We start from the raw sequence: 113,156 nt of genomic DNA on the forward strand, positions 1-113,156 counted from the left end.
CGCACCGCGTTGGAGGTGTGCACGACGGGCAGGTGCATGCCGGTCGCGTCGGCGAAGGAGGTGATCAGGCCCTGCGGGTCGGCGAGCGCCTCGTGGTGCACGGCCATCACGGAGCCGGAGGCGCCGAGGGAGACGACGGCGTCGCCGTGCCCGAGGCCGAGCCCGAGCGCGGCGGCCATGGTCTCGCCCGTACCGGCGGAGATCAGCAGCCCCTCGGGGGTGGTCCCGGCGGCGTCGGCGGGGCCGAGCACCTCCGGAAGCACGGCCTGGTGACCGAGCGCCAGCTCGACGAGGTCGGGGCGGTACGCGCCGGAGCCGGCCGACCAGTAGCCGGTGGCCGAGGCGGCGCCGCGGTCGGTGGTGCGGCGCACGGGCCGGCCGAGCAGCTGCCAGACCAGCCAGTCGTGCGGCTGCAGGAGCAGCGCGACGCGCTGGGCGTTCTCCGGCTCGGAGCGTGCCAGCCAGCGCAGCTTGGCGACCGGCTGCCCGGACTGCGGCACGGACCCGACGGCCTCGGCCCAGGCCTGCCGCCCGCCGAACGCCTCGATCAGATCGGCGGCGGCCACCTGCGCCCGCTTGTCGTTGCCGACCATCGCGGGCCGTACGAGAGCGCCCTGTGGGTCCAGGGGCACGAGCGCGTGCTGCTGGGCGGAGACCCCGATGGCCTGCACCCCTTCGAGCAGCCCGCCGCCGGCGGCCTCGCCGAGCGAGAGCAGCCACGCCTGCGGGTCGACGTCGGAGGCCTTCGGCTCACCGGGATGCGGGGCGTACCCCTGCCGCAGTACGGCACCCGTGTCCGCGTCGCAGACGACGATGCGTGTGAACTCAGCAGAGCTGTCCAAGCCGGCGACTATCCCCATGACAGAAGATTCTGCCGCACGCGGGGGAGTAGGTGGAGCGCGTGCGGGGTAGGAGACGCGTTTTCGAGCGCCCGGGCACGGTGGGACAGCGCGGCTCAGATGCGGCTCAGGTGTTGCTCACACCCCAGTCGTCCTCGGTGACCTGGCCGTTGTGACCGCGCAGCGCGTGGATCCGGTCGGTGACCGACGCGGGCAGCTTGTCGCCGACCTTGTCGCTCACGGCGTGGAACGCCTTGCCGGCGACCTCGCGCCCGGTGTGGGCCGCGGACTCGGCGGCGTTGCGCACCGCCGGGTTCTGGCGGATCTCCTTCGCGGACTTCTTCAGCTGTTCGTAGCGCTCACGTCCGGCCCGCGTGCCGATGACGTAACCAAGGGCCAGACCCACGACGAACGTCAGCTTGTACCGCACGGCGGCACCACCCTTCCCTTGAGCTTCCCTGATGCTTCACTGGTGCCCACGAGCGCCCAGGGCATACCGATTGGCGGAGCACCCCCCTGCTTGCGCTAATGTATGTGTCGCAGCGAGCGAGCGCCGCCCGGAACACCCGAGGTGGGTACGTTCGGTGCAACCGCAGCAATCCCCTGTAGCTCAATTGGCAGAGCAGCCGGCTGTTAACCGGCAGGTTACTGGTTCGAGTCCAGTCGGGGGAGCGCGATCCCCTGTAGCTCAATTGGCAGAGCATTCGGCTGTTAACCGGAGGGTTGCTGGTTCGAGTCCAGCCGGGGGAGCAGAGGAAAGAGGACCCTTCGGGGTCCTTTTTCTTATGTCCGGGAACCATGCGCCACGCTGCGGAGTCCTCTTGGTCGAGCAGCGCGCGGCAGTGCCGACCATCCGGAGCAGGAGATCGTATGAGCGGCTATGCTGCGGCAGACGGCGCGCACACATGTACGCGCCACACCGTTAGGGGCGGTAGCTCAGCCGGTTAGAGCAGCGGACTCATAATCCGTCGGCCGTGGGTTCGAGTCCCACCCGCCCCACCGGGGTCGCACAGCAGGAACGTTTCCACCTGGGTGGAGATGCCTGGCGACAACAATGCCCCCGGCGTGACGTACGACACGTACGACACGCCGGGGGCATTTTCGTGCCGTCGCCCGGACGGCGGATTCCCGCTGCTACTCGATGACGAGCTCGACCTGGATGTTGCCGCGCGTGGCCTTGGAGTACGGGCAGAACGCGTGGGTCTTCTCGAGGAGCTCACGGCCCGGCTCGCCCTGGAGGTGGTCGGGGAACTCGGCGCGCATGACGACCGCGAGGCCGAAGCCGCCGTCCGTCTCGTCCTTGCCGATGGAGACCTCGGCGGTGATCGAGGCGTCCGCGATGTCGATCTTCTCCTGGCGTGCCACCAGGCCCATGGCGCTCGCGAAGCAGGCCGCGTAGCCGGCGGCGAAGAGCTGCTCGGGGTTGGTGCCCTGGCCGTTGCCGCCGAGGGCCTGGGGGTGGGCGAGCGGGAGGTCGATGTGGCCGTCGGAGCTGACGGCGCGGCCCTCGCGGCCGTTGGCGGTGGCGACGGCGGTGTAGATCGCGTTCATGGGTCCTCGTTTCCGTTCACGGTCGGGGTGCAGTCACGAAGGTAGCGTGCAATTCAGTTGTGCACAACTCAATGGCTTGCGATGGAGTGTCCCGTACCCTGGAGCCATGGAGACGCTCGACACGACCCGGGACGAGGACTTCCTCCGCCTCGACCACCAGATCTGCTTCTCGCTGCACGCCGCCACCCGCGCCTTCAACGGCGTCTACCGCGGCGCGCTCAAGGAGCTGGGGCTCACCTATCCCCAGTACCTGGTGATGCTGGTGCTCTGGGAACACGGTGAGCTGCCGGTGAAGGGGATCGGGGAGCGGCTGAGGCTGGACTCGGGCACGCTGTCGCCGCTGCTCAAGCGGCTGGAGGCGGCCGGATACGTCGAGCGGCGACGCAGCGCGGAGGACGAGCGGTCGGTGACCGCGCGACCCACCGAGGCGGGGGCGGCGCTGCGGGAGAAGGCCCTCGGGGTGCCGAAGCGGATCGCCGCCGCGACCGGGATGGAGCTGGACGAGATCCGTGGCCTGCGGGCCCGGCTCGACGAACTGGCCGCCCGGCTCGACAGCGTCGACCCGGACGACCTGATGGCCTGCGAGTAGGAGCACGCGAAAGGGCCTGTCCTGCGGATCCGGTCGGGCGGCGCACGCCCGGCCGGATCCGCAGGACAGGCCCTGCCCGTCCGATGTGAGGGCCAGGGCCTTGTCCGACCCTGATCCGCCGGACAGGCCCTAGTCGCCCGAGGTGATCCTCGGTACCTTCCGCAGCAGCACCGCCACCAGCACCGCCGTCAGCAGCGCGAAGCCCGCGCTCAGCGCCGACGCCGACTGCAGAGCCGTCGTGAACGACTCCCGGGCCGTCGCGAGGAGACCCTCGTCGGCCACGGCGCTCGCCGCGCCCAGGGACTCGCGCGCCGCGGCCGGGGCGTCGCCCGGGATACCGCTCCGGTAGACCGCGACCGCCACGCTGCCGGTCACCGCGATCCCCAGGGCCAGGCCCAGGTCGTACGCCGTCTGACCGGTCGCCGCCGCCGCGCCCGCCTTCTCCGGCGGAGCCGCGCCGACCGCCAGGGACGTGCCGAGGACACTGATCGGGGCGGCCCCGAACATGATCACCGCGAGGCCCAGGGAGGCCACGCCCGCCCCGGAGGCCAGGGCGATCGCCGCGTACCCGGTCAGCGAGACCAGCAGGCCGCCGATCAGGACGTACGCCGGGCGGACGCGGCGGGCGAGCGGCGGGGTCAGCTGCGAACCGGCGATCAGCCCCACCGCGCCCGGCAGCAGCCACAGGCCGGCCTCCAGCGGCGACCGGCCGGCCACCGCCTGGAGGTACTGGGGGACCAGGTACTCCACTCCGTTCAGCGCGGTCATGCCGAGCAGCAGGGTGAGCAGCGCCCCCGTGAAGGCGCGGTCGCGGAAGAGCCGCAGATCGAGGAGCGGGGTCGTCAGCCGGTTCTGGCGGCGGACGAAGAGCAGGGTGAGGGCGACGCCTCCGGCGAAGGCCACGGCCGCCTCCGCCGTCGGGCCGTGCGAGGCCACCGACTTCACGCCGTACACCAGCGGCAGGACCGCCAGCAGGAAGAGCGCCACACTCGGCACATCGATCCGGCCGGCTCCCGGATCGCGGTACTCCGGCAGCAGCACCGGCGCCGTGACCAGGGCGATCAGCATCACCGGCAGACCGATCAGGAACACCGAACCCCACCACCAGGACGCCAACAGCACCCCGCCCACGATCGGGCCGATCGCAAGACCGACCGACAGCGCGGTCACCCACATCGCGATGGCGGTCGCCCGCTGCCGCGCGTCGGTGAACATATGGCTGATCAGGGCGAGCGTGGAGGGCAGGACGGCGGCCCCCGCCACGCCCAGCAGGGCGCGGGCCGCGATCAGCGTCTCCGGGTTCGGGGCGTACGCGGCGAGCAGCGAGGCCAGCAGGAAGCCCGCCGAGCCCACCATCAGCAGCCGCCGCCGGCCGAGGCGGTCGCCGAGCGTGCCCATGATGACCAGGGTGCCCGCGGTGAGGAAGCCGTAGATGTCGGTGATCCACAGCAACTGGGCGCTGCTCGGCCGCAGATCGGCCGCCAGGTACGGGGTGGCGAGCCACAGCACGCCGAGGTCGGCCGTCATCAGGGTCACGGGGAGGAGCAGCACGGCGAGGCCGAGCCACTGGCGGGCGCCGGCCTTCGCCGGCGGCGCCTCGGAGGACGTCGACACCTGGGTCGTGGTCATCGCGGCAGCGCTCCTTCCAGGGCCGCACCGGCGTCCGCGAGGAGCTGCCGCACCCGCTCCGGGCGCAGGTCCTTCGGCACGCCGGACAGCTCGGTGCCGTACACGACCCGGACGGCCGAGTCCGTGATCCCGCAGTACTCCGAGACACCGAGCCGCAATTGGGTCTCCAGGAGGGTGGACAGGCCCAGACGCTCGATCTCCTCCGACGGGCTGCCCATCAGGGCCAGCCACAGCATCCGCTTCGAGGCCAGGCGGGGCTTGCTGCGCCCGTACGCGAAGCCGTAGTTCCACACCCGGTCGATCCAGCCCTTGAGGACCGCGGGCGGCGCCATCCACCACACCGGGAAGACGATCACGATGTCGTCGGCCGCCAGGATGCGGTCCATATGGGCGTGCACCTCGGGGGAGTACACCTTCTCCCGGTTCTCCCAGTCCGGTTCGTCGGCCGGCCGGAGGACGGGGTCGAAGCCCTCGGCGTACAGATCGAGCACGTCGACGGTCCCACCCCCGTCCTTCAGCCGGGCGTGGAGGAGATCGGCGACCTGTGAGGTGAGGGAGTCGGTACGGGGGTGGGCGTGGACGAGGAGGGTGTGGCGGGGCATGAGGGCGTCCTTCGTGAGGTCTTCGGGGGCTTCTTCGGAAAGGGGGCCGGTCGGGAGTCAGAGTCCGAGGCCGGAGCCGCCGCTCGCGTCGATGTTCTGGCCGGTCACCCAACGGGCGTCGTCCGAGGCGAGGAAGCCGACCACGTCGGCCACGTCCCCCGGCTGACCGACCCGGCCGAAGACGGAGAAGCCGGCGGCGTGCGCCTTGGCGGCCGGGTCGGCCATCCACGGGTGGATGTCGGTCTCGATCGTGCCGGGGGAGACCGCGTTGACGGTGATGCCGCGGGCGCCGAGGGTCTGGGCGAGGGTCAGGGTCAGCACCTCGACCGCGCCCTTGGAGGCGGCGTACGAGGTCATACCGGGGAAGGCGACCTTCGTGACGCCGGAGGAGATGTTGATGATCCGGCCGCCGTCGCGCAGCCGGCCGAGGCCGTGCTTGACGATGAAGAACGGCGCCTTGGCGTTGACCGCGAAGACCCGGTCGTAGTCGGCCTCCTCGACCTCGTCGATCGTGCCGGGGCCGGCGATTCCGGCGTTGTTGACCAGGATGTCGACGCCGTCGGCGTGCTCGTCGTAGGTCTTCCAGAGCGCCTCGGCGTCCCCGGGCACGCCCAGTTCGGTGCGGATGGCGAAGGCGGAACCGCCGGCCTCCTCGATCGCGGCGACCGTCTCCTTCGCGGCGGCCTCGTTGTTCGCGTAGTGGACGGCGACGCGGGCGCCGTCGGCGGCCAGGCGCAGGGCGATCGCGCGGCCGATGCCGCGGCTGCCGCCGGTGACGAGTGCGGTCCTGCCGGTGAGGGTGGTGGAGCGGGCCATCGGAGTCTCCTCGGTGGTGGTGTGTCGTGCTGACGAGGAAGACTCTGCGTGCCGGAGGTTCGGGTTCGGTTCGGGTCTTGTTCGGGCCCGGTTCGGGCGGGGAGTTACGGTGAGCCCATGCGATTCGGGGTGCTGGGGGAGACGGCCGTCTGGACCGAGGACGGACGGCTCGTCCGGGTACCGGAGCTCAAGGTGCGCGCCCTGCTCGCCTCCCTGCTCGTCGACACGGCCCGGCCGGTCGCCACCCACCGTCTCGTCGACGACCTGTGGGGCGAGGAACCGCCAGGCAATCCGCTGCGCGCGCTTCAGGCGAAGGTCTCCCAGCTGCGGCGCGTCCTGGAGGAGGCCGAACCGGGCGGCCGTGATCTGCTGGCCTCCCGCGCTCCCGGCTATCAACTGGCGCTGCCCGAAGGCGCCTTGGACGCGGACCGGTTCGCCGAACTCGCCGCCCGCGCCCGTGCCGTACCCGACCCTGGGCGACGGGCCGTGCTGTTCGCCGAGGCCCTTGAGGTCTGGCGCGGGCCCGCGTTCGCGGACTTCGCGGACGAGCCGTTCACCCGGGCCGCCGTGAACCGCCTTGAGGAGGAGCGCCTCGTCGTCCACGAGGAGGCGGCCGAAGCGCGCCTCGCGGCCGGAGAACACGCGCTCCTGGTGGGGGAGTTGGCCGAGCTCGTCGAGCGGTACCCCCTGCGCGAGCGGCTGCGTGCCGTGCAACTGCGCGCGCTCTACCGCTCCGGCCGGCAGAGCGAGGCGCTGGCGGGGTACGAGGAGCTGCGCTTCCGCCTCGCGGAGGACCTGGGCCTAGACCCGAGCCCGGAACTGGTCGAGTTCCAGCGGGCGGTGCTCCGCCAGGATCCCGCGCTGGACGCGGTACGGGCCGAGGCGGCCGCCGAGGGCGCGGGCGGAGGCCGTCGGCCCGTCGAGGTCGCGGCCTCGACGCGCGAGGGCGCCGTACGGGATCCGGCCTCGCTCTCACCTGCGGGCTCGGCGACGGCCCAGGACGCCACGTACGGCGATACCCGCCGGGGTGAGGCGCACGGCAATCTGCCCGTGGCCATCAGCGAGCTCGTCGGGCGCGGGGCCGCCGTGGAGGAGATCCGGGAGCTGCTCGCCGGACGGCGGCTCGTCACGCTCACCGGGCCCGGTGGTGTCGGCAAGACGCGGTTGGCCGTGGAGGCCGCCGGGCAGGCGCGGGAGCTGTTCCCCGACGGGGTGTGGCTGGTCGAACTCGCCGGTGCGCGCGGCGAGCTGGCGGAGGTCGTCGCCGCGGCCATGGAGCTGCGCGACGACGGAGTGTGGGGCATACGACCCGAGGCGGGACGGACACCGAGCGGTGCGGAGCGCCTCGCCGCCGTCCTGAGGGGCAAGCGGATGCTGCTCGTCCTCGACAACTGCGAGCATGTGATCGACGAGGCGGCCGCGCTGACGGAGCTGCTGCTGCGCGCCGTTCCCGACCTGGTGGTGCTGACGACCAGCCAGGAGCCCCTGGCCCTGGCCGGGGAGACGCTGTGGGCGGTGCCGCCGCTCGATCTCGCCGGGGCGGTCGAGCTGTTCGTCGCGCGGGCGGCCGCCTCGGCGCCCGGCTTCGCACCGGACGAAGCCCAGACCGCCGCCGTGGAGGGCATCTGCCGTCGCCTCGACGGTGTGCCCCTCGCGCTGGAGCTGGCCGCCACTCGCGTGCGGGCGCTCGGCGTGCACCGGCTGCTCGAACGGCTCGACGACCGGTTCCGGCTGCTCAGCGCCGGACAGCGGGGCGCGCCGGCCCGGCAGCAGACGCTTCGGGCGGTCATCGACTGGAGCTGGGAGCTGCTGCCCGACCCCGAGCGCGCCGTCCTGCGGCGCCTCGCCGTGCATGCGGAAGGTTGCACTCCGGAGGCCGCGGAGGAGGTCTGCGCGGGCGGGGAGGTGGCACCCGAGGACGTACTCGACCTGCTCGTACGGCTGGTGGACCGCTCGCTCGTCGTCACCGTGGACGGCAAGGACGGGCCCCGCTACCGGCTGCTCGAATCCGTCGCGGCGTACTGCCTGGAGCGGATGCGGGAGGCGGACGAGACCAGGGCCGTACGAGAACGGCACCTCGCGTACTACACGCGCCTCGCCCGGACGGCCGAACCGGAACTGCGCGGGCACGGGCAGCGGGAGTGGCTGGCGCGCCTGGACGCCGAGAGCGCGAACCTGCGGGCCGCCCTGGAACGGGCGGTGCAGCAGGGCGCGGCGCGGGAAGCGCTGGGGCTCGTGGACGCGCTCGGCTGGTACTGGATCCGGGGCGGGCGGCTCGGCGAGGCGATCCGCTCGGTGACCGCGGCCCTCGGGACGGACGGCGGTGACGCCCGGCTGCGCGCCAGGGTCGAGGTCTGGCGGACCGGTCTGACGGTCATGAGCGGCGACGGGACCGACCGGCGGCAGCGGATCGAGAAGGCGCTCGCGGTGTACGACGCGGCGACGCCCGGTGGGGTGCCCACCCCTTGGCCGCGGTGGTTCCTGGCCCACGCGCTGTGCGGCACCGGAGGGCAGAGCGAGGGCGAGGAGCTCACCGGGGAGGCACTCGAAGGGTTCCGGGAACAGGGCGACCGGTGGGGTGAGGCCGCAGCGCTCGCGGACCGGTCCGTCCAGCGGCTCCTCAGAGGGGACCTGGCCGGCGCGGAGGCCGACGCCGCCTCGGGCGCCGAGCTGTTCGCGCGGCTCGGCGACGCGTGCGCGGCGCTCTGGTCCGTCTACCCGCTGGCCACGGTCGCGGAGATCCGCGGCGAGTACGAGCGGGCCGCCCGGCTCAGGCGCGCCGCCCTGGACGCGGCCCAGAGCTTCGGGCTGACCACCGACGTGCCCGATCTGCTGTCGGGCCTCGGCCGGACCGCGCTGCTCATGGGGGATCTGGCACAGGCCCGTGCGTACCACCGGGCGGGCCGGGAGAAGGCCGTCGAGGTCGGCTTCCGGGCGGGCGAGATCAACGCGGTCCTCGGCCTCGGTCTCGGCGCCCGCCGCGAGGGCCTCCTGGAGGAGGCCGAGGCGCACCTCCGGGAGGTCCTCGACTGGCACCGGCTGGTCGGGCTCGACGGAGCCAACGCGCTGATCCTCGCCGAGCTGGGATTCGTGGCCGAGCTGCGCGGCGACGCGGATGCGGCGCTGGCGCTGCAGGAGGAGGGGTACGCGACGGCGCTGACGACGGGGGATCCTCGGGCGGTGGCGCTGGCGCTGGAGGGTTTGGCCGGCGCGCATGCGCTTGCCGGGCGGGGCGAAGGTGCGGCCGTGCTGCTGGGCGCGGCGTCGGCCCTGCGGGCCTCGACGGGGGCGCCGTTGCCGGAGGCGGAGCGGGGGGATGTGGAGCGGGTTGCCGCCGCGGCCCGTGCCCTGTTGGGCGATGCCCCCTTCGAGGCGGCCCTGGCGCGAGGGGCCGGCCTGGCGGCAGAGGCGGCCGTGAGCGAGGCGCGCGGGGCACGGGTCCCGTAACGGCGCCGTTCTCGTGGGTTGTGCTCACCCGCCCCTCCCCCTGGGGCTTCGCCCCGGGGGGACCCCCACGCGGGACGATTGCCCACAACGGGGGTGGGCCGGTGCGGGGAGAAAATTGTAAGGACTCAATCCGTGTACCGCCCCTATACTCGATCCATGTCCTCCCTCACGCTCCGGCGGGCCACCGCCGACGACTCGCGGCGTCTGACTCAGCTCGTCCGGAAATCCGCCGCCTACCGTGGTGACTACGCCTCCATGGTCGACGGCTATGTCGTCGGAGGGACGTACATCGAGCACCACCCCGTCTTCGTCGCCGTCGACGAGCGGCAGCGTGTGCTCGGGTTCTACGCGCTGCTGCTCGACGAGGCCGAGCTCGACCTCGCCTTCGTCGCCGACGACGCCCAGGGGCGCGGCGTCGGGCGGCTGCTGATGGAGCACATGATCGGGCAGGCCCGCGCCGCCGGGCTCACGTCCATACGGGTGGTCGCGCATCCGCCCGCCGAGGACTTCTACCTCCGTACCGGAGCCCGCCGCATCGGCACCGTCCCGCCCGCCGGACGGATCCACTGGGCCAGGCCCGAGCTCCGGTTCGACGTCGCGTGAGCGCCACCGAACAGACGGAACGCCGCCGGGTCTTCGCGGACCTGACCCCGCTCCGGACCTCCGCGCACTACCGCCGACTGTGGTTCGGCAACACCGTCTCCTGGGTCGGCCAGGGCATGACCGCGCTCGCGGTCTCGCTCCAGGTGTACGAGATCACCCGCTCGCCGTTCTCCGTCGGCCTCGTGGGCCTCTTCTCCCTCGTCCCACTGATCGTCTTCGGTCTGTACGGCGGCGCGATCGCGGACACCGTCGACCGCCGCAAGCTCGGGCTCGCCAGCGCCACCGGCTCCGCCGTCCTGTCCGCCGCCCTCGCCGCGGCCGCGTTCGCCGGCTTCCACCGGGTCTGGTTCCTGTACGCGATCGTGGCCCTGCAGTCCGTCTGCGCCGCGCTCAACTCGCCCGCCCGGAGCTCGATGATCCCGCGCCTGCTGCCGCCCGAGCAGCTGCGCGCCGCCCATGCGCTCAACTCGATGACCACGACCTTCGGGACGCTCGTCGGCCCGAGCCTCGGCGGCCTCATCGTCGGCGTGGCCGGTTACCAGACCGCGTACCTCGTCGACGCCGTCGCCTTCTCCGCCGCGCTGTACGCGATGTGGCGGTTGCCCTCCATGCTCCCCGAGCGGGCCGGCGCCAAGAGGGCCTCCGTCCTCGACGGGCTGCGCTTCCTCGCCACCCGGCCCAACCTGCGCATGACGTTCTTCTCGGACTTCTGCGCGATGATCCTCGCCCACCCCCGCGCGCTGTTCCCCGTCGTCGCCGTCCTCTGGTACGACGGCGACGCCCGTACCACCGGACTGCTCGCCGCCGCCCCCGCCGCCGGAGCGCTCCTCGGCGGGGTGCTCAGCGGATGGCAGGGACGCATCCGGCACCACGGACAGGCGATCCTGCTCGCCGTCGCCTGCTGGGGCACCGCGATCGCCGTCTTCGGGCTCACCCGCAACCTCTGGCTCGGGCTGCTCCTGCTCGCTCTCGCCGGCTACTCCGACACCGTCTCCATGATCTTCCGCAACACGATGATGCAGGTCGCGGCCCCGGACGAGATGCGCGGCCGGCTCCAGGGCGTCTTCATCGTGGTCGTCGCGGGCGGACCGCGGCTCGGCGACTTCCTCGCCGGTTCGGTCGCCGATCTCACCTCCCCAGCCGTCGCCATCACCGGTGGCGGAATCGCCTGTGTGCTCGCGATCGGTGTCCTTGCCCTGTACGGGCGCGGCTTCCGCCGGTACGACGCCCTCAACCCCGCTGCCTGAACTGGCGGTTGCCCGCCACGGCACATAGCCGCCAGGCAGTTCTGTACTCAACTACCGCTGTGGAGAACAGACTCCTCGCGACACCCGGAACCACACCTTCCCCCGGGTGTCGAGGAGTGCGTCGATGAACAGACCTTCCGCAGGAGGAAGGGCCGGGCTGCTCGCCGCCGGCATCTCCCTGGTGCTGCTCACGGCAGGGCAGACCGCCGCTGCCGGAGGCACCACCGCCCCCGCCGTGCCCGACACCTTCAAGGGCACCGCGGCCCAGAGCAACACCGTCACCCTCATCACCGGTGACCGGGTCACCGTCACCGAACTGGGCGGCGGCAAGAAGACGGTCACCGTCGACCGGGCCGAGGGCGCGACCGGAGCCGTACGCAGCGAGATCTCCGACGGCCGGGTCACCGTCATCCCCGACGAGGCCCGTCCCTACCTGGACTCCGGAGCCCTCGACCGGCGGCTCTTCGACGTCAGCGGCCTCATCGAGCAGGGCGTCACCGACGAACTGCCGCTGATCGTCACGCACGGCAAGGGCACGCGCGCCGCCACGCCGCGCGGCACCGAGACCGTCCGCGCCCTGCCCAGCATCGGCGGCGCGGCGGTGGAGGCGACGGACCCGGCCGCGTTCTGGCGGACGTTCACCTCGCCCACCACCCGCTCCACGGGAGGCAAGGTCTGGCTGGACGGCCGGGTCGAGGCCACCATGGCCCAGTCCAACGCCCAGATCGGCACCCCGAAGGCGTGGGAGGCCGGGCTCACCGGCAAGGGCGTCAAGGTCGCCGTCCTGGACACCGGCGCCGACCTGGCCCACCCCGACCTCAAGGACCGGGTCGGCGAGTCCAAGTCCTTCATCGAGGGCCAGGAGGTCGCCGACCGGAACGGTCACGGAACCCACGTCGCCTCCACCGTCGGCGGCAGCGGCGCCGGTTCGCAGGGCCAGGAGAAGGGCGTCGCGCCCGGCGCGACCCTCGCCGTCGGCAAGGTCCTCAGCGACGAGGGCTTCGGCAGCGAGTCCGAGATCATCGCCGGCATGGAGTGGGCCGCCAAGGACATCGACGCGAAGATCGTCTCGATGAGCCTCGGCTCGCGCGAGGGCAGCGACGGCACCGACCCGATGGCCCAGGCCGTGAACAACCTCACCGCCGAGACCGGCGCGCTGTTCGTCATAGCCGCCGGCAACAGCGGTGCCCCCGGCTCCATCGGTTCGCCCGGCGCCGCCGACTCCGCGCTGACCATCGGCGCCGTCGACTCCGCCGACGAGGCCGCCTACTTCACCAGTCAGGGGCCGCGCTTCGGCGACCAGGCCCTCAAGCCCGACCTCTCCGCGCCCGGCGTCTCCATCCTCGCCGCCCGCTCCCAGCTCGTCACCGGCACCGGTCTCTACACCGCCATGAGTGGTACGTCGATGGCGACCCCGCACGTCGCCGGTGTCGCCGCCCTGCTGGCCGAGAAGCACCCCGACTGGACCGGCGCGCAGCTCAAGAACGCCCTGATGTCCTCGTCGAAGACGCTCTCCGCCGGCTCCTACGAACTCGGCGCCGGCCGGGTCGACGTGGCAGCGGCGATCAGCGCGAACGTCACCGCCACCGGCTCCGCCGACCTCGGCTACTTCTCCTGGCCGTACGAGGCGAACAAGCCGGTCACGAAGACCGTCACCTACACCAACCACTCCGACACCGCGGTGGAGTTGAACCTCGCCGTCGAGGGGATGCCCGCGGGCGTCGCGACCCTCGCCGACACCACCCTCACCGTCCCGGCCCACGGGACCGCGCAGACCACGGTCACCGGCGACGGCACGAAGGCCCCGGTCGGCAACGCCTCAGGCCGGATCGTCGCCTCCGCCTCCGGCGCCCCGGTCGCGCACACCGCGCTCGGCCTGGTGAAGGAGGAGGAGCGCTACGACCTCACCATCCACGTCAAGGACCGTGACGGCGCCCCGACCCCGGCCCACCTGGGCGTCCAGCGCCTCGCCGAGGGCTACGACCCGTTCCCGGCGACCGTCGGCGAGTCCGGCACCCTCGAACTGCGCCTGAAGCCCGGCACGTACACCGTCGACACCTTCCTCGACGTCCGTGGCTCCAAGGGCAAGGACTCCCTCGGCCTCGGCTTCCTCACGAACCCCGAGATCGTCCTCGACCGCGACCGCGAGATCACCCTCGACGGTCGGCAGCTGAAGGAGATCCGCGCCGAGGTCGAGAAGCGGACCGAGACCCGCCAGCTCCTGATGGAGTTCGACCGGGAGGCGAACGGTGCCCACTACGGCGGCGCCGTCCAGCTGCCGGTGAAGTACGACTCGATCTTCGCCGCGCCCACGACCGAGCCCGCCACCGGAACCTTCGAGTACCGCACGGTCTGGCGGCTCGGCGCACCGCGCCTGGAGGCGAGCACGGGCGACGCCCGGCTCTCCGACGTCGTCCAGCAGCCCGGCACGGCCACCCGCGAGGGCCGGTCACGGCTCGCGCTCGTCGACGCCGGCACCGGAACCGCCGCCGAGTACGCGGGCAAGGACGTGAAGGGCAAGGCCGTCCTGGTCCGCGCCGGGGCGCTGACGCCCGTCGAGATCGCGCAGACCGCCCAGGACGCGGGCGCCGCCCTCCTGTTCGTCACCGACGACGCTCCCGGCCGGCTGAACACCTGGTTCGGCACCGCCGACTACCAGGACCGGCCGCTGACCGTGGCCACCGTCAACGCCGCCGACGGCGCCCGGCTGGCCTCGGCCGCCGCGCGCGGCCAGCGCGTCGACCTGACCGGCACGCCCTACCCGCCGTACGTCTACGACCTCTCCGAGGGGCACCCGGGCGCGATCCCGTCCGACCTGGTCTTCCGGCCCGACGAGGACGAACTCGCCACCGTACGCTCCACGTTCCACATGCCCACCGGGCGCAAGGAGCTCGGCGGCGAGTTCCGCTACTCGATCACCGACACCTTCCCGATCGGCTTCGGCTTCAAGGAGTACATCGCCTTCCCGGTCGAGCGCACCGAGTACGTCTCCACCGGCCGCGGCCAGGGCTGGCACGAGTCGGTCGACCTCGGCGACTCCCTCGAACAGCGCGGCGGGGTCGTCTCCTACCGGGCGGACAGCACGACGCACCGCGAGTGGTTCAAGCCGGTCTGGCACCCGTGGCTCGGCACCGGGCTCGGCTGGGGCCAGCAGCGGTCCGGCAACCAGGCGCGCTTCAACACCCCCGGCTGGGGCGACTCCGGCCCCGACCACACCGGCTTCGGCAATGTGTGGGGCGACGACTCGATGAGCCAGTTCACCGAGGTGTGGGTGAACGGGACCCGCGTCGACCGCAAGATGAGCTCCGGTGCCTACGCCTGGAACGCCCCGGCGGCGGAGGCCGAGTTCAAGGTCGTCACCGACACCACGCTGGACCCGGCGCGCTGGCGGCTGTCGACCAAGGGCCACGCCGAGTGGACCTTCCGCTCCAAGGAGACCCCCTCCGACCGCTCCACCTTCCTCCCGCTGATCAACCTCGGCTTCGACGTGGACACCGACCTCAAGGGCGATGTCCGTGGCGGAAGCCGGCTGCCCGTCGGGATCTCGGCGGAGTACGTGAAGGGCGCCGCCGACACCGGCACGATCGGCGGCGGCTCCCTGGAGGTCTCGTACGACGACGGCGCGACCTGGCAGAAGGTCGCTCTCAAGAAGTCGTGGCGCGGAGCGGCCTGGACGGGTGAGCTGCAGGTGCCGGACGGCGCGCAGTACATCTCGTTCCGGGCGGGTGCGTCCGACGACCGCGGTGGCGCGGTCAAGCAGGAGATCATCCGGGCGGTGGGGGTGAAGTAGCCCCCGGTCCACCGGACATGACGGAGGCCCGGTGCGGCGTGGAGCCGTGCCGGGCCTCTCTGCGCGCGGGGCGGCTACGTCCCGCGCGTCACGATTCCCCGCACGATCCCCAGCTCCACCAGGTCCTGAGGCCGCAGCCGGAGCTGGTCGGCGGTGAGCGGGGCCTGCTCGGGCGTCCGCTTGAGGATCGCCGAGGCGAGCTCCGGGGCGATGACGGAGAAGTAACCGTCGGGCGTGGCCCAGGTGTTGTCCCGCGCGGCCAGCGCCAGGGCCCCGCCCGAACCGCCCTCGCCGACCAGGAGCGAGGTCACCGGGACCCGGGCCCCCGCGACCGCGACGAACGCGTCCGCGATCGCCGGGCCCGCCCCCGCCCGTTCGGCCTCGGCGTCGTTGGCGGCGCCGGGCGTGTCGATCAGCGTCAGCACGGGGATCCCGAGCCGGTCCGCGAGCCGCACGAGCCGGGCGACGGTCCGGAAGCCCGCCGGGCGGGTCGCCGAACCGTCCTGCGCCGCGTACGCGACCGTCCGCCCGTCATGGAACCCGAAGCCGCACTCCACCCCGGCGTCCACCCCGCCCGCCCGGTCTCCGCGGACGGTCGCCCGCGCGCTGAAGTAGGCGTCCAGGTAGGCCCCGGCGCGCGGGCGGTCGGCGGACCGTGCCCGTACGACGGCCTCCCAGCCGGTGCCGGGCGGGGTGGCTTCCGTGAGGGCGCGGGGCGGGGGAGCGGGAGCCGGAGTCTCCGCGGACGGGCCGCCCGGTGTGCCACCCGTCAGCAGCCGCAGCCACAGCGAGAGCGTCTCCCGCAGGTCCGCAGGGTCGACGACCGCGTCCACATGCCCGTTCTCCCACTGGTCTTCGGCCGTGTACGCGGACGGGTCGGCGTCCTGCGGCCTGACCCGCGAGCCGGCGAACGCCACCTGGGCGGAGGGGAGGGCGAGCACGACGTCCGCGCCCGCGCCGACCGTGGCCCAGCCGCCGCCGGTGGACGGGTCGCGCAGGACCGTGACATGGGGGACGCCGGCCCCGCGCAGCCGCACGGTCGCCACCGCCACGCGCTGGAGCTGGGCGAGGGCGATCATGCCCTCCTGCATCCGGCTGCCGCCCGTCGCCACGAGCGACACCAGCGGGATCCGGGACGCCTGGGCGGCGCGGTACGCCGCGACGAGCCGGTCCCCGGCCGACTCTCCGAGCGAGCCGCCGAGGAAGCCGAACTCGAAGGCGACCAGGACCACCCGGCGACCGCCGATCGTCGCCCTGCCGTGCAGGACGGACTCCTCCTCGCCGGTCTTCTCGGCGGCACGCGCGCGTGCGGCTCCGTACCCGGCCCAGCCGATCGGGCCGTCCGGGAGCACCGGCGTGTAGGGGGCCGGGGTCCGCAGCGGGGTGAAGTCGTCGGTGACCAGCGCGATGACCTCGCGGGCCGTGAGGCGCTCAGCCATCAAGGGCCTCCGGAAGGGCCTTCTTCAGGAGCTTGCCCATGTCGTTGCGGGGCAGCGCGCGCAGGAAGTGGACCGTGCGCGGACGCTTGTGCGGGGCGAGCAGACCGGTGACATGGTCGGCCAACTCCTCGGCGGTCGGCGGCTTCTCCGCGTCCGCCGGCACCACCCAGGCCACGATCCGCTCCCCGAGGTCGGGGTCCGGCTCACCGGTCACCGCGGCCTCCCGTATCGCCGGATGGTCCAGGAGCGCGTTCTCTATCTCACCGGCGCCGATCTTGTAACCGCCGCTCTTGATCAGGTCCGTGGCCTTGCGGCCCACGATCCGTACGTACCCGTCGGGTTCGCGGACCGCCATGTCCCCGGTGCGGAACCAGTCCCCGTCGAACGCGGCCGCCGTCGCGTCCGGCCGGTTCAGATACGCGGTGAACAGATTCGGGCCCCTGACCTGGATCTCGCCGACGGTCTCGCCGTCGTACGCTTCGATCTCCGTGCCGTCCTCCTCCACCAGGCGCAGCTCCACACCGTGCAGAGGGAGACCGACGGACCCGGGCCGGGGCCCGGAGCCCACGGGGACGGACGTGTTCATCAGGGTCTCGGTCATGCCGTACCGCTCGATCACGGTCCGGCCGGTGGCCGCCGTGATCCGCTCGTGGTCGTGCACGGGCAGCGCGGCCGAGCCGGAGACGAGCAGCCGAGCCTCGGCCAACGCCCGTACCAGCGCCGGGTCGTCGTCCAGGGCGTCCGCGAGCCGGTGGTACATCGTCGGTACGCCGAACAGCATCGTGCCGCCGCCCGCCCCGAGTTCCCGGGCCACGCCCGCCACCGAGAACGCGCCGAGGTGCCGGACCGATCCACCGCGCCGCAGCGGGCCGAGGACGCCCAGGACGAGTCCGTGGACGTGGAAGAGCGGCAGCGCGTGGACGAGGACGTCGTCGGCGGTCCACGCCCAGGCGCCCTCCAGGGCGTCGAGGGACGCGGCGACCGCCCGGCGGGAGAGGACGACCCCCTTCGGCGGCCCGGTGGTGCCGGAGGTGTAGACGATCAGGGCGGGCGACTCGGCGCCCACCGGCTCGGAGCCCAGCGACTGGGAGCCCACCGGCTCGGAGCCCAGCGACTGGGAGTCCACGGGCTCTGTGCCCACGGGCTCTGTGCCCACGGGCTCTGCGCCCACCGGCTCGGCGTCCGCCGGCTCCGCGACTGCCGGGCCGCGTCCCCACACGTCCACGTCGATGCGCCGCAGGCCCGCCAGCCCCGCCGGCAGTTCGTCCTCCGGGCCCGCGAGGACCGCGCCCGGCGCGCTGTCACCGATGATGTGCGCCAGCTCCCGCTCCCCGGTGCGCGGGTTGAGCGGGATCGCCGGTACGCCGGCCAGCAGCGCGGCCACCACGGCGACCGCGGTCCGCTCGGTGGGGGTGGCCCAGACGGCCACCCGGCCCACGTCCTTGATCCGCGCGGCCTGCGCGCTCGCGGCGGCGGCCAGTTCGCCGTACGTCAGGGCGTCCGCGCCGAAGCGCAGTGCGGGCCGGTCCGAGCCGGCCACCAGGGCCGGGAAGAGCGCGCTCAACGGTCGTCCTCCTCGCGTAGCGGGATGCCGAGAGGCATTCTTCCCGCCCGTCAGGTGCGGCGCGCTGCGACCTTGCTCACCTCCGGGGCCGCGCCGCCCTCGTCCGTGGGCCGGATCGTCCGCATCCGCCCGTAGGCGTACGCGCAGCCCGCGAGCGCCAGGTCGGACAGGAGCATGAAGCCGATCGAATACGAGTCCTTGGCGCTGTAGATCGCGCCCATCACCAGCGGCGGCACGAAGCCGCCGAGCCCGCCCATCGCGCCGACGATGCCGGTGACACTGCCGACCTGCGGCTGCGGGGTGACCTGGGAGACCAGGGCGAAGACCGAGCCGCTCGCCGTGCCGAGTCCGGCGGCCATGCAGAGCAGGGCGATCGTGCCACCCGGGTTCAGGGGCGGGTCGAAGGCCTGGACGATGGCGAGGACAGCGGCGAATCCGAGCGCGCCGGCGGTGACCAGTGCCGGGTGGATCCGGTCCGAGAGCCAGCCGCCGATCGGGCGGAAGGCGACCGTGACGAGAGCGAAACCGGCGGCCTTGGTGCCGGCGTCGGTCGGGTCGAGCTCGTACCAGGTCTTCAGATACGTCGGCAGGTACACCCCGAACGCGACGATGCCGCCGAAGCCGATCGCGTACAGCGCCGACAGCTCCCAGGTCACCCGCAGCCGGCCCGCCCTGCCCAGCCGGGTCGCGAGGGAGGCCGTGGGGACCGGCCGGTCGGGGCGGTCGGTGATCAGGAACACGGCGAGGACGGCGTACGCGGCGAGGGCGATGGCGACGACGGCGAACGGCAGGTTCTCGCCGTGCTTGGCGATGCGCGGTGTGAAGTAGCCGGAGAGCGCCACACCGCCCATGCCCATGCCGAAGACACCGAGCGCCAGGCCCCGTTTGGCCGGTGGGAACCAGGAGTTGACCAGGGGGATGCCGATGGCGAAGGTCGTGCCGCCGAGGCCGAGGAGGAAACCGACGGCGAGCATCGCGCCGTACGAGTTCTTCGCCGGGATCAGCAGCAGGACGGGCACGATCGTGAGGGCCGACACCAGCGGGAACATCACCTTGGCGCCGTAGCGGTCGGTGAGCGCGCCGGCCGGGATCCGGCCCAGCGAGCCCACCAGGACCGGGACGGCGACGAGCAGCGACTGTTCGAAGGAGCTGAGGTTCAGCCGGTCTCCGTAGTCACCTGCCAGCGGCGCGATCAGATTCCACGCCCAGAAGGTGAGCGTGAACCCGATCGTGGCCATGACCAGGTTCCGGTAGGCGGCGCCGGAAGGCTTCTCGAGGGTGTCCACTTGATCAGTCAAGGTCGCGACGCCAAGCGGGGCGCGCCGGATTGGGCCGTACAGGGGCTACGGCCAGTTCACCGTCGTGGGCGGCTCGCCGTCGTCCGACACCACCAGATGCGGGCCCTCCGGGGTGGCCGCCACCTCGACCGTGATCGCGGAGACGCCCGCCCGGCGGTGGGCCGCCGCCAGCGCACCGCGCAGCACGGCGATGAGCCGCTCGGCGTCTGCGTCGGCGATCAGGGTGTCGACCGCGCCCGAGAAGTGCACCGAGGGCTGGAAGCCCAGCAGGACCGCCGCGCCGCCCGTCTCGCGCAGCACGCGCCCCCGGAAGGTCGTCGGCGCGTCGGCGGGCGGCTGCTGAAGCGCGAAGATGGTCGTCCGTACCTCCTGGATGGTGGAGTCCAGCTCGTCCACCGCCCGCCCGAGCAGTGCGTTCTCGTCGGTCGACTCCGCGGCCCGCCGCCGGGTCGACTCCAGCATCATCTCGGTGGCGAACAGCCGCTGGACGACCAGGTCGTGCAGGTCGCGGGCGATCCGGTCGCGGTCCTCGTACACCGCCAGCTGCTCCCGGTCGTGCTGCGCGTCCGCCAGGACCAGGGCCAGCGCGGCCTGGGAGGCGAACTGCGAGGCGAGGAGGCGGTCCACCGCCGTGTACGGCCGGCCGCCGCGCCGCCGGGGGAGAGCGAGGGTGCCGATCAGCCGGCCGCCGCTCTGCAGCGGCAGCATCATCGAGGGCCCGAACCGCGAGCGTACGTGGGTGGTCATCCGGGGATCGGTGGCGGAGTCCTCGACGAACACGGGCTCACCGCCGAGCAGTTGCTCGAGGACCGGGGATCCCGGCGCGATCGTCGTACCGACCAGATCACCCGGATCGTCGACCGTCGAGGCGGCCACGATCTCCATCCCGCCCTCCTGGGTGGGCTGCAGGACGACCCCGGCCGAGGCGTCCGCGAGCAGCCGCGCCCGCTCGGCGACCGTCATCAGCGCGTCCGCCGCCGGTTCCCCGGTGAGCAGGGCCGTCGTCACCGCCGCCGCGCCCTCGATCCAGCGCTCGCGCTGCCGGGCGGTCTCGTACAACCGGGCGTTGCCGATGGCGATCCCGGCCTGCGAGGCGAGGACCCGCAGAAGGGCGAGGTCGTCGTCGGTGAACGGCCCCCCGCGCTTCTCGGTGAGATAGAGGTTGCCGAACACCTCGGTGTGGACGCGGATCGGGACCCCGAGGAAGGAACGCATCGTGGGATGGCCCTCCGGGACCCCGCTCGAGCGCGGATCGGCCGTCAGGTCGTCGAGCCGCAGCGGCTGCGGGTCCTGGACCAGGACGCCGATGAGCCCGGTGTGTCCGTCGGGGAGCCTGGGGATGCGCTGCCGTTCGGCCTCCGTCATCCCGGCCGTGAACAGCTCGGTGAGCCGGTGGCGCTCGGGGTCGACGACCCCGAGCGCTCCGTAGCGCGCGCCGGTCAGTTCGGCCGCGGAGTCCACGATGTGCTGGAGCGTGGTCCGCAGTTCGAGATCGGTTCCGACACTCAGGACCGCTTCCAGCAGCATCGGCAGACGGGGTGTCGGTTCGTCGGCCGGGTCCATGAGCGACATGGGATCATTGTCGTACAAATGGGAGGGATGCGGAGATCACTCCGCCTCGGACAGCGGGTCGAGGACCATCGGCTGGATCTTGCCCTCCAGCATCTGGCCGAGCCCGAGGATCGCGCACACGTCCGGCCGCTCGGCGATGTGCACCGGCATCCCGGTCGCCTCGCGGAGCATCTGGTCGAGGCCGGGGAGCAGGGCGCTGCCGCCGACCATCATGATGCCGCGCTCGGCGAGGTCGGCCACGAGGTCGGGCGGGCAGTCCCGCAGGATCTTGCCGATGCCGTCGAGCACGGCGGTCAGCGGGGTGTGGATCGCCTCGCGTACGGCGGCGGTGTCGACGGTCACCGAACGGGCGAGGCCCGTGGCCACGTCGCGGCCGTGGATCTCGGTGGAGGTCGGACCCTGGAGGGTCAGACCGTTGCCACTGAGGGCGAGTTGCAGCGGGCGGACGGACTGGCTGGGCAGCATCAGCTCGTGCTGGTGGCGCAGGTGCTGGATGACCGCGTGGTCGATCGCGTCGCCGCCCACCGGGATCCGCTCGGCGGTGACGATGGAACCCAGTGAGAGCACGGCGACCTGGGTGGTCGCCGCACCGCAGACCATGATCATGGTCGCGGTGGGCTGCTCGACGGGGAGTCCGCAGCCCACGGCCGCCGCGATCAGGGTGTCGACCAGCTCGACCCGCCGGGCGCCGAGCCCGACGAGGGTCTCCACGGCGGCCCGCTGGGCGAGCGGGTCACTGTCGTGCGGGGTGCAGGCGGCGGCGCGCAGCCGCGGCTTGCGGCGCAGCTGGCGGCGGAGCTTCTCGCCGAGGAGGTGGCGGAGCATCCGCTGCGCCATCTCGATGTCGACGACGGTGCCGCCGGAGACGGGGCGGACGACGCGGATGTAGTCGGGTGTGCGGCCGGTCATCTTCTCGGCCAGGGCGCCGACGGCGATCAGCGCGCCGGTGCGGGTGTTCACGGCGGCGACGCTCGGCTCGTCGACGACGAGTCCGGCGCCCTTGACGAAGACCCGGGTGCGGGCGGCCCCCAGGTCGACGGCGACATGGCAACGGCGCAGCTGCTCAAGGCTGACGGTCACGGCAGATCCTCCGGAGTGCGGTGCTGGCACGGAGCGAGGTGGTACGCCGTTTTGCTTCGGCGTTCTGTTCGCATCGTGCGACCGGCTCCGGCGCGGCGCGCGCTGGGCTGCGCCGCCCGGGGGTGCGGGAATCGCCTGACGTCGGGTCAGATCAGGCGTTGCAGCAGGCCCCAGGTGAACTCGGCGGCGCGCGGGGTTCCGTCCGGGAGGGTGAAGTCCAGGCGCAGCCGGGTGGGTGCGCTGCCGTCCCGGGCCCGGGCCGGCGGGAAGGCGTTGCCGACCTCGGCGATGGTGCAGCTCCAGGGCCGCAGATCGGCCTCGGTGCGCAGGTCGGGCACGGGGGAGCCGGGCGCGCGGACGAGACCGCTGCCCCAGACCGCCGCCCCGCCGCGGCCGCCGGGCGCTCCCACGATCACCTGCCAGCGCAGCGCGGGCCAGAGCGGCAGCTCCCACTCCAGGAGCTCGGCGCCGAGGTCGGGGACCGCGCGGCGGGCCACGGGCTCACCCAGGGCGGAGCGGTAGCGGGACAGTTCCCCGGGGCCCCGGCGGGCATGCGACCAGGCCTGCCAGCGGCGGTTCGCCTCGCGCGACTCGGACCGCGTCGCCCCCAGCCGCCGTAGCGCGTCCTCGACCAGGTCCGGTTGGTGGTCGGCCATGCGGCGCAGCAGGACGAGCTGGAACTCACGTGTCCCGAAAGGCTCGGACGGTGTCATGAGCCCATCCTGCCCGAAGCGGGAGAATCACGACGACACGCCGCCGACCTGGGGTTTCCTCACAGGATCCTCACGTTCCCGCCTACCTCCGGTGTCCTGTCGACACATACTCTGCGGCAGCCATGGACTACTGCCACCAGTGCCGACGGCACCTCAACGGCGCTCTTGCCTGTGCCGGATGCGGGACCCCCGTCGAGGAGCTGCGGTACGAGACCCACCAGCCGCCCGCGCGCGCCGTCACGGCCGAGCATGTCCAGTACACCGAGTACGTCGAGCGCGGTGAGCGCGCCGCGCGCGATGAGCACGTCGAGCATGTCTACGAACTGGACCCGCTGGAGCCGCCGCGCGCGGCGGCTCCTGGCGGTCGTGCCGCGCGCCGTGGCGCGGCGCCGGGGCGGGCCGGTGCCCGCCGCAGTCGGCGGGCGCGCAGCCGCAAGGGGCGCAACGTCCTGGTGGGGACGCTCGGTCTGGTGCTCGCGGCAGGTGCCCTGAGCCTGGCGAAGCTGGCCATGGAGCCTCCGGACGAGGGCGGCGCCGCCACCGCCGTACAGGAGGAAGAGGTCGTCGAGACCTCGCTGCCGCCGCTGCCCACGGAGAGCGCCACGCCGCCGGACGGGCCGACCCCGGCCAAGGTGACGAGGTCCGCCTCTCCCAAGGACTCGGACGCGCCCGCGCCGGGCCATACGGGCATACCGGGCCAGGGATCCGGCGGATCCGGGGGCGGGAACGGCTCCGGGAGCGGTGGCGGTCAAGGGGGCCCGTCGAGTGCCCCGCCGAGCGGTTCGCCGTCCGCGTCGGCCTCGCAGTCCGGTCCCACGCCGACCGCCACGGGCAGCGGCAGCCCGACGGCGTCGGCCCCGGGTGACGCGCCGGCGCCGACCACTCCGGCACCCACGCCGAGCCCCACCAAGGAGTGCTGGCTCTTCATCTGCTGGTAGGGCCCGTCGGCGGCCGACGTAGTCGTCGTCTGCGGGCAGAGCCCGTCGAGGCGGGCGTTACGACACGTCCTCCCCCAGCATCCGCTTCAGCAGATCCCGCAGCAGCGAGCGCTCCACGTCCGTGAGCTGCCCGAGCGGCTCGCGCGCGAAGTCCAGCGAGTCGCGGAGCCGGCGGGCGGTGTCCAGGCCCTCCGGGGTGGGTGCGGCCAGCTTGACGCGCCGGTCCGCCGGGTCGGGGCGGCGCTCCACCAGGCCGCGCGATTCGAGCCGGTCGACGATCCCGGTGACGTTCGACGGCTCGCACTGCAGCTTCTGGGCGATCTTCCGCATCGGGACCGGCTCCAGGGAGAGGAGTCCGAGGACCCGGGCCTGGGCACCGGTGAGCGTGTGCTCCGCGGCCGCCTGCTCGTACTCCTGGTGGTACCGCGCCACGACCGTGCCGATCAGCTCGACGACTTCGAGGGTCAGGGGGTCTGTGTGTGAGGTGGCCATGTGCTTCATCGTACCCAGATACTTGACAACCTGAAATATCCAGGCGCATGGTTGTTTCAGGTAGTGAAGTAATTTTCTGTTCCAGGAGGCTGTACCGATGTCCGTACTTCCCACGTCCAGCCGTGAGTGGCACCTCGTCGCCCGTCCGCACGGCTGGCCCACCCCGGCGGACTTCGCGCTCCGTGAGACCCCCGTCACCGAGCCCGCCGAGGGCCGGATCCTGGTCAGGAACCTGCACTTCTCCGTCGACCCGTACATGCGCGGCCGGATGAACGACGTGAAGTCGTACATACCGCCGTTCAAGCTCGACCACCCCATGGACGGCGGCGCGGTCGGCGAGGTCGTCGCCTCCAACGCGGAGGGCTTCGCCGTCGGCGACCACGTCCTGCACGGCCTCGGCTGGCGCGAGTACGCCGACGTGCCCGCCCAGCACGCCACCAAGGTCGACCCGGAGCTGGCCCCCCTCTCCAGCTACCTCGGCGTCCTCGGCATGACCGGCCTCACCGCCTACGCCGGTCTCTTCGAGACCGCGTCCTTCAAGGAGGGCGACGCCGTCTTCGTCTCCGGCGCGGCCGGCGCCGTCGGCAGCCAGGTCGGCCAGATGGCGAAGCTCAAGGGCGCCTCCCGGGTCATCGGCTCGGCCGGCTCCGACGAGAAGGTCAAGCTCCTCGTCGAGGAGTACGGCTTCGACGCCGCCTTCAACTACAAGAACGGCCCGGTCAAGGACCAGCTCCGCGAGGCCGCCCCGGACGGCATCGACGTCTACTTCGACAACGTCGGCGGGGACCACCTCGAGGCCGCGATCTCCTCGCTCAACGTGCACGGCCGCGCCACCATCTGCGGCATGATCGCGCAGTACAACGACACCGAGCCGGTGGCGGGACCGCGCAACATGGCCATGATCATCGGCAAGCGGCTGCGCCTCCAGGGCGTCCTCGTCGGCGACCACTACGGCCTGCAGCCGCAGTTCGTCCAGGAGGTCGGCGGCTGGCTGCGCTCCGGCGAGCTGAAGTACAACGAGACCCGTGTCGAGGGCATCGAGAACGGCGTGGACGCCTTCCTCGGCGTGCTCCGCGGCGACAACACCGGAAAGATGATCGTTTCGGTGACCGGCTAGTCTTCCCCTCAGCCGTCGCGATCGTGGGCGCGAGTCGCGGCGAACGAGGTAAAGGATCAGCCAGATGTCCATACAGCAGTCCGACGTCCTGTACACCGCCGTCGCCACCGCCGAGAACGGGCGTGACGGCCGTGTCGCCACCGACGACGGTCAGCTCGACGTCGTCGTCAACCCGCCGAAGGCCATGGGCGGGTCCGGCGCCGGCACCAACCCCGAGCAGCTCTTCGCCGCCGGTTACAGCGCCTGCTTCCAGGGTGCGCTGGGCGTCGTGGCCCGCAACGAGAAGGCCGACATCTCGGGCTCGACGGTCACCGCCGAGGTCGGCATCGGCAAGAACGACGACGGCTTCGGCATCATCGTCAAGATCTCGGCGACCATCCCGAACGTGGACGTCGAGACCGCGAAGAGCCTGATCGAGAAGGCCCACCAGGTCTGCCCGTACTCCAAGGCGACCCGCGGCAACATCACGGTCGAACTGGCCGTCTGATCGCACCGCTGAGTTCGCGCGGCCGAGTTTGCGCGTACGCTTGATGAGGGCCGCACCCCGACCGACCGGGGTGCGGCCCTCTCATGTCACCGCACCAGCAGAGCCCGGCCGACCTGCGCGAACACACCCTTCGGGTGATCACGGAAGAGCGGCTCCGTGCCGAACAGGACCACCGGCGCACCGTGCGCCGCCGTCCCGCTGATCACCGAAGCCCGTCCGGCCGCGTCCGCCGGACCGCCCCGGCCGTCCGCATCGGGCCGCCAGTGCCCGGAGACGAGCGGATCGGCCGCCGCGTACGACTGCTCGGTCCGCACCCCCGCCCCCAGCGCCGTGAACCACAGCGGCGAGTAGACGAAGGTGTGCCCGGGCGCTCCGCCGGTGATCGCACCGCCCGCGTTGCGGACCGTCACCACACCGTTCGCGTCCCCGTTGCCCGCCACGGCCGTGGCCGGGAGCAGCCCCGCCGCCGCGTTGAACGCGGCGCCCGCCGAACCGGCACCCACCACACCCACACCGCTCGCCCGCAGCGCCTCCCGCGCGGCCGGGGTGAGCTCCCCGTACTCCAGGCCCCGCGACACGAACAGGACCCGCGCCGCCGACCAGTCGAAGCCCGCGTTCAGGATCTCCGTCGAGACCGGTACGACCTCGAAGCCCATCTCGCGCAGCGCGAACAGCTCACCGGCCGACACCGAGGCCGCGACCCTGGTCCGCTCCAGCGGCGCCGTGCCCCGCTCCTTCGTGGCCCGGAACACCACTCCGTACCGGTCCGCGAGCGTGCGCGCGGCGCCACGTGCCGAGGAGGGCACCACCGCCGATCCTTCGGCCGTCCGGCGCACCTTCACCCCCTGCGCGAGCAGCGCGTTGACCGCGGCCAGCTCCTTCGGATCGTCGAGCCGCAGCAGCAGGTCCCCGAAGGGCGCGACCGACCCCGTGGGGGCCGCGGCATGGACCGTACGCACCACGCGGGGCACCGGACCGTGCTCGACCTTCCGCACCGTCGCGCCCCACAGCAGTCCGAGGCTCCAGCCCGAGATGTCGTACATCGTCGACACGTCCGCGCTGATGTCCCGCCCCTCCGCCAGGATCACGTTCGCCATCCCGCGCTTGGGCTGGCGCATGTCCACGACGTACGAGCCGTCGGCGGTCTGCCCGACCCGCACGTCATTGGCGAGCAGATGGTCCACGAGCCGTCCCGCCGCCACCGCCGACCTCTGGCCGCGCCCCGCCGGAATGACGTACGCGCGCGGGAAGGCGGTCGTGTAGACGTCCTCCGGGCCGATCCCCGGCACCCCCGGCACGGTCTCCTCGGACACCGGCCGCTGCGCCTCGCCCGCCGCGCCCCGCCGGAACGTCTCGATCTGGTCGGCGAGCACCGACGCGCGATGCGTGTCCGTGTGCTCGAGCGTGGCACGCATCGCCGCGCCCGCGATGTCGACGTTGATCGCCGCCCGGCGGCGCAGCTCCGCCTCCGGCAGCGTGTCGTACTCCTCGTTGTTCACCGTCATCGGGAACTCGATGGTGTGCGCCGCCACCGCGCCCTGGAAGGGCATGTACTGCGGGGTGAAGATCGGCGGCCAGTCGTCCCAGCCCTCCTTCTCGTCGCGGAAGGGGATCACCGCCGGCCGGACCCCGTCGTTCCCCGGCGTGTAGCCGAGACCGTTGACGGCCTTCTCCATGCCCAGCGCGTTGGCGTAGGAGTTCTTCAGGAAGAGGTCGTACTCGTAGTTCTCGCCGTGCGGCGGGGTGGTCGGCTCGATCAGCGTGCCGTTGACGTACCCGTGCAGATCCAGCATCACGGCCGGCTGCTTGTCGATGGCGATCCGCCGGATCGCGCGCGCCTCGGGCTGCGAGGCCGTGATGAAGTCCCGGTTGAGGTCGAAGCCGTTGCCGTTGGCGCGGGTGCCGGCGATCCGGCCGTCCGGGTTGGCGGTCACGTTCAGATACACCCGGGTCCGCGCGAGCAGCCCGGCGGTCTTGCGGTCGGTGGCGGTGGCCAGCTCCTCGATGAGCTCCAGGGCCGCGTCCGTGCCCTCCCACTCGTTGCCGTGGATGTTGTTGTTGATGAAGACCGGCGTCTTGTACGCGGCCTTGATGCGGGTGTCCTTGGCGGCGGCGGCCGGTGCGTTCTCGATCCGCTCGCGCATTCGCTCCTGCTCGCGGGCCTCCCGGGCGCTCTCCGGGGCGGTGACGGTGACCAGATACAGCTCGTGCCCGCCGGCCGACCGTCCGGCGACCTCGACACTGACCCGGTCGCCGAGCTTCTGCAGCGCGTTGAGACGCGGGGCGAGGGAGTGGTACGGAGCGAGGCCGAGCTTGATCGACCTGTCGGCCGGGTCGGCGGGCGGGACGGTGAGCGTCGTACGCCGTGGATAGCCGCCATCCCTGCGCAGCGGGGTGTCGGCCTGGGGGAGGGAGCGCGTGGATAACGTACGCGGGGGCGCGGCCGAGGTGTCCCGCCCGCCCCCTTCGCGGACGGGACCGGGCTCGTGCGCCCGGCCGGGCGCGGCGCTCGCGGGCAGCGCGGTGAGGACCAGCGCTCCGAGGAGCGCGCCACAGGCGGTGGTGATCAGGACGGGTCCGGGTCTCGCCATACGTACGCAACCTCCGTAAGTGATCAGTACGCAGGGGTCTACCCTGTCGTGCCCCGGACAACAAGAGGGCCTTTCACGGGGGCCCGATAGGGTGATCCCCATGCGTGATTTCGGGGCCGGTCTCGGCTATCTGCTACAGGGTCAGAAGTGGGTGGGCCGGCACGGCCGGTGGTTCGGCTTCGGGCTGCTGCCCGGTCTCGTGACCCTCGTGCTGTACGTCGGTGCGCTCGTCGGCCTCGGCTACGGGGCGGACGACCTGACGGCCTGGGCCACCCCGTTCGCCGACGACTGGACCTCCCCCTGGCAGGGGCTGTTCCGCGGCACGCTGACCGCCCTCGTGTTCGTCTTCGGGCTCTTCCTCGCGGTCATCACCTTCACCGCCGTGACGCTGCTGGTCGGCCAGCCCTTCTACGAGTCGCTGTCCGAGCAGGTCGACCGCACCGAGGGCGGCGAGGTCCCCGAGTCGGGCCTGCCGCTCTGGCGCGAGCTGTGGATCTCGGCCCGCGACAGCCTCAAGGTCGTCCTGCGGGTGGCGTTCTACGGCGTGCTGCTCTTCGCCTGCGGCTTCATCCCCGTCGTCGGCCAGACCGTCGTCCCGGTGCTCGGCTTCTGCGTCTCCGGCTTCTTCCTCGCCGAGGAGCTGACGGCCGTCGCCCTCCAGCGCCGCCGCGTCGAACTGAAGGAGCGTCTGCGGATGCTGCGCGGCCGCCGGATGCTGACCCTGGGCTTCGGCGTCCCGCTGACCCTGGCGTTCCTGGTGCCGTTCGTGGCCGTGTTCCTGATGCCGGGCGCGGTCGCGGGCGCGACGCTGATGGCCAGGGAGCTGACCGGGGAGGACCGGACCGACGAGGACGAGGACCCCGCCGCCCCGGTACCCGTCACCGGCAAGACGCTCTGACCGAACGCCGTGCGGGGGCATCAGCCCGCCCTCGCCCGGCCCGCGCCCCCGCCTTGCCCTCTTCCGCTCAGCCCACCTCGGCGAGCACGTGACCCGGCTCGACCGGGCCCGCGTCGGCGATCCGCTCGCCGTCCGGGCCCCATGCCCCCGCGCCGCCGCCGCCCACGCCGTCCTCGTTCGGTCCGAGAGCGTTGCCGAGCACCACGTACAGGCCGAAGTCCCGGGCCCGTACCGGATAGACCTTCTCGAACGAGTCGTTGTCGGCGGCCAGCACCGAACTCGCCAGATAGACCGTGCAACCGTCGGCGGCGGCCCGCTCCGCGAGCTCCGGGAAACGGTTGTCGTAGCAGGTGGCCGTCGCGAACCGTACGCCGTCGAGGGCGAAGCGGCCGTCGGCGGTGCCCGGCGCGAAGACCTCCGCCTCGATGCCGTACAGATGCTGCTTGTCGTAGCGGGTGAGGAGCGAGCCGTCCGGGCCGATCACCAGCGAGGTGACCCCGGGCCGACCGTCCGCCGCCGAGCGCACCGGCCCGTTGACGACGGCCGCCGCGCCGGCCGTGCGGCAGGCCTCCCGGATCGGCTCGAGACGCTCGTCGTCCTCGGAGAGCACGAGAGCGGGGGTGTCCTGGATCAGGCTTGGCTCGTACCCGGTCAGGCAGAGCTCGGCGAAGACGACCAGCCGGGCGCCGTCGCCCCCGGCGGTCCGGATCAGCCCGGCGATCGTACGGACATTGGCCTCGATGTCCCCGGCGACCGGGGCGAACTGCGTTGCGGCGATGATCACGGCGCCCATCATCTCCCGTCGGCCCGTAAGGGGCAATACCCGTGCGTGGGTATTATTCGATCCCGGTCGGGGGAGTCCCTCAGGCCGATGCCGCCACCCCGATGATCGCCCGGACCTGGGCGATGATGTCCAGCCGGTTGCGTACGAACTCCGGGTCCGTGACCGCGCCCGTCGCCGGGTCCGTGTTGCCGGCGCCGAACTGCAGGACCGGGGTGTGGACATGGCCGCCGGGCAGGTCCGGAAGGCCGAGCCGGTCGCGCAGCAGCGTCGCCCGATAGGCGATCTCGTTGGAGAGGTAGTTCCCGCCGCCACCCGAACGGGCCGTGGAGCCCGGCGTCGGCCCGTCCGGGCGGGCCACGGGAGCGCTTTCCCCGGCCGGTATCTCGGTCACCGCCGTGTTGTCGTACACCGGGAAGCGCCCGGTGCTCGCCGCGACGATCGCGCGGTACGGGAGGGTGGTCGCCGTCCACTGGGGCTGGGTGGCCGGGTCGACCACCGGGACGGTCTCCGTGCGCGAGAGGTTCTCGTTGTCGGGGAAGCCGCCCCGCCAGGCCCCGTTGAAGCGTTCGATGTCGAAACGGCCGACCCGGCCCTGGCTGACCGTGGTGAAGAGGTCCACCTCCGGCAGCCGGTCCCGCAGGGTCCGCTCGACGGTGCCCTCGGCGAAGTCCTGCCAGCGGACGGGGAAGACGGCCGTCTCGATCCGGGCGGGGCTCCCGTCCGCCGTGAGGATCCAGGTGCCGTCCAGGGCGAGCGCGGTCGCCCCGGAGGGGTTGCTGATGCGGACGTCCCGGTCGAGCGTGAACGGGTCGAATCCGGTCAGCAGGATCCGCTTCACGCCCTTGCCGGCCGGATACCGGATCGAGTCCTGGCCGCGCGAGGAGCGTTCCAGCCGGTCGAGCAGTCGGGCCCGTCCCGTCGAGTCGAGCGCGAACTCCGGCTGCCAGGAGCGCAGTTCGCGGGTCATGCCGAGCCGCGCCCAGTACAGCGGGCGATCGTCGTCCCGGCTCAGGTCGCCCCGTACGCGTCGCCCCTGCGCCCGGTCGACCGCGTCCCGCCAGAGCCGCGACCCGCGCCGTACGACCGCGCGCTCGGCCTCCTCGTACGACCCGGCGGCGGCGAGGGCGCGGGCGAACTCCGGTGCCACGGAGTCGAATCCACCGCGCCGCAGGATCTCCTGCGGTGCGGCGCGGTCGAGTCGGGCCTCCTCGACCGTGCCGGCGGTCGTGCCCACCTCGGCCGACGCCGGCGGTGTCGCCAGCGTCAGGGAGGCGGTGATCAGCGCGAGACCGAGCGAGGCGGAACGTATCCGGGACAGCACAGAGGGGCCCTCCGTCGGGTCGGGAACCGGCCCGCGCAGTATCCCGCCCCACCCGTAACTCCCGCTACGGTGCCCTCACTTGTCGCCGGCGTCGCTCCCGTACAGCAGCCGGAGGAAGTCGCGGAACGCCGCCGGCATGTCGACCGCGTCCGGGTCCAGCAGCCATTGGTACTGCAGGCCGTCCATCACCGCCGTGATCAGGGGCGCCGCCCGCTCCGGGGTCAGGCCGCCCGGCAGGTGCTCGCCGAACTCCATCCGGAGGACCGTCGCCATCGAGTCGCGGACCTGGGCGTACCGCTCGGTGAAGAACTCCCGCGCCGGGTGGCCGTCGGTCACGCTCTCGCCGAGCAGGGCGGAGAAGGTCTGCACGATCCCCGGCCGCATCGCGTTGTACTCGACGAGGGAGTCGAGCAGGTCCAGCCGCCAGCCCTCCCGGCCCCGCCCCCCGCTCGTGTCCCACTTGTCGCGCTCCTGGAGGACAGCGACGAGCAGCGCCTCCTTGGTGGGGAAGTAATGCAGCAGCCCCTGCTGGGTGAGCCCGACCCGCTCGGCGACGGAGCCGAGCGATGCGCCCCGGTATCCGCGTTCGGCGATCACCTCGAGGGCCGCGCGCAGGATGTCCGCGCGCCGCTCCTCGCTCCTGGCCCGCACCATCGCCGTGGCCCCCTTCCGCGTTCCTGTCGACGGTCCCTTGTCGAGAAGGACCGTACGTCATGGAGATAGTAACGAAGCAATAACGTAACCTACCGATCTACAGGTAGCCGAGTCACCATGGCGCCGACAGCACTTCAACGAGGAGGTACGCCGTGGCAGAGACCAGCGCGGAGACGAGCGCGGAGACCGGCGCGGAGGCCGTCCGCGAGCAGGCCGTCGAGGCGGCGCTCGGCAAGCTCGACCTGGACGCCAAGACCCGGCTCCTCGCGGGCCAGGACATGTGGTCGCTCCCGGCCCTGCCCGAGATCGGTCTGAAGTCCCTGGTCATGTCCGACGGCCCGATCGGTGTCCGGGGCGTCCGCTGGACCGCCGACGACCCCTCCATCGCCCTGCCCTCCCCGACCGCGCTCGCCGCCGCCTGGGACCCGTCCCTCGCCCGCCGCGCCGGCCGGCTCCTCGCCCAGGAGGCCCGCCGCAAGAGCGTCCACGTCCTCCTCGCGCCCACCGTCAACCTGCACCGCTCGCCGCTCGGCGGCCGCCACTTCGAGGCGTACAGCGAGGACCCCTACCTCACCGGCGAGATCGGCACCGGCTACGTCCAGGGCGTCCAGGACGGCGGCGTCGGCACCACGGTCAAGCACTTCGTCGCCAACGACGCCGAGACCGACCGCTTCACCGTCGACAACAAGGTCGCCGCGCGCCCGCTGCGCGAGCTCTACCTCGCGCCCTTCGAGGCCATCGTCAAGAACGCCCACCCCTGGGGCATCATGACCGCCTACAACCAGGTCAACGGCGTGACCATGACCGAGCACCACCACCTCGTCAACGAGGTCCTGCGCGGCGAATGGGGCTTCGACGGCTACAACGTCTCCGACTGGATGGCCGCCCGCTCCACGAAGGGCGACATCGAGGGCGGCCTCGACGTCGCCATGCCCGGCCCGCAGACCGTCTACGGCGAGGCACTCGCCGCCGCAGTCCGCGCCGGCGAGGTCGCGGAGTCCACGGTCGACACGGCCGTACAGAACGTGCTGCGCCTCGCCGCCCGCGTCGGCGCCCTCGAAGGCGCCCCGCCGGTCGTCACCGAGGCCCCCGCCACCATCGACGGCGACGCCCTGGCCCGCGAGATAGCCCACCGCGGCGTCGTCCTCGTACGGAACGAAGGCGACGCGCTGCCCCTCAAGGGCCGTACCGTCGCGCTCTCCGGCGCCGCCGCCCGCGACGCCCGGGTCCTCGGCGGCGGCTCCGCCCAGGTCTTCCCCGACCACACCGTCTCCCCGCTCGACGGCCTCACCGCCGCCCTGCCCGAAGGCGCCCTCACGTTCACCGTCGGCGCCGACCCGAGCGACGAACTCGCCCCCGCCGGTTCCGTCTCGTCGGGCTTCACCCTCCGCGCGGTCTGCCGCGACGCCGACGGCACCGTCCTCGGCGAAGGCACCCTGCCCAACGGCCAGGTCCAGTGGATCGGCGACGACCTCCCGGCCGGCGTCACCCACGAGACGCTTGCCTCCATCGAGGTCGTCGGCACCTTCACCCCGCGCGAGTCCGGCGAACACTCCTTCGGCACCCGCGGCCTCGGCGCCTTCACCCTCGGCATCGCGGGTGAGACCGTCTTCGACGGCGTCCAGGCGATGGGCCCGGAGACCGACCCCTTCGAGGCGTTCTTCGGGGCGCCCGTCGAGCGCGCCAAGGTCTCCCTCACCGCGGGCGAGACCGTCGAGGTGTCGCTGTTCCACCCGCTGGACAAGGAGTTCGCGGCCCCCCTTCCGGCCGTCATGTTCTCCTTCGTCCACCTCGGTCCGCGCCGTGACCCCGACGAACTGATCGCCGAAGCAGTCGAGGCCGCCCGCGCCGCCGACACCGCCGTCGTGGTCGTCGCCACCACGGAGCGCGTCGAGTCCGAGGGCTTCGACCGCAAGGACCTCGCCCTGCCCGGTCGCCAGGACGAACTCGTACGGGCCGTGGCCGCCGCCAACCCGAACACGGTCGTCGTCGTCAACGCCGGCTCCCCGGTCGAGATGCCCTGGCGCGAGGACGTCGCCGCCATCCTGCTCAGCTGGTTCCCCGGCCAGGAGGGCGGCGCCGCGCTCGCCGACGTCCTCACCGGCGCCGCCGAGCCCGGCGGCCGGCTCCCCACCACCTGGCCCGTCGCCCTCGCCGACGTCCCCGTCACCGAGGTCACCCCCACCGACGGGGAACTCGCCTACACCGAGGGCGTGTTCATCGGCTACCGCGCATGGGACAAGGCCGGCGCCACACCCGCGTACGCCTTCGGCCACGGCCTCGGCTACACCACCTGGTCGTACGACTCCCTGGAGGTCACCCCGGCGGCGGCGAAGGTCCGGATCACCAACACCGGTACCCGCACCGGCCGCGAGGTCGTCCAGATCTACCTCGCCCCGCAGTCGGACGGCGTCGAGCGCCCGGCGCGCTGGCTGGCCGGCTTCGGGTCGGTGGAGGCGGGTGCCGGCGAGTCCGTCGAGATCGAGATCCCGCTGCCGCGCCGCGCCTTCGAGATCTGGGACGAGGAGAAGAACGACTGGGCCTTCGTCCCCGGTACGTACGAGGTCAGGGCCGCGCACTCGCTCACCGACGCGCGCCTCACGGCCACGCTGGAGGTCTGACCCTCATGACCGGCCCCGGGGAGGGACCTGACACCCGCCCCGGGGCTTCAGCGCGTACCGAATCCGTAGACGGTCCTCGACTCGTACACCGCGCCGGGCCGCAGCACCGTGGACGGGAACTCCGGGCGGTTCGGCGAGTCGGGAAAGGCCTGCGTCTCAAGCGCGACCCCGCCCAGCTCCGGGTTCGCGTACACCTGCAGTCCGGGTTCGGTGGTCCCCACGGTCACCGTCCGCCCGGTCTCCGGCGCGTACAGCTCGGCGGCCGGACCCTCGCCGTCCAGCACGAAGTTGTGGTCGAGGAAGACATCCAGCGGGCGCCGGACCCGGAAGTCCAGCTCCGTGTCCGCGACCTCGGCGAACGCTCCGGTGGGGATGCCCGTCCCGTCGGTCGGCGTCCAGCGCGAGGCCGCCACCCGCAGCTCGGGCCGCCCGCCGCCGAGATTCCAGTACGAGTGGTTCGTCAGCGCCACCACCGTCGGCGCGTCGGTCTCCGCCCGGTAGGCGATCCGCAGCGCGCCGTCCGTCGGCAGCCGGTACGTCACCGAGACCTTCAGGCGGCCCGGGAAGCCCTCCTCGCCGTCCGGGCTGACCCGGGACAGCCGTACCCCGGACGTGACCTCCTCCGCGTCCCACACCCGCTTGTCGAAGCCGCGCTCCCCGCCGTGCAGACAGTTCGGCCCGCCGTTGCGTGCCAGCTGGTACGTCGTCCCGTCCAAGGCGAAGGACCCGCCCGCGATCCGGTTGGCGTAACGCCCCACCAGAGCACCGAAGTACGGCTCCGGACGCTTCAGGTACCCCTCCAGATCGGGGAATCCGAGGACCACGTCACCCGGGACACCGTCCCGGTCCGGCGTCTCCACCGACTGCACGATGCCGCCGTACGTCAGCACCCGCACCCGCACCGAGCCCCGCTGGAGGGTCCAGCGCGTGACGTCCGCCCCGTCGACCGAACCGAAGGGCTCACTCGTGATCCTCATGATCCGGAACCCTACGCGGGCGGCTCCGGAGCCGTCACCTGCCGATGGGCGATCTCCGCGAGCCGCGCCTGCCCGTCCTTGCTCGGGTGGAACCAGTCCCACGGGCTGAGCTGCCTGCCGTCGAACCGGAAGCCGAACACCGCACCGCCGTCGTACCGGCAGCGCAGATCCTTCGCGCAGACCTCCTTCAGGACCGCGTTGTACGCCACCACCCGGTCCCGCACCAGCGTCCTGCGCCGTTCGGCCGGCGCGCTCAGATCCTCCGCGTCTGCGAGCATCGAGGCGCAGATCCCCAGCTTCCAGACCTGGCGGCCCATCGGGTTCTCCCTGCCCTGCGACCAGAGCCGCTTCAGGTCCGGCACGCTCGACACGTACACCTGCGCCTTCGGCGCCGCCGCCCGCAGCCGGGCCAGCGCCGTCGCGAAGTCCGCGCGGAACTCCTCGACCGGTGTCATCAGCTCGGTCCGGTCCCGGCAGGCGTCGTTCGCGCCCATCATCACCGTCACCAGCTCGGGCTTCTCGGCGGCGGCCCGCGCCATCTGCTCCGGGAGCTCCGCCATCCGTGCCCCGGTCCGCGCCAGGTTCCAGCTGCGCTCCGCCACCCCGTCCGCGCCGATCAGCCGCAGCGCCAGGCTGTTCACCCCGGTGTCCGTGCCGGTCGCCCAGGAGACCTCGGGGCAGTCCGCCAGGACCGAGCAGGCGTCGAAGGCACGGGTGATGGAGTCGCCGACGGCCGCGACGGACGCGGGGGAGCGGTCCCAGACGGGTGTGGGCTTCGGTGTCGGTCTGGGCTTCGGCGGGGCGGTCGCCGCGGAGCCGGCCGTCTCACACCCCGTCAGGGTGCCCGCGCACAGCATCAGCGCCGCCGCCGCGGCGGCGACGGTGGTACGCAAACGTCGACTGCCGCGCATCCCTCGGCCCCTCCTCCGGCGTCCGTTCGGCGTCCTGGCGAGTGAAAGCTTGGTGTCCACCCACCCCCGGACCGACCGTACGTCACCCCAAGGGCGGTGCGGCACGGTAGCTTTTCCCCCGTCGAACCAGAGGCACCTTTGCCAACCGGCTCCGGTAAATTACATCACGTCACATGCTGTCCCTTTTGCGGAGTTTTACTCCCGATGCTGTTTACTGAGGCCGCTGGGAAAGGCGAACCTCGTCCCACACTGGAGGTCCCGGTGACGACACGTGGAGTTCTGTACGTTCACTCCGCACCGCGCGCGCTGTGCCCGCACGTCGAATGGGCGGTCGCGGGTGTCCTCGGTGCGAGAGTCCAGCTCGACTGGATCCGCCAGCCGGCGTCCCCCGGCACCTGGAGAGCCGAGTTCTCCTGGCAGGGCGAGACCGGCACCGCCTCCAAACTCGCCTCCGCCCTGCGCGGCTGGCAGATGCTCCGCTTCGAGGTCACCGCGGAACCCTGCCCCACGGCCGAGGGCGAGCGCTACAGCGCCACGCCGGAACTGGGCATCTTCCACGCCGTCACCGGGATGCACGGCGACATCCTGATCCCGGAGGACCGCCTGCGCGCCGCACTGGCCCGCTCGGTGCGCGGCGAGACGGAGCTCGAGGCGGAGATCGCCAAGCTCCTCGGGAAGCCCTGGGACGACGAGCTGGAGCCCTTCCGGTACGCCGGCGAGGGCGCTCCGGTGCGCTGGTTGCACCAGGTCGTCTAGATTCCGGCCGGGGCCCGCGCAGCGCGGGTCCTGGTGGGGGGTCAGTGATGCGTGGACGTACGGCGGCCTCGACGGCCGCCGTTCTGCTGTCCGGCGCCGCCTTCGGGGCGGCGGCGGTGCTGTGCGCCGGGGTGCTCGGCTGGGACGTCGCGGGGGGCCCGGCGTGGCCGCCACTGCTCGCGGCCGCGGCCCTGACGGCGGCGGGCGCGGCCGGACTGGCGCGGGAGCGCCGGGGGAGGGCGGTGCCGGAGGCGTCCGAGGCCGTGGTCGTGGAGGATGCGGTCCCCGATGCGTGGAGGAAGTCCGCGGCGGCCCGGCCGAAGGCGCCCGGGGCGTCCGGGCGGCCCGGGCCGGCGGGCGCCGGGGCCGTGAAGGCGTGGGGGCCGGTGGGGCGCACCACCGAGGTGCGGTACGCACCGGACACCACCGCCGCGTACGCGGCCGCACGCGGCGCGGGCGATCGGAGCGGACGTGTGCGCCGGAACCGACCGCGCGTCCTCGTGCTGATCGCCGTCTGCCTCGGGCTCCTCGCCGGGCTGTGGGGCTTCTGGCCGACCGGCGAGGACGCGACCGTACGGCACCCGGAGGCGAAGGGCCCGGCGGCGCCGAATCCGGCCGCGAAGCCGAAGGTCGCCTGGAAGGTCCCGGCGGTGGGCGACCGGTACGACGAGGGCCCCGGCGCCTGGGGCCTCGGGGACACCCTCGCCCAGGGCCGGCTCGACGGACTCCACGCGTACGACGTCCGCGACGGCGCCGTGCGCTGGAGCGTTCCGGCACCGGCCCGCGAGGCCCTGTGCGCGATGTCCCCGGACGTGGAGGGGAACGTCGGACTCATCGCGTACGGACGTCACGAGCAGCCCTGCGCGACGCTCGTCGCCGTCCACACCCTCACCGGCAAGGTCCTGTGGCGACAGCCGCTCAAGGGCACGGGGCTCGTCCTGGGAGCCCTCGCCGTGGGCGGCTCCACGGCCGTCACCGCCGAGGAGGGCGCGGTACGGGGCCGCGCCTCGGAGAGCGGCGAGCAGCGCTGGGAGCGGATCCTCGGCAAGGACTGCGCGGCCCGGGCCGTTGACGCGACCGCCGTGCGCACGCTCCTCGTCGAACAGTGCGGCACCGGCGCCCGGCTGGTCGCCCTGGACACCCGTACCGGCACGGAGCAGTGGACCAGGGTGCTGCCCGTCGAGTCGACGACCACGGCCATGGTGGTGTCGGTGGCACCCGTGGTCGTCGCCGTCGACGAGGACGACAAGCGCGGCACGCACGCTCTGCTCGGCTTCGACGGGCGCGGGGCCCCGACGGTGACCGTGCCCATGGCAGGACCGACCGGGAAGCTCCTCGCCTGGAGCGGCGGGAACCGTGCCCTGGTCCTCGGCGACCTGCTGGTGACGAAGGTCGAGACGAGCTCGTCGGTCTCCGAGAAGGTGGCCGCGCACTCCCTGAAGGACGGCCGGAAGGTGTGGGAGTACACCTCCGAAAGGACCCTGATCAAGGCGCTCGCCCGAGAGCCGGACGGGAGCGTCGGTGTACTGGGCAACTCGCGGATCCTGCTGCTCGACGCCGCCACCGGGGCCGAACGCGCCGACATCACCCCGGACGTGCCCGAGCCCGTCTCGATCTACCCCGAGCTGTTCCCCGTCACCGGCGGCCATGTCGTCGTCAACCACATCTCGATGAGCGCCGAACCGGCCGTCTTCGCCCTCCGCTGACCCCGGACACGCCGAAGGCCCACCCCCGGTTGGGGGTGGGCCTCACCTGCGACTTGGGGGTCAGACCGTGCGGAACGCCAGCACCACGTTGTGGCCGCCGAAGCCGAACGAGTTGGCCCCTCCCGCGTGCGCCCCTCGCACCGCTTCGCGGGCTTCGGAGCGCTGTGCCGGACTCCGTCCGGCGGGTGTGGCGGAGGCCCACCCCTTGTCCGGGGTGGGCCTCACCTGTGACTTGGGGGTCAGACCGTGCGGAACGCCAGCACCACGTTGTGGCCGCCGAACCCGAACGAGTTGTTGATCGCGGCGATCGTGCCCTGCGGCAGCTCGCGCGGCTCGTCGCGGACGATGTCCGCGTCGACGTCCGGGTCCAGGTCGTCGACGTTGATCGTCGGCGGGGCCAGGCGGTGATGGAGCGCCAGGACCGTCGCGACGGTCTCGATGCCGCCCGCGCCGCCCAGGAGGTGACCCGTCATCGACTTCGTCGCGGAGATCGCGACGTGGTCCAGGTCCTCGCCCAGCACCTTGCGCAGCGCCTTGATCTCGGCGACGTCGCCCTGCGGCGTCGACGTGGCGTGCGCGTTGAGGTGGACGACCTCGGAGGGCTTGAGGTCCGTCGAGTCCAGCAGGTTCTGCATCGCGGCGGCGATGCCCCGGCCGGTCGGCTCGGGCTGCGCGATGTGGTGGCTGTCGGCCGACAGGCCCTGGCCCAGCACCTCGCAGTAGATGCGGGCGCCGCGCGCCTTGGCGTGCTCCTCGGACTCGAGGATCACCACGCCCGCGCCCTCGCCGAGCACGAAGCCGTCACGGCCCGTGTCGTACGGACGCGAGGCCTTGACCGGCTCGTCGTTGTTCTTGGACATCGCCATCATGTTGGCGAAGGCCGCGATCGGCAGCGGGTGGATCGCCGCCTCCGTGCCGCCGGCCACGACCACGTCGGCACGACCCGTACGGATCATCTCGACGGCGTAGCCGATCGCCTCGGCGCCCGACGCACACGCGGAGACCGGGGTGTGCACGCCCGCCCGGGCGTTCACCTCCAGGCCGACGTTGGCGGAGGGGCTGTTCGGCATGAGCATGGGCACGGTGTGCGGGGAGACACGGCGAACGCCCTTGTCCTTCAGCACGTCGTATTGGTCGAGCAGAGTCGTGACACCGCCGATGCCGGAGGCGATGACGGAGCCGAGCCGCTCGGGCGCGATGCTCTCGTCCTCGCCGGCGGGGGCGGAGTAGCCCGCGTCGGCCCACGCCTCACGGGCCGCGATCAGCGCGAACTGCGCCGAGCGGTCCAGCTTGCGGGCGAGCGGGCGGGGCAGAACGTCGCCCGGGTCGACCGCGGCGAGCGCCGCGATCTGGACGGGCAGTTCGGCGAATCGTTCGCCCTCGAGGGGCTTGACGCCGGAGCGTCCCGCGATCAGACCTTCCCAGGTCGATGCGGAGTCGCCACCCAGCGGTGTGGTTGCGCCGATACCGGTGACGACCACGGTGCGATTGGTCGAGCTCACAGGAATTCTTTCTCCACGTGTGTGATGGTCGAAAAACGGCGCCACCGCCGGGTGGCTGACCGAATCAGCAGGGGCCGAATCAGCCCTGGTGCTTCAGGATGTAGTCGGTCGCGTCGCCGACCGTCTTGAGGTTCTTGACGTCCTCGTCCGGGATCTTGACGTCGAAGCGCTCTTCGGCGGCGACGACGACCTCGACCATGGACAGCGAGTCGACGTCCAGGTCGTCGGTGAAGGACTTGTCCGTCTGGACGTCCTCGACCGGGATGCCGGCGATCTCGTTCACGATTTCGGCGAGACCGGCGACGATCTCTTCCTGGGTGGCGGCCATGGTGGCGCTCCTTCTGTGTTTGCTTAGGTAAGGGGCTTCCGGATGATCCGGTGTGCCTAGGGGAGGGTAACGACCGTCGCGGCGTAGACGAGACCCGCCCCGAAGCCGATGACGAGCGCGGTGTCGCCGCTCTTCGCCTTCCCGGTCGCCAGGAGCCGCTCCATGGCGAGCGGAATCGAGGCGGCCGAGGTGTTGCCGGTGGTTTCGACGTCACGGGCGACCGTCACGTGCTCCGGCAGCTTGAGAGTCTTCACCATCGAGTCGATGATCCGCATGTTCGCCTGGTGCGGGATGAAGACATCCAGGTCGTCCGCCGAGATGCCGGCGGCGTCCAGCGCCTGCTGGGCGACCTTCGCCATCTCGAAGACGGCCCAGCGGAAGACCGCCTGACCCTCCTGCGTGATGGCCGGGAACTTGATCTCACCCTGCTGGTTGAGGGGGAGCTTCGAGACGTCGCCGACGTGGAACTCGTTCCACGGCACGGTCTGCTTGATCGTCTCGGACTTGTCACCCTCCGAACCCCAGACCGAGGGGCCGATGTGCGGCTCGTCGGAGGGGCCGACGACGACCGCGCCGGCGCCGTCGCCGAACAGGAAGGCCGTCGCGCGGTCCTCCAGGTCGGTCAGGTCGCTCAGCCGCTCGACGCCGATCACGAGGACGTACTCGGCCGAACCCTCGACGATCATGCCCTTGGCGAGCGTGAGGCCGTAGCCGAAGCCCGCGCAGCCGGCGGAGATGTCGAACGCGGCCGGCTTGCCGGCGCCGATCTTGTCGGCGATCTCGGTGGCGACGGCCGGGGTCTGCTTGAAGTGCGAGACGGTGGAGACGATCACGGCGCCGATCTGCTCCGGGTCGATCCCGGCGTCGGCGATGGCCTTGCCGGAGGCCTCGACCGACATCGCGGTCACGGTCTCCTCCGGGGAGGCCCAGTGGCGGGTGGAGATGCCGGAGCGCGAGCGGATCCACTCGTCGGACGAGTCGATCTTCTCGAGGATCACCTCGTTGGGCACGACCCGGGTGGGGCGGTAGCCGCCGACACCCATGATCCGCGCGTACGGGGCGCCCTTGCTGGGCTTGATCTTCGACATGCTCTACGGCTCCTTCTCAGGCTGCAGTGTGCTCGGCGACGAGCGTGCGGGCCGCGTCGAGGTCGTCGGGGGTCTTCAGGGCGACGGTGGCGACGCCCGGCAGCGCACGCTTGGCGAGGCCGGTCAGGGTGCCGCCGGGGCACACCTCGATCAGCGCGGTCGCGCCCAGCGCCTTGAAGGTCTCCATGCACAGGTCCCAGCGGACCGGGTTGGCGACCTGGCCGACGAGGCGCGCGATGACCTCCGCGCCCTCCGTGACGACCTGTCCGTCCTTGTTGGAGACGTAGCGCACCGCGGGGGCGGCCACGGTCAGCTCCTTCGCGGCGGCCTCCAGCTTCGCCACCGCGGGCGCCATGTGGTGCGTGTGGAACGCGCCGGCGACCTTCAGCGGGACGACCCGGCGGACACCCTCGGGCTTGTCCGCCTCCAGAGCGGCCAGTTGCTCCAGGGTGCCGGCGGCCACGATCTGGCCGGCGCCGTTGACGTTCGCCGGGGTCAGGCCGAGCTTCTCCAGGTGCGGGACCGTCACCTCCGGGTCGCCGCCGAGCAGCGCGGACATGCCGGTCTCGGTGATCGCGGCGGCCTCGGCCATCGCCAGACCACGCGTCCGTACGAGACGCAGGGCGGCGGTGTCGTCGAGGACGCCGGCGAACGCGGCGGCGGTGATCTCGCCGACGCTGTGGCCGGCGACCGCGCCGGGGGAGACGTCGCCGAGCGCGGCGGCGGACAGCAGTCCGGCGGCCACGAGGAGCGGCTGGGCCACGGCGGTGTCACGGATCTCGTCCGCGTCGGCCTTCGTGCCGTAGTGGGCGAGGTCGAGCCCGATGGCGTCGGACCAGGCCGCGAGGCGGTCGGCGGCACCGGGGAGTTCGAGCCAGGGAGTCAGGAAGCCGGGCGTCTGGGCGCCTTGGCCGGGAGCGACGAGTACGAGCACCCTCACACTCTCTCTTGGGGACGGCTCGGAACGCCCGTGGGGACTAGGACGAAGAACCGTCAGGGGAATTGTTGGTGTTCGACAAAAGTCTAGGACTGCGAATCTCCGTCGGCCAAGCGCCCCAGGATCAGCGCGATCCGCAGTGTGAAGGCGGAGCGCACATCGGAGGGTGACCAGCCGGTGACATCTGTCACACGTCGAAGCCGGTAGCGCACGGTGTTGGGGTGGACGAACAGCATCCGCGCCGCGCCTTCCAGGCTGCTCGCCTGCTCCAGGTAGACACTCAGAGTTTCCAGGAGCGCCGAACCCGCTTCTTCCAGCGGTCTGTAGATCTCCTCCACCAGCTGCTCGCGGGCCGAAGGGTCGGAGGCGATGGCGCGCTCCGGCAGCAGATCGTCCGCGAGGACCGGGCGCGGGGCGTCCTGCCAGGCAGAACACGCCTTGAGCCCGGCGGCCGCGGCCTGCGCGGAGCGGGTCGCGGCGAGCAGGTCGGGGACGACGGGGCCCGCGACGACCGGCCCGGCGGCGTACGGCCCGATCAGCGCCTTCGCGACGGCGAGCGGGTTGTCGTTGCCGCCGGCGATGACGACGAGCCGGTCGCCGAGTACACCGGTGAGGACCTGGAGCTTGGCGTGCCGGGCGGCCCGGCGGATGGCCTCGACGGTGAGCTCGCTGTCCCCGTCGGGGGCGGTGCCGAGGACGACGCAGACGTGCTCGGGGGAGTTCCAGCCGAGGGCGGCGGCGCGGGAGACGGCGCCCTCGTCGGCCTCGCCGGAGAGGACCGCGTTCACCACGAGGGACTCGAGCCGGGCGTCCCACGCGCCGCGGGCCTCGGCGGCCTGGGCGTAGACCTGGGCGGTCGCGAAGGCGATCTCGCGGGCGTAGACGAGGAGGGCCTCACGGAGGATGGACTCGTCGCCGGGGGCGGCGACCTCCTCGATCGCCGCCTCCATGACCTCGATGGTGGTGCGGACCATCTCGACGGTCTGGCGCAGGGTGATGGCGCGGGTCAGCTCGCGGGGCGCGGTGCCGAAGACGTCCGTGGAGATGGCCTGGGGGGTCTCCGGGTGCCGGAACCACTCGGTGAACGCGGCGATACCGGCCTGGGCGACCAGACCGATCCACGACCGGTTCTCGGGCGGCATCGCCCGGTACCACGGCAGCGTCTCGTCCATGCGTGCAATGGCGTTGGCGGCGAGCCGCCCGGAGGACTGTTCGAGGCGCTTCAGGGTGGCGGAATGCGGGTGGGCGGCGTTCGTGGGTTCTGGCACGGGGACAAGACTGCCTTATCGGGACGGCCGAGTGCGGGGTCGGGGCCGTTTCCCGTCCGGAGCGGACCCGACAGGCACCCGCCCCCGACCGGAGGGCCGGGCGCGGCGCGACGTGCCCCTCGGCCCGGTGGCTATCCGGCCGTGGCCGCGCGACGTGCCCGCCCGGCCCGGCGGCGAACCCGCCGCGCGCTGTGCGACGTGCCCCCGTCGCCCGGTGGCCATCCCGCCGTGCCCGCGCGACGTGCCCCCTCGGCCCGGTGGCTATCCGGCCTCGGCCGCGCGACGTGCCCCCGGTCGGCCGGTGGCCGTCCGGCCGTCGCCGCGCGCCGTGCGACCTGGCCCGGTGGCCGCCCCAGCCGGGCGCGGGGTTCCTCGCGGGGGCAGGGGCTACCGTTTCCCCGTGATTCGTATCCAGCGCGCCGGCGACCGCTACCCCGGGGGCGACCCGGGAGCCGGGATCGAGACCCGGCACGCCTTCTCCTTCGGGCGGCACTACGACCCGGACAACCTCCGCTTCGGCGCGATCCTCGCCTGCAACGAGGAGCGGCTCGCTCCCGGCGCCGGATTCGCCGAGCACCCGCACAGTCACACCGAGATCGTCACCTGGGTCGTCGAGGGCGAGCTGACCCACCGCGACTCGGCCGGTCACACCAGCGTCGTCGGCCCCGGGGACGTCCAGCGGCTCAGCTCGGCGGCGGGCGTACGGCACGAGGAGCGCAACGACGGCGACGTGCCGCTGGTCTTCGTCCAGATGTGGCTCGCGCCGCTGGAGCCCGGCGGCGCCCCCTCGTACGAGATCGTGCGCGGCATCGCCGACTCCACCCCGTACGCCCTTCCGGAGGCGGGCTCGATGCTGAACGTCCGCCGACTGGAGTCCGGCGAACGCACCGCCGTCCCGGACGCCGACTTCGTCTACGCCCACGTGGTGCGCGGCACGGTCCGCCTGGCCGGCGAGGAACTCACCCCGGGCGACGCGGCCCGCGTCACCGAGGCACAGGACCTGGCGCTCATGGCCACGTCGGACGCGGAGGTCCTGCTCTGGGAGATGCGGGCGGTCTGAGGCCCGGGGGCCGGCCAGGGCCATGACCCGAACGGCCGCCCGGCGGACGGCGGCCCGGGTCACGCTCTCTTCAGCGAGTCACCGCGCTCTTCGCGCGCCACCGCTCCCAGCTCACGTTCCACGCGCCGTAGCCGTTGCCCTCCGCCACCGTGCCCTTCGTGTCCGCGCCGCGGATCTCGAAGGGGTCGCCCGGCCGGACCTGGCCGTAGAACCACGCGGCGTCGGCGTCGCTCATGCCGATGCAGCCGGAGCTGCGGTTCGCGCGGCCGAAGTACGCCGCGTTCCACGGCGCCGCGTGCGCGTACATGCCCGACCACGTCAGCCGCATCGACCAGTCGACCATCTTGTCGTATGCGTCCCCGAGCCCGACCGTCTCCGAGTTCATGTTGATGGTGCCCTCCTTCGCCATCAGCACCGCCGTGCCCCGCCACGACCGCTTGTCGCCGCCGGGGGTGCCGCCCGACACGGGGATCGTGCGCACCGCGCGCCCGTCCCGCTCCAGCACGAGCCGCTTGGAGTCCAGGTCGACCTTCACGACCTGCGCGGAGCCGACCGTGAAGCCCGTGCGGTAGTCCCGTACGAACCAACCCCCGCCCGAGTCCGTGCCGTTGAGCGTCGCGTCGAGCGTGATCTTCGTGCCCGGCTTCCAGTACTCCCGCGGCCGCCAGTCCACCCGGTCCTTGCCCGACCAGTCCGTCAGCCAGCCCCAGGACCCGACCGTGCCGTTCGACGTCGTCACCCTGAGCTGCTTCTCCACCTCCGCCTTGTTCGTCACCGGCCGGTCGAAGACGATCGAGAGCGGCTGCCCCACCCCGACCGTGGTGTCCTTCCCGGGCGCCAGCGTCAGCTTGTTGACCCGTGCCGCCTCGGCCGTGGTGAAGGTCGACGTCGTGGTCGTCTCCTTCCCCCCGGACGTACGGGTCGTCGCCTCCACGCGGTACGACGTGCCCGGCACCGCCTTCCGGCCCGAGATCCAGGACGTCCCGCCGGCCCCGGTACGGCCCGCCAGCACACCGCCCTCCGCGTCCACGACCTTCACCGTCGTCAAGGTGCCGCCGGTGGCCGTCACGGTCACCGTCCGGCCGGCCGCCGGACTGACCACCGTCACCTTCGCCGGAGCATCCGCGGCACCCGAAGCCTTCGGGTCGCCCGTCGCGCGCGGCGCGCCCACCGCCCCCGCCGTACAGGCGGTGAGCGAGCCGCAGAGGGCGACGGTCGCGAGCAGAGGACGTATTCGGGTGCGTGCGGGAATGCGTGCGGGAATCACGGAAGCCTCCGGAAAAAGTGTGGGATGCCCGGACTGTAGGCCGCCGAAAGCGCCCCGGACGCTCTGTGACAAGGGCTGCAGAGAAACGGTCATCGTCCGGTCACACACGACGCGCGGACCGGTCAAAGACGGCTGTGAGCATCCTGTGCGCCCCACGACCGAGGGGCGGAACAAGGAGGCTCACGTTGTGTCAGCTCTGCTCGTGACGGCCGCACCTCAGCACGCCACCACCCGGCTGGAGCCCCTCACCCCCGAGGCCTACCGCGCCCACCTCGCGCGGAGCGGGACGGCCCGCCCCAGCTTCCTCCAACTGCCCTCCTGGGCCGAGGTCAAGGACGGCTGGCGTCCTCAACTCCTCGGCTGGGGAACGGGAGACGGCACTCTCACCGGTGTCGCCCTCGTCCTGCTGCGCCCGTTCCCCGGCACCCGCAAGTACTTCGCCTACCTTCCCGAAGGGCCCGTCGCCGACTGGTCCGACCCCGACCTCGACGGCTGGCTCACCCCGCTGCTCCAGCACCTCAGGGCCGCCGGGGCCTTCGCCGTACGCATCGGGCCCTCGCCCGCCTTCCGCCGCTGGAACGCCGCCACCCTCAAGGCGCACACCGGGCCCGGCCGGCGCCTCTCCGACGTCCTCGCCGACGAGGTCGACCCGCTCGGCACCGCCGTCGCCGAACGACTCCGCGCCCGCGGCTGGCGCCGCTGCGGAGGCGACTCCACCAGCGACTCCGACGGCGCCGACGCCCAGCCCCGCCACGTCTACCAGGTCCCGCTCGCCGGCCGCACCGCCGACGACCTGTGGAGCGGCCTCAACCAGGAGTGGCGGCGCAACGTCCGCAAGGCCCGCAAGTCAGGTGTCGAGATCGTCGTCGGCTCGGCCGCCGACCTGCCCGAGTTCTACCGGCTCCTCGGGATCACCGAGCAGCGCGACGGATTCCGGCTCGGCCGCTCCCTCGCGTACTACGAACGGCAGTACGCGGTCCTCAACGCCGAGGAACCGGGCCGGATGAGGCTCTACCTCGCCCGCCACGAGGGCGAGACCCTCGCCGCCCACACCATGATCACGGTGGGGAGGCGGGTCTGGTACCAGACCGGCGCCTCCGCCGACCACCGCCGCGAGGTCCGCCCCTCCAACGCCCTGCAGTGGCGGATGATGCTCGACGCCCACGCCGCAGGGGCCGACGTCTACGACATGCGCGGGATACCCTCCACCCTTGATCCGGACGACCGCGCCCACGGTCTGCTGCGCTGGAAGCTCGGCACGGGCGGGCAGGCCGTCGAGACGCTGGGGGAGTGGGAGACACCGTTGGACGGCAGGACCAACCACACGCTGTACCGGGCGTTCCAGGCGTACCTGGCCCGCCGATGACGGCGGCGACGACCCTCGTCGAGCCGAAGCCGCGCACCTCCTCCGCGCTGCGCAGCGGCGCGCTGATGGCCGCCGGATCGCTGGTCTCGCGCGCCACCGGCTTCGTCCGCTCGGCGGTCGTCGCCGCGGCCCTCGGAGCCGGGGCGATCGCCGACGGGTACGCGGTCGGCAACTCGATCCCCACCATCGTCTACATGCTGCTCCTGGGCGGCGCCCTCAACGCGGTCTTCGTGCCCGAACTGGTCAAGGCGGCCAAGGAGCACGAGGACAGGGGCGTCGCCTACACCGACCGTCTCCTGACGGTCTGCGTCCTCGCCCTGCTGGTGCTGACGGCGGGCGCGGTGCTCGCGGCGCCCGCGATCGTCGACGCGTACACCGACTACACCGGCGCGCAGGAGTCGATGACGGCCGCCTTCGCCCGGTACTGCCTGCCGCAGATCCTCTTCCTGGGCGTCTTCACCCTGCTCGGGCAGGTGCTGAACGCGCGGGGCCGGTTCGGCGCGATGATGTGGACGCCGGTCCTCAACAACGTCGTCGTCATCGGCGTCTTCGCGCTGTACCTGGTGACGGCCGACGGCGGGGCGCTGACCGGCCGGGAGACGGCGCTGCTCGGCTGGGGCACCACGGCGGGCATCGCGCTCCAGGCCCTCGCGCTCGTCCCCTCCCTGCGCGCCGCCGGCTTCCGCTGGCGCCCGCGCTTCGACTGGCGCGGCAGCGGACTCACGGCGCCGCTGAGGTCGGCCGGGTGGCTGGTGCTGCTGGTCCTCACCAACCAGGCCGCGTACTGGGTGACGACGAGGCTGGCGACGGCGGCGGGGCAGCGGGCGGAGGAGCTGGGTGCGGGCGGGGGCTTCGGCTTCGCCGCGTACACCAACGCGTATCTGCTGTGGGCCGTGCCGCACGGCATCGTCACCGTCTCCCTGGTGACCGCCCTGTTGCCCCGGATGAGCGGCGCGGCGGCGGACGGCGATCTGGCGAAGGTGCGGGCGGACGTCTCGTACGCGCTCAGGACCAGCGCGGCGGCCGTCGTACCTGCGGCGTGCGCGCTGTTCGCGCTGGCGGTGCCGCTGATGGGTGTGGTCTTCCAGTACGGCAGGACCGACGCCGGTGACATCCGGGCGATGGCCTGGATCCTGATGGCCTTCGCCCCGGGCCTGATCGCCTTCTCGGGCCAGTACGTCTGCACCCGCGCCTTCTACGCCCTGCGGGACACCCGCACCCCGTTCCTGCTGAACCTGGTGATCGCCGGCCTCAACGCGGGCCTGTCCCTCGTCGCGTACGCGCTCCTCCCGGCGACCTGGGCGGTGGCGGGCATGGCGGCCGCGTACTCGCTGGCGCTGTGGGCGGGCTGGGCGCTGACGGCGTACGCGCTGCGCCGACGGCTGGGCGGAGCGCGGGCGGGGGCAGGGCTGGGAGCGGGCGCGGGTGCGGTCGTGGACACCGGGCAGGGAGCGGGCGCGGAGGCCGACACAGGGCAGGGAGCCGGTGCGGCGGCGGAGGCAGCGCAGGGGGCGGGAGCGGAGGCAGGGCAGGGAGCGGGCGCCGCGGCGGAGGCGGTACCCGGCCCGTCGGCCCGGTCCGCTCTCGCGCGGTTGCTCCTGGCGGCCGTACCGGCGGCCGGTTTCGCGCTGCTCGTCGCCGACACGTCCGCCCCGGCAGGGGCCCTCGCGGCAGGCGCCGCCGGTGGCCTCACCCTCCTCGCCGTCTTCGGCCTGCTGGCCCGCCCGCTCCGGCTCACGGACGTCCAGGCCCTGCTCGCGGGCGCCGGCCACCGGCTGCGCGGCCTCGCCCGGCGCCGCTGACGCCGCTTCCCTCCCCGCTCTCCCCATGGGGGAGCCCTTCGACCCGAGTTGGGATACTGCTCGAATGCCTCGCGTGCTCCTCATAGAAGACGACCCCTCCGTCCGCGAAGGGGTCGAGATAGGGCTCCGGCGCCGTGGGCACGAGGTGCGGGCGGCCGCGACCGGCGAGGCGGGCCTCGCCCTGCTCGACGAGTTCCGGCCCGATCTGCTGCTGCTCGATCTGATGCTGCCCGGCATGAACGGCGTCCAGGTCTGCCGCCGGGTCCGCGAGACCAGCCAGCTGCCGATCATCATGCTCACCGCGCGCGGCGACGACTTCGACGTCGTCGTCGGTCTGGAGGCCGGGGCCGACGACTACATCGTCAAGCCCGCCCGTACCGAGGTCATCGAGGCCCGAATACGGGCCGTACTGCGGCGCATCGAGGAGCCGGGGGCCGGCCGGGCCGCCGTCGAGTTCCACGGGGAGCTCGCCATCGACCGGGTCGGTCTCACCGTCGCCAAGTCCGGCGAGCGACTCGCCCTCGCGCCTTCCGAGCTCAAGCTCCTGCTCCATCTGACGTCCGCCCCCGAGCAGGTCTTCAGCCGTCAGCAACTCCTCGAACACGTCTGGGAGCACAGCTACCACGGCGACGCCCGCCTCGTGGACGCCTGCGTCCGCCGCCTGCGCAACAAGATCGAGGACACCCCCGGCGCCCCCCGCTACATCCAGACCCTGCGCGGCTTCGGCTACCGCTTCGGGCCGCTGTGAGCCGCCGCCGGGCGCTGCGCCCCCGCCTCCGGCCGTTCGGGCTGCGTACCCGGCTCGTCCTCGCCTTCCTCCTCGTGGCCGCCGTCGGCTGCGGCACCACCGCCGCCCTCACCTACCGCGCCGCCCGCAACGCCATCCTCGAACAGACCCAGAACACCGCCGTCTCCGCCTTCCGCGAGCAGGTCGAGAACCTCGGCATCCACCTGCCCCTCGAGGCGGAGTCCTTGCGCCACGAACTCCTGCTGATCGCCCGGCAGGGCAAACCCCGACCCTGGCGGGTCTACGCCGAGTACGGCTCCGTCCGCGTCTCGTCCGCCGACCGCCCCACCTCCACCGTCATCACCCCCGAACTCCGCTCCCGCGCCCGGGCCACGGCCCACGGCAGCTTCCAGCGGGTGGTCAAGAACGGCCGGCCCTACCTCACCGTCGCCGTCCCCACCGTCTTCAGGACGCACACCCCGGCCACCGCCGTCCACCGCACCGGCGTCGTGCTGTACGCCGTCATGGAACTCGACGAGGAGGAGGCCAACATCGAGGCGATGGTCCTCGCCGCCCGCGACGGCGCTCTGCCCGCCCTCGCCATCGCCCTGATCCCCGCCCTGATCGCCGCCCGCAGCGTGCTGCGGCCGGTACGCGAGCTGCGGCGCGCCGCCGACTCCATGGGGCGCGGCCGGCTCGACACCCGGATCCTCGCCAAGGGAAGCGACGAACTCGCCGATCTCGCCCGCACCTTCAACGAGTCCGCCGCCGCGCTCGAACGCTCCGTCGTCGAACTCCGGCACGCCGAGGCCCGCGCCCGCCGCTTCGCCTCCGACGTCTCCCACGAGCTGCGGACCCCGCTCGCCGGGATGCTCGCCGTCACCGAGGTCCTCGACGAGGACGCCGACGGCCTCGACAGCGACACGGCCAGGGCGGTACGGCTCATCAGCGCCGAGACCGGCAAGCTCGCCGTGCTCGTGGAGGACCTCATGGAGATCTCCCGCTTCGACGCGCGTGCCGCCGAACTCCATGTGGACGAGGTGGACGTGGCCGACAGCGTCCGCAAGACGCTCCAGCACCGCCACTGGACCGACCCCGCCCTCGTCCGCGCCGAACTGCCCGTCGGCGTGCGCGTCCGGCTCGACCCGCGCCGCTTCGACCTCGTCGTCGCCAACCTCGTCGGCAACGCGCTGCGGCACGGCGCACCGCCGGTGACCGTGCGGACCTGGGCCGAAGGCGACTGGCTGGTGACCGAGGTCGCCGACCGGGGGCCCGGCATCGCCGACGAGGTCCTGCCGCATGTGTTCGACCGTTTCTTCAAGGCCGACCCGGCCCGCGCCCGCTCGGCCGGCAGCGGACTCGGCCTCGCCATCACCCTCGAGAACATCCGGCTGCACGGCGGCACCGTCACGGCCGCGAACCACCCCGACGGCGGCGCCGTCTTCACGGTGAGGATCCCGCGATGAGGCGCGGAACCCGGCTCGGCGCGCTCCTCGCCGGCGTGCTCGTGCTCGCCGGCTGCGGCATTCGGCAGAGCGATGTCGTGGAGGCCGGCGGACCGGCGACCATCGCGGTCGTCCCGGTCTCCGGCAGCCGGATGCTGCTCTTCTACGTCGACGCCGACGGCAGGCTGCTGCCCGTAGCCCGCGAACTGGGCGGACCGCTCGACGGCTGGGAGGGGTACCGGATGCCGCCCGGCGAGCCGCCGCCCACCTACCCGGCCGGCAGCGGGATCGTCGCCGCCAAGGCGCTCACCGTGCTGCTGTTGGGCCCGAACAAGGCGGAGGCGGCGGCCGGTCTCACCACCCGGCTGCCGGCGCCCGGCACGTGGAGGGACAAGGAGGGTCCGCACATCTCGCAGGGGCCCGACACGACCGGCGAGGACGGCGAGCGCCGGCTGCGGATCCGGCTCCCCTTCCCCGTCGGTGAGCTGGACGGCGCCGGGATCCGCCAGCTGGTGTGCACGGCCGCCTACGCGGAGGAGGCCGAGGGCCGGGCCTCCGTCGTCCTGTCGGGACCGGGCGGCTCGCTCCCCGCCGAGGGCTGCGACGACCTCCGGGTCGGCTCCGCCGAGAGCGATGCGTCGGACGTCCCGCGCGAGGGCACGCCGGACGGTGGGGGCACGGGCGGTACGGTACCCCCGGGCCCCACGGGTCCGACGCCCTCCGCCACGGACGGAGCGCGCCGGCAGACGCCTACGCCCTGAGCTCCGCGAGGACCGCGTCCGTGAACGGCGGCCACGCCTCCACCGCCCACGGCCCGAAGGCCCGGTCGGTCAGCGCCACGCACGCGGCGCGCGCGTCGGGGTCGATCCACAGGAAGGTGCCCGACTGGCCGAAGTGCCCGAACGTACGCGGCGAGGACGAAGCTCCCGTCCAGTGCGGCGACTTGGAGTCCCGGATCTCGAAACCGAGCCCCCAGTCGTTGGGCCGCTGGTGGCCGTAGCCGGGCAGGATGCCGGTCAGACCGGGGTGGGTCACCGTCATCGCGTCGAGGACCGTGCGCGCGTCGAGCAGCCGCGGCGCCTGCACCTCCGCCGCGAACCGCACCAGATCGTCGACGGTCGAGACGGCGTCCTTGGCGGGTGAGCCCTCCAGCGTCGTCGAGGTCATCCCCAGCGGCTCGAGGACCGCCTGGTGCAGATACTCGGCGAACGGGATGTCCGTCGCCTTGGCGACATGGTCGCCGAGCACCTCGAACCCGGTGTTGGAGTAGATCCGGCGCGTGCCCGGCGCGGCCATGATCCGCTGCTCGTCGAAGGCCAGACCCGAGGTGTGGGCCAGCAGGTGGCGGACGGTCGCGCCCTCGGGCCCGGCGGGCTCGTCGAGGTCGATCGCCCCCTCCTCGTACGCGACGAGGACGGCGTACGCCGCCAGCGGCTTGGTGACCGAGGCGAGCGGGAACCGCTGCCCGGTCGGGCCGTGGGACCCGGCCAGGGTGCCGTCCGCGCGTACGACAGCGGCGGCCGCGGTGGGGACGGGCCAGTTCTCGATCATCGCCAGGCTCTGCAGGGACATGGAGCCGAGCCTACTTGCTTCGAGTGCACTCGAAGGTCCTAGCGTGGGGGTCATGAGCGTGATCGAGAGAAGCGTCCACTACACGATCAGCGAGGTGGCCGCCCTGACCGGACTGTCGGCGCACACCCTGCGCTGGTACGAGCGGATCGGGCTCATGCCGCACGTCGACCGTTCGCACACCGGCCAGCGCCGCTTCTCCCAGCGCGACCTGGACTGGCTGGCGTTCGTCGGCAAGCTCCGGCTGACCGGGATGCCGGTCGCCTCGATGGTGCGGTACGCGGAGCTGGTACGGGAGGGCGATCACACCCGGGACGAACGGCGCGAGCTTCTGGAGACCACGAGGAGGGACGTCATGTCCCGGATCGCGGAGCTCCAGGACACGCTCGCCGTGCTCGACATCAAGATCAGTCACTACGCGGAGGCATGACCCGATGATCAGGATCAGCACAGTCCGACTCGGTACGGACGGACCCGAGATCGGCGTCCAGGGCTTCGGCGCCATGGGCATCAGCGAGTTCTACGGCGACACGGACGAGGCCGCCGCGCGCGACACCCTCGACGCGGCCCTGGAGGCGGGCGTCACCCTCATCGACACGGCGGACGTGTACGGGAGCGGCGCCAACGAGGAGTTCCTCGCGCCGTTCGTCGCCGCCCACCGCGACGAGATCACCCTGGCCACCAAGTTCGCCATAGAGCGGCGCGCCGACGACCCGCACTACCGGGGGATCCGCAACGACCGCGCGTACATCAGGAGCGCGGTCGAGGCGAGCCTGCGCCGGCTCGGCGTCGAGACCATCGACCTCTACTACATGCACCGGCGCGACCCGGACGTCCCGCTCGCCGAGTCGGTCGGGGCGATGGCGGAGCTGGTACGGGAGGGCAAGGTCAAGCACCTGGGCCTGAGCGAGGTGACCGGCGCGGAGCTGCGCGAGGCGCACGCCGTGCACCCGATCGCCGCGCTCCAGTCGGAGTGGTCCCTCTTCTCGCGCGACGTGGAACGCAGCGCGGTCGGCGCGGCGGCCGAGCTCGGCGTGACGTTCGTGCCGTACTCGCCGCTGGGCCGGGGCTTCCTGACCGGCGCCTTCGCGGACGCCTCGAAGGACCTGTCGGGCAGCGACTTCCGCCGGCACCAGCCCCGCTTCACCGGGGAGAACGCGGCGAAGAACGCCGCCCTCCTCGCCCCGGTCCACAAGATCGCGGCGACCCACGGCGCGACGGCGGCGCAGATCGCCCTGGCCTGGGTCCAACAGCGCTCCACGGTCCACGGCCTGACGGTCGTCCCGATCCCGGGCACCCGCAAGCGCGCCCGCCTGGAGGAGAACGCGGCGGCGACCCACCTCACCCTGACCGACGCCGAACTGTCGGAACTGGAACCGATCGCCGCGGAAGTCGCGGGCGACCGCTACCCGGACATGCGCTTCACCTCGGCGGCGCGCGAGTGACGACCGGGGGAGGGGCGCGGCGCTCGCGCCCCTCGTGAGCGCCGCACCCCAGCCCCTCACGCCAGCCCCAGCGCGAAGACCGCGAAGCCCGCGGCGAGGAGGCCCGCTGCCGTGCGGCGGGTTGTGCCCGCGTTGGTCCATGGGGACTCGAAGCCGCGGGCGTGGCGGCCGATCAGGATCAGGAGGCCCGCGAAGAGCGGCATCCAGGCCAGGCGGGCGAGGATCCAGCCGACCGAGTCCGGTGCGCCGACCAGGCCCGGGATCTCACCCACGTACGAGGCCGGGATCGCGGCGGTGAGCATCGCCGTCTGGTGCCAGCACAGGATCGTCATCGCGGACAGGTTGACGATCACGACCGGCGCCCACAGCGTGGGACGCTTCAGCAGTGCGCCGAGCCGGTCGCGGAGCAGGATCGCCGCGCCGCTCTGGGCGGCGGCGAGGGCCAGCACGAGCAGCGACGGCGGGTGGGAGTTGGTGCGGGCCTCGCCGGGGACGCCGACCATCGAGGCGGGGTAGCCGAAGGCGAGCAGCAGGGCGGCGAAGAGCGCCGCGCCGCCGAGCAGCAGCCCCCAGGCGTGGCGCCGCGTGACCCGGCCCTCGCCCCAGGAGACGCCGAGCTGGTAGGCGAACAGCCAGCCGGGCAGGATGTTGAGCAGGCTCAGCCAGGACGGCACGGCGTCGGCGTACGGCCCGTAGCGCAGGAAGTCGACGACGGCGACCGAGGCGAGCAGCGGGGCCGCCGCCCACACACCCGCCCGCCGGGCGGCGCGCACGCACAGCGGGGTCAGTGCGGTGACGACCGTGTACACCCCGACGAACCACAGCGGCTGGATCACGAGCGTGGACGCCGTCCGCAGCGTGTCGCCCGGCACCCCGAACCCGTAATGGAGGACCGGGAGCAGCGCCGCCCAGACGGCCGTGACCCCGAGGACGGGGCGGCCGAGGCGGGCGAGCCGTCCCTTGAGCCACTCACCGGTGGAGCCCTGGTGCTTCCGGTACGACAGGACGGAGGCGTAACCCCCGACCAGGAAGAAGATCCCGAGCATCTGCAGGATCCAGCTGACGGGCGCGAGTGCGCCGAAGGTGCCGAGCGGGCTGGCGTTGTGGATGGCCCCGTCGGAGGAGAGCGTGAACCCGCCGAGCAGCCAGTGCCCGGTGGGCACGGCGAGCAGGGCGAGGGCGCGCAGCCCGTCGATCGCGCGGTCGCGGTGGACCGGGGTGCCGGCCTCGATCTTCGAGACGGTCCTGGTGAGCGTGCTCATCGGACATCCCCCTCGGCGATGGCGGCGAAGGTACGGAGGGACTGCGTGCCGGGCGCGAAGTAGCCGTCGTGCCCACGGGCGTCGGTGGCGGGAACGCGACGCGCGCCGAAGTCGGGGTCTGTCGGGTCGGCACCGTGCCCGAGCCCCGCGAACGCGACGTTCGGGACCCTGTCGATCCAGTCGGACGGATCCTTGGCTGCCCACACCCGGGCGGACGTGCGCAGGTCGGTGACGTTCGCGGCGCGCATACCGGGGGAGCCGAAGACGACGAGGTCCTTGGCCTTGAGGTCGTGGGCGGCCAGACCGCAGACGACGGAGCCGTAGCTGTGGCAGAACAGGGACGGGGCGGGTGCCCCGGTCGCGGCCAGGCCCTCGGTCAGCCGGGTCAGCCGCTCCGCCCCTGCCTCGGCGAGCTCCCCGGTCGCGGCGTCGAGGCCGACGCCGACGGGCGTGGTGTAGCCGGCCCAGGCGATCACGGCGGTGCGACCGTGCGTGGCCCGGTGCAGGGCCTCCGCCTTGTCGGTGAGCGGCTTGACGTTCCTCGCGTCGATGTCCGAGCCGGGCACGATCACGGCCACGTGCTCGGCCGTCGCCAGGTCCCCGGAGACGAGGGCGACCTGGCCCCGGTCGCGCGGGTCGAAGGCGAGGACCTGCTGCCCGGCGTACCGCCCGCCGAGGGTACGGGCGTTCGCCTCGTACCGCAGTCGCAGTGGAGCGCCGTCGAGGTTGCCGACGACGGAGGGATGCTCGCGGACCAGCTCCCGCTGTCGACCTGGCGTCAGGTCTCGGAAGAACGCCCCGACTTGGGAGGGCGTCATCCGCTCCGGATCGGGCAGTCCGTCGGCCCGCCAGGCCGCCGTGCCGACCGGGGCCCCCGTCACGGCCTGCTGCGCACTCCCGGATGCCCAGCCCGCCGTCCCGGCGACCACCGTCGTGGTGAGTGCGGCGGTGACCAGGGTCCTTGTGTAGCGGCGCATAGGAGGCCCTCCCTCTTCGTGTCTCTCGTCCGTGGCGAGAGGAAGGTAGGAAGAGGGCGGGTGACGGCACGTCACACCGGGGGGCCAACTCGGCGGTGCTACCGGGGTAGGGGGTGGACGAGGGGCGAACCCCCGCGCGGGGGTGGGGTTTTCCCCCGGTCACCGGTCAGTGCCGCCGTGAGTCGGGGCCCTGTGCCGCCTTGGGTCGGCGCTCTGTGCCGCCGTGAGTCGGGGGCCTGTGCCGCCCGGGGCCCCGCCCAGTGCCGCCGTGGGTCAGGGCCCTGTGTCACCTTGGGCGCACCGCGGCGCACCGGGCCGCCCCGGGCCGGCGACCGGCGTCAGCGCCCCGCGTCGCCCGGGGTCACCAGGCCCGACTCGTACGCGAAGATCACCGCCTGCGCGCGGTCGCGCAGGTCCAGCTTGGCGAGCACCCGGCCGATATGGGTCTTCACCGTCTGCTCCGCGAGGACCAGCCGGTCCGCGATCTCCTGGTTCGACAGACCGCGCGCGATCAGCTCCAGAACCTCCGTCTCGCGCGGCGTCAGACCGTTGAGACGCAGCGCGGCCCGGTCCGCGCGCGGGGCCGGCTTCGACGCGGCGAAGTCGGCGATCAGCCGCCGCGTCACCGACGGGGCGAGCAGCGCCTCACCCGCCGCCACCACCCGTACCGCCGCGATCAGATCGGCCGGCGGCGCGTCCTTCAGCAGGAAGCCGGAGGCGCCCGCGCGAAGCGCCTCGTACACGTAGTCGTCCACGTCGAACGTCGTGAGCATCAGCACCTTCGGACGGTGCGTGACCCCCGTGGGCGGGTTCAGGATCTCCCGCGCCGCCGCGAGACCGTCCATCTCCGGCATCCGTACGTCCATCAGCACCACGTCCGGGTGCGTCGAGCGGGCCACGTCCACGCCCTGCCGCCCGTCCGGCGCCTCACCCACCACGTCGATGTCCGCCTGCGCCGAGAGCAGTGCGGCGAAGCCGGCCCGCACCATGGCCTGGTCGTCGACGATGATCACGCGGATGGTCACAACGCGTCCTTCGAGGTCAGCGGAAGCCGGGCCGCGACCCGGAAGCCGCCGTCCGGCAGCGGCCCGGTGTCGAGCGTGCCGCCGGTCAACCGTACGCGCTCCCGCATCCCGACCAGCCCGTGCCCCGTCCCGGCACCGCCCTCCAGCGGCGAAGTGCGCCCGGCGACCGGGGCGTTGACGACCAGGACCGTCAGCCAGTCGTCGTCCGCACGGACCGACACCCGGGTCTCGGCGCCCGGCGCGTGCCGGACCACGTTCGCCAGGGCCTCCTGCACGATCCGGTACGCCGAGAGGTCCACCGCCTGCGGTACGTCGCCGCGCCCGTCCGCGAGGTCCGCCGCGATCGACAACTCGGCCGGTACGCCTGCCCGTACCGTCGCCTCGATCAGCTGCTGCACCCGGTCGAGGCCGGGCTGCGGGGCCCGTTCGCCCTCCGTGCCGTCGCTGCGCAGCACCACGAGCAGCCGGCGCATCTCGGCGAGCGACTCCCGCGCGCTCGCGGCGATCGAGGTGAACTCCTCGCGGGCCGCCTCGGGAAGGTCCGGGATACGGTACGGCGCCGAGTCCGCCTGCACCGTGATCACGGACATGTGGTGGGCGACGACGTCGTGCAGCTCGCGCGCGATCCGCGCCCGCTCCTCCAGGAGCGTGCTGCGGGCCCGCTCGGCCGCGCTGCGGCGCACGGCGTCCCCGCGCTCGCGGATCGTCGCCATGACGAGCAGGACGACCCCGCTCAGGACGAAGAGCAGGATGTGGACGCCGTCGGTGTTCTTCGGCCGGACCGCCGTGAGGACGAAGCCCGCGGCCCCCGTCACCAGCCACACCCCGAGCAGCGCCCGGCGCGACTCGCGCAGCCCGAGGGCGAGCATCAGGGCGAGATAGCCGACCACCACCGGCGGCGTCCACGGCCATGTGCGTCCGTCGAGACCGTCCGCGCCGAGCATGACCAGCGCCCCGGCCACATCGGCGATGCCGATGATCCACCACGCCTGGAGGGGGCGGGTCACGGCGAGCAGCAGCGGGGCGGTCTGCGCGGTGGCCAGGGCACCGGCGAGGGCGCCGTTGACCTGGTAGTCGTTCATGAGGACCGTGATGGTGGAGGGCAGCAGCGAGGCGACGAAGGCGAACGCGACGCCGTAGGGGAGCAGCCTCAGCCAGCGTGTGCGCGCCTCGGCGAGCAGGGGGGCGCCCGGTTCCGCCGGGGTCGCGAGGGCGGTGCCGAAGGACTGCATCACCCCTCGGACGGGCGCGAGCATCCGGGCGACAGGGCGGTCGGCTTTGAGGGAGCGTGTCTTCTTCATGGCCCGCCCAGGTTAGGCAGCCGGACGGCCGCCGGGCGTCATACCGAGGACCCGGTCGACCGGTGATACCGAGGTATGACCGATACCCGGGTACGACGGCGCCGCCGAGCCCGGGGACGGCCCCGGGGCCCGGCGGCAGGGCGAAGCGGCGGCAGCGCCAAGCGGCGTCAACGCGAAGCGGCGGCCTCGGCGTCCGCGTCGGCGCCGGCCTCCGCCCGCGCCGGCGGCTCCGCCCGCGTCGTCACCGTCTCCGCCGCGCCGGCGCCGGCCGGCGGAGCCGTCAGAGCTCCGCCAGCAGCTCCGCCTTCTTCGCCGAGAACTCCTGGTCCGTCACCAGACCCGCCCGGTGCAGCTCCCCCAGGTGCCGGATCCGCTCGGCGACCGCGGCCGAGTCGCGGAGTTCGGCCTCCGGGAGCGCCGCCGCCCGGCCCGCGCCGCGGACCGCCGCCAGGACCGCGGCGGCGAAGGGCAGGGACTGGTGGACCGGGCCGTAGCCGAGGCCGAAGACGACGGCCGCCGGGTCGTTGTCCGCCTGGGCCGGCCGCGGCTCCCCGGACCGGGGCAGCAGGCGCAGGTACCCGTCGAAGACGTCCGGTGAGCGCCACTCGACCCCGCTGAGCTCCCGTACCGGAAAGGTCTGGTCGCCCGCCTTCCACTTCTCCGAGGACGCGCCCGACCAGGACCAGCGGAACGACACCTCCGAACTGCCGTCGAAGCTCGCCTTCCCGTCGTACGCCTTGAAGGACTGCGGCCCTTCCGGCGCCGTCACCAGGAAGCCGTCCGACGGCCCGTCCTCCGGCGTGAGCATGGCCCGCAGCTCGTCCCGGTAGTACTCGGCCAGCGTCTCCCGTTCGGCCGGCAGCACCAGCCGGTACGGGTCGCACCCCTCCTTCAGCTGCCCCGCGGCCGCCTCCATCAGCGGATCGGCGCCCGGTCTCGGCACCGCGTGCAACACCACCGTGCCCCGCTTGCCCGGGGCGAGTGTCACCGACGCCAACGCCTCGTGCGGGATACGTCGTTCGCGTAGCGCCTGGAACAGTTTCGGTGTGCGGATCCCCCGTTCGAAGCGGATGACGACGGCGTCGCTCTCGAACTCCCAGGTGGCATGAATTCCGGCCAGCACATCACCCATGTGCCTCATCGTATGCGGCGTGCGCCCGCGCGTCGCCCCTGCGCCGGGGACCGAAATCCGACGCTCTACGCGCGTCAGACCTCTTCCGCGCCGGAGATTCCCCTGCGACAGGCGCTGTCGACGCTCGCGCAGGTCAGGCTCTGGTACGAACCAACGCCTATCGCGGCGAAGTTGCGGAGGCTGTCGGTGCCCGGCTCGAAATAGCCGGCATGGCCGCTCGCGCCGGACGCCGAGAGCAGCCGCGCGCCGAACTCCGGCGCCACCGGGTCCGCCCCGTGCCCGACCCCGCCGACCGCGAGGTGCGGTACGTCCTGGATCCAGTCGTCCGCGTCCCGCATCGCCCACACCCGGGCCCGCGTGGACAGCTCCGCCGCGCTCCTCACCCGCATCCCGGGGCTGCCGGCCACGGCCACGTCCGTCACGCGGGAGGGCAGCCGGGCTGCGGCGACCCCGCAGAGCACGGAGCCGTAGCTGTGGCAGAACAGGCTGACGCGGGAGGTGCCGGGCAGGGCGGTGGCCATGTCGACGAGCCGTACCGCGCCCACCGAGGCGAGGCGGCCCATCGCGGCGTCGATGCCGACCCCGACGGGGGCCGTGTAGTCCGCCCAGGCGATGACGGCCGTACGGCCCTTGGGGGCGGCCCGGCGTTCGGCGGCGTACAGCGACTGCGCCATTCCGGCCGGGGCCGAGTACTTGCGGCTGGTCTTCTGGAAGGTCAGCAGATTGGTGTCGACGCCGGGCACGATCACCGAGACCCGCTGCGCCCGCTCCAGATCACCGAGGACCTCGGCCGTCCGGCCGCCGCCGGTCGGGTCGAAGGCGAGGATCTGCCGGTCCGGATGCATCAGCGAGGTGAAGCGGTGCGCGCGGCGCAGGGCCTCGTGCCGGCCGTCCGCGGTGAGTCTGGGGTCCTCGACCCTGTCCCGCTCGGCTTCGAGGGCGCGGGCGAGGGAGAGCCGGTTGGCGCGGTAGCGGAGGGTGACCGGGGCCCCGTTGAGATTGCCGACGACGGCCGGGTGCGCGTCGGCGAGGAAGGCGCCCTGCGCCGGGCCTATCGAGGCGAAGAACGAGGCGATCGTACGGGCGGGGGCGGCCGGGTCGGGCAGGGCCCGGTGGCCGATCCTGCCGTGCGCCCAGGAGGCGAGTGCGGCCTCCCGGGACTCTCCTGGCCCGCGCTGATGGCGGATGGTCGTCCAGCCGGTGGTCGCCAGGAGCACGAACACCACGGCCAGCGCGAGCATCATGCGCCAGGCGGTGAGGGTGGGGGAGGAGTCGAAGGAAGTCACTGCGCCACACCCTAGGAGACGGGTGCGGGGCACCGGGCGGGCGAGTGACGTGGATCACCGCGTGGGGTGGGGCGTGGTGACGTTCCGTACGCGGGGGCGTACGCCTCGCACGTACGGAGTCACCGACTCCGCGCCATCGGCTCCGGGCTGTCGGTTTCGGGGCACGGCTCCGGGCTATCGGCTTCGCGTCATCGGCTTCGCGCCATAGGCTCCGCGCCGTCGTCTTCGCGCCATCGGCTCCGGGCTATCGGCTTCGCCACTCCGGTTCGAGTGCGGGGCCGACGTGGTCCAGGTAGTGCTCGGTCAGCTCGCGGATGGCCTGGAGTGTCGGGTCCGTGCCCCGGCCCCAGAGCTGCCCGGTCACCCGCATGACGCCGCCGAACGCCGCCACCACGATCCGTGGGCGCGGGTCCTCGTCCACGTCCAGGCCCTCGCGTTCCGCGATGAGGCGGGCGACGGCCTCCTCCGTCTCGCTGGAGCGGCGCAGGTGGGCGGCGAGCAGCGCGGGGGTGGACTCGATCATCTGGAACGTCCGCAGGTACAGCTCCACGGGGACGACCTCCATGATCGCCTCGCCGATGGTGTCCCAGGCGGACAGCACGGCGTTTCGCAACGCGTCGAGCGGTCCTTCCTCGGGTGGCCGTTCCGCCAGTGCCTGGACGAAGCGGTCCTCCACCATGTGCTGGACGGCGAAGGCGACCTCCTCCTTGGAGGAGAAGTAGCGGAAGAAGGTGCGCTGGGAGACCTCGACCGCGTCGACGATCTCGTCGACGGTGGTCTGTTCGTACCCCTGGGTCGTGAACAGTTCGAGGGCGACACGCAGCAGCGTGTCCCGTGTGCGCTGCTTCTTTCGTTCCCGCAGGCCGGGGCGCAGACCGGAAACCGTCACCGTATGGCCCTCTTTCCGCCACTTTCCAAGGCTTGGTGCAGCTCAGGGTACCTGTGAGCTACGTGACAGTTACCGTCGCGTGAATTGCTTTGTCAATTGTCAGTGACTGTCACTAGCCTCATGCCCATGACTAGTCAGACCACCGTGGAAAAGGCCCCGCAGGGTCAGGGGGGTGACCGGAGCCCCGCCCCGGCTCCGGCGAAAGGCCTGCGAGGCCACCCCTGGCTGACGCTGTTCGCTGTGGCGGTCGGCGTGATGATGGTCGCGCTCGACGGCACGATCGTCGCCATCGCCAACCCCGCCATCCAGGCCGACCTCGGCGCCTCTCTCGATCAGCTCCAGTGGATCACCAACGGTTATCTCCTGGCGCTCGCCGTCGCCTTGATCACGGCCGGCAAGCTCGGTGACCGCTTCGGCCACCGTCAGACCTTCCTGATAGGCATCGCCGGCTTCGCCGCCGCCTCCGGCGCGATCGGCCTGTCCGACTCGATCGGGCTCGTGATCGCCTTCCGCGTGCTCCAGGGCCTCTTCGGTGCCCTGCTGATGCCGGCGGCGCTCGGCCTGCTGCGGGCCACGTTCCCCGCCGAGAAGCTCAACATGGCCATCGGTATCTGGGGCATGGTCATCGGAGCCTCCACGGCGGGCGGCCCGATCCTCGGCGGCTTCCTCGTCGAGCACGTCAGCTGGCAGTCCGTCTTCTTCATCAACGTGCCGGTCGGTGTGATCGCGCTCGTCTTCGGTCTGGTGATCCTCAACGACCACCGCGCCGAGAACGCCCCGCGCTCCTTCGACATCCTCGGCATCCTGCTGCTCTCCGGCGCGATGGGCGCGCTCATCTGGGGGATCATCCAGGCCGGCGCCGACTGGGGCTGGGCGAGCGGCAACACCTGGGGCTGCATCGCCGGCGCGTTCCTGCTGTTCGCGCTCTTCGCCCTGTGGGAGACCAAGGTCAAGGAGCCGCTCATCCCGCTGGGGATGTTCCGCTCGGTGCCGCTCTCGGCCGGTGTGGTGCTGATGGTCCTGATGGCCTTCGCGTTCATGGGCGGCCTGTTCTTCGTGACCTTCTACCTCCAGGGTGTGAAGGGGCTCGGCCCGATCGACGCCGGACTGCACCTGCTGCCGCTGACCGCGATGATGATCGTCTCCTCGCCGCTGGCCGGTGCGCTCATCACCAAGTTCGGCCCGCGTATCCCGCTGGTCGGCGGCATGGTGTGCACCGCGGCCGCCATGTTCGGCATGATCACTCTCACCGATGGCACCGGGACGCTCGTGATGTCCCTCTGGTTCGCCCTCCTCGGCCTGGGTCTCGCCCCGGTCATGGTCGGCGCCACCGAGGTCATCGTCGGCAACGCTCCGCTGGAGCTCTCCGGCGTCGCGGGCGGTCTGCAGCAGGCCGCGATGCAGGTCGGCGGCGCGCTGGGTACGGCCGTGCTCGGTGCGGTCATGTCCTCCAAGGTCTCCGGCGACTTCGCCGGCAACTGGACGGCCGCCGGAATCCCGGGCGAGCCCGCGCCCGGTCTGGAGCAGGCCGCCGAGTTCGGCATGGTCCCGCAGGAGCTGGCCAAGGCGCCCGGCATGACCCCGGACATGCTCGACCGGATCGGCGGCGTCATCCACGACACCTTCATGGACGGCATGGGCCTGGCCTTCACCGTCGCCGGTGTCGTCGCCGTCGTCGCGGCCCTGGTCGCCACGCTCACCAAGCGCGGCGAGAACGCCGAGGCGGGTGCGGGCGGCGCCCACATCTGACGTCGACCTGGGGCGTCGACCGCCGACGTCGACCGCCGACGTCGACCGCCGACGTCGACCACCGACGTCGACCACCGACGTCGACCTCGTGAATGAACAGCCCCGCCGGACCCCGTCCGGCGGGGCTGTCACCTGTTCGGGTGAACCGACCCGTGGCCCCTTCCCAACAGGCAGTGACCTCCGTCAGAGTTCTGATTACACAGAGTGACGAAAACGGGGGGTTCACCGACATGTGTACAAAGCGCGTACGTCATCGCCTGGCCGTACTCCAGCACGTCCTGCTGGCCGCGGTGGCGACCACCCTGCTCACGGCAGTCCCGGCCGTGGCCGCACCGGCAGCGAAGCTCGGGGCCTGCGGGCCCGGCCAGCTGTGTCTGTGGCCCAAGGCGGAGTTCCGGGGTCCGGCGTGGACACACGAACTGGCCGACACCGACATCGAGAGCTGTGTCGCGCTTCCGCCCGGGACGAGCGCCGAGTCGCTGGCCAACCGCACCGGGCGGCCGGTCACCACCTACCAGTCCGCGGAGTGCGCCGAGACGGGTGAGTTCGAGACCTATCCCGGGCGCGGGGGCGGGACCTGGGTGCCCCAGAGTCAATACAAGGTCAGAGCCTTCAAGATCTGGGAGAGGTAGGGACCTCGGCAGGGGCCGTGCCGGGGGCCTCGGTGCGGATCTCGGCAGAGGCCTTGCCGGGGGCCTCGGAGCGGATCTCGGCAGAGGCCTTGCCGGGGGCCTCGGTGGGGATCTCGTCTGGGACCTCGCCCTGCGGCGGCACGGGGGCCGGCGAGGAGAGCCGTGCCACCTCGGCGCGCAGTTCGCGGACCTCCCGGGTGAGGGCCTCCAGGAGCTCCGTCTGCCGGCGCTCCTGGGCGTCGTCCCGCTCGAAGCGGGAGATGAACCAGGCCGCGATGTTGGCGGTCACCACACCGAGCAGGGCGATCCCCGAGAGCATCAGGCCGACGGCGAGGACGCGGCCGAGACCCGTGGTCGGGGCGTGGTCGCCGTAACCCACGGTCGTCATCGTGGTGAAGGACCACCACACCGCGTCGCCGAGCGTCTTGATGTTGCCGTTCGGCGCCGTGCGCTCCACGTGGAGCACGGCCAGCGAGCCGAACATCAGCAGCCCGACCACCGCGCCCGCCACATAGGTGGTGAGCGTTATCTGCGGGGCCATCCGGGCCCGCCGACCCACCAGGAGGAGTGTGGAGACCAGACGCATCAGCCGCAGCGGCTGCACGAGCGGCAGCAGGACCGCGAGGAGGTCCAGCGGATGGCGGCGGACGAAGAGCCACTTGGCCGGGGCCAGCACGAGCCGTACGGCGTAGTCGAAGGCGAACGCGGCCCACACCACCCACTCGACGTGTGTGCACAGCCGGTGCACCCAGGCGTCCGCGTCGGGCGCCACGATCGGCACGGCGTAGGCGACGCCGAACAGGACGGCGAGCCCCAGCAGCGGAGTCTGGGTGCGCGTCTCCCAGCGCAGCTGCGCGGTGCGTTCCTTCATGGCAGGCATCGTAGGCAACGCCGAAGGGCGGCGGGACCACTGGTCCCACCGCCCCTCACCAGGCGATACGTGCTACGCGTCGCCGCCCGCGGCACCCGGGTCCGCGGCCGCCACGTCGAGCAGCTGGTAGCGGTCCACGGCCTGCTTCAGGACCGACCGGTCGACCTTGCCCTCGCGGGCCAGCTCGGTGAGCACGGCGAGGACGATCGACTGGGCGTCGATGTGGAAGAAGCGACGGGCCGCACCGCGCGTGTCCGCGAAGCCGAAGCCGTCCGCGCCCAGCGAGGTGTAGGAGCCCGGCACCCAGCGGGAGATCTGGTCCGGGACCGAGCGCATCCAGTCGGAGACGGCCACGAACGGGCCCTGCGCCGAGGACAGCTTCCGCGTCACGTACGGGACGCGCTGCTCCTCGTCCGGGTGGAGCAGGTTGTGCTGGTCGACCTCGACGGCCTCGCGGCGCAGCTCGTTCCAGGACGTCGCCGACCAGACGTCGGCGCGCACGTTCCACTCCTCGGCGAGGATCCGCTGCGCCTCGACCGCCCACGGCACGGCGACACCGGAGGCCATGATCTGCGCGGGGATCGCGCCGGCCTCGCCCGTCCGGTAGCGGTAGATGCCCTTGAGGATGCCCTCGGCGTCCACGTTCTCGGGCTCGGCCGGGTGCTGGATCGGCTCGTTGTAGACGGTCAGGTAGTAGAAGATGTCCTCGGCGTCCGGGCCGTACATCCGCTTCAGGCCGTCCTGGACGATGTGCGCGATCTCGAAGCCGAAGGCCGGGTCGTAGGAGACACAGCCCGGGTTCGTCGAGGCGAGCAGGTGCGAGTGGCCGTCCGCGTGCTGGAGGCCCTCACCGGTCAGCGTCGTACGGCCGGCGGTGGCACCGAGCACGAAGCCGCGCGCGAGCTGGTCCGCCATCTGCCAGAACTGGTCGCCGGTCCGCTGGAAGCCGAACATCGAGTAGAAGACGTAGACCGGGATCAGCGGCTCGCCGTGCGTGGCGTACGCCGAACCGGCCGCGATCAGCGAGGCCGTGCAGCCGGCCTCGGAGATGCCGTCGTGCAGCATCTGGCCGGTCGGGGACTCCTTGTACGCGAGCAGCAGCTCGCGGTCCACGGCCTCGTACTGCTGCCCCAGCGGGTTGTAGATCTTGGCGCTCGGGAAGAACGAGTCCATGCCGAACGTGCGGTACTCGTCCGGCGCGATCAGCACGAACCGCTTGCCGATCTCCTTGTCCCGCATCAGGTCCTTGAGCAGCCGGACGAACGCCATCGTGGTGGCGATCGACTGCTGCCCGGAGCCCTTCTTCACCGGGGCGTAGGTCTTCTCCTCGGGCAGGACCAGCGGCTTCGACCGCACGACACGCGTCGGGACGTACCCGCCGAGCGCCTTGCGGCGGTCGTGCATGTACTGGATCTCCTCGGAGTTCCGTCCCGGGTGGTAGTACGGCGGCAGGCCCTCCTCCAGCTGCTTGTCCGTGACCGGGATGTGCAGCCGGTCGCGGAAGCGCTTGAGGTCGTCGACCGTCAGCTTCTTCATCTGGTGGGTCGCGTTGCGGCCCTCGAAGTTCGGACCCAGCGTCCAGCCCTTGACAGTCTGCGCGAGCACCACGGTCGGCTGGCCCTTGTGGGCCTTGGCCGCCGCGAACGCCGCGAAGATCTTCTTGTGGTCGTGACCGCCACGGCCCAGGTGCAGGATCTGCTGGTCGGTCATGTTCTCGACCATCGAGCGGAGCCGCTGGTCGTCGCCGAAGAAGTGGTCACGGATGTACGCGCCGGTCTCCGTCGCGTACGTCTGGAACTGGCCGTCCGGCGTCGAGTTCAGCTTGTTGACCAGGATGCCGTCGCGGTCCTGCGCGAGCAGCGGGTCCCAGGAGCGGTCCCAGACCAGCTTGATGACGTTCCAGCCGGCGCCGCGGAACTGCGACTCCAGCTCCTGGATGATCTTGCCGTTGCCGCGCACCGGGCCGTCGAGGCGCTGCAGGTTGCAGTTGACGACGAAGGTCAGGTTGTCCAGGCCCTCGCGGGCGGCGATGGACAGCTGGCCGAGCGACTCCGGCTCGTCCATCTCGCCGTCGCCGAGGAACGCCCAGACGTGCGACTTGGAGGTGTCGGCGATGCCGCGCGCCTCCATGTACCGGTTCATCCGGGCCTGGTAGATCGCGCCGAGCGGGCCGAGACCCATCGAGACGGTCGGGAACTCCCAGAAGTCCGGCATCAGCCGCGGGTGCGGGTACGAGGAGAGCCCGTTCGGGAACTTCGACTTCTCCTGGCGGAAGGCGTCGAGCTGGGTCTCGTTCAGCCGGTCGAGGAGGTAGGCGCGGGCGTAGATGCCGGGGGAGGCGTGGCCCTGGAAGAAGATCTGGTCGCCGCCGTCGCCCTCGTCCTTGCCGCGGAAGAAGTGGTTGAAGCCGACGTCGTACAGCGAGGCGGAGGAGGCGAACGTGGCGATGTGGCCGCCGACCCCGATGCCCGGGCGCTGCGCGCGCGAGACCATCACGGCCGCGTTCCAGCGGGTCGCGTTGAGGACCTTGCGCTCGATCTCCTCGTTGCCGGGGAAGAACGGCTCGTCCTTGGTCGCGATCGTGTTGACGTAGTCCGTGCTGCGCATCTCGGGCACGGCCACGCGCTTCTCGCGGGCGCGCTCGATCAGGCGGAGCATCAGGTAGCGGGCCCGCTCACGGCCGCGCTCGTCGACGGCGGCGTCGAGCGAGTCGAGCCATTCCTGGGTCTCTTCGGGATCAAAGTCCGGGACCTGGCTGGGAAGGCCGCCAATGATGATCGGGTTGCGATCGGATCCGGAAGCCACGCTGTTCCTTCGCTGTTCGGTGGAGCCCACGGGAGGCCGGGATGTCCATCGTGTACCCCGTCGGTGTCAAACGTCATCTCTACCGAGGGGTAACCCCCTCGGGGCTCCTGGTGGGGTCAAATCGCAACCTTACGCCCAACCCGCGCATGCGTTTCGTCAGCACGTTCGGCAGACTGAAGCCGCGGAAGACCGCAAAGCGGGACGAAGCGTGTGCCTTATGTCACCGAGCGAAGTGGAACCGGCCCGGAAGATGCGTCGAGACGGCCCCAAACGTCACCGTTTCGGCGGTCTCGGCGGCCGGGTACTTGCGCGATCCGCCCAGCCCGTGTGGACTACGGCCAGCGCTGCGCGTACGCGCGTGGCCCAAGCATTTTCCGATACATGATCAGGAGGCAAGCCGTGAGCGCGACCGCGGACCACGCGGAGGAGCGGACCAACCCGGCAGCGAGGCTGGGGTTCGAGCCCGGACAGGTGGTCCAGGAGATCGGTTACGACGACGACGTCGATTTCGATCTCCGCGAAGGCATCGAGTCCATCATCGGGTCGGACCTCGCTGACGAGGACTACGACGACGTCGCCGACGCCGTCGTGCTCTGGTTCCGCGACGAGGACGGAGATCTGACGGACTCCCTGGTCGATGCCATTGGCCTGCTGGAGGACGGCGGGGTCGTATGGCTGCTGACGCCCAAGACGGGCCGGGACGGCTACGTCGAGCCGAGCGACATCAGTGACGCCGCGCAGACCGCCGGCTTCTCCCAGACCAAGAGCATCAGCGTGGCCAAGGACTGGTCGGGCAGCCGACTGGTCGCCCCCAAGCGCTGATCCCCAAGCAGCAGGAGCCCCCGCCGGCGCAGCCGGTGGGGGCTCTGTGCGTAGGCTTGGCCTTCACCTGTTCGGTCCAGTGACTCTGTCCAGTGAAGGGATGCGCACGCCATGGCGATCGAGGTCGGCACCAAGGCCCCGGAGTTCGAGCTCAAGGACAACCACGGCCGCACCGTGAAGCTCTCCGACTTCCACGGGGAGAAGAACGTGGTGCTGCTCTTCTACCCCTTCGCCTTCACCGGCGTCTGCACCGGCGAACTGTGCGAGCTGCGCGACAACCTGCCGAAGTTCGTCAACGACGACACCCAGCTCCTCGCGGTCTCCAACGACTCCATCCACACCCTGCGCATCTTCGCCGAGCAGGAGGGCCTGGAGTACCCGCTGCTCTCCGACTTCTGGAAGCACGGCGAGGCCTCGCGCGCCTACGGCGTCTTCGACGAGGAGAAGGGCTGCGCCGTGCGCGGCACCTTCATCATCGACAAGGAGGGCGTCGTCCGCTGGACCGTCGTGAACGCCCTTCCGGACGCCCGCGACCTCGGCGAGTACGTCAAGGCCCTCGACACTCTCTGACCATCGGGGCGAATCGCCTGTCCAGGCCGGGAACCCGTCACTAGGATCCACTCGTTGATCCGATGCCAACGCACGACGGGGGCGCTGCCCCTGGAAACCACATGGAGGGACTCGTGGGAGTCAGCCTCAGCAAGGGCGGCAACGTCTCGCTGACCAAGGAGGCCCCTGGCCTGACCGCCGTCACCGTCGGTCTGGGCTGGGACGTCCGCACCACCACCGGGACGGACTTCGACCTCGACGCCAGCGCCATCCTGGTCAGCGCGGAGGGCAAGGTCCGCAACGACCAGGACTTCGTGTTCTTCAACAACCTGAAGAGCGCCGACGGCTCGGTCGAGCACACCGGTGACAACCTCACCGGCGAGGGCGAGGGTGACGACGAGCAGGTCAAGGTCAGCCTGGCCACGGTGCCCGCCGATGTCGCCAAGATCGTCTTCCCGGTGTCGATCTACGACGCCGAGAACCGCCAGCAGTCCTTCGGCCAGGTCCGCAACGCGTTCATCCGCGTGGTGAACCAGGCCGGCGGCGCCGAGATCGCCCGATACGACCTCTCCGAGGACGCCTCGACCGAGACCGCCATGGTCTTCGGCGAGCTGTACCGCAACGGCGCGGAGTGGAAGTTCCGCGCCGTGGGCCAGGGGTACGCCTCCGGCCTGCGGGGTATCGCGGCGGACTTCGGCGTCAACGTCTGAGTCACGCACATCTGATCCGTCCGGCGTCGCACGCTCCGTGCGGCGCCGGACGTGCCTCATCAGCCGTACGGAGCAGTACGGCGGTACACGGCAGCACAGCGGTTCGGAGCAGCACAGCGCTGCAGAGCAGCACAGCGGTACAGAGAGCCGCACGGCGCAGTACACGGCAGCACACAGCGGTACAGAAGCAGTTCTCACCGGGGAGGAACCACACATGGGCGTCACGCTCGCCAAGGGAGGCAACGTCTCCCTCTCCAAGGCCGCACCCAACCTCACCCAGGTGCTGGTCGGCCTCGGCTGGGACGCGCGCTCCACCACCGGAGCGCCCTTCGACCTCGACGCCAGCGCCCTGCTGTGCCAGTCGGGACGGGTGCTCGGCGACGAGTACTTCGTCTTCTACAACAACCTGAAGAGCCCCGAGGGCTCCGTCGAACACACCGGAGACAACCTCACCGGCGAGGGTGACGGCGACGACGAGTCGCTCATCGTGGACCTGACCAAGGTCCCGGCCCTCTGCGACAAGATCATCTTCCCGGTCTCTATCCACGAGGCCGACAACCGGGGCCAGACCTTCGGCCAGGTCAGCAACGCCTTCATCCGCGTGGTGAACCAGGCCGACGGCCAGGAGCTGGCCCGCTACGACCTCTCCGAGGACGCCTCCACCGAGACCGCGATGATCTTCGGCGAGCTGTACCGGTACGGCGGCGAATGGAAGTTCCGGGCCGTGGGGCAGGGGTACGCGTCCGGCCTCCGGGGCATCGCTCTAGACTTCGGGGTCAACGTTTCGTAAAGCCGCGTAATTACACGATGGGGTAGACAGTGGTACTGAAAACCTTCGGCTGGTCGTTCGCCATCACGGCGCTCGGTCTGGTCGCAGCGGTGCTCTACGGGGGGTGGGAAGCGTTCGGGATCGTCGCGATCCTGTGCATCCTCGAGATCTCGCTGTCCTTCGACAATGCGGTGGTCAACGCCGGAATCCTGAAGAAGATGAATGCCTTCTGGCAGAAGATCTTCCTCACCATCGGTGTGCTCATCGCCGTCTTCGGCATGCGGCTGGTCTTCCCCGTCGTGATCGTCGCCATCAGCGCCAAGATCGGCCCGATCGAGGCCGTCGATCTCGCGCTCAACGACGCCGAGCGCTACGAACAGCTCGTGACCGACGCACACCCGTCGATCGCGGCCTTCGGCGGTATGTTCCTGCTGATGATCTTCCTCGACTTCATCTTCGAGGACCGTGACATCAAGTGGCTCGGCTGGCTGGAGCGCCCGCTGGCCAAGCTCGGCAAGATCGACATGCTGTCGGTCTGCATCGCCCTGATCGTCCTGGCGATCAGCGCCATGACCTTCGCGACCCAGGCCCACCAGCACGGCGGTACGCACGTCGACAAGGCGTCGACCGTCCTGCTCTCGGGCGTCTTCGGCCTCATCACGTACCTCGTCGTCGGCGGTCTCTCGGGCTACTTCGAGAACAAGCTGGAGGAGGAAGAGGAGCGCGAGTACGAGGCCGAGGAGGAGGCCAAGCGCAGCGGAAAGAAGGTTTCCGTCGTGCAGCTGGCCGGCAAGGCCGCCTTCTTCATGTTCCTCTACCTCGAAGTCCTCGACGCGTCGTTCTCCTTCGACGGTGTCATCGGCGCCTTCGCCATCACCAACGACATCGTCCTGATGGCGCTCGGCCTCGGCGTCGGCGCGATGTACGTCCGTTCGCTGACGGTCTACCTGGTCCGCCAGGGCACCCTCGACGACTACGTCTACCTGGAGCACGGCGCCCACTACGCCATCGGCGCGCTCGCCGTGATCCTCATGATCAGCATCCGGTACGAGATCCCCGAGGTCGTCACCGGCCTCATCGGTGTCGCCCTCATCGCCTGGTCCTTCTGGTCCTCCGTCCGGCGCAACAGGGCCATCGCGGCGGCCGAGGGAAAAGCTGACTCCTCGGACAAGACCGAGGTGTCGTCCGGGGTGTGACACCCCCGGGAACGAGGAACGCTTCACTGCGGGGCGGCCGGTGCACCCGGCCGCCCCGCGGCGTACGGCCAGGTATCGAGTGGGGGGTGGGGGCACATGGGCTTCTTCGACGGCCTGTTTCCGGGGAGGGCCGCGCAGTTCGATTCGGGCAGCGCCTCCAGCAACGCCATCGATCTCACCAAACGGCGCCCGACGGTCTCCCTGACCAAACAGGGCGCCGCCACCGGCAATCTGCGCGTCAACCTCTCCTGGCGCATGCGCACCTCCGACATCGAGGGCCGCTCGCGCCAGAGCGGCCGGCTGCTGCGCAACCCCTCGAAGCTGTTCAAGCCCGAGGTCGTCCAGGCGCACACCCAGAGCATGGTCAACGTCGACCTCGACCTCGGCTGCATGTACGAGCTGGAGGACGGCAGCAAGGGCGTCGTGCAGCCGCTCGGCAGCTTCTTCGGGTCCCTGAACGCGCCGCCGTACGTCAACCTGAGCGGCGACGACCGCTTCGGCGGATCGTCCGGCGAGACGATCTTCGTCAACCTCGACCACAGGGACGCGATCAAGCGGCTGCTGTTCTTCGTCTACATCTACGACCAGACCCCGGCCTTCGACCGCACCCACGCCAAGGTGACGCTCTACCCCAGCAACGGGCCGCGGATCGAGATCGAACTGGACGAGCGCGCCCCGCAGGCCCGGTCCTGCGCGGTCTTCACCGTCGAGAAGGCCAAGGACGAGCTGATCGTCCGCCGCGAGGTGAAGTTCGTGTACGGCTTCCAGGCGGAGCTGGACCGGCTGTACGGGTGGGGCCTGCAGTGGGGGCGCGGCTACAAGACCAAGGCCTGACCCATGGCGTCACGGGCCGCGCCGGACGCGGAGTTACGGGCGGACAAACTGCGGGCCCATCGGAGGCAGCCGGAAGTTCGGGTCCGGGGCGGGTGCCGCGGCCGCCGCGGGCTGCGGATAGCCGTACGCCGGCTGCGCGGGCGAGACGGGCTGGGGATAGCCGTACGCCGGCTGCGCCGGGGAGGAGGCCTGCGGGTAGCCGTAGGAGGGCTGCGCGGGCGTCGTGGGCTGCGGGTAGCCGTAGCCCGGGACGGGCGCCGGGGGAGTGGTCGGCTGGGGCGGTACGGGCGCGGCCACGGGCGGCTGGACGACCGTCGCGTCGAGCCCCGGGTCCGGGGCGGCGGCCGCTGCCCCGTTCGCGTCCGTCCCGGTGTCCGTGGCGTCGTCCGTGCCCTCGTCCACCGAGATCCCGAAATCGGTGGCGAGCCCGACGAGACCGGTCGGATAGCCCTGTCCCACGGCGCGGAACTTCCAGCCCTCCCCACGGCGGTACAGCTCGCCGCAGATGATCGCCGTCTCCTCGCCCGTCTCCGCCGTCACGTCGAACACGGCCAGCGGCTCGCTGTCCGCCGCGCCCGCGTCGTACAGCAGGATCCGCAGGTCGGCGACCGACCGGAAGGTGTCGCCGTCCGAGGAGGCCGCGATCACCACCTGGTCGACCGACGGGTCCAGCCCGCCGAGATCGGCCTCGACCGTGTCGGTCAGCCCCTCCGCCACCCGCTTCTTGGGCAGCCGTCGCACCAGCCCGGAGGGGTGGCGCGGCTGGTTGTAGAAGACGAAGTCCTCGTCGGAACGCACACGACCGTCGGCGCCCAGGAGCAGCGCAGAGGCATCCACGTCGGGGACCCCGGGGCCCGGGGTCCAGCGGAGCACGGCCCGTACGGCCGCGGTGTCGAGAGGGACGTTGGAGCCCTTCAGCATCGCGTGCGTCATGACCGTCATCCTGCCTTCCCGCCCGACCCGCGGACAACGCGGGGGCCGTGGCGATCGGGGAGAGATGCGCCGGATGCGGATGAGTTACCTGGATTTCATGCTGGAAGGGAACTAAGGACACCCGCACCTACGTACTATTACCGGCCACGTGTCGTCAGGGCCCACAGAGGCAGTCGGGGGAGTTACATTGCGTCATTTCGGGCACATCCCGTCCGCTTCGCGGGCCGGGCTGTTCCACCAGGAGCCGGCCGAGTTCACCGCCGACTCGCCCGCGAGCACGCTCGCCGTGGCCCTGGGAGCCACCCTCTACAGCCCGGCCACCCGCCCGCGGCTCGCCGACGACGTGCGTAAACAGGCCGCTCGCGGGGTCGTCTCCATGGTGCTGTGCCTGGAGGACTCCATCGCCGACGCCGACGTGGAGGCGGCCGAGGTCAATCTCGTCCGCCAGTTCGCCGCCCTCGCGACGGGCGAAACCGGCGACGGTGATCGCGACGGCGACGCTGATCGCGACGGCGACGGCACGCGGACGCCCCAGGACGTGCCCCTGCTCTTCATCCGGGTCCGGGAGCCCCACCAGATCACCGATCTGGTCGCGCGGCTCGGCGACAACGTCCGCCTGCTGTCCGGCTTCGTGCTGCCGAAGTTCACCCAGACACGCGGACGGGCCTTCCTCGAAGCCCTCACCGCCGCCGAGAAGCAGAGCGGACGGCGCCTTTTCGCCATGCCCGTCCTCGAATCGCCCGAGCTGCTGCACCTCGAGACCCGCGCCGAAACCCTCGCCGGCATCGCCGCGACTGTAGACAAGTACCGCGAGCGGGTCCTCGCCCTGCGGCTCGGCGTCACCGACTTCTGCTCCGCGTACGGACTCCGCCGCTCGCCCGACATGACCGCCTACGACGTCAAGATCGTCGCCAACGTCATCGCCGACGTCGTCAACGTCCTGGGCCGCTCCGACGGCACCGGCTTCACCATCACCGGGCCCGTCTGGGAGTACTTCCGGCTCGGCGAGCGCATGTTCAAGCCCCAGCTGCGCCGCAGCCCCTTCCTGGAGGGCCGCGCGGAGGACCTGCGCACCGCGCTCATCGAGCACGACCTCGACGGGCTGCTGCGCGAGATCGAACTCGACCGGGCCAACGGCCTGCTCGGCAAGACCTGCATCCACCCCACCCACGTGGTGCCGGTGCACGCGCTCTCCGTGGTCAGCCACGAGGAGTACAGCGACGCCCAGGACATCCTGCGGCCCGAGCGGGGCGGCGGCGGGGTGCTGCGCTCCGCGTACACGAACAAGATGAACGAGGTGAAGCCGCATCGGGCGTGGGCCGAACGGACCCTCCTGCGCGCCGAAGTCTTCGGCGTCGCCAGGGAGGACGTCGGCTTCGTCGATCTGCTCACCGCCGGACTGGCCGGCTGACGGAAGGTGATGAACGACGTGGTGTGGTCGGGAACGTGGGTCGCGGAGCGACTGGGCGTCGAACTGATCGGCGACGAGGAGCTCCCGGGCCTGTTGGGCCTCGCACTGCGCCGCAACCCCAAGCGCGCGCATCTGCTGGTCTCCAACGTGCTCGGCAAACACGTGCCGCAGAGCCCGGGCCTCGTCTACGGGACGGCCTTCGCCCTCGGCCTGCGCGTACGGGACCTCCTCGGGCCCGCGGAGACCGCCCGCAGCGTGGTCCTCGGCTACGCGGAGACGGCCACCGGCCTCGGCCACTCGGTCGCCGACGGGATGGGCTTCGCGCCCTACCTGCACTCCACCCGGCGGCCCGTCGACGGGGTCGCGAGCGCGGGCGGCTTCGAGGAGTCCCACTCGCACGCCACCTCGCACCTGCTCCTCCCGGAGGACCCGAAACTGCTCGCCGGGGACGGCCCGCTGGTCCTCGTCGACGACGAGTTCTCCACCGGCAACACCGTCCTCAACACCATCCGTGATCTGCACGAGCGCCACCCGCGCGAGCGGTACGTGATCGTCGCCCTGGTCGACATGCGCTCGGCGGCCGATCAGGGCCGGCTGGAGAGCTTCGCCCAGGAGATCGGCGCCCGCATCGACCTGGTGGCCGGTGCGGCCGGCACCGTACGGCTGCCCGAGGGCGTCCTGGAGAAGGGCCAGGCGCTCGTCGCCGCGCACGAGACCGCTCCGGTCGAGTCGCCCCGGACGCCCGCGAACGCACCCGTACGGGTCGAACTCGGCTGGCCGGCGGACGTCCCGGACGGCGGCCGCCACGGTTTCTCCGCGCCCCACGCCATCGCGCTGAACGAGGCCCTGCCTGCCATGACCGAGCGCCTCGCCACGGCCCTCGGCGGTGCCCGGCGCGTCCTGGTCCTCGGCTTCGAGGAGCTGATGTACGCGCCGCTGCGGCTCGCCCTCGCACTGGAGCGGGCCGGGCACGACGTCTCGTACTCCACCACCACCCGCTCGCCCGTCCTCGCCGTCGACGACCCCGGCTACGCCATACGCACCCGGCTGGTCTTCCCCGCCCACGACGCGCCCGCCGACGGACCCGGCGAGCGGTACGCCTACAACGTCGCCGGCGCCGGCTTCGACGCGGTCGTCGCCGTCGTCGACTCCGCCGCCGACAACCCCGAACTGCACGCTCCCGACGGCCTGCTGGCCCAGCTCGCGGCCCACATACCGCACGTGGTCCTCGCCGTCGTCCCGTCGTACGTTCCCGCGCTCGTCACCGGAGCGCCCGACGCTCCCGAGGCCATCGTCGCCCTCGGAGCTCCCGACGCCCTCGAAGCTCCCGAAAGGAGCTCCATGCTGCCCGAGCCCCTCCGCGGCCCCGCCTTCTCCTCGTACGCACCCGAGGAGGTCGGCTGGCTGCTCCAGGACCTCTCGGACGTCGAACTGGAGGCCCCGACCGAGGAGCGCGAGGAGGCGATACAGAGCGGCGGCGCCCACTACGCCGAGTCGCTTCCGGTCGAGTACCAGCCCAGCGACCGGTACCAGGAGCTCTTCCACGCCGCACTGGAGACCTCCGCCGCCCGCATAGCCCGCGCCGTCGGCACCGTCACCGAGACCGTCCTCGCCGAGAGGTCCGGCCGGGGGAGCGGCACGCCCGTCCTCGTCTCGCTGGCCCGGGCCGGCACCCCCGTCGGCGTCCTCATGCGCCGCTGGGCCCAGGCCCGCCACGGCCGCGACCTGCCCCACTACGCCGTCTCCATCGTCCGCGGCCGCGGCATCGACGCCAACGCGCTGCGCTGGCTCGCCGCCCACCACGACCCGGCCGACGTCGTCTTCGTCGACGGCTGGACCGGCAAGGGCGCCATCACCCGCGAACTCGCCGAAGCGCTGCAGAAGTTCGAGCGCACCGAGGGGATCGCCGGCTTCGACCCGGAGATCGCCGTCCTCGCCGACCCCGGCTCCTGCGTGCGCACCTACGGCACCCGCGAGGACTTCCTCATCCCCTCCGCCTGCCTCAACTCCACCGTCTCCGGCCTGATATCGCGCACCGTCCTCCGCGCCGACCTCGTCGGACCCGACGACTTCCACGGCGGCAAGTTCTACCGCGAGCTGGCCGGCGCCGATGTCTCCAACGACTTCCTCGACGCCGTCGCCGCCCGGTTCGACGAGGTCGCCGAGGACGTCGCCACCGCCGTCAAGGAGCTGCTCGCCGCCGACCGCACCCCCACCTGGGAGGGCTGGGCGGCCGTCGAGCGGATCAGCGAGGAGTACGGCATCCACGACGTCAACCTGGTCAAGCCCGGCGTCGGCGAGACCACCCGGGTCCTGCTGCGCCGCGTCCCCTGGAAGATCCTCGCCCAGCGCGGCGCGGGCGCCGACCTCGCGCACGTACGCCTGCTCGCCGAGCAGCGCGGGGTGCCCGTCGAGGAGGTCGACGGACTCCCGTACACCTGCGTGGGACTGATCCACCCCCAGTACACGAGAGGCGCCACCGGCGCCGACGGGAAGGCGGTGGTCTCCCAGTGACCTCGGTGAACACGTCCGTGATGGTCGCGAGCGACCTCGACCGTACGCTGATCTACTCCTCGGCCGCTCTCGCCCTCGGGATGCCCGACGCGCAGGCGCCCCGGCTGCTCAGCATCGAGGTGCACGAGTCCAAGCCCCTGTCGTACATGACCGAGGACGCGGCCGTGCTCCTGGAGCAGCTGGGCGGCGAAGCCGTCTTCGTCCCCACCACGACCCGCACCCGCAAGCAGTACCAGCGCATCCAACTCCCGGGCCCCGCACCGAAGTACGCGATCTGTGCCAACGGCGGGCACCTGCTCGTCGACGGCGTCGCCGACCAGGACTGGCACGAGGCCGTGGTCCGCCGGCTCGCCGAGGAGTGCGCGCCGCTCGCCGAGATCCGCGCGTACTTCACCGCCACCACGGACCTGTCCTGGGTGCGCAAGCACCGCGTCGCCGAGGACCTCTTCGCCTACCTCGTCGTGGAGCGCGAGCGGCTGCCGGAGGAGTGGCTGACGCGGTTCGGCGACTGGGCCGAGGACCGCGGCTGGACGGTCTCCCTCCAGGGCCGCAAGGTGTACGCCGTGCCGAAGCCGCTCACCAAGAGCGCGGCCATGCGCGAGGTCGCCCGCCGCTGCGGCGCGACCCTCACCCTGGCCGCCGGGGACTCCCTCCTCGACGCCGACCTGCTGCTCGCCGCCGACCGCGCCTGGCGGCCCGGCCACGGTGAACTGGCCGACACGGCATGGACCGCCCCGCACCTCGACGTGCTCGCCGAGCGCGGCGTGGCGGCCGGCGAGGAGATCCTGCGCCGCTTCCGGGCAGCCGTGTCCGCACACCGCGCGTCCGTGCCCGCGCAGCTCAACGGTTCCCCCGCCGCGCTCCCCGACCCGGCCTGAGCAGCCGCGTCCCGACGAAGCACAGCACCGCACCCGCCGCCACGACGAGCACCGCCTTCGAGTACACCGACACATAGCCGGTGACCTCCTCCCAGTTGTCGCCGAGCGCGTAACCGGCCAACACGAAGGCGGTGTTCCAGAGCGCGCTGCCCAACGTCGTGAAGACGAGGAAGGCGGGCAGCGGCATCCGTTCGACGCCCGCCGGCACGGAGATCAGACTGCGGAAGATCGGCACCATCCGGCCGAAGAACACCGCCTTCATGCCGTGCCGGGCGAACCACGCCTCCGTCCGCTCGATGTCCGCGACCTTCAGGAGCGGCAGCCGGGCGGCGAGGGCGACGGTGCGCTCCCGGCCGAACCGCGCCCCGACCCCGTACAGCGCGAGCGCGCCGACGACCGAGCCGGCCGTGGTCCAGAGCAGGGCGGCGAGCAGATCCATCCGCCCGGTGGCGGACGCGAAGCCGGCGAGCGGCAGGACGACCTCGCTCGGGATCGGAGGAAAGAGGTTCTCGAGGGCGACGGCGAGGCCCGCGCCGGGGGCGCCGAGTGTGTCCATGAGGCTGTTGATCCAGCGTTCCATGGCTTCCACGCTAGGAATCGGGGCGCCGGAGCGGACTGATGGCGGCCGCACGACGAGGGTGCGGTTTTCCGCAGTGCGGGCGGTGGGGTGGGCCGACTAGCGTGACGGATCATGAGCGACCTCACGCGGGACCCTGCTCGGGACTTAGACGGGCATGATGCGCAGGATTCCGAGGGTGCTCGGGACTCTGACGGGCACGACGCCAGGGACTCCGAGCGGCACGGTGCCCGGGATTTCGAGGGGCAGGGTGTCCGGGAGTCCGACCGGCGGCTTGGTGCTGGGGACTTGGGCTCCGCCGAGGAGTCCGACCGGCCACGTGCGGGGGTCCTGGGATCGGCCTCGGACAGCGCCGTGGACACCGCCATGGACACCGCCGTGGACACCGCTCCGGACTTCGGTCGGCCTATCTTCGGGGCGGCGCTCGGCACGCATCTCGTGCGCCGGCTTCGGACGGCCGTCGGGCTCGTGCTCGGGGCCGGGACGGCCGTCCTGGAGCTTCTCGGTGCCGTCGTCGGCGGCCTCGCGCTGCTCCCCCTGCTCGCCTCGCCGCGCGGCAGGCAGGCCGTCCTGCGCCCGTTGACCGCCGCCGGCCGTGTGCTCGTCCGGCTGGAGCGAGCCCGCCTCGACCGCTTTCTCGGCGTCCGCCTCCCCGGCGTGCACGAGGACGGCGACGCCCTGCGCTACCTCGCCGCCCGCTGGCCCCTCGGCCTGCTCGGCGCGGTCGTCCTCGGCTGCGCCGCGTACGGCCTCGGCCTCGGCACCTTCGTCCTCTACGGCTGGCTGATCACCGAGATCGATCACCCCTGGCTCGTCGCCTTCAGCAGCGTCGGCGGGTTCTTCCTGCTCTTCCTCTCCGTCCAGGGCGCTCTCGGAGTCGTCTCCCTGGAAGGCCAGTTGGCCCGCCGCCTCCTCGCGCCCAGCCACGCCCACGCGCTGGAGGCCCGGATCGCCCAGCTCGCCAGCAGCCGTGCCGAGGTCATGGACGTCGTGCACGACGAGCGCCGCCGCATCGAGCGCGACCTCCACGACGGCGTACAGCAGCGGCTCGTCGCCCTGGGCATGCTGCTCGGCCGGGCCCGCCGGCTGCGCGCCCGCGATCCGGAGCGTGCCGACGAACTCCTGCTGCAGGCCCACGAGGAGAGCCGGCGCGCGCTGACCGAACTGCGCGAGGTGGCCTGGCGCGTCTACCCGACCGTCCTCGACGAGGCGGGCCTGCGCGCGGCCCTGGAGAGCGTCGCCGAGCGAAGCCCGCTGCCCGTGGGGCTGGCGTACGCGGTGGAACGGCCGCTTCCGAGGGCGGTGGAGACGGTGGCGTACTTCGTCGTCTCGGAAGCGGTGACCAATGTGGTCAAGCACGCGGGCGCGACCCGGATCGACGTACATGTGGCAGTGAAGGAAGGGGAGTTGAACGTGCGGGTGACGGACGACGGGGTGGGCGGCGCGGACGCGTCGGGGAGCGGGCTGAGCGGGCTCGCGAGCAGGGCGGCGGCGCTGGACGGGCGGTTCGCCGTGCACAGTCCGGCGGGCGGCCCGACGGTCGTACGGGCGGTGCTGCCGTGCGCGTGATCCTGGCGGAGGACTCGACCCTGCTACGGGAAGGGCTCGTACGGCTCCTGACCGAGGAGGGGCACGAGGTGACGGCGGCCGTCGGCAACGCGGTCGAACTGCTCGCGGCGGTGGCGGCGGACCCGCCGGACGTGGTCGTCGCGGACGTCCGGATGCCGCCGACGCACACGGACGAGGGGCTGCGGGCGGCCCTGGAGATCCGCCAGGAGTGGCCGGCGGTCGGTGTTCTCGTGCTCTCGCAGTACGTGGAGCGGCGGTACGCCACCGAGCTGCTGACCGGCGAGTCGGGGGCGGTGGGGTACCTGCTCAAGGACCGGGTGGCGCAGGTCGACGAGTTTCTGGACGCGCTGGAGCGGGTGGGGGCGGGGCGGACGGCGTTCGACCCCGAGGTCGTCCGCCGCCTCCTCGTCCGCACCACCCACACCGATCCGCTGTCACGCCTGACGCCACGCGAGGGGGACGTGCTCGCGGCGATGGCGCAGGGGCACACGAACGCGGCGATCGCCGGGCAGCTTCATGTCTCGCAGAGCGCGGTGGAGAAGCACGTCAACGCGATCTTCGACAAGCTGGAGCTGACGGGCCGGGGCGAGGGCTACAGCCGACGGGTCCTGGCGATCCTGCGCTACCTGGGCAGCTGACCCGCCGGCCTGCCGGCCGGGTGACCGGCTGACCTGCTGGCCTGCGACCTGCTGAGTTGCCGACCTGCCGGCCTGCGACCTACTGAGTCGCCGACCTGCTGAGTTCCTGATCAGCCGCAGCAGCCTCCGCCGCAGCACCCGCCTCCGCCGCCGCCGGAGGGGGCGGGGCCGCTGGTCGCCGTACCGCCCACGGCCACGGCCGAGAGCAGCTTGACGGTGTCGTCGTGCCCGGCGGGGCAGGCGGCGGGGTCGGAGGATTCGGCCATGGGACGGCTGAGTTCGAAGGTGTCGCCGCAGGTGCGGCAGCGGTACTCGTAACGAGGCATACGGAACAGGCTAGCGGGCGGCCTCGGCCAGCGGTTGTCGGCGCTGTCGTCAGGCGTCACCCGTGGTCACTTGTCGTCGGCCGTCATCAGCGTCCCCCGTCACCGGCCGTCATCCGCGGTCGAGTGTCTGCTCCGCCCAGATCGTCTTGCCGGTCGCGGTGTGCCGGGTGCCCCAGCGGTGGGTGAGCTGGGCGATCAGGAGCAGACCGCGCCCGCCCTCGTCGAAGATCCGCGCGCGGCGCAGATGCGGCGAGGTGGGGCTGCCGTCGGACACTTCGCAGATGAGGGTGCGGTCGTGGATGAGCCGGAGCTGGATGGGCGCTGCCCCGTACCGGATGGCGTTGGTGACCAGCTCGCTGACGACCAGTTCGGTGACGAAGGCCACCTCCTCGTCGAGCCCCCACGCGGCGAGCCGTTCGGCGGCCATCCGGCGGGCGTCACCGACGACGGCCGGGTCCGAGGGGAGGTCCAGGGCACCCACATGGTCGGCGTGGAGCGCTCTGGTCCGGGCCAGGAGCAGCGCGACGTCGTCGGCGGGCCGCTCGGCAGGCGTGGGGAGCAGAGTGTCGAGGACGCGGTCGCAGCTCCCCTCCAGCGAGTCCGCCGGGTCGGTCAGGGTGCGGCACAGCTCCTCGATACCGGCGTAGGGATCATGCTGCCGGGCCGTGACCAGTCCGTCCGAGTAGAGGGCGAGCAGGCTGCCCTCGGGCAGTTCCAGCTCGGTGGCCTCGAACGGCAGGCCGCCGACGCCGAGGACAGGACCGGGGGTGATCCGGGCGACGTGGGCCGTACCGTCCGGGAGGGCGACGATGGGTGGCGGGTGGCCGGCGCTCGCGGCCGTGCACACCCTGGCGACCGGGTCGTACACCGCGTACAGGCAGCTGGCGCCGGTCTCGCCGCTGCCGCTGCTGCCCCCGTCGCCGGCGTGGTCGTCCACCTCGCTCCCGATACGGAGGACGAGGTCGTCCAGGTGTGCCAGCAGCTCGTCGGGCGGGAGGTCGACGTCGGCGAGGGTCCGTACGGCGGTGCGCAGCCGCCCCATGGTCGCCGAGGCATGGATGCCGTGGCCGACGACATCGCCGACGACCAGGGCGACCCGAGCGCCGGAGAGCGGGATCACGTCGAACCAGTCGCCGCCGATGCCGGCCCGTGAGCCGGCCGGCAGGTACCGGGACGCGACCGCAACGGCGGTCTGCCGGGTGGGCCCGCGCGGCAGCAGGCTCTCCTGCAGGGCCAGGGCGGCGGAACGCTCGTGGGTGTAGCGGCGGGCGTTGTCGACGCACACGGCGGCGCGACCGGCCAGCTCGCGCCCCAGCGTGACGTCGTCCTCCGTGAACGCGTCGGGGCGGGAGCGGAACAGGACGGCGACGCCGAGCGTGATGCCCCGGGCGATCAGTGGCACGGCCATCATGGAGCTGGGTCCGAGGGCGCGCGCCCTCTCGCCCCGGGCCGGAACTGCCGCCATCCACCGGTCGAAGTCCTCCCGGCCGCTGCCGCTCAGCACCGCCTGCCCGGAGCGCAGCGCACGGGCGGGCGGGGAGAACGCCGGGTAGGCGTCCGTCGCGCCGAGGCCGACGACCGCCTCCGGGGTGCCCTCCGAGATCGAGAGGTGCGCCGCCCGGCGCAGCAGCACGGTGCCGTCCGGCGGGCCGGGCGCGGGTTCCTCGCCGCGCATCACCTCGTCGAGCAGGTCCACGCTGGCGAACTCCGCGAACATCGGCACCACCAGCTGGGCCAGCTCCTCGGCGGTGCGGGTCACGTCCAGCGTCGTACCGATCGAGACCGTCGCCTCGGCGAGGACGGCCAGGCGCTGCCGCGCCCAGTGCTGCTCGCTGCTGTCGAACGCGGCGAGGGCGACCGCGCAGACCGTGCCGTTCCGGTCCCGGACCGGCCACATCTCCAGGTCCCAGGCGTGCTCGCGGATACCGGACGGGGCCCGCGTGTAGCTCTCGTAGTGCATCGGCCGCCCGGTCTCGGCGACCTCCCGCAGGGACCTCAGGAAGCCCAGGCTGGTGCCGTCCTCCGGCACGGTCTCCAGGTAGAACCGCCCCCGCAGCTCCTCCTCGGACAGGCCCATGACCCGGCTCGCCGTGTCGTTGAGCCGCAGATAACGCTGCTCGAGGTCGAACAGGGACATCGAGACCGAGGCCTGTCCGAACGCCGACACCACCAGCTCGCGTTCGTCGTCGTCCCCGCGCCCAGGTCCCATGGAACCAGGGTGATCCCTCCGCGGTGACCGATCAACCGGACGTGCCGCGGCAGGACGTGCCGCCGCAGGACCTGTCGCCGCCTGGGTGTGACTGTGGGGACGCGTGACAGGGCCGGACGCGTAACGGCAGGACGCGTGACCGCGGGACGTACCGCTTTACGGGCGGTGAGCCGCGCCCCGGTCCTCGCGGATCTGTTCGACGACGCGGGCGGCGGTGGCGCGGACCGCTTCCAGTTCGATCAGGAAGTGCCAGTAGTCGGGGTGTCGGCCCTCGAGCGTGCCGATCGCCCGGTCGAGCCGTCCCACGGCGTCGTCGAGGGGGCGGGCGTGCCGGGGGTCGGGGGTGTTGCGCCCGGCCATGGCGAGGCGCTGGGCGTCCCGGATCGTGAACCGGGTGCGGTCGATCTCCTGCTGCGGATCCTTGGCGACGGCTTCGAGGCGGCGGAGCCGGTCGCCGGCGGCGGAGACGGCCTCGTCGGTGTTGTTGAGCAGGGCGCGGGCCGTGGCGAGGAGGCTGGTGGCGTCCGGCCAGCGCTGTTCGTCGCGGGCCTTGGCCGCTTCCCTGAGCTTCTCCTCGGCCTTGCGGAGGTTCTCGCCGGCCTGATCGGGGACGTGCTGGAGGTCCTGCCAGCAGGCGGCGGAGAAACGGCGGCGGAGTTCGGACAGGACCGGTTCGACCGCGCCGGCCCGGGTGGTGAGCGCCTCGGCGCGGGTACGGAGGGAGACCAGGCGCTTGCTGGTCTCGGCGGCCCGCTCGGGGAGGCGCTCGGCCTCGGCGCGCACGGCCTCGGCGTCGCGCAGGACGCGGTCGGCGCGCTGGAGGGTCTCGGGGACGCCGTGGCGGCCGGCGCCTTCGTTGAGCCGGGTGAGCTCGGGCCCGAGGCCGGCGAGGCGCGCGGCGAGATCATCCGCTCTCAGACCGGACTGCCGCACCATGTCGAGAGCGGTGCTCGCGTTCCGGAGCGCCTGTCGCGCCCGCTCGACGGCGGGGGCGAGCCGGGCGAGCTGGGTCTCGGCCTTGTCGAGGAGCGGCCCGAGCCCCTGCTCGAACCGGTCCAGCTCCCCCTTGACCCGTACGAGCTCGTCCTTGGCGCGCGTGAGTTCGGCGCGGGCGCGGTTGGCGGTGGCGGCGTCGAGCTCGTCACGGTCGAGATCGTGGGCGTCGACGGCTGTGATGTAGGCGTGGCTGACCTCGTCGATCCGCTGGCCGAGGGCCGCGAAGCCGTCGATGGCGCGCCGGGCGCCGGGGGAGCTGTCGACGGCCGTGATCGTCTCGATGGAGATCCGCAGATCACGCTGGGCGGTGTCCAGCTCGTAGAACGCGGCAGCCGCGGCGTCCTTGGCGGCCTGCGCCTCGGCCCGCTGGCTCTCGCCACGCCCGCCGAACCAGCGCCGGGTGCCGCCGCCGGCGAAGGCGGTGGGTAGGAGGGCGACGGCGAGGAAGGGAAGCATGAGCGCGACCCGCCCGACTCCTGCCCCCGTCGCGGCGCTCGTGGAACTGCCCCTCGCGTGAGTCGCCGCCACGTCCCTCTCCCGTGCTGTGTCCGCCCGCCCTGCCCGGTCGGTTCATTCTCCCACCAGGTAAGGACGAACACACGGGCCTGTCAGTTCGCGCTTCGGACGACGACTTCGCCGTTGTCGCTGCGGGCGGTCACGACGTGCGCGCTGCCCTTCTGGTTCGGCACATCGATCCGGACCTCGCCGTTGTCGCTGCGCCCGTCGACGTCGTACGTGGCCGAGCCGGTCGGCAGGGCGATGTCGATCTCCCCGTTGTCGCTCTCGGCCCGCACCCGCTCCGGGACCGCGCCGAGGGTGAGCCGTACGGCCCCGTTGTCGGAACGGGCGACGACCTGCCGGGAGGTGGTGCCGCCCTCGACGACGACCTCCCCGTTGCCACTGGTCAGATCGAGCGCGCCGGAGGCGTTGCGCACGACGATCTCCCCGTTGTCGGCCGAGATCTTCAGGGCGGTGTCGAACCCGTCGGCGGTCACTTTCCCGTTGTCGTCCTCGACGGTGACGGCGACGCCGCGGGGCACCTGGATCCGGTGCACGGACTCGCAGTCGCTGGCAACGGCGTCGCAGTCCACGCGCAGCGTGAGCCGCCCGCCCTCCAGCTTCCAGGTGGCGTCGGGCCCGTCGCCCATGAACACCCACCCGTCGACCTGCCGACTGACCCGCACGTCCTTGACGTCGGCGGGCACGATCTCCAGCACGGAGTTGTCGGAGTCGACCGTGAGCGTGTCACCGGAGAACGCGAAACTCTTCTTCTCCACGGGCGCCCCCTCGACATCGGCGCTCCCGCACCCACCGACCCCGAGGGCGACGACGACGGCCCCGCCGAAGGCGAGGAGCGTACGGATGCGGCGACGAGCGGCCATGACGAAAACCCCCAGGTAACGCGCTGACTGTCCCCCCACGGTAGGGACCCCACCCACCCCCCGACGATCCGGCGACCCACCGTCCGATGGTGGGGCTATCCCCCGACCCCTATCGGTTTGCGGGACCCACCCGTGGGCCATGTACGCTGTTGCCTCATTCCACGGGTGCGTAGCTCAGGGGTAGAGCGCTGCTCTTACAAAGCAGATGTCGGCGGTTCGAAACCGTCCGCGCCCACCAGTGCAAAGGCCCCCAGCCGATCATGGCTGGGGGCCTTTGACATCTACTTCTGACATCAACGGGGACGGTTGGTCACGCCCGGGGACGGCTCCTGAGCAGCCGGTCCATGTGACTGACGGCCTCGCGCTGGGTGTCCTGGACGACGTGGGTGTAGACGTTCATCGTGACAGCGATCTGGCTGTGCCCGAGGATCTCCATGACCACGCGGGGAGCGACGCCGGCAGCGGTGAGCAGGGTCGCCGTTCCGTGGCGGGCATCGTGCAGCCGGATGACGCGGAGACCGGCGTCCTTGGCTACGCGGGTGAACGAGCGGTAGAGGTTACGCGGCTCGATCGGCTGACCGGTCCGGGTGGTGAAGACATACCCGGTGTCCTCCCACTTCTCCCCGGCCCGCTCGCGCATCGCGGCCTGCTTGAGGCGCTGCCACCGCAGGGGAGCGACGCAGATGGCGGGGAGAGGGAGCGTCTGCTTGCGTCGGCGCCCCTTGGGATCGTCCTCGTACGCCTTTCCCCCGACCCGCTGGCGCTGCGTCCTGACCCGGATCTCCCGCTTGTTCAGGTCGACGTTCTCCCAGCGGAGGCCGACGACCTCCCCGCGGCGGAAGCCGAGGGCGATGGCGAGGACGAAGGCGGCGTACAGCGGGTCTTTGCGGGACGCGGCGAGGAAGTCGAGCGTGTCGTCCAGCGACCAGGGGGAGGACAGGGGGTTCAACTCGCGTCAGAACGATGCCTCCGGAGCTTCGACCCCAGGATGGTGGGGCGCCGTGCGCCGGTGCCGCTACGTCGTGGTGAGCACGGGGAGGCTCCCATCCCGTCTATCGTCGACCCAGGCAGAGCCGAGTAGACACGGGTCCTGGCGTCCAGGTCGTGTGGGTCGACGGCAGACGGGATGGGAGCCAGGGCAGACGAGCCCGGCCCTACGAACCGACATCAGAGATGAGTCAGGAGTCCGCGCTCGACGGTAGCGGCCTATCCACCAGAGAGTCCCTGACTGCGGCAACGCCTGAGGCGCACGGGGCCTCCGGAGCCGTGTGCGGCTGCACCACCCGGAGCGGCCTTGGATTGCCTAAAGGTGCCGGCGTTGCAGGTCAGACCTCGTGAAGTCGCCCATAGCGCAGCTCCTGGAGGCGCCGACAGGTGATTTCTTAGGTCAGAAGCTGCCACTGGTCGCGCCAACTTGCGACATGATCAGGCTTTATGACGGTGTTTTTAGAGTCAGGGTTACGCGGGCGTACGCCCCCGACTTGCTCCAGGAATTGCATGTGCCGGGCGCGCACTTCGGCGCGGAGCTCGTCGCCCTCCGCGATGTAGAAGTGGTGGCTGTCCGTTGCAATGTGGACGAGGATGACTCGGCTGCACGTGAGAGCTGTGAATTTGTCGATGTCTGCGATCATCCAGGCGCCCTTGGCTGCCACCATCACTTGAGCATCGTGCTCGCCAACCTCGATGTAGGTCTGGGCTCCCTTGAGTTTGGATGGGATCCCTCGCAATAGCGCCTCAGCGACCGCGAGGTGGCGGCCTGCCTGGTGGGTCTGGGAGTGGGTACGTGCGGCGGCGACTGACATGGATGCAGCATGCCGCAAAGCGCGACGAGGGGAAGAGGGTTCAGCCCGGCGGGATCGCTTGAGCGCAGCTGTCGCCAGCCACGCAGGCTTCGGTGAGATGGCATCCATGTCTGACATCAACGAGAGCGTACGCATGCAGCTCTGGGCGGTTCCTTGAGGGTGCCTCGGGTGAGGTGTGAGCAGTTGGGGCGGGTCTCCGGTCGAACCTACAAAGCAGTCAGCGCCCACCAGTGCAAAGGGCCCTCGCGGATCACGTGGAGGGGCGCTCGGTATCCGTCTCTGACGTCAGCGGGGGCGATCAGGACGGGGCGCGCCGGGGCCGGTCGGTCGGGCATTCACGCAGAATGGGGCTTCGCTATGATCCGTGCATGTCGCTACAGAAGGTAGATGCCGCGTAGGGCCCCGAGTGGGCTTCGGGCGAAGCAACCCGATTCCCGGAGCCTTCGTGCGATCAGCACGTTGCTCATTGGCGTCTGTCCCGGACCGCCGGCGTGTACTTCCCTGCACACATACTTGTTTGTCGATGGCCTGGACATGGTGTCGCGCAGCGACAGCAGGGCAGCCGGCTTCCATCCGCGGTGGCTTCTCCGCCCCGGGGGACCGCTCTATCCGACTGATGCGGCCCGCACCGTGAGCGTTGCGACCGATGGGGTTGGCTTCGGGGTGCGACTGCAGGGCGAAAACGTGGTTTGGACCGACCTGATGCACCCGGGGTTCGACGGGAGGGTCGTCGAGGAGGTGCGCTTTCATCTCGGGCAGTACATAGGGGAGATCGAGCGGGCGTACGCGCACAGGCCTGCGTTCTTGTCGCCTTGACTGGGCCCGCGCGCGGGGGATGTACTCCGAGGTATGGACGAGGTGGGGGACGCGCCCGAGGTTGAGGTGCCGGATGGTGAGATGACGCCGGAGGGGTACGTCGAGACCAGGTTGACGCAGTATCAGGAGTGGTACGACGGCAAGGCCACCAAGATGAAGGCCATGCACCTGCGGATGCGGACCGTGTCCGTCGTCGGCGGGGCGCTCGTGCCCGTGTTGGTCAATCTTGATCTGGGGTTCGCGAAGATGACCGCCACCGCGCTCAGCCTGGTGGTGGTGGCCTCGGTGTCGCTGGAGAGCGTGTACCGGTATCGCGAGCAGTGGAAGAACTACCGGTCCACCGAGCAGCTGCTCGGGCACGAGCGGGTCTACTTCGCCGCCAAGGTGGGGCCGTACCACAACCTTTCGGAACGCGATCGCTTCACGACCTTGGTCGCCAGGGTCGAGAAGGCCATCGCCAGCGAGAACTCGGCCACGCTCAACGTCATGACCCTCGGCGGCCAGGTCTCCGCCGACGTCCAGCAGAGCGGCGTACCGGCGCCCCGGCAGGCGGCGGAGGGGAGTTGACTCTCCGGATCACCGTTCTCGGATCCGCCACCCCCTACCCGCGGCCCGGGAACCCCTGCTCCGGATATCTCGTCGAGGGCGGCGGCGTCCGGGTGTGGGTGGACGCCGGGAGCGGGGCACTCGGGGAGTTGCAGCGGTACGCCGGGCTCGGGGAGATCGACGCGGTGTGGATCTCGCACCTCCACGCCGACCACAGCGCCGACCTGCTCACCGCCTACTACGGACTCCTCTACGCCGACATCCGGCTCGACGCGCCCGTTCCGCTCTACGCGCCGCCCGGGACCGCCGACCGGCTCGCCGGGTTTCTGACCAACGGGCCCCGGCGCAGTCCCGTCGAAGACGCCTTCGCCGTCGAGGAGTTGTACGACGGGCACGAGGCGCGGGTCGGCGGGCTGACTCTGCGCGGCCGGGCCGTCGAGCACGGCGGTATCCCCGCCTTCGGACTGCGGATCGAGGACGAGGAAGGGCGCCGGATCGCGTACTCCGGCGACTGCGAGCCGTGCCCGTCCCTCACTGAACTCGCCCGGGACTGCGAGCTGTTCGTCTGCGAGGCCGACGGCGAGGGGCCCGGTCACCACTCCGCCGAGCAGGCGGGGAGAACGGCTGTCGACGCCCACGTCGGCAGACTGGTCGTGACGCACGTGGGGCCCAGCGTGGATCCCCGTCACGCCGTGGCGGACGCCGGCCGGGTGTTCGCGGGCGAGGTCGCGTACGCCGCGCCCGGCCGCGTCTTCGCCGTCACGCGTCGAAGTCGTACTCCAGGACGTACGACGCCGAGTCCAGCGTCATCTCGTTGAGCTCCACCGCAACCCCCTTGTCCGTGAAGGCCGTACGGCCGATCAGGATCACCGGCGTGCCGAACTCCAGGGCGAGCCGCGTGGATTCGTCGGCCGAGGGCATCCGGCAGCGGATCTCCTCGCGGAAGTGGACGGGCTGGTGGCCGAGTTCGGCCAGTCGGGCGTAGGTGCCGCCGGGGCCCGTATCCGGGGTCGCGATCGGTGTGCCCTGGGCGAGGGTGGCGGGGAGGTACGAGACGGAGAGCAGGACCGGCTTGTCGTCCAGGACGAAGCGGCGGCTGCGCACGCAGACCGGGGAGTCCGGCGGCAGGCCCAGCGCTCCGGCGACCCGGGCGCTCGCCCGCTTCTCGCCGACCTCGATCTGGTCCACCACCAGCGCCCGGTCCTCGATGTCCGCCGACCAGACCGATCGGCCCGTGCCCCAGTGGTCCTGTGCGAGCCGGGGGATGCCCCGCCGGCGGAGCGGGCGGAACGAGCGGACGAAGACCCCGGCGCCCTTGCGGGCCTCGGCCAGGCCCTCGTTGCGCAGTACGGACAGGGCCTGGCGGGCCGTCATCCTGGCCACCTCGTACGTGGTCATCAGATCGTTCTCGCCGGGGAGCCGGTCGCCGGGGGCGAAGGCGCCTGACTGGATGGCGGTTCTCAACTCGTCGGCGATGCGCTGGTACTTGGGCCGACGACCGCTGTCCTGGTCAGTCATGGGTGGACCACTCCCTTCGTTGCGGGACACCCTACGGCGCGCTCGGACGAGGGGAAGCACGCGTGTGGGCCGACGTGTGCGGTCGATCCATCCATCGGGGGACATCTCTAGAGATACGTTGACAGGGAGGGGTCTCCAGGCTTCTCTGGGTGTATCTCTAGAGATCTGGGACTCGCCTGTGACTCCGGGATTCCGGGACGGAGGGGATTCGTGCAGCCTTTGCCCGAGGTCGGTGACCTCGTACGCGACACTGCCACCGGGCGGGTCGGCTTCTACGTGGACAGCGTCGCCGGCCGGTTTCTGATCCGGCCCGTCAACGGCGGCCGCGAGTGGGAGGCCGAACCCGGGGACGTACAGCTCGCCACGCCCATGAGGGAGCTGCGGGCACGCGCCGCGGAGATCAACGCCCGGAGCAGACGGGGGCTCGGGGGCTAGAGCGGCTCGGGGGCTAGAGCGCGGGGCGCGCCTGACGTCGGCAGTGCACCGCGCCCAGGGGGCGATACTGGCGGTGCGCGCCGGGCCTCGGGGGCTGGCGTTGTCGGTGCACCGGGCCTGGGGAGCTGACCTCGCCGGTCCGCCGCTCCCCACGGAGCCGGGCCTCAGGACCTGACCTCGCCGGTCCGTCACGCCCTACGGCGCCACGCCCCACCCCGCCTCGGACCTGACGTTGTCAGTCCGGCGCGCAACACTGGAGGCATGTGCCGCAGCATCAAGACCCTCCGACCGCCCGCCCTCCCCGAAGAGGCCACCGAGGACGACATCCGCGCCGCCGCCCTGCAGTACGTCCGCAAGGTCTCCGGCTTCCATCACCCGGCCGCGCACAACCGCGAGGTGTTCGACCACGCCGTGGACGAGATCGCCGAGGCGACCGCGAGGCTCCTCGACGGCCTGGAGGTGCGCGGGCTCAGGAAGCCGGTGCGGGAGCCGCAGCCGGACGCCGTATGACATAGGCGGCCAGTGCGCCCGCCAGGAAGAGCGCGAGGATCGAGACCCCCGCGCTGAACCAGGTCGCGCCCAGCCACAGCCCGCCGAACCAGCCGAGCGCCACGCTGTAGCCCGCCCAGGCCACCCCCGCGAGCGCCGACCACGGCAGGAACTCCACGATCCGGCGCCGGGCCGCGCCCGCGCCCAGCGAGACCACCGAGCGGCCCGCCGGGGCGAAGCGCGCGATCACCACGAGCAGCCCTCCGCCGCGCGCCAGAGCGGCGCCGAGACGTTCCTGCGCGACCGTCAGCCGACGTGAGCGGGCGATCGCCCGGTCCAGCCGGGCCCCGCCGCGCCAGGCCAGCCGGTACGCCACGAAGTCGCCGAGGACCGACGCCGTCGCCGCGCAGAGGAGGAGGGGGAGTACGGAGGGGACGTCCGGCGAGGCCGCCGTGGCGGTCGCCGCCGCCGTCGCGGCCGTGATCACCAGGACCCCGCTCGGCAGCACCGGCAGGAAGACGTCGAGAAGTACCGACGTGGCCACCGCCGCGTAGATCCACGGGCCCGCGGTCAACGACCTCAGTGACCCCATGCTGTCGAGCACGTTCACAGCGCCAGAGCCTACGCGGCGGCGGGGTGCGAAAACGGGGCAGGGGCCGGAAACCGCACAGGCAGTTCCCGGCCCCCACTCCGTCGAGGGTGCGCGGGCGTTACGCGGCGACCGGCGCGCCCTGCTTCTCGCGCTGCTCGGCGTCGGCGCCGCGGGCGCCGAAGAGCCGGTCGAGCGCCAGCGCGCCCGGGCCGGTGAAGACGATCAGCAGGAACGCCCAGCAGAACAGCGCCGCGGACTCGCCGCTGTTCTGGAGCGGGAAGAGCGCCTCGGGCTGGTGGACCTTGAAGTACGCGTACGCCATCGAGCCGGAGGCGAGGAACGCGGCGGTACGGGAGCCCAGGCCGACCAGCACCAGCACACCGGCGACGAGCTGGATCACGGCCGCGTACCAGCCCGGCCACGTACCGGCGGGCACGGTGCCACCGCCCATCGCACCGCCGAGGACGCCGAAGAGCGAGGCGGCGCCGTGGCAGGCGAAGAGCAGGCCTATGACGATGCGGAACAGGCCGAGCGCGTACGGCTGGACCTGGTTCAGGCGGTTCGCCAGGTTGTTCATGGGGACGGGACTCCTTCGGTCGGTCCGCTTCCGGAGGGAAACGGAACGTGGGGGACGGAACCGATGAGGCCGTCAGGTTAGGCATCCCTCAGTAGTACTTGCAAGTTCAACATTCGGTCATTCGGTGATCTGTGGCGAGCGTCACGCACGGTCCGGCCGGGCGGCGGCCCGGGCTCAAGTGCCGCTGAGCGTCCGCTCGTCGACGGTCACCAGGCGACCGCCCCGGCGGGCCTGAGTGAGTGTCAGCCGGGCCGAGCGGCCGCGCAGGGTGAGGGTCATCAGCTGGTTGCCGAACCACGGCCCACCCGTTCTGGACCAGCCGACCGGCGCGGGACCGGCGTGCGCGTGGGCGGTCAGGGCGCGGCCGAGCCGGCGGCCCGCCCGGCTCCAGCCGAAGCGGAAGCCAAGGCGGACCGGGCGCGGGATCGCGTTGTGGAGCGGGGAGCAGGTCAGCTGCGTCACCCGCGCCTCGGGCTCGCCGTCGGGCCATCGAGGCTCCGCCACATACGCGTGATGGACGTCCCCCGACAGCACGCACACCGTGGCCGGCGCCTGCGGGCCGCTGCCCGCCTCCGCGAGCAGACGCGTCAGGGCCTCGAACGACGAGGGGAACGCCGCCCAGTGCTCCAGGTCCGCCCGCTGCCGCAGATTCTCCGCGAACCGCGCCCACCGCCCGTCAGGACCGCCGCGTTCGCCCCGGCACAGCGCCGCGTTCCAGGTCTCCGCGTCATGGATCAGCGGCGGCAGCAGCCAGGGCAGTGAGGTGCCCACGAGTAGATGGTCGTACGAGCCCCGGTCGGCCAGCGCCTGTTCCCGCACCCAGGCCGCCTCGGCCTCGTCCAGCATCGCCCGCCCGTCCTCCCGCAGGACGCGGGCCGCTCGCGTGTCGATCATCACCAGCCGGGTACGGCCGAAGTCCCTGCGGTAACTCCAGCGCACACATGCCGGATCGGCGTCCGCCTCCGCCACGAACCGCCGCAGCGCGTCCGTGCCGTCGGGGGCGGCGCACACCTCGGCGTACAGGGGATCGGCGGCCAGCTCCGCGGGGGAGAGGTTGCCGAGGTGCTGGTACACCCAGTACGACATCAGCCCGCTCAGCACCCGCTCGCGCCACCAGTGCGTGGCGCGCATCCGTGTCAGCCAGGCGGCGCTCGTGTTCCAGTCGTCGATGACGTCGTGATCGTCGAAGATCATGCAGCTCGGCACGGTGGAGAGCAGCCAGCGGACCTCGGGGTCCTGCCAGGACTCGTCGTAGAGCCGGGTGTACTCCTCGTACTCCCCGACCTCCGAGCCCGGAGGGTCGCGCGGGTCCCGGCGGGCGGCGAGCCAGCGGCGGGTGGCGGCCGAGGTCTCGTCCGCGTACACCTGGTCGCCCAACAGCAGGAGCACGTCGGGGCGTTCGGCGTCGGCGTGGGTGGCCAGATGTGTCGCCAGCGTGTCCAGGGCGTCCGGGCCGACCGGGTCGTGGCCCGCCGCGGGCTTCGCCGCCCAGCGGCACGAGCCGAACCCGACGGCGACGCCGTCACCGGGTGCCGGCGTGCGGATGGTGCTCGGCGGGAAGCGCGAGTCGGGCAGGGGCCAGACCGGGCGGCCGTCGAGCCGTATCTCGTACTCCGTCGTCGTGCCGGGTGTCAGACCGGCCACCGGGATCACGGCGTAGTGGTGGCCGGCGATCTGGAAGGTGCGTGTGCTGCCGCCGGCGCCGGAGGCGCACCGGGCCTCCGCCGTGCACGGGCGGTCGGCCTCGATCCAGATCGTCGCGGAGTCGCCCGTCACCCCGTCGACGTACCGCAGCAGTGGTCCGAGTCTGAGTCCCGCCGCCATCGTGATCCTCCTCCGTCGTCCCGCCGTACGGTACGGAACGACGGAGGGGAGCTGGAAGCGTTCTCAGCAGCCGTTCAGGACCGACTGGAGGGCGCTCTTCTCGGCCGAGTCGACGCTCAGGCCCCAGTAGTACTTCGTGTGGACCCACGCGCGGGCGTACGTGCAGCGGTACGCGGTCCGCGGCGGCAGCCACTCCGCCGGGTCGAGGTCGCTCTTGGCCTGGTTGACGTTGTCCGTCACCGCGATGAGCTGCGGGCGGGTCAGGTCGTTGGCGAACTGCTGGCGCTTGGCGGTCGTCCAGGAGTTCGCGCCGGAGCGCCATGCCTCGGCCAGCGCCACGACGTGGTCGATGTCGAGGTCGGCGGAGGCGGTCCAGGTGGCGCCGTCGTACTCGGAGTACCAACTGCCGCTGACCGCGGCGCAGCTGGAGTCCTGGACGACGTTCACGCCGTCGCGCTTGAGGACGACCTCGCGGGTGTTGCATGCGCCGGACTGGGTGATCCAGTGCGGGAAGAGATCACGGCTGTAGCCGGAGGAGGAACCTTCCGCCTTCACCGTGAGGGAGGCGAGGTAGGTGCGGGCGGTGGCCGCGCTGACCGGGGTCGGCATGGCCGCCTGGGCGGTGGGGGCGGTGGCGAGGAGGCCGGTCACGGAGAGGGCGGCGGTGGCGGCGAGTACGGTCGCGCGACGGGTTATTCGACGCGCGTAGACGCTTGCGGCGAGCATGCGAACTCCCTTGATGTGGGGGGACCTTGGCCGTGTCGTCCCCAGGCGGGTGCCGGACGGCCCGGTCATCGTGGCGGCGCCAGGTTTCTGTGGGGGGTGCGCCAGGTAACAGAGTGGCGACATGGGCACGTCACATCAAGGGGTGTGACGGAACGACAGTTCCGTTTTTCGGTCCTAGGGTTGGCGTGTGCTTCTGGAAGTGAACGTCACCTTTGGGGTGGTTCTCGCCGTTCTGCTCGTCGTGGCGGCGGGCGTCGTCGCTGTCGCTCGGCTCGGGCGCGCTCGCGACACCCTGGTCGCGGGTGGACGTGCGGCGGTCCAGCTGATCGTGGTGTCGCTCGTGATCGGCTGGGTGACGCGGTATCTGCCGCTGCTGCTCGGCTTCCTGCTGCTGATGTACGGGGTGGCGGTGTGGACGGCCGGGCGGCGGGTGGTGCCGTCCCCGGGGCGCGGCTGGTGGTGGGCCGGCGTACCGATCGCGGCGGGTGTGGTGCCGGTCGTCGGGGCGCTCGTGCTCACCGGGCTCGTACCGGTGCGGGGGGTGGCGCTCATCCCCGTGACCGGCATCCTCATCGGCGGCGCGCTGACGGCCACCGTCCTCGGCGGGCGGCGCGCGCTGGACGAGCTCGAGACGCGGCGGGGCGAGGTGGAGGCGGGGCTCGCCCTCGGGCTCCTCGAACGGGAGGCGCGTCTCGAGGTGGCGCGGCGGGCGGCGTCGGACGCTCTGCTGCCGGGTCTCGACCAGACGCGGACGGTGGGGCTCGTCACGCTGCCGGGCGCGTTCGTGGGCATGCTGCTGAGCGGGGCGTCACCGTGGCAGGCGGGGGCGGTGCAGCTGTTCGTCCTGGTGGCGCTGCTGGTGGTCCAGGCGGTGGCCGCGGCAGCGGTTCTGGAACTGGTGGCGCGGGGCGCTCTGGCGCGTGGCCCTGGAGCGGGCGGCTGACCGGGTGACCTGTGAGGGCCGGCCCTCGGGGCCCCGGTCCCATCCGCGGACGGCTCCGGGGGCCGGTGGGCGGGGCCGGTGGGTCGTTACGCCGAGAACGTCAGGTGGATCATGCCGTCGGAGAGGCGCTCGACCGTCAGCGTCGTGAGGTCCATGACGTGGACGTCCGGGGCGAAGGCCGCCGCCCTCGGGCCCACGCCCACCACCCGCATCCCCGCCGCGCGCCCGGCCTGGATGCCGGCCTCGGAGTCCTCGAAGACCACGCAGTCGGCCGGGTCGAAGCCCAGTTCCGCCGCGCCCTTGAGGAAGCCCTCCGGGTCCGGCTTGCTCGCGCCGACCCGCTCCGCCGTGACCCGGGTCTCCGGCATCCGCAGCGCCGCCGCGCCCATCCGGGCCTGGGCGAGAGCCTCGTCCGCCGAGGTCACCAGGGCGTGCGGGAGGCCGGCTATGGCGTCCATGAAAGCAGGGGCGCCAGGGACGGGCACGACACCGTCGAGGTCGGCGGTCTCCTCCGCCAGCATCGCCCGGTTGTCCGCGTAGTTCTGCTCCATGGGCCGGTCGGGGAGGAGGACGGCCATCGTCGCGTACCCCTGGCGGCCGTGGACCACCTTGAGCGCCTGCTCGGGGTCCAGCCCGTGCCGGACGGCCCAGCGGCGCCAGCAGCGCTCGACGACGGCGTCCGAGTTGACGAGGGTGCCGTCCATGTCCAGGAGGAGGGCGCGGGTCGTGAGCGTGGCCGGGGTGATGGCGGGCATCAAGGGTCTCCAGAGGGGTGGGAGGAGAACAGAGCGGTCCCGCCCACCGGTCAGGGAGTGCGGGCGGGGCCACTTTGTTTCTCCACGATACAAAACGCGGGGCCGTCTCCGCCAATCCGTCCCGCATCGCGGACCTCGTAGGGTGTCAGGGGGCCTCGTTAGGACGTCAGGGAGCCTCGGAGAACCTCGGATCCCAGCCCGCGAGGACCTCGGACCCCAGCCCGTGAGGACCTCGGACCCCAGCCCGAGAGGACCTCAGCCCGCCGTCTGCGCCTCCAGCGCCTCACGCGTCTCCGGCCCGTACACGCCCTTCTCGTCCTCCTCGATGTACTGCCAATCCTGGAACTTCTCGACCGCGCGCCGCACCTGCCTGGAGTACTGGCCGTCGATTGGGCCGTTGTAGGCCCATGCCTGCGTGAGCCGCCGCTGCAGCTCCTCGACCTCGGCCCCGGAGTCCCCGTACCGCAGGGTCGGGCCCGGTGATTCCTCCGTGGCCGTGGGGGTGGGCGCGGAAGTGGTCCGGGTGGCCGTGGGGGGCGGCGGCGCGGCCGGCGCGGTGGTGGTGACCTGCGTGGTCCGGACGGCGGAGGGCGAGGGAGACGCCGAGGCGGTCCGCGACGCCGACGCCGACGCCGAGGCAGAGGTGGACGGCGGGGTGGACGGCTCCTCGGAGACGGCGATGTTCTCCGACGCGCTCGTGGTGACCGTGGGTACGGCCGCGCGGTCGTCCGTCTCGCCGCCGTCGTCCAGCAGGCCGGTCGCGACGGCCGCCGTGGCGACGACCGCGACCGCGACCGCCGCCGCGAGCGCCACGATCGCGCCGCGCCGGCGCGTGGCGGGCCGCGGCTCCGGCTCGTCGTACCGGTCGTAGTCGTCGTAGTCGTCGTACGCGACGGCGTCCCGATCGGCGCCGACGCCGATCCCGGGCAGCAGCAGCGGCATGGTCTCGGAAGGGTCCCCGGCCGGCTGCGCCAACGGCTGCGGCGGCACGGGATCAGGTACGGGGACGGGCGCGGGTACGTGACCCGGTGCCGGTGCCGGATCGGGCACCGGTACGGCCCCGGACGCGGGTTCAGCTACCGGTACTGGTCCAGGCGCCGGCTGAGGTACTGGTACTGGTCCAGGCACCGGCTGAGGTACCGGTACCGGTCCAGGCACCGGCTGAGGTACCGGCACGGATCCAGGTACCGGCTCAGGTGCCGGTACGGGCGGCATCTCCGGCGCCTCGTACGTGCCCGGCTCCGGCGCGTCCAGCGTCACGTACGGCCGGATCCGCAACGGATCGAAGTCCTCCGCCGCGGCGATCTCCGCCTGGACGCAGGCGCAGCCCGGTCTTCTCTCTACACCGCATTCAGGACAGACGTGTCCGACCACTGTGGGTCCCCTCCCCATTCCAACTGCGAGCGATTATGCAGGCCGCCCCGCTCGGTCAGGTGAACAGCAGTTCCCTCGGCAGGCCATAACCGGACATAACAATCAGGATGGGGTGGTACGGACCCGAGGAGAGTGCCCATGGCCCAGGAAGTACGTTCGCCGGACGTCGGCGGCGACCCCGCGCCGGGGGAAGGGCAGAGTCACCGGAACGTCGTCGTCGCGATCGGTGCGCTGCTGCTCGGCCTGCTGCTCGCCGCACTCGACCAGACCATCGTGTCCACCGCCCTGCCGACCATCGTCAGCGAACTCGGCGGCATGGAGCACCTCTCCTGGGTCGTCACCGCCTACATGCTCGCGTCGACCGCGGCGACCCCCCTGTGGGGCAAGCTCGGCGACCAGTACGGCCGCAAGAAGCTCTTCCAGGCCGCCATCGTCATCTTCCTCGTCGGCTCCGCCCTCTGCGGCATCGCGCAGAACATGCCGCAGCTCATCGGCTTCCGTGCCCTCCAGGGTCTCGGCGGCGGCGGTCTCCTGGTCCTGTCGATGGCCATCGTCGGCGACCTCGTCCCGCCCCGGGAACGCGGCAGGTACCAGGGGATGTTCGGCGCCGTCTTCGGTACCACCAGCGTCCTCGGCCCGCTGCTCGGCGGGCTGTTCACCGAACACCTCTCCTGGCGCTGGGTCTTCTACATCAACCTGCCGATCGGTGTCGTCGCCCTCTTCGTCATCGCCGCCGTGCTGCACATCCCGGTACGCGGCACCCGGCACACCATCGACTACCTCGGCACCTTCCTCATCGCCTCGGTCGCCACCTGCCTCGTCCTCGTGGCCTCCCTCGGCGGCACCACCTGGGACTGGGGGTCCCCCCAGATCATCGGGCTCGCCGTCCTCGGCGCCGTGCTCCTGGTGTGGTTCGTGTACGTCGAGCAGCGCGCCGCCGAGCCCGTCCTGCCGCTGAAACTCTTCCGGATCCGGACGTTCACCCTCGTCTCGGTCATCAGCTTCGTCGTGGGCTTCGCGATGTTCGGCGCGATGACCTATCTGCCGACCTTCCTCCAGGTCGTCCAGGGCGTCACCCCGACCATGTCCGGCGTGCACATGCTGCCCATGGTCCTCGGCATGTTCATCATGTCCACCACCTCCGGTCAGATCGTCTCGCGCACCGGGCGCTGGAAGGTCTTCCCCATCGCGGGAACCGGCATCACGGCCCTCGGGCTGCTGCTGCTCAACGAGCTGACGGAGACCAGCTCCACCTGGGAGATGAGCTTCTACTTCTTCGTGTTCGGCGCCGGACTCGGCCTCGTCATCCAGGTCCTCGTCCTGGTCGTGCAGAACGCCGTCTCGTACCAGGACCTCGGTGTCGCCACCTCGGGCGCCACCTTCTTCCGGTCCATCGGAGCCTCGTTCGGCGTCGCGGTCTTCGGCACGATCTTCACCAACCGGCTCAACAGCAAGCTGGACGACATCCTCGCCGGGCAGCCGCTGCCCCCGGGGACCGGCCCCGAACAGATCGCGGCCGACCCGCGCGGCATCACCGCACTCCCGCCCGAGCTGCGGCCACAGGTCCTGCACGCGTACTCGACCTCCATCACCGACGTCTTCCTCTACGCGGCGCCCGTGGTCCTCGTCGCCTTCGTGGTCTCCTGGTTCCTCAAGGAGGACAAGCTGCGGGGGTCGGTCACCGCCCCCGACAACAGCCAGACGCTGGCCTCCAACCCGGTGGAGCGCTCCTCGTACGACGAGTGCTGCCGCGCCCTGTCCCTGCTCGCTTCACGCGAGGGACGCAGGGCGATCTACGTGAACATCACGGCGAAGGCCGGGCTCGATCTGCTGCCCGCCGCGAGCTGGCTGCTGCTGCGGATCCGCCGCCACGGGACCGTGGAGCCGGCCCGGCTCGCCGAGACCACCCCCGTACCGCTGCGGGTCGTCACCGAGGCGTCCCGCCAGGTCGAGGAGCGCCGCCTCGCGCGCCGGGAGGGGCTTCAGCTGATCCTCACGGAGGAGGGCGTCGAGGCCGCGGCGAAGCTCGCGAAGGCGCGAGAGGAGTCGCTCGCCGAGCTGCTCGGGGACTGGTGGGGGCCGGACCGGCCCACGGACCTGGTGCAACTGGTGGAGGAGCTGACGGCCGAGCTCTGCGGCTCGGACGGGGAACGGCCCCACGCGCCCGAGCCGCCGCGCGACCATCACGCGTAGCGGTCAGAGCTCCTTGCCGTACCAGATGTCCATGTACGGGCCCTCGCAGTACGCCGGGATCTCCGCGTACCCGTGGCGGGTGTAGAGCGTGCGCGCCTCGATCAGGTCGAGACGGGTGTTGAGGACCATCCGGCGCGCGCCCAGCTCACGGGCCGCGTCCTCCAGATGCCCCAGCAGGGCCCCGGCGCCGCCCGTGCCCCGGAACGCGTGGCGCAGGAACACCCGGGTCAGCTCGGCGCGTTCCTCGTCGAGCAGCAGCACGCCACCGCAGCCGGCCGCCTTCCCCTCGTAACGGCACACCAGGAACTGGCCGGTGGGCGGGGTCAGCAGCTCCACGCCGTCGTTCGTCAGCCCCTCGTCGATCTCCGCCTCGGTCGCGGGGCGCTTCCAGTAGCGGCTCGCGACATCGTCGTAGTAGTCGCGGCGCAGGGCGGTGGCGTCCGGGGTGTCGACGCGCTCGGGAGAGAAAGTCCAGGTCATGCGGGCCATTGTGGGTCGCGCGAGCGGGACTCGTCGCCCGTATTTCGGTCCTCCGACACCCTCGGACGGGGCGGTTCCACAGGGTGCCGGCGCCCGTGCCGCGGGCGCGGCGGGTCACCGGACGCCGGCGGAGTGTCAGTCCTGCTTGGGGGACGCCTGCTGGACGACCTCGAACGACCAGAGCGTGGAGCCGGTCGCGGCCGGCTTCGGGCGGTCCTCGGCGCCGCCGCCTCCGCCGCCGTGGGCGGCCTTCATGGAACCGCTCATCCAGTTCTGGAAGTCCTCCTCACTGCGCCAGCGGGTGTACACCAGGTACTGGTCCGTACCCTCCAGCGGACGCAGCAGCTCGAACCACTCGAAGCCGTCGGAGCCCTCCACGGCCCCGGCGCGGGACGCGAAGCGCTGCTCGAGAACCTCGCGCTGTTCGGCCGGGACGGTCAGGACGTTGATCTTCACGATGCTCATGAAGGGCAGGATATGAGTGGTACGGAACTGAGCACGCGCGCAGGGGCCGTGCGCGTCCTCGGCGAGCGGTGGCTGCCGCACCTCGGCGAGGAGGACTTCGTCTGCTCGCCCGCCGGGCTGTGGCTGGCGCTCGGCGCTGTGGCGGCCGGGGCGCGTGGGGAGACCGCCGAGGAGCTGCGGGCGGTGCTCGGGGTCGCGGGCGAGGAGGCGGCCGAAGCGGTGACGGCCGTGGCGCGCGAACTGGCGCGGACCGAGGCGCTGGAGGTGGCGACCGGGGTGTGGAGCCGGATTCCGCTGCTGCGTGCGTACGCGGACGCGCTGCCGGACATCGGGTTCGGGGCGCTCGAACGGGACGCCCAGGCGCGGCTCGACGCGTGGGTACGGGAGTCCACCGGCGGCCGGATCGAGCGGCTGCCGCTCGCGCTCGACGGTTCCGAGGCGCTCGTCCTGGTCAACGCTCTCGCCCTGAAGGCATCGTGGCGGGCGGAGTTCAACGCGGCCCTGACCCGGGACGAGCCCTTCACGGACGTGTACGGCGACACCGTTCCCGTACCGACGATGCGTCAGCTGGTGCCCGCTCGCTGGGTGTGGACCGTGGACGGGGCGACCGTGGTGGAGCTGCCGTGCGAGGGGGAGCGGGGCCCGCTGGTCCGCTTCGTCCTCGGGCCCGAGGGCGCGGAGGCCGCCGAGGTGCTGCCCGCGGCCTGGGCGCCGGACGAGCGGCGGAAGCCGGTGGCCGCGGAGGGCGTCGATCTCGCGCTGCCGCGCTTCTCCTTGCGGATGGAGACCGATGTGCACGCGCGGCTCGACGTCCTGGGTGTCGCGTCCGCGATCCGGCCCGAGGCCGACTTCACGGGGCTGTCGGCCGAGCGGCCGCTGTGGATCTCCGCCGCCGTCCAGGAGGCCCTCGTCGAGGTCGCCGAGCAGGGCGTGGAGGCCGCCGCAGTCACCGTCGTCGCGATGACCCGCGGCGCCGCGCCGCCCCGCCACGAGCTGATCGCTCGGGTCGCCTTCGACCGGCCCTTCGGGGTGGCCGTGCTCGACGCCTCGGGCGAGGTGCCGCTCTTCGCCGGCTGGCAGTCGAGCGCGCCCCGCTACGCCACGACGCGGGCGAGCAGCAGCCCGTCGTAGCCCTTCACGCCCACCGTCTGGAGCGCCGTCGCGTCCAACCGGGGTTCGCGCGAGATCAGTTCGAACATCGCGCGGGTGCCGGTGATGGCCGCGTCGTCGGGGTGCTCCTCGGCGATCTTGCCGCCGCGCACCACGTTGTCGACGACGATGACTGTGCCGGGGCGGGAGAGCCGCAGCGCCCACTCCACGTAGTGCGGGTTGTTCACCTTGTCGGCGTCGATGAAGACGAAGTCGAACGGGCCCGCGCCCTCCGCCTCCAGCTTCGGCAGGGTGTCCAGGGCCGCGCCCGTCCGGACCTCGACGATCGTGTCGAGGCCGGCCCGGGCGATGTTGGCGCGGGCCACGTCCGCGTGGTCCGGGTTGTACTCCAGCGTGATCATCCGGCCGTCGGCGGGCAGCGCCCTGGCCATCCAGATCGTGCTGTACCCGCCGAGTGTGCCGATCTCCAGGACCGTGCGCGCGCCCTGCATCGCGACGAGCAGGTGCAGCAGTTTGCCCTGGTTGGGGGCGACGGCGATCTCGGGGAGTCCGGCGGCCCGCGAGTCGGCGAGCGTCGCGGCGAGCGCCTCGTCGGCCGGGGCGAGCAGGTCGGTGAGGTAGCGGTCGACGGTGGTCCACTGATCGGTGGTCATGCGGCCGAACGTACCGCAGGGCGACGCCGTCGGACGCGTACCGCGACGGTCGTGCCGACGGCCGCCACCAGCACGCCCACCACCGTCAGGAGCCAGACCGGGATCCCGTCGCCGACCGTGAGGAGCCGGTCGTGATAGATCACTTCGCGGTACGGGGTGTCGGCGACCGTCCTCAGTTCGTGGTCGCCGTCGATCCGCGAGGGTTCGGGGAACTCCTGGTCCAGGGCGGTCAGATAGACCGGGCGCCCGCCGGTGAGCGCGGCCACCGCGCCCTTCGTCTCCTCGATCCCGCCCGCGAAGGTCACCTCGGGCTCCCGCCCGCCGATGTCGTCGCGCGGCTCCATGCGGTGGTCGGCGAGGACGTACAGGCCGAGGGACTGATGGGTCTTCGCGAGGCGGGAGAGCCGCATGGGATAGATCAGCCGGTCGCTGGCGAAGCTGATCCGCAGCGGGTCGAGCTCGCCCCGGAGCGCCGTGCCGTCCGCGTCGGGCGCCAGGCGCACCGCGACGTACTCCCACTTCTGCTCGACGTACGGCCGCAGTTCGGTCGCGAGCCGGTCGGAGAGCTGGAAGCCGTTCTTCTCCAGCCAGCCGCTCAGCGCCTTCGGGTCGGTGGCGGTCAGTCGCGCCACGTCGAAGGGGCCGAGGCGTTCGCGGCCGACGACCCCGACCGCGCCGGGGCGGGGCGGTGCGGCGGCGCCGGCACCGTCCACGTCGCTGTCGAAGGGCCAGTCCTTCGCGCGCGGCCAGAAGTAGTGCCGGTCCTTGTGCTCCGGGCGGGTGAGCCGTTCGAGTTCGTCGAAGAGCTCGGGGTCGCCGAGGGCGACGTCGGCCCGGCCGGGTACGGGCATGATCCAGGCGGCCCGTTCGGCGTTCCCCTGCACGGTGAAGCGCATGACGATCTGTTCCGTACGGCCGTCCCAGCGCACGGCCGAGGTCTCCCGGTCGACGCCGATGCGCTGGTTTCGGTCCGGGATCATGGCGCCGCAGCCGCAGGCGTACGCCGGTGCGATCAGTGAGCCGAGCTGGAGCGCGAGCAGCGCGACGATCATGGCCAGAATTCTGTGTGTCCCCCGCATGCCCCCTCAGACGCGGAGCACGAAGATCCGGTTCCGGGGTCCTCGGAGGTCCGAGGGCCCAGGGGGTCGGGTTTCTCGGGGGCTTCAGGGCCGGCGGGAGGCGGGAGCCCCAGGCGTAGGGGGATTGAGCTCCCGCCTCCCGGTCTGTCAGGAGCCTCTGGCGGCAGCCTGTGTCAGGAGCCGACCCGGACCTGCAACTCCTTGATCCCGTTCAGCCAGGCCGCGCGCAGCCGGCGCGGTTCGCCCGCGAGCGTCAGGTCGGGCAGGACGTCCGCGAGCGCGTTGAAGATCAGCTCGATCTCGTTGATGGCGAGCGACTTGCCGAGGCAGAAGTGCGGGCCTCCGCCGCCGAAGCCGAGATGCGGGTTCGGGTCGCGCGTGATGTCGAAGGTCTCCGGGTTCTCGAAGACCTCGGGGTCGTTGTTGGCGGAGGAGTAGAAGAGCCCGATCCGGTCGCCCTTGCGGATCTTCTGGCCGCCGAGCTCGGTGTCCTGGGTCGCCGTCCGCTGGAAGGAGACCACCGGGGTCGCCCAGCGCACGATCTCCTCCGCGGCGGTCGCCGGCCGCTCCCGCTTGAAGAGGTCCCACTGCTCGGGGTGGGTGAGGAAGGCGTACATGCCGTGGCTGATGGCGTTGCGGGTGGTCTCGTTGCCGGCCACCGCGAGCAGCAGCACGAAGAAGCCGAACTCGTCCGAGGAGAGGTTGCCCTGGCCCTCGGCGGCGACGAGCTGGGTCACGATGTCCTTGGCGGGGCACTCCTTGCGTGCGGCCGCCAGGTTCATCGAGTAGCCGATGAGCTCCATGGCGGCCTCGGCGCCGATCTCCTCGGTGATGGCGTACTCGGGATCGTCGTACGCGACCATCTTGTTCGACCAGTCGAAGATCCGGGCGCGGTCCTCCTGCGGTACGCCGATGAGTTCGGCGATCGCCTGGAGGGGCAGCTCGACCGCGACCTGGGTGACGAAGTCGAAGGAGCCGTCCCCGCCGTCAGCGTTGCGCCTCGCCTCCTCGACGATCTTTTGTGCGCGCTCGCGCAGGGCCGTCTCCAGGGTCCGTATCGCGCGGGGGGTGAAGCCGCGCTGGACGATCTGGCGGACGCGGGTGTGCTCGGGCGGGTCCATGTTGAGCATGATCAGCTTCTGGACCTCGATCTGGTCCCGGGTGATGTGCTGGTTGAAGCGGATGACGGCCGTGTTCTCCGTGGAGGAGAACAGCTCGGGGTGCGTGGAGACGTACTTGACGTCCGCGTGCCGGGTGACGGCCCAGTAGCCCTCGTCGTCGAAGCCGGTGATGCCGCGCGGCTGAGGGCACCACCAGACGGGTGCCGTCTGCCGCAGGCGCGCGAACTCCGGGAAGGGGATGCGGCTCTGGAGCAGATCGGGGTCGGTGGCGTCGAACCCTTCGGGGAGGTGAGGGCAGGGCATCGGCAACACACTCCATGTCTGAGGCACGCTTGTCCGCCGCGTGTCTGACGGTCCATCAGAAGGTGGTCGCAAGGTAGTAACGGGTTCTACAAGTCGCAAGGGATGCGGCGGGAACTGTTGCCGGTAATCGGTGCACGCGGGTGCGTGCACAACCCTTGCGTACCGGCGGTAGCAGTCATAAGACTTCACTCAGAACTAGAACGCGTACTAGTTCCCCGTACCGCCCCCGTCGCGGAGTGCCGGGACACCCCGCCCGGGCGAGGAGAGGACGAGCTCATGGCCGCGGAACCCGTCATCGTCGAAGCAGTACGCACCCCCATCGGCAAGCGTGGAGGCGCGCTCGCCAATCTGCACCCCGCCTACCTCCTGGGCGAGACCTACCGCGAACTCCTCGGACGCACCGGCATCCACGCCGACTGTGTCGAGCAGATCGTCGGCGGCACCGTCACCCACGCCGGCGAGCAGTCCATGAACCCGGCGCGCAACGCCTGGCTCACCATGGGACTTCCCTACGAGACCGCCGCCACAACCGTCGACTGTCAGTGCGGTTCCTCGCAGCAGGCGAGCCATATGGTCGCCAACATGATCGCCTCGGGGGTCATCGACATCGGCATCAGCTGCGGGGTCGAGGCCATGTCGCGCGTCCCGCTGGGCTCCGGCTCCAAGCACGGACCCGGAAAACCCTGGCCGGACGAGTGGAACGTCGACCTGCCCAACCAGTTCGAGGCCGCCGAGCGCATCGCCCGGCACCGCGGCCTCACCCGCGAACGGGTCGACTCGCTCGGTCTGCTCTCCCAGGAACGCGCCGCGAACGCCTGGTCCGAGGAGCGGTTCAAGCGCGAGACCTTCGCCGTCCAGGTCCCGACCACCGAGGAGGAACAGGCCGCGGGGCAGGGCATGTGGCGGCTGGTGGACCGCGACGAGGGCCTGCGCGACACCAGCATGGAGGCGCTCGCCCGGCTCAAGCCGGTCATGCCGACCGCCGTCCACACCGCCGGCAACTCCTCCCAGATCTCCGACGGCGCCTGCGCGCTCATGTGGGCCTCCAAGCGCATGGCCCGCGCCCTCAAGCTCAGGCCCCGCGCCCGGATCGTCGCCCAGGCCCTCGTCGGCTCCGACCCGCACTTCCACCTCGACGGACCGATCGACGCCACCCGCGCCGTCCTCGGCAAGGCCGGCATGTCGCTCAGGGACATCGACCTCGTCGAGATCAACGAGGCTTTCGCCTCGGTGGTGCTGAGCTGGGCGCAGGTCTTCGACCAGGATCTCGAGAAGGTCAACGTCAACGGCGGTGCCATCGCGCTGGGTCACCCCGTCGGCGCGACCGGGGCGCGGCTGATCACCACGGCCCTGCATGAACTGGAGCGTACGGACAAGGAGTTCGCGCTCATCACGATGTGCGCCGGGGGGGCGCTGGCGACCGGCACCATCATTCAGCGGCTGTAGGCGCTGCCCTCGGGGCCCGGGCCGCGGGGGTGGGGCGCGGGCCGACCTGGGCCTGGGGGTCGGGCGCAGGACCTGGGCCGGGGGTGGGGCGCCGAGACCCGGGCCCGAGGGACGGGCGCAGGACCCGGGGGCCGGGCGCAGGGGTCCGGGGGCCGGGCGCAGGACCCGGACCCGAGGGCCGGCCGGGGGCCGGGGTCCGGGCCGCGCGGCCCGAGGGTCGGGGCCGCGCCTCGGGGGCCGCGCTGCGGGGTCGGCCGTCCCGTCCCGTCAGTGCCCGAGCCGCTCCTCCGCGTCCGCGACCAGCTCCGCCAGATACTCCGCCGCGGAGGTCCCGGTGGCGAGGGCAGCCGCCTGCCCGGCCCACAGGTTCACGTACTCGGGCCGCCCCTGCGCCCCCGCCGCCCGGCGGATGGGCTGCATCAGCGTGTTCTGTACGGGGTACGGCGGGACGTGGTCCTCGTGGGCCGCCATGTCGCGGACGAAGCCGTTCGGGATGCCACGGGCCGTGCGGCCGGAGAAGAGGCGGGTCAGCACCGTCGTACGCGACTCGGGCGTGCCCAGCACCGCCTTGTGGACCGCGCTCGCGCCCGACTCGCGCGTGGCGAGGAAGCCCGTACCGATCTGGACCGCGTCCGCGCCGAGGGCGAGCGCGGCCGCGATCCCGCGGCCGTCGGCGATCCCGCCCGCCGCGACCACCGGCACCGCGACCGCGTCCGCCACCTGGGGGACCAGTGAGAACGTGCCGACCAGGGACTCCCGTACCGGAGCCAGGAACGCGCCCCGGTGGCCGCCCGCGTCGCTGCCGGACGCGATGATCGCGTCCACGCCCGACCGCTCCAGGGCCACGGCCTCCGCGACCGTCGTCGCCGTGCCGATCAGCGCGATGCCCAGCCGCCGCGTCTCCTCGACGAGCCGGCGCGACGGCAGCCCCATCACCAGGGTGATCACCGGCGGCGCGGCGGCCAGCAGGGCGTCCGTCTGCGCCTCGAAGTCCGGCCACGCCGCCACGTCGGCGGCGGTCGGCGCGGTCACGCCGAGTTCGTCGTAGTACGGCTTCAACCGCGCCACGTCCGCGGCGAGTTCGGCTTCGGACGGCCGCAGTGCCGTCTCGCCCTCCAGCGGCACCCACAGGTTCACCGCGAACGGCCGGTCGGTGCCCGCCTTCAGCCGGGCCACCAGGTCCGTGATCTCCTCCGGGGCGAGGATGTGCGCCCCGTACGAGCCGAGCCCGCCGCCCTCCGAGACCGCGACGGCCAGCTCGACCGAGGAAAGGCCGCCGCCGAACGGGCCCTGGACGATGGGCAGTCCGATACCGAGGAGATCGCCGAGCCGGCCCGGCCTCACGCCGTCACCGCCAGGGCGCGCTCGGCCTCGCGGCCCAGGGCCTGGCGCAGCGCCGCGCGCGCGACGCGTTCGCCCAGGTGCCGGGCCGTGCGCAGGTCGGACTCGCCGGGCGCCTGCTCCGGGCCGAGGTCGGAGGGGGACTGGGCCATGGCGCCGACGAAGCCGCCGAGCCGGTTGAGGTCCTCGGGGCTGCCCCCGGAGGAGTAGATCCAGCCGGGCGCCAGGCCCAGCGGCACCCACGTCATGCCGTGCTGGGCGGCGAAGACGGTCAGGGACAGCAGGGCGTTGTCCTTGTTGCCGTTCACCCCGGCCGAGTTGGTGAATCCGGCCGCGAGCTTGTCCTGCCAGCCCCGCTCGGCCCAGACCGGCGCGCTCGCCTCGGCGAACCGCTGGAAGACGGCCGATGTCGAGCCCATGTAGGTGGGCGAGCCGAAGACGATCGCCTCGGCCGCGTCGAGGGCGGACCAGAGCGCGTCGTCGAGGGTCGACACGTCCCGCAGATCGGCATGGACTCCGGGCACGGAGCCCGCGCCCTCGGCCACCGCGGCCGCCTGGCGGGCCGTGTGGCCGTACCCGCTGTGATGGGCGACGACGACGGTGATGGGTACGGCGGACATGCGCAGCCTCCTGCATCGCGGCGGGCCGGGCGCCCGCCGATGCCGAGGACACTAGACGACCGGTCAACTAAAAGGCCAGAGCGGGCGGCCTCGGAATAGTTGACCGGACGTATAGTGACCGCCATGGGACGCACCAGCACGGCACGCGAACGGCTCCTGGAAGCCGCCGGTGACCTCATGCACAGCCGCGGCTACAGCAGCCTCGGCGTCGCCGAGATCTGCGCCCGCGCCGACGTGAAGAAGGGCAGCTTCTACCACTTCTTCGAGTCCAAGCAGGCTCTCACCGTGGAGGTCGTGGATGCCTACTGGGAGGGCGAGCGCGCTTGCTGGACCGGCGAGCTGGCCGGCCCCGCGCCCGCCCTCGACCGGCTCCACCGCCTGCTCGACGCCATGGCGGCCGTCCAGCGGCGCATGAAGGAGACCTCCGGCACGGTCGACGGCTGCCTGCTCGGGAACCTCGCCCTGGAGCTGAGCACCCAGGAGCCCGGCGTCCGGGCCCGCCTGGAGGAGATCTTCGACGAGCAGATCGCCCTGGTCGCCGCCGTCCTCGCCGACGCGGCGGCCGACGGTGCGATCCCGGCGGACCGCGCCACGGCCGCGACCGCCCGCGCGGTGGTCGCCCAGGTGGAGGGCATGGTGCTCCTCGCCAAGCTCAAGAACGACCCGGCGGTCATGGACGACCTGTGGCCGCACGCCCTGATGCTGCTGGGCGCGACGGCGCAGGGCTCCTGAAGCGTTCCTGAAACGCCGCAGGTTCCTGAAACGCCGCAGGCCCCGCCCCTCCGGAAGGAGGGCGGGGCCTTGCGGGAGCGCGGCTGCCGGCGGTGACTCTTAGTACCAGCCGTTGGCCTGCCAGAACGCCCAGGCGGCGTTCGGGGAGCCGTAGCGCTCGTTCATGTAGTTGAGGCCCCACTTGATCTGGGTGGCCGGGTTGGTCTTCCAGTCCGAACCCGCCGAGGCCATCTTGGAGGCCGGCAGGGCCTGGACCAGGCCGTACGCGCCGCTGGACGAGTTGGTGGCGGAGGGGTTCCAGCCGGACTCGTGGGCGACGATCTTGCTGAAGGACTGGTACTGCGAAGCCGGGACGATCTGCTTGGCAATCTCCTGCGGAGTCGCGGCCGAGGCCGTGGACGTCGTGCCGAGCACCGCACCCGAGGCGCCCAGCAGCACGGCTGCGGAGGCGGCGAAGGTCTTCTTGCGGGACGAGACACGAGTGGAGAGCGAGCGGAACACGAAGCGACCTAACGTCGGGGACATGGGGCGCGCCGGGCGTTTTCGGCAAGCCGGAACCAGAGCCCGGGGAATCCGGATCCTGGGGGAATCGGCCTGTCCGAGGCGCTGCGCTGGAGCGCTGCTGCCTGGCGACGTCCACCAGAGAAGCAGGGCCGGTACGCCGACGCAACGACCCCCAGTACGAGGCGGATTCGGACCCACCCCTGAGGGCGTGGGGTCGGGTGTACGGCGTTATCGCAGGTCGCGACCGCCTATGGGGTGATTTGCGGGGGTCTGAACCCTCTCCTAGGTCGCTTCGTACGTGACGTGGGTCTCGTGGGGCGCCTCACCCTGGCGAGGCCCTTCGGGGGCCTCGAATGTGACCTGGGCCTCGAAGTTCGCCCGTCGCGTGGCCCGCCGGAGCGCCTTGAGGAGCGTCCCGCCGACGGTCAGCGTGAGGACGACGGTGAGAGCGGCCCGGCCGAGGTCCCAGCCGAGGGAGGTGGCGAGGACGTACGCGAGGAAACGGACCAGGTTCTCCTGGACGGGGTCGCCCGGGACGAAGGAGATCCCCGAACCGAGTCCGCCCACCGTGACCCAGCCGTACAGATTGGTGACGGTGCCGTACGCGAACGCCGCCAGGAACCCGTACGCCGACAGCATCAGCAGCTCGGCCCGGCCCCGGATCCGGTCCGGCCCCGGCAGCAGGCCCGCGCCCATCGTGAACCAGCCCATCGCCAGCATCTGGACCGGCATCCAGGGGCCCACACCGCCCGTGAGCAGGGCGGACGCGAACATCGTGACCGCGCCGAGGACGAAACCGAACCCCGGCCCGAGGACCCGGCCGCTCAGCACCATGAGGAAGAACATCGGCTCCAGGCCCGCCGTCCCGGCCCCGAGCGGTCGCAGCGCCGCCCCCACGGCGGCCAGCACGCCCAGCATCGCGACCGCCTTCGCGTCCATCCCGCAGTCCGCGATCGTCGCGACCACGACCGCGATCAGCAGGGGGAGCAGGGCGGCGAAGAACCAGGGGGCGTCGGCGGCGTGCGTGGTGACGGCGGAGGCGCCGTCCGCGAAGAGGGGCCAGCCGATGGCGATCAGCCCGATGAGGGAGACGAGGACGAGCGCCGCGACGGAACGGGGCCCGAGCCGGACGGGTCCTCGGCCGCTCACAGCGCCTCCTTCACTTGCTCCACCGTGAGCCACGGCCCCGGAGCGAGGATCTTGGCGACCTGAGGGGAGAAGGCGGGGGAGGAGACGACGACCTCGGCCGTCGGACCGTCCGCGACGACCTCGCCGCCCGCCAGGATCACCACCCGGTGCGCCAGCTCGGCGGCCAGCTCCACGTCGTGCGTGGCGAGCACGATGGCGTGGCCGGCGGCGGCCAGCTCGCGCAGATGCGCGACGAGACGGGCCTTGGCCGCGTAGTCGAGACCGCGGGTCGGCTCGTCGAGGAGGAGGAGCGGGGGGCGTCCGGTGAGGACGACGGCCAGGGCGAGCGCGAGGCGCTGGCCCTCGGACAGGTCGCGGGGGTGGGTGTCGTCCACCACGCCCGGCAGCAGCTCGGACACCAGGGCCCGGCAGGTCCCGGGGGCGGCGTCCGCGTCGGTGTCGGCGGCGGAGCATTCGGCGGCGACGGTGTCCGCGTACAGCAGATC

The 113,156-nt window shown here is 72.1% G+C and carries 101 protein-coding genes, 4 tRNA genes and 1 pseudogene (2 of these 106 cut by a window edge); 46 read left to right on the forward strand and 60 right to left on the reverse strand.

The genetic code is table 11. The features are described from left to right. Both ABZ939_RS03320 and ABZ939_RS03325 read right to left on the reverse strand, forming a co-directional pair. Positions 1–860: the 5' portion of an FGGY family carbohydrate kinase gene (locus ABZ939_RS03320; protein WP_361848510.1), read on the reverse strand. The gene continues 580 nt to the left of window position 1, outside the view; 860 of the gene's 1,440 nt are visible here — the first part of the coding sequence; it begins with the start codon at positions 858–860; its stop codon lies beyond the left edge, outside the window. Between the two features lie 106 nt (positions 861–966). Next, complete coding sequence (locus ABZ939_RS03325; RefSeq protein ID WP_361848513.1) at positions 967–1,269, reverse strand: YtxH domain-containing protein; 303 nt, start codon at positions 1,267–1,269, stop codon at positions 967–969. Positions 1,270–1,438: 169 nt separating this feature from the next. Here ABZ939_RS03325 and ABZ939_RS03330 point away from each other — a divergent pair. The 3 genes from ABZ939_RS03330 to ABZ939_RS03340 all read left to right on the forward strand — a co-directional run bounded on the left by ABZ939_RS03330 (position 1,439) and on the right by ABZ939_RS03340 (position 1,838). After that, positions 1,439–1,511 (forward strand) — tRNA-Asn (locus ABZ939_RS03330). 5 nt (positions 1,512–1,516) lie between these two features. Next, positions 1,517–1,589 (forward strand) — tRNA-Asn (locus ABZ939_RS03335). Positions 1,590–1,764: 175 nt separating this feature from the next. After that, a tRNA-Ile gene (locus ABZ939_RS03340) sits at positions 1,765–1,838 on the forward strand. A gap of 135 nt (positions 1,839–1,973) precedes the next feature. Here the strand turns inward: ABZ939_RS03340 and ABZ939_RS03345 are convergent. Continuing rightward, positions 1,974–2,390: an organic hydroperoxide resistance protein gene (locus ABZ939_RS03345; protein WP_361848516.1), complete on the reverse strand. Its 417-nt coding sequence runs from the start codon at positions 2,388–2,390 to the stop codon at positions 1,974–1,976. Positions 2,391–2,496: 106 nt separating this feature from the next. On the opposite strand from ABZ939_RS03345, the gene ABZ939_RS03350 reads away from it, so the two are divergent. Continuing rightward, positions 2,497–2,979 carry a MarR family transcriptional regulator gene (locus ABZ939_RS03350; RefSeq protein ID WP_361848519.1) on the forward strand — a complete coding sequence of 161 codons (483 nt, stop codon included), beginning with the start codon at positions 2,497–2,499 and terminating at the stop codon, positions 2,977–2,979. Positions 2,980–3,108: 129 nt separating this feature from the next. On the opposite strand, the gene ABZ939_RS03355 is transcribed toward ABZ939_RS03350, so the two are convergent. From ABZ939_RS03355 to ABZ939_RS03365, 3 genes are read right to left on the reverse strand one after another with little or no spacing between them, the layout of a single operon-like run. Further along, positions 3,109–4,608 carry an MFS transporter gene (locus ABZ939_RS03355; RefSeq protein ID WP_361848522.1) on the reverse strand — a complete coding sequence of 500 codons (1,500 nt, stop codon included), beginning with the start codon at positions 4,606–4,608 and terminating at the stop codon, positions 3,109–3,111. Further along, complete coding sequence (locus ABZ939_RS03360; protein WP_361848525.1) at positions 4,605–5,210, reverse strand: NAD(P)H oxidoreductase; 606 nt, start codon at positions 5,208–5,210, stop codon at positions 4,605–4,607. The genes ABZ939_RS03355 and ABZ939_RS03360 overlap by 4 nt, the downstream gene beginning before the upstream one ends. Before the next feature lie 57 nt (positions 5,211–5,267). Continuing rightward, positions 5,268–6,026, reverse strand: a complete 759-nt coding sequence (locus ABZ939_RS03365; RefSeq protein WP_361848528.1) for an SDR family oxidoreductase — start codon at positions 6,024–6,026, stop codon at positions 5,268–5,270. Positions 6,027–6,143: 117 nt separating this feature from the next. On the opposite strand from ABZ939_RS03365, the gene ABZ939_RS03370 reads away from it, so the two are divergent. From ABZ939_RS03370 to ABZ939_RS03385, 4 genes are all read left to right on the forward strand, one after another. Further along, entirely contained in the window at positions 6,144–9,473 is a 3,330-nt protein-coding gene (locus ABZ939_RS03370) for a BTAD domain-containing putative transcriptional regulator (RefSeq protein WP_361848531.1), read from the forward strand. A 156-nt stretch (positions 9,474–9,629) separates the two neighbouring features. After that, positions 9,630–10,076, forward strand: a complete 447-nt coding sequence (locus ABZ939_RS03375) for a GNAT family N-acetyltransferase (protein ID WP_361848534.1) — start codon at positions 9,630–9,632, stop codon at positions 10,074–10,076. Further along, positions 10,073–11,323 (forward strand): MFS transporter, encoded by a 1,251-nt coding sequence (locus ABZ939_RS03380; RefSeq protein WP_361848537.1) that lies wholly within the window; start codon positions 10,073–10,075, stop codon positions 11,321–11,323. Before ABZ939_RS03375 ends, ABZ939_RS03380 begins: the two co-directional genes overlap by 4 nt. A 124-nt stretch (positions 11,324–11,447) precedes the next feature. Further along, complete coding sequence (locus tag ABZ939_RS03385) at positions 11,448–15,113, forward strand: S8 family serine peptidase (protein WP_361848540.1); 3,666 nt, start codon at positions 11,448–11,450, stop codon at positions 15,111–15,113. Positions 15,114–15,187: 74 nt separating this feature from the next. On the opposite strand, the gene ABZ939_RS03390 is transcribed toward ABZ939_RS03385, so the two are convergent. The 6 genes from ABZ939_RS03390 to ABZ939_RS03415 all read right to left on the reverse strand — a co-directional run bounded on the left by ABZ939_RS03390 (position 15,188) and on the right by ABZ939_RS03415 (position 22,779). Then, positions 15,188–16,552, reverse strand: coding sequence for a carboxyl transferase domain-containing protein (locus ABZ939_RS03390; RefSeq protein WP_361848543.1), 1,365 nt, complete (start codon positions 16,550–16,552; stop codon positions 15,188–15,190). Beyond that, positions 16,545–18,116, reverse strand: coding sequence for an acyl-CoA synthetase (locus tag ABZ939_RS03395; protein ID WP_361848546.1), 1,572 nt, complete (start codon positions 18,114–18,116; stop codon positions 16,545–16,547). The genes ABZ939_RS03390 and ABZ939_RS03395 overlap by 8 nt, the downstream gene beginning before the upstream one ends. Positions 18,117–18,166: 50 nt before the next feature. Continuing rightward, on the reverse strand, positions 18,167–19,354 hold the full coding sequence (locus ABZ939_RS03400) for an MFS transporter (RefSeq protein WP_361849110.1): 1,188 nt from the start codon (positions 19,352–19,354) through the stop codon (positions 18,167–18,169). Between the two features lie 105 nt (positions 19,355–19,459). Beyond that, positions 19,460–20,986, reverse strand: coding sequence for a GAF domain-containing protein (locus ABZ939_RS03405; RefSeq protein ID WP_361848549.1), 1,527 nt, complete (start codon positions 20,984–20,986; stop codon positions 19,460–19,462). Positions 20,987–21,022: 36 nt separating this feature from the next. Continuing rightward, the gene (locus ABZ939_RS03410; protein ID WP_361848552.1) at positions 21,023–22,066 is read right to left on the reverse strand and encodes a rod shape-determining protein; all 1,044 of its coding nucleotides are present in this window, start codon (positions 22,064–22,066) and stop codon (positions 21,023–21,025) included. 146 nt (positions 22,067–22,212) lie between these two features. After that, the gene (locus tag ABZ939_RS03415) at positions 22,213–22,779 is read right to left on the reverse strand and encodes a hypothetical protein (RefSeq protein WP_361848555.1); all 567 of its coding nucleotides are present in this window, start codon (positions 22,777–22,779) and stop codon (positions 22,213–22,215) included. A 122-nt stretch (positions 22,780–22,901) separates the two neighbouring features. Between ABZ939_RS03415 and ABZ939_RS03420 the strand changes: the two genes are divergently transcribed. Next, entirely contained in the window at positions 22,902–23,717 is an 816-nt protein-coding gene (locus ABZ939_RS03420) for a hypothetical protein (RefSeq protein ID WP_361848558.1), read from the forward strand. Positions 23,718–23,774: 57 nt separating this feature from the next. Here ABZ939_RS03420 and ABZ939_RS03425 read toward each other — a convergent pair whose 3' ends face one another. Then, on the reverse strand, positions 23,775–24,209 hold the full coding sequence (locus ABZ939_RS03425) for a MarR family transcriptional regulator (RefSeq protein ID WP_361848561.1): 435 nt from the start codon (positions 24,207–24,209) through the stop codon (positions 23,775–23,777). A gap of 97 nt (positions 24,210–24,306) precedes the next feature. On the opposite strand from ABZ939_RS03425, the gene ABZ939_RS03430 reads away from it, so the two are divergent. Together ABZ939_RS03430 and ABZ939_RS03435 are read left to right on the forward strand one after the other, a co-directional pair. Beyond that, positions 24,307–25,326 (forward strand): NADP-dependent oxidoreductase, encoded by a 1,020-nt coding sequence (locus tag ABZ939_RS03430; RefSeq protein ID WP_361848564.1) that lies wholly within the window; start codon positions 24,307–24,309, stop codon positions 25,324–25,326. Between the two features lie 64 nt (positions 25,327–25,390). Continuing rightward, on the forward strand, positions 25,391–25,813 hold the full coding sequence (locus ABZ939_RS03435; RefSeq protein WP_361848567.1) for an organic hydroperoxide resistance protein: 423 nt from the start codon (positions 25,391–25,393) through the stop codon (positions 25,811–25,813). 86 nt (positions 25,814–25,899) lie between these two features. Here the strand turns inward: ABZ939_RS03435 and ABZ939_RS03440 are convergent, their stop codons facing one another. Further along, entirely contained in the window at positions 25,900–28,404 is a 2,505-nt protein-coding gene (locus tag ABZ939_RS03440; protein ID WP_361848570.1) for a M14 family zinc carboxypeptidase, read from the reverse strand. Between the two features lie 100 nt (positions 28,405–28,504). Between ABZ939_RS03440 and ABZ939_RS03445 the strand changes: the two genes are divergently transcribed. Beyond that, positions 28,505–29,302, forward strand: coding sequence for an EI24 domain-containing protein (locus ABZ939_RS03445; protein WP_361848573.1), 798 nt, complete (start codon positions 28,505–28,507; stop codon positions 29,300–29,302). 67 nt (positions 29,303–29,369) lie between these two features. On the opposite strand, the gene ABZ939_RS03450 is transcribed toward ABZ939_RS03445, so the two are convergent. The 3 genes from ABZ939_RS03450 to ABZ939_RS03460 form a co-directional block, all read right to left on the reverse strand. Next, the gene (locus ABZ939_RS03450; RefSeq protein WP_361849113.1) at positions 29,370–30,095 is read right to left on the reverse strand and encodes a carbon-nitrogen hydrolase family protein; all 726 of its coding nucleotides are present in this window, start codon (positions 30,093–30,095) and stop codon (positions 29,370–29,372) included. A 70-nt stretch (positions 30,096–30,165) separates the two neighbouring features. Next, on the reverse strand, positions 30,166–31,353 hold the full coding sequence (locus tag ABZ939_RS03455) for a pyroglutamyl peptidase (RefSeq protein WP_361849116.1): 1,188 nt from the start codon (positions 31,351–31,353) through the stop codon (positions 30,166–30,168). 129 nt (positions 31,354–31,482) lie between these two features. Beyond that, entirely contained in the window at positions 31,483–32,061 is a 579-nt protein-coding gene (locus tag ABZ939_RS03460) for a TetR family transcriptional regulator (RefSeq protein WP_361848576.1), read from the reverse strand. Between the two features lie 152 nt (positions 32,062–32,213). Between ABZ939_RS03460 and ABZ939_RS03465 the strand changes: the two genes are divergently transcribed. Beyond that, positions 32,214–34,682 carry a glycoside hydrolase family 3 C-terminal domain-containing protein gene (locus ABZ939_RS03465; RefSeq protein WP_361848579.1) on the forward strand — a complete coding sequence of 823 codons (2,469 nt, stop codon included), beginning with the start codon at positions 32,214–32,216 and terminating at the stop codon, positions 34,680–34,682. 47 nt (positions 34,683–34,729) lie between these two features. Here the strand turns inward: ABZ939_RS03465 and ABZ939_RS03470 are convergent, their stop codons facing one another. Next, positions 34,730–35,659, reverse strand: a complete 930-nt coding sequence (locus ABZ939_RS03470) for an aldose epimerase family protein (protein ID WP_361848582.1) — start codon at positions 35,657–35,659, stop codon at positions 34,730–34,732. A gap of 11 nt (positions 35,660–35,670) precedes the next feature. After that, positions 35,671–36,570, reverse strand: coding sequence for an SGNH/GDSL hydrolase family protein (locus ABZ939_RS03475; protein ID WP_361848585.1), 900 nt, complete (start codon positions 36,568–36,570; stop codon positions 35,671–35,673). Positions 36,571–36,831: 261 nt separating this feature from the next. On the opposite strand from ABZ939_RS03475, the gene ABZ939_RS03480 reads away from it, so the two are divergent. Then, a complete protein-coding gene (locus tag ABZ939_RS03480) occupies positions 36,832–37,326 on the forward strand; it encodes a DUF3145 domain-containing protein (RefSeq protein WP_137989482.1) in 495 nt (164 codons plus the stop codon). Between the two features lie 47 nt (positions 37,327–37,373). Beyond that, complete coding sequence (locus tag ABZ939_RS03485) at positions 37,374–39,032, forward strand: PQQ-binding-like beta-propeller repeat protein (RefSeq protein WP_361848589.1); 1,659 nt, start codon at positions 37,374–37,376, stop codon at positions 39,030–39,032. Positions 39,033–39,271: 239 nt separating this feature from the next. Here ABZ939_RS03485 and fabF read toward each other — a convergent pair whose 3' ends face one another. The 5 genes from fabF to fasR all read right to left on the reverse strand — a co-directional run bounded on the left by fabF (position 39,272) and on the right by fasR (position 44,155). After that, positions 39,272–40,534, reverse strand: coding sequence for a beta-ketoacyl-ACP synthase II (fabF, locus tag ABZ939_RS03490; RefSeq protein ID WP_361848593.1), 1,263 nt, complete (start codon positions 40,532–40,534; stop codon positions 39,272–39,274). Between the two features lie 79 nt (positions 40,535–40,613). Continuing rightward, positions 40,614–40,862: an acyl carrier protein gene (locus ABZ939_RS03495; RefSeq protein ID WP_361848596.1), complete on the reverse strand. Its 249-nt coding sequence runs from the start codon at positions 40,860–40,862 to the stop codon at positions 40,614–40,616. A 56-nt stretch (positions 40,863–40,918) separates the two neighbouring features. Continuing rightward, positions 40,919–41,950 carry a ketoacyl-ACP synthase III gene (locus ABZ939_RS03500; protein ID WP_361848599.1) on the reverse strand — a complete coding sequence of 344 codons (1,032 nt, stop codon included), beginning with the start codon at positions 41,948–41,950 and terminating at the stop codon, positions 40,919–40,921. 16 nt (positions 41,951–41,966) lie between these two features. Beyond that, positions 41,967–42,884, reverse strand: coding sequence for an ACP S-malonyltransferase (locus tag ABZ939_RS03505; protein WP_361848601.1), 918 nt, complete (start codon positions 42,882–42,884; stop codon positions 41,967–41,969). Between the two features lie 89 nt (positions 42,885–42,973). Beyond that, positions 42,974–44,155 carry a fatty acid biosynthesis transcriptional regulator FasR gene (fasR, locus tag ABZ939_RS03510; protein ID WP_361848604.1) on the reverse strand — a complete coding sequence of 394 codons (1,182 nt, stop codon included), beginning with the start codon at positions 44,153–44,155 and terminating at the stop codon, positions 42,974–42,976. Between the two features lie 400 nt (positions 44,156–44,555). Between fasR and ABZ939_RS03515 the strand changes: the two genes are divergently transcribed. Next, entirely contained in the window at positions 44,556–45,215 is a 660-nt protein-coding gene (locus tag ABZ939_RS03515) for a pirin family protein (protein WP_361848606.1), read from the forward strand. A 70-nt stretch (positions 45,216–45,285) separates the two neighbouring features. On the opposite strand, the gene ABZ939_RS03520 is transcribed toward ABZ939_RS03515, so the two are convergent. Next, entirely contained in the window at positions 45,286–46,482 is a 1,197-nt protein-coding gene (locus ABZ939_RS03520) for an Ig-like domain-containing protein (protein WP_361848609.1), read from the reverse strand. A 187-nt stretch (positions 46,483–46,669) separates the two neighbouring features. Between ABZ939_RS03520 and ABZ939_RS03525 the strand changes: the two genes are divergently transcribed. The 5 genes from ABZ939_RS03525 to ABZ939_RS03545 all read left to right on the forward strand — a co-directional run bounded on the left by ABZ939_RS03525 (position 46,670) and on the right by ABZ939_RS03545 (position 52,583). Continuing rightward, entirely contained in the window at positions 46,670–47,848 is a 1,179-nt protein-coding gene (locus ABZ939_RS03525; RefSeq protein ID WP_361848612.1) for a peptidoglycan bridge formation glycyltransferase FemA/FemB family protein, read from the forward strand. Further along, positions 47,845–49,650, forward strand: a complete 1,806-nt coding sequence (gene murJ / locus ABZ939_RS03530; protein ID WP_361848615.1) for a murein biosynthesis integral membrane protein MurJ — start codon at positions 47,845–47,847, stop codon at positions 49,648–49,650. The genes ABZ939_RS03525 and murJ overlap by 4 nt, the downstream gene beginning before the upstream one ends. A gap of 64 nt (positions 49,651–49,714) precedes the next feature. Continuing rightward, positions 49,715–50,398: a response regulator transcription factor gene (locus tag ABZ939_RS03535; protein ID WP_361848618.1), complete on the forward strand. Its 684-nt coding sequence runs from the start codon at positions 49,715–49,717 to the stop codon at positions 50,396–50,398. Beyond that, positions 50,395–51,843 carry a HAMP domain-containing sensor histidine kinase gene (locus ABZ939_RS03540; protein WP_361848621.1) on the forward strand — a complete coding sequence of 483 codons (1,449 nt, stop codon included), beginning with the start codon at positions 50,395–50,397 and terminating at the stop codon, positions 51,841–51,843. Before ABZ939_RS03535 ends, ABZ939_RS03540 begins: the two co-directional genes overlap by 4 nt. Next, positions 51,840–52,583 (forward strand): hypothetical protein, encoded by a 744-nt coding sequence (locus ABZ939_RS03545; RefSeq protein WP_361848624.1) that lies wholly within the window; start codon positions 51,840–51,842, stop codon positions 52,581–52,583. The genes ABZ939_RS03540 and ABZ939_RS03545 overlap by 4 nt, the downstream gene beginning before the upstream one ends. Here the strand turns inward: ABZ939_RS03545 and ABZ939_RS03550 are convergent. Beyond that, the gene (locus tag ABZ939_RS03550) at positions 52,573–53,394 is read right to left on the reverse strand and encodes a serine hydrolase domain-containing protein (protein WP_361848627.1); all 822 of its coding nucleotides are present in this window, start codon (positions 53,392–53,394) and stop codon (positions 52,573–52,575) included. The two genes, ABZ939_RS03545 and ABZ939_RS03550, sit on opposite strands and share 11 nt — an antisense overlap. Positions 53,395–53,446: 52 nt before the next feature. Between ABZ939_RS03550 and ABZ939_RS03555 the strand changes: the two genes are divergently transcribed. Both ABZ939_RS03555 and ABZ939_RS03560 read left to right on the forward strand, forming a co-directional pair. Continuing rightward, entirely contained in the window at positions 53,447–53,821 is a 375-nt protein-coding gene (locus tag ABZ939_RS03555) for a MerR family transcriptional regulator (RefSeq protein WP_361848630.1), read from the forward strand. Between the two features lie 4 nt (positions 53,822–53,825). After that, a complete protein-coding gene (locus ABZ939_RS03560; protein WP_361848633.1) occupies positions 53,826–54,836 on the forward strand; it encodes an aldo/keto reductase in 1,011 nt (336 codons plus the stop codon). Between the two features lie 56 nt (positions 54,837–54,892). Here the strand turns inward: ABZ939_RS03560 and ABZ939_RS03565 are convergent, their stop codons facing one another. From ABZ939_RS03565 to ABZ939_RS03595, 7 genes are all read right to left on the reverse strand, one after another. After that, positions 54,893–56,098 (reverse strand): acyltransferase, encoded by a 1,206-nt coding sequence (locus ABZ939_RS03565; protein ID WP_361848636.1) that lies wholly within the window; start codon positions 56,096–56,098, stop codon positions 54,893–54,895. Beyond that, positions 56,095–57,075, reverse strand: a complete 981-nt coding sequence (locus tag ABZ939_RS03570; protein ID WP_361848639.1) for an alpha/beta hydrolase — start codon at positions 57,073–57,075, stop codon at positions 56,095–56,097. The genes ABZ939_RS03565 and ABZ939_RS03570 overlap by 4 nt, the downstream gene beginning before the upstream one ends. A 338-nt stretch (positions 57,076–57,413) precedes the next feature. Then, positions 57,414–58,100 (reverse strand): response regulator transcription factor, encoded by a 687-nt coding sequence (locus ABZ939_RS03575; protein WP_361848642.1) that lies wholly within the window; start codon positions 58,098–58,100, stop codon positions 57,414–57,416. Then, complete coding sequence (locus ABZ939_RS03580) at positions 58,097–59,332, reverse strand: sensor histidine kinase (RefSeq protein WP_361849119.1); 1,236 nt, start codon at positions 59,330–59,332, stop codon at positions 58,097–58,099. Before ABZ939_RS03580 ends, ABZ939_RS03575 begins: the two co-directional genes overlap by 4 nt. A gap of 349 nt (positions 59,333–59,681) precedes the next feature. Beyond that, positions 59,682–60,542 (reverse strand): DUF4429 domain-containing protein, encoded by an 861-nt coding sequence (locus ABZ939_RS03585; protein ID WP_361848645.1) that lies wholly within the window; start codon positions 60,540–60,542, stop codon positions 59,682–59,684. Positions 60,543–60,607: 65 nt separating this feature from the next. Further along, entirely contained in the window at positions 60,608–61,819 is a 1,212-nt protein-coding gene (locus ABZ939_RS03590) for an alpha/beta hydrolase (protein ID WP_361848648.1), read from the reverse strand. A gap of 244 nt (positions 61,820–62,063) precedes the next feature. Beyond that, positions 62,064–62,708 carry a TetR family transcriptional regulator gene (locus ABZ939_RS03595; protein WP_361848651.1) on the reverse strand — a complete coding sequence of 215 codons (645 nt, stop codon included), beginning with the start codon at positions 62,706–62,708 and terminating at the stop codon, positions 62,064–62,066. 126 nt (positions 62,709–62,834) lie between these two features. Here ABZ939_RS03595 and ABZ939_RS03600 point away from each other — a divergent pair, with 126 nt between their 5' ends. Continuing rightward, positions 62,835–64,457: an MFS transporter gene (locus ABZ939_RS03600; RefSeq protein ID WP_361848654.1), complete on the forward strand. Its 1,623-nt coding sequence runs from the start codon at positions 62,835–62,837 to the stop codon at positions 64,455–64,457. Positions 64,458–64,687: 230 nt separating this feature from the next. Next, positions 64,688–65,089, forward strand: a complete 402-nt coding sequence (locus ABZ939_RS03605) for a peptidase inhibitor family I36 protein (RefSeq protein ID WP_361848657.1) — start codon at positions 64,688–64,690, stop codon at positions 65,087–65,089. On the opposite strand, the gene ABZ939_RS03610 is transcribed toward ABZ939_RS03605, so the two are convergent. Both ABZ939_RS03610 and aceE read right to left on the reverse strand, forming a co-directional pair. Continuing rightward, positions 65,070–65,960, reverse strand: coding sequence for an ion channel (locus ABZ939_RS03610; RefSeq protein ID WP_361848660.1), 891 nt, complete (start codon positions 65,958–65,960; stop codon positions 65,070–65,072). The two genes, ABZ939_RS03605 and ABZ939_RS03610, sit on opposite strands and share 20 nt — an antisense overlap. Before the next feature lie 72 nt (positions 65,961–66,032). Next, a complete protein-coding gene (gene aceE, locus ABZ939_RS03615) occupies positions 66,033–68,765 on the reverse strand; it encodes a pyruvate dehydrogenase (acetyl-transferring), homodimeric type (protein ID WP_361848663.1) in 2,733 nt (910 codons plus the stop codon). Positions 68,766–69,164: 399 nt separating this feature from the next. Between aceE and ABZ939_RS03620 the strand changes: the two genes are divergently transcribed. The 6 genes from ABZ939_RS03620 (at position 69,165) to ABZ939_RS03645 (ending at position 73,645) form a co-directional block, all read left to right on the forward strand. After that, positions 69,165–69,587, forward strand: coding sequence for a DUF3052 domain-containing protein (locus ABZ939_RS03620; RefSeq protein WP_137989507.1), 423 nt, complete (start codon positions 69,165–69,167; stop codon positions 69,585–69,587). 111 nt (positions 69,588–69,698) lie between these two features. After that, the gene (locus ABZ939_RS03625) at positions 69,699–70,157 is read left to right on the forward strand and encodes a peroxiredoxin (protein ID WP_361848667.1); all 459 of its coding nucleotides are present in this window, start codon (positions 69,699–69,701) and stop codon (positions 70,155–70,157) included. A 113-nt stretch (positions 70,158–70,270) separates the two neighbouring features. Next, entirely contained in the window at positions 70,271–70,846 is a 576-nt protein-coding gene (locus tag ABZ939_RS03630; protein WP_361848670.1) for a TerD family protein, read from the forward strand. A gap of 214 nt (positions 70,847–71,060) precedes the next feature. Beyond that, complete coding sequence (locus tag ABZ939_RS03635) at positions 71,061–71,636, forward strand: TerD family protein (RefSeq protein WP_361848673.1); 576 nt, start codon at positions 71,061–71,063, stop codon at positions 71,634–71,636. Positions 71,637–71,665: 29 nt separating this feature from the next. Further along, positions 71,666–72,811: a DUF475 domain-containing protein gene (locus ABZ939_RS03640; protein ID WP_361848676.1), complete on the forward strand. Its 1,146-nt coding sequence runs from the start codon at positions 71,666–71,668 to the stop codon at positions 72,809–72,811. 96 nt (positions 72,812–72,907) lie between these two features. Then, entirely contained in the window at positions 72,908–73,645 is a 738-nt protein-coding gene (locus ABZ939_RS03645; RefSeq protein ID WP_361848679.1) for a Tellurium resistance, read from the forward strand. Between the two features lie 33 nt (positions 73,646–73,678). Here the strand turns inward: ABZ939_RS03645 and ABZ939_RS03650 are convergent, their stop codons facing one another. Further along, the gene (locus ABZ939_RS03650) at positions 73,679–74,587 is read right to left on the reverse strand and encodes a TerD family protein (protein ID WP_361848681.1); all 909 of its coding nucleotides are present in this window, start codon (positions 74,585–74,587) and stop codon (positions 73,679–73,681) included. Between the two features lie 178 nt (positions 74,588–74,765). On the opposite strand from ABZ939_RS03650, the gene ABZ939_RS03655 reads away from it, so the two are divergent. The 3 genes from ABZ939_RS03655 to ABZ939_RS03665 are packed head-to-tail and all read left to right on the forward strand — an operon-like array spanning position 74,766 to position 79,381. Continuing rightward, positions 74,766–75,989 carry an HpcH/HpaI aldolase/citrate lyase family protein gene (locus tag ABZ939_RS03655; protein ID WP_361848684.1) on the forward strand — a complete coding sequence of 408 codons (1,224 nt, stop codon included), beginning with the start codon at positions 74,766–74,768 and terminating at the stop codon, positions 75,987–75,989. Between the two features lie 9 nt (positions 75,990–75,998). Beyond that, entirely contained in the window at positions 75,999–78,503 is a 2,505-nt protein-coding gene (locus tag ABZ939_RS03660) for a phosphoribosyltransferase (protein ID WP_361848687.1), read from the forward strand. A gap of 20 nt (positions 78,504–78,523) precedes the next feature. Beyond that, complete coding sequence (locus tag ABZ939_RS03665) at positions 78,524–79,381, forward strand: HAD family hydrolase (RefSeq protein ID WP_361849122.1); 858 nt, start codon at positions 78,524–78,526, stop codon at positions 79,379–79,381. Here ABZ939_RS03665 and ABZ939_RS03670 read toward each other — a convergent pair. After that, positions 79,344–79,961, reverse strand: a complete 618-nt coding sequence (locus ABZ939_RS03670; protein WP_361848690.1) for a DedA family protein — start codon at positions 79,959–79,961, stop codon at positions 79,344–79,346. The genes ABZ939_RS03665 and ABZ939_RS03670 overlap by 38 nt on opposite strands. Positions 79,962–80,324: 363 nt before the next feature. Between ABZ939_RS03670 and ABZ939_RS03675 the strand changes: the two genes are divergently transcribed. Next, positions 80,325–81,527 (forward strand): sensor histidine kinase, encoded by a 1,203-nt coding sequence (locus ABZ939_RS03675; RefSeq protein WP_361848693.1) that lies wholly within the window; start codon positions 80,325–80,327, stop codon positions 81,525–81,527. Further along, positions 81,518–82,165: a response regulator transcription factor gene (locus ABZ939_RS03680; protein WP_361848696.1), complete on the forward strand. Its 648-nt coding sequence runs from the start codon at positions 81,518–81,520 to the stop codon at positions 82,163–82,165. Before ABZ939_RS03675 ends, ABZ939_RS03680 begins: the two co-directional genes overlap by 10 nt. 110 nt (positions 82,166–82,275) lie before the next feature. Here ABZ939_RS03680 and ABZ939_RS03685 read toward each other — a convergent pair whose 3' ends face one another. The 4 genes from ABZ939_RS03685 to ABZ939_RS03700 form a co-directional block, all read right to left on the reverse strand. Beyond that, complete coding sequence (locus ABZ939_RS03685) at positions 82,276–82,491, reverse strand: zinc ribbon domain-containing protein (protein ID WP_361848699.1); 216 nt, start codon at positions 82,489–82,491, stop codon at positions 82,276–82,278. A gap of 109 nt (positions 82,492–82,600) precedes the next feature. Next, a complete protein-coding gene (locus ABZ939_RS03690) occupies positions 82,601–84,700 on the reverse strand; it encodes a SpoIIE family protein phosphatase (RefSeq protein WP_361848702.1) in 2,100 nt (699 codons plus the stop codon). 156 nt (positions 84,701–84,856) lie between these two features. Then, positions 84,857–86,152 carry a hypothetical protein gene (locus tag ABZ939_RS03695; protein ID WP_361848705.1) on the reverse strand — a complete coding sequence of 432 codons (1,296 nt, stop codon included), beginning with the start codon at positions 86,150–86,152 and terminating at the stop codon, positions 84,857–84,859. A 152-nt stretch (positions 86,153–86,304) separates the two neighbouring features. After that, positions 86,305–87,078 (reverse strand): DUF4097 family beta strand repeat-containing protein, encoded by a 774-nt coding sequence (locus ABZ939_RS03700; protein WP_361848708.1) that lies wholly within the window; start codon positions 87,076–87,078, stop codon positions 86,305–86,307. A gap of 163 nt (positions 87,079–87,241) precedes the next feature. Between ABZ939_RS03700 and ABZ939_RS03705 the strand changes: the two genes are divergently transcribed. Then, positions 87,242–87,316 (forward strand) — tRNA-Val (locus tag ABZ939_RS03705). 72 nt (positions 87,317–87,388) lie between these two features. On the opposite strand, the pseudogene ABZ939_RS03710 reads toward ABZ939_RS03705, so the two are convergent. Further along, positions 87,389–88,009: pseudogene (locus ABZ939_RS03710) on the reverse strand (site-specific integrase); the annotation flags it as partial. 451 nt (positions 88,010–88,460) lie between these two features. Further along, positions 88,461–88,880 (reverse strand): hypothetical protein, encoded by a 420-nt coding sequence (locus ABZ939_RS03715; RefSeq protein ID WP_361848711.1) that lies wholly within the window; start codon positions 88,878–88,880, stop codon positions 88,461–88,463. Between the two features lie 849 nt (positions 88,881–89,729). Between ABZ939_RS03715 and ABZ939_RS03720 the strand changes: the two genes are divergently transcribed. Beyond that, positions 89,730–90,263, forward strand: coding sequence for a DUF4231 domain-containing protein (locus ABZ939_RS03720; protein WP_361848714.1), 534 nt, complete (start codon positions 89,730–89,732; stop codon positions 90,261–90,263). Further along, positions 90,260–91,060, forward strand: a complete 801-nt coding sequence (locus ABZ939_RS03725) for an MBL fold metallo-hydrolase (RefSeq protein ID WP_361848717.1) — start codon at positions 90,260–90,262, stop codon at positions 91,058–91,060. Before ABZ939_RS03720 ends, ABZ939_RS03725 begins: the two co-directional genes overlap by 4 nt. Here the strand turns inward: ABZ939_RS03725 and ABZ939_RS03730 are convergent. Further along, positions 91,002–91,760 (reverse strand): GntR family transcriptional regulator, encoded by a 759-nt coding sequence (locus ABZ939_RS03730; RefSeq protein ID WP_361848720.1) that lies wholly within the window; start codon positions 91,758–91,760, stop codon positions 91,002–91,004. The genes ABZ939_RS03725 and ABZ939_RS03730 overlap by 59 nt on opposite strands. A gap of 210 nt (positions 91,761–91,970) precedes the next feature. Here ABZ939_RS03730 and ABZ939_RS03735 point away from each other — a divergent pair, with 210 nt between their 5' ends. Further along, on the forward strand, positions 91,971–92,195 hold the full coding sequence (locus ABZ939_RS03735; RefSeq protein WP_361848723.1) for a hypothetical protein: 225 nt from the start codon (positions 91,971–91,973) through the stop codon (positions 92,193–92,195). Positions 92,196–92,456: 261 nt separating this feature from the next. Beyond that, entirely contained in the window at positions 92,457–92,705 is a 249-nt protein-coding gene (locus ABZ939_RS03740; RefSeq protein ID WP_361848726.1) for a DUF2277 domain-containing protein, read from the forward strand. Here ABZ939_RS03740 and ABZ939_RS03745 read toward each other — a convergent pair. From ABZ939_RS03745 to ABZ939_RS03760, 4 genes are all read right to left on the reverse strand, one after another. Then, positions 92,665–93,288, reverse strand: coding sequence for a VTT domain-containing protein (locus tag ABZ939_RS03745; protein WP_361849125.1), 624 nt, complete (start codon positions 93,286–93,288; stop codon positions 92,665–92,667). The two genes, ABZ939_RS03740 and ABZ939_RS03745, sit on opposite strands and share 41 nt — an antisense overlap. A 106-nt stretch (positions 93,289–93,394) precedes the next feature. Further along, positions 93,395–93,844, reverse strand: a complete 450-nt coding sequence (locus ABZ939_RS03750) for a DoxX family protein (RefSeq protein WP_361849128.1) — start codon at positions 93,842–93,844, stop codon at positions 93,395–93,397. A 183-nt stretch (positions 93,845–94,027) separates the two neighbouring features. Further along, entirely contained in the window at positions 94,028–95,677 is a 1,650-nt protein-coding gene (locus ABZ939_RS03755; protein WP_361848729.1) for an alkaline phosphatase D family protein, read from the reverse strand. Between the two features lie 63 nt (positions 95,678–95,740). After that, a complete protein-coding gene (locus tag ABZ939_RS03760; protein ID WP_361848732.1) occupies positions 95,741–96,403 on the reverse strand; it encodes an HNH endonuclease family protein in 663 nt (220 codons plus the stop codon). Positions 96,404–96,590: 187 nt separating this feature from the next. Between ABZ939_RS03760 and ABZ939_RS03765 the strand changes: the two genes are divergently transcribed. Then, entirely contained in the window at positions 96,591–97,346 is a 756-nt protein-coding gene (locus ABZ939_RS03765) for an ABC transporter permease (RefSeq protein WP_361848735.1), read from the forward strand. A gap of 86 nt (positions 97,347–97,432) precedes the next feature. Here the strand turns inward: ABZ939_RS03765 and ABZ939_RS03770 are convergent, their stop codons facing one another. Together ABZ939_RS03770 and ABZ939_RS03775 are read right to left on the reverse strand one after the other, a co-directional pair. Next, the gene (locus tag ABZ939_RS03770) at positions 97,433–98,101 is read right to left on the reverse strand and encodes an HAD-IA family hydrolase (RefSeq protein ID WP_361848738.1); all 669 of its coding nucleotides are present in this window, start codon (positions 98,099–98,101) and stop codon (positions 97,433–97,435) included. 255 nt (positions 98,102–98,356) lie between these two features. Then, positions 98,357–99,043: a peptidoglycan-binding domain-containing protein gene (locus ABZ939_RS03775; protein ID WP_361848741.1), complete on the reverse strand. Its 687-nt coding sequence runs from the start codon at positions 99,041–99,043 to the stop codon at positions 98,357–98,359. 570 nt (positions 99,044–99,613) lie between these two features. Here ABZ939_RS03775 and ABZ939_RS03780 point away from each other — a divergent pair. After that, positions 99,614–101,668 (forward strand): MFS transporter, encoded by a 2,055-nt coding sequence (locus tag ABZ939_RS03780; RefSeq protein WP_361848744.1) that lies wholly within the window; start codon positions 99,614–99,616, stop codon positions 101,666–101,668. Between the two features lie 3 nt (positions 101,669–101,671). Here the strand turns inward: ABZ939_RS03780 and ABZ939_RS03785 are convergent, their stop codons facing one another. Further along, positions 101,672–102,157: a GNAT family N-acetyltransferase gene (locus tag ABZ939_RS03785; protein WP_361848747.1), complete on the reverse strand. Its 486-nt coding sequence runs from the start codon at positions 102,155–102,157 to the stop codon at positions 101,672–101,674. Positions 102,158–102,283: 126 nt separating this feature from the next. Beyond that, positions 102,284–102,613: an antibiotic biosynthesis monooxygenase gene (locus tag ABZ939_RS03790; RefSeq protein ID WP_361848750.1), complete on the reverse strand. Its 330-nt coding sequence runs from the start codon at positions 102,611–102,613 to the stop codon at positions 102,284–102,286. A 12-nt stretch (positions 102,614–102,625) separates the two neighbouring features. Here ABZ939_RS03790 and ABZ939_RS03795 point away from each other — a divergent pair, with 12 nt between their 5' ends. After that, a complete protein-coding gene (locus ABZ939_RS03795; protein WP_361848753.1) occupies positions 102,626–103,744 on the forward strand; it encodes a serpin family protein in 1,119 nt (372 codons plus the stop codon). On the opposite strand, the gene ABZ939_RS03800 is transcribed toward ABZ939_RS03795, so the two are convergent. The 3 genes from ABZ939_RS03800 to ABZ939_RS03810 form a co-directional block, all read right to left on the reverse strand. After that, positions 103,708–104,376: an O-methyltransferase gene (locus ABZ939_RS03800; RefSeq protein WP_361848756.1), complete on the reverse strand. Its 669-nt coding sequence runs from the start codon at positions 104,374–104,376 to the stop codon at positions 103,708–103,710. The genes ABZ939_RS03795 and ABZ939_RS03800 overlap by 37 nt on opposite strands. After that, the gene (locus tag ABZ939_RS03805; protein ID WP_361848759.1) at positions 104,373–105,428 is read right to left on the reverse strand and encodes a DUF2330 domain-containing protein; all 1,056 of its coding nucleotides are present in this window, start codon (positions 105,426–105,428) and stop codon (positions 104,373–104,375) included. The genes ABZ939_RS03800 and ABZ939_RS03805 overlap by 4 nt, the downstream gene beginning before the upstream one ends. Positions 105,429–105,628: 200 nt before the next feature. After that, positions 105,629–106,879, reverse strand: a complete 1,251-nt coding sequence (locus ABZ939_RS03810; RefSeq protein ID WP_361848762.1) for a cytochrome P450 — start codon at positions 106,877–106,879, stop codon at positions 105,629–105,631. 276 nt (positions 106,880–107,155) lie between these two features. On the opposite strand from ABZ939_RS03810, the gene ABZ939_RS03815 reads away from it, so the two are divergent. Continuing rightward, a complete protein-coding gene (locus ABZ939_RS03815; RefSeq protein WP_361848765.1) occupies positions 107,156–108,325 on the forward strand; it encodes a steroid 3-ketoacyl-CoA thiolase in 1,170 nt (389 codons plus the stop codon). A gap of 267 nt (positions 108,326–108,592) precedes the next feature. Here ABZ939_RS03815 and ABZ939_RS03820 read toward each other — a convergent pair whose 3' ends face one another. Next, on the reverse strand, positions 108,593–109,669 hold the full coding sequence (locus ABZ939_RS03820) for a nitronate monooxygenase (RefSeq protein WP_361848768.1): 1,077 nt from the start codon (positions 109,667–109,669) through the stop codon (positions 108,593–108,595). Then, positions 109,666–110,286, reverse strand: coding sequence for a flavodoxin family protein (locus tag ABZ939_RS03825; protein WP_361848771.1), 621 nt, complete (start codon positions 110,284–110,286; stop codon positions 109,666–109,668). Before ABZ939_RS03825 ends, ABZ939_RS03820 begins: the two co-directional genes overlap by 4 nt. Positions 110,287–110,409: 123 nt before the next feature. On the opposite strand from ABZ939_RS03825, the gene ABZ939_RS03830 reads away from it, so the two are divergent. After that, positions 110,410–111,018, forward strand: coding sequence for a TetR/AcrR family transcriptional regulator (locus ABZ939_RS03830; RefSeq protein ID WP_361848774.1), 609 nt, complete (start codon positions 110,410–110,412; stop codon positions 111,016–111,018). Positions 111,019–111,117: 99 nt separating this feature from the next. Here ABZ939_RS03830 and ABZ939_RS03835 read toward each other — a convergent pair whose 3' ends face one another. From ABZ939_RS03835 to ABZ939_RS03845, 3 genes are all read right to left on the reverse strand, one after another. Beyond that, on the reverse strand, positions 111,118–111,519 hold the full coding sequence (locus ABZ939_RS03835; RefSeq protein WP_361849131.1) for a transglycosylase SLT domain-containing protein: 402 nt from the start codon (positions 111,517–111,519) through the stop codon (positions 111,118–111,120). A 285-nt stretch (positions 111,520–111,804) separates the two neighbouring features. After that, positions 111,805–112,671 carry an ECF transporter S component gene (locus ABZ939_RS03840; RefSeq protein WP_361848777.1) on the reverse strand — a complete coding sequence of 289 codons (867 nt, stop codon included), beginning with the start codon at positions 112,669–112,671 and terminating at the stop codon, positions 111,805–111,807. Then, positions 112,668–113,156, reverse strand: the 3' end of a protein-coding gene (locus tag ABZ939_RS03845) for an ATP-binding cassette domain-containing protein (RefSeq protein ID WP_361848780.1). It continues 1,497 nt past the right edge of the window; the window shows 489 of its 1,986 coding nt (coding positions 1,498–1,986); its start codon lies beyond the right edge, outside the window; it ends in the stop codon at positions 112,668–112,670. The genes ABZ939_RS03840 and ABZ939_RS03845 overlap by 4 nt, the downstream gene beginning before the upstream one ends.

The organism is Streptomyces sp. NPDC046712 (assembly GCF_040645695.1).
Lineage (GTDB): Bacteria > Actinomycetota > Actinomycetes > Streptomycetales > Streptomycetaceae > Streptomyces.

Coding starts and splice junctions, on each gene's coding strand:
- murJ (WP_361848615.1), top strand. CDS start 47,845: ATGACGGCGGCGACGACCCTCGTCGAGCCGAAGCCGCGCACCTCCTCC.
- ABZ939_RS03685 (WP_361848699.1), bottom strand. CDS start 82,491: ATGCCTCGTTACGAGTACCGCTGCCGCACCTGCGGCGACACCTTCGAA.
- ABZ939_RS03830 (WP_361848774.1), top strand. CDS start 110,410: ATGGGACGCACCAGCACGGCACGCGAACGGCTCCTGGAAGCCGCCGGT.
- ABZ939_RS03785 (WP_361848747.1), bottom strand. CDS start 102,157: ATGGCCCGCATGACCTGGACTTTCTCTCCCGAGCGCGTCGACACCCCG.
- ABZ939_RS03720 (WP_361848714.1), top strand. CDS start 89,730: ATGGACGAGGTGGGGGACGCGCCCGAGGTTGAGGTGCCGGATGGTGAG.
- ABZ939_RS03790 (WP_361848750.1), bottom strand. CDS start 102,613: ATGAGCATCGTGAAGATCAACGTCCTGACCGTCCCGGCCGAACAGCGC.
- ABZ939_RS03665 (WP_361849122.1), top strand. CDS start 78,524: ATGGTCGCGAGCGACCTCGACCGTACGCTGATCTACTCCTCGGCCGCT.
- ABZ939_RS03805 (WP_361848759.1), bottom strand. CDS start 105,428: ATGATCGTCGCGCTGCTCGCGCTCCAGCTCGGCTCACTGATCGCACCG.
- ABZ939_RS03605 (WP_361848657.1), top strand. CDS start 64,688: ATGTGTACAAAGCGCGTACGTCATCGCCTGGCCGTACTCCAGCACGTC.
- ABZ939_RS03355 (WP_361848522.1), bottom strand. CDS start 4,608: ATGACCACGACCCAGGTGTCGACGTCCTCCGAGGCGCCGCCGGCGAAG.
- ABZ939_RS03485 (WP_361848589.1), top strand. CDS start 37,374: ATGCGTGGACGTACGGCGGCCTCGACGGCCGCCGTTCTGCTGTCCGGC.
- ABZ939_RS03610 (WP_361848660.1), bottom strand. CDS start 65,960: ATGAAGGAACGCACCGCGCAGCTGCGCTGGGAGACGCGCACCCAGACT.
- ABZ939_RS03495 (WP_361848596.1), bottom strand. CDS start 40,862: ATGGCCGCCACCCAGGAAGAGATCGTCGCCGGTCTCGCCGAAATCGTG.
- ABZ939_RS03430 (WP_361848564.1), top strand. CDS start 24,307: ATGTCCGTACTTCCCACGTCCAGCCGTGAGTGGCACCTCGTCGCCCGT.
- ABZ939_RS03440 (WP_361848570.1), bottom strand. CDS start 28,404: ATGGCGAGACCCGGACCCGTCCTGATCACCACCGCCTGTGGCGCGCTC.
- ABZ939_RS03470 (WP_361848582.1), bottom strand. CDS start 35,659: ATGAGGATCACGAGTGAGCCCTTCGGTTCGGTCGACGGGGCGGACGTC.
- ABZ939_RS03415 (WP_361848555.1), bottom strand. CDS start 22,779: ATGACACCGTCCGAGCCTTTCGGGACACGTGAGTTCCAGCTCGTCCTG.
- ABZ939_RS03635 (WP_361848673.1), top strand. CDS start 71,061: ATGGGCGTCACGCTCGCCAAGGGAGGCAACGTCTCCCTCTCCAAGGCC.
- ABZ939_RS03795 (WP_361848753.1), top strand. CDS start 102,626: ATGAGTGGTACGGAACTGAGCACGCGCGCAGGGGCCGTGCGCGTCCTC.
- ABZ939_RS03375 (WP_361848534.1), top strand. CDS start 9,630: ATGTCCTCCCTCACGCTCCGGCGGGCCACCGCCGACGACTCGCGGCGT.
- ABZ939_RS03435 (WP_361848567.1), top strand. CDS start 25,391: ATGTCCATACAGCAGTCCGACGTCCTGTACACCGCCGTCGCCACCGCC.
- ABZ939_RS03545 (WP_361848624.1), top strand. CDS start 51,840: ATGAGGCGCGGAACCCGGCTCGGCGCGCTCCTCGCCGGCGTGCTCGTG.
- ABZ939_RS03660 (WP_361848687.1), top strand. CDS start 75,999: ATGAACGACGTGGTGTGGTCGGGAACGTGGGTCGCGGAGCGACTGGGC.
- ABZ939_RS03400 (WP_361849110.1), bottom strand. CDS start 19,354: ATGGCCACGATCGGGTTCACGCTCACCTTCTGGGCGTGGAATCTGATC.
- ABZ939_RS03650 (WP_361848681.1), bottom strand. CDS start 74,587: ATGACGGTCATGACGCACGCGATGCTGAAGGGCTCCAACGTCCCTCTC.
- ABZ939_RS03405 (WP_361848549.1), bottom strand. CDS start 20,986: ATGTCGCTCATGGACCCGGCCGACGAACCGACACCCCGTCTGCCGATG.
- ABZ939_RS03390 (WP_361848543.1), bottom strand. CDS start 16,552: ATGGCTGAGCGCCTCACGGCCCGCGAGGTCATCGCGCTGGTCACCGAC.
- ABZ939_RS03345 (WP_361848516.1), bottom strand. CDS start 2,390: ATGAACGCGATCTACACCGCCGTCGCCACCGCCAACGGCCGCGAGGGC.
- ABZ939_RS03755 (WP_361848729.1), bottom strand. CDS start 95,677: ATGGCGGCGGGACTCAGACTCGGACCACTGCTGCGGTACGTCGACGGG.
- ABZ939_RS03560 (WP_361848633.1), top strand. CDS start 53,826: ATGATCAGGATCAGCACAGTCCGACTCGGTACGGACGGACCCGAGATC.
- ABZ939_RS03550 (WP_361848627.1), bottom strand. CDS start 53,394: ATGTCCCTGCAGAGCCTGGCGATGATCGAGAACTGGCCCGTCCCCACC.
- ABZ939_RS03600 (WP_361848654.1), top strand. CDS start 62,835: ATGACTAGTCAGACCACCGTGGAAAAGGCCCCGCAGGGTCAGGGGGGT.
- ABZ939_RS03810 (WP_361848762.1), bottom strand. CDS start 106,879: ATGCCCTGCCCTCACCTCCCCGAAGGGTTCGACGCCACCGACCCCGAT.
- ABZ939_RS03730 (WP_361848720.1), bottom strand. CDS start 91,760: ATGACTGACCAGGACAGCGGTCGTCGGCCCAAGTACCAGCGCATCGCC.
- ABZ939_RS03475 (WP_361848585.1), bottom strand. CDS start 36,570: ATGCGCGGCAGTCGACGTTTGCGTACCACCGTCGCCGCCGCGGCGGCG.
- ABZ939_RS03800 (WP_361848756.1), bottom strand. CDS start 104,376: ATGACCACCGATCAGTGGACCACCGTCGACCGCTACCTCACCGACCTG.
- ABZ939_RS03565 (WP_361848636.1), bottom strand. CDS start 56,098: ATGAGCACGCTCACCAGGACCGTCTCGAAGATCGAGGCCGGCACCCCG.
- ABZ939_RS03715 (WP_361848711.1), bottom strand. CDS start 88,880: ATGTCAGTCGCCGCCGCACGTACCCACTCCCAGACCCACCAGGCAGGC.
- ABZ939_RS03570 (WP_361848639.1), bottom strand. CDS start 57,075: ATGCGCCGCTACACAAGGACCCTGGTCACCGCCGCACTCACCACGACG.
- ABZ939_RS03420 (WP_361848558.1), top strand. CDS start 22,902: ATGGACTACTGCCACCAGTGCCGACGGCACCTCAACGGCGCTCTTGCC.
- ABZ939_RS03450 (WP_361849113.1), bottom strand. CDS start 30,095: ATGGGCGCCGTGATCATCGCCGCAACGCAGTTCGCCCCGGTCGCCGGG.
- ABZ939_RS03360 (WP_361848525.1), bottom strand. CDS start 5,210: ATGCCCCGCCACACCCTCCTCGTCCACGCCCACCCCCGTACCGACTCC.
- ABZ939_RS03425 (WP_361848561.1), bottom strand. CDS start 24,209: ATGGCCACCTCACACACAGACCCCCTGACCCTCGAAGTCGTCGAGCTG.
- ABZ939_RS03670 (WP_361848690.1), bottom strand. CDS start 79,961: ATGGAACGCTGGATCAACAGCCTCATGGACACACTCGGCGCCCCCGGC.
- ABZ939_RS03625 (WP_361848667.1), top strand. CDS start 69,699: ATGGCGATCGAGGTCGGCACCAAGGCCCCGGAGTTCGAGCTCAAGGAC.
- ABZ939_RS03700 (WP_361848708.1), bottom strand. CDS start 87,078: ATGGCCGCTCGTCGCCGCATCCGTACGCTCCTCGCCTTCGGCGGGGCC.
- ABZ939_RS03460 (WP_361848576.1), bottom strand. CDS start 32,061: ATGGTGCGGGCCAGGAGCGAGGAGCGGCGCGCGGACATCCTGCGCGCG.
- ABZ939_RS03675 (WP_361848693.1), top strand. CDS start 80,325: ATGGACACCGCCGTGGACACCGCTCCGGACTTCGGTCGGCCTATCTTC.
- ABZ939_RS03350 (WP_361848519.1), top strand. CDS start 2,497: ATGGAGACGCTCGACACGACCCGGGACGAGGACTTCCTCCGCCTCGAC.
- ABZ939_RS03500 (WP_361848599.1), bottom strand. CDS start 41,950: ATGTCGAAGATCAAGCCCAGCAAGGGCGCCCCGTACGCGCGGATCATG.
- ABZ939_RS03695 (WP_361848705.1), bottom strand. CDS start 86,152: ATGCTTCCCTTCCTCGCCGTCGCCCTCCTACCCACCGCCTTCGCCGGC.
- ABZ939_RS03580 (WP_361849119.1), bottom strand. CDS start 59,332: ATGCAGTCCTTCGGCACCGCCCTCGCGACCCCGGCGGAACCGGGCGCC.
- ABZ939_RS03370 (WP_361848531.1), top strand. CDS start 6,144: ATGCGATTCGGGGTGCTGGGGGAGACGGCCGTCTGGACCGAGGACGGA.
- ABZ939_RS03825 (WP_361848771.1), bottom strand. CDS start 110,286: ATGTCCGCCGTACCCATCACCGTCGTCGTCGCCCATCACAGCGGGTAC.
- ABZ939_RS03365 (WP_361848528.1), bottom strand. CDS start 6,026: ATGGCCCGCTCCACCACCCTCACCGGCAGGACCGCACTCGTCACCGGC.
- ABZ939_RS03585 (WP_361848645.1), bottom strand. CDS start 60,542: ATGAGGCACATGGGTGATGTGCTGGCCGGAATTCATGCCACCTGGGAG.
- ABZ939_RS03555 (WP_361848630.1), top strand. CDS start 53,447: ATGAGCGTGATCGAGAGAAGCGTCCACTACACGATCAGCGAGGTGGCC.
- ABZ939_RS03445 (WP_361848573.1), top strand. CDS start 28,505: ATGCGTGATTTCGGGGCCGGTCTCGGCTATCTGCTACAGGGTCAGAAG.
- ABZ939_RS03760 (WP_361848732.1), bottom strand. CDS start 96,403: ATGCTCGCCGCAAGCGTCTACGCGCGTCGAATAACCCGTCGCGCGACC.
- ABZ939_RS03645 (WP_361848679.1), top strand. CDS start 72,908: ATGGGCTTCTTCGACGGCCTGTTTCCGGGGAGGGCCGCGCAGTTCGAT.
- ABZ939_RS03775 (WP_361848741.1), bottom strand. CDS start 99,043: ATGCCGCTGCTGCTGCCCGGGATCGGCGTCGGCGCCGATCGGGACGCC.
- ABZ939_RS03815 (WP_361848765.1), top strand. CDS start 107,156: ATGGCCGCGGAACCCGTCATCGTCGAAGCAGTACGCACCCCCATCGGC.
- ABZ939_RS03780 (WP_361848744.1), top strand. CDS start 99,614: ATGGCCCAGGAAGTACGTTCGCCGGACGTCGGCGGCGACCCCGCGCCG.
- ABZ939_RS03690 (WP_361848702.1), bottom strand. CDS start 84,700: ATGGGACCTGGGCGCGGGGACGACGACGAACGCGAGCTGGTGGTGTCG.
- ABZ939_RS03535 (WP_361848618.1), top strand. CDS start 49,715: ATGCCTCGCGTGCTCCTCATAGAAGACGACCCCTCCGTCCGCGAAGGG.
- ABZ939_RS03770 (WP_361848738.1), bottom strand. CDS start 98,101: ATGCCCGCCATCACCCCGGCCACGCTCACGACCCGCGCCCTCCTCCTG.
- ABZ939_RS03740 (WP_361848726.1), top strand. CDS start 92,457: ATGTGCCGCAGCATCAAGACCCTCCGACCGCCCGCCCTCCCCGAAGAG.
- ABZ939_RS03385 (WP_361848540.1), top strand. CDS start 11,448: ATGAACAGACCTTCCGCAGGAGGAAGGGCCGGGCTGCTCGCCGCCGGC.